The following is a 115,343-nucleotide window of genomic DNA, read 5'->3' as shown; positions in this document are numbered from 1 at the left end:
ACTACTCAGAGGAAAATCGCTATTCAGCATTATGCAAAAATATGTATGATAACTTTAAGCTTAAGGTTGATTTTGATAAAGAAGGAGAAGAACTGAAACATTTTATAAAAAATTTACTATGAGCTGTCAACTTAAAATTTGAATACAATGCGGGGAAAGCAGATGGATTGGATTCAATATGGCCAAATTTCTTTCTGCAGGCGAATTAAAGACAGGATTAGTTCACATTGAACTGATCCTGTCTTTTCCCATTTAAATCAATAAAATGCCATAAACCTCATCTGAAGGTCCTGAAAATTTGCCGTGCCACGGAGGTTATCGTCTAAAATGGGTTTCTCTTCGTGAATATACCGTTGATGGATGGAAGTCAGTCTAATTTTACAAAATCAAGTACAAAGCAATTCTCTTTCTTCCAAATACTGAATAATGGTATCGACCATTGCCGCTAAACTTCGTTTTTCGGTATCCATGATGAGGTCGGGATTTATGGGAGACTCATATGGAGACGTAAGACCCGTAAAGTTGGAAATTTCCCCAGACCTTGCTTTTTTGTATAACCCCTTGGGATCCCTTCGTTCACATTCTTCAATAGAGCATTTCACATAAATTTCAATATACTCGCCTTCCCGAAACATCGAACGGACGCTATCCCGATCCGCCTTGTAAGGAGAAATACAGGCAACCAGAACGAATAGTCCGGCATCGGAGAGCAGCTTGGACACTTCTCCAATTCGCCGGATATTTTCCGTTCGATCTTCCGGGGCGAAGCCAAGATTTTTATTTAATCCCTGCCGAATATTGTCGCCGTCCAATACATAGGATCGAATCCTCTGGGCGTAAAGTTTCCGTTCCACTGCAGTCGCCAGTGTTGATTTTCCCGCTCCTGATAAGCCGGTAAACCATAGGACACAGCTCCTGTGACAATTTAACGCATGACGATCGCTTATATTTAATGATGTTTTATGCCATACCGTATTCGAAGCATCAGGTTGCATCAGAGTACCCCTCCCATTTCATACAAGCAGAATTCCGTAGACTTCCTCTGTAAGCAAAAGACTGCCCTTGCCCAATATTTGTTCCTAACACAATATGAGCGGGAATAAGTTCCGGCTTGGGTTAACGTTAAGGAGGTTCAAACTTTTTTTGACGTTTATGCTTGTTTGGAAGGGAAAATCTGTTAAACGACTCGTTAGTTGCTTTAAATTAGGGTATAATTTACATGTTGTGCAAATCCATCGAAATTTACATGTTTTGCTGAAACCTTTTTGTCGCAATACCGTAAACAATGTTAGTCGATGGATAATGCCTATAGTAATTCAATCGTAGATGCAAGAGATTACCCATGTTGAAAGGGAGGCGCCCGTTGAAATGACGATTTCTCTAGTAAAAGGACAGAAGATCGATTTGACGAAGGGTAACGCCGGGCTCAGCAAAATCGTTGTTGGCCTTGGATGGAATCCGGTTGAGAAGAAGAGCTTCTTCGGCTCCAAGAAAGTGGATATTGACTGTGATGCTTCCGCGCTGCTGCTCGATGAGAACGGAAAGCTGCAAGGTAAGAATCTTGTTTGCTTCCATAACCTGAAGAGCCCTGACGGTTCAGTCGTTCATTCCGGCGACAACCGCACAGGTGAAGGTGATGGCGATGATGAGCAAATTCACGTTGACCTAGGCCGTATTCCTGCGAATATTCACAAAATATTGATGGTTGTTAATATTTACGATTGCGTTAACCGTAAGCAGGATTTCGGAATGATCTCCTCTGCGTATATCCGCGTGCTGAACGATACCAACCAACAGGAATTGATCCGGTTTAACCTGACGGATAACTATGCCGGCAAGACGGCTCTTGTTGTCGGCGAAATTTATCGCCACAGCGGAGAATGGAAGTTTAACGCAATTGGCGAAGGAACAAATGCGCCGCACGTTGATATATTGGCACGCAGTTACCAATAATAAATGACGGTTAAACCAAATAAACTAAAATGAGAAGAGGTCTTCACAATGTCGATAAGCTTATCTAAAGGACAAAAAATTGATCTTACGAAAACAAACCCGGGATTGACGAAGGTAGTAGTTGGACTAGGTTGGGATACGAACAAGTATGATGGGGGCAAAGATTTCGATTTAGACGCTTCTATATTCTGTCTTAATGCAGCAGGCAAAGCAGGTTCGGAGAAGGACTTCATTTTTTACAACAACACCAAGAATGCTAATGGTTCCGTCGTACATACTGGCGACAACTTGACTGGCGAAGGTGACGGAGATGACGAGCAAGTAAAAGTAAACCTTACTGCGGTACCTCCGGAAGTGGAGAAAATCGCATTCTGTATCACGATCCACGAAGCTGCGGAGAGAAGCCAGAACTTCGGCCAAGTGACCAATGCTTTCGTTCGTGTCGTGAATGAAGACTCGGGCGCTGAGATTATCCGTTATGACCTTGGAGAAGATTTCTCCGTTGAAACGGCTGTAGTCGTTGGTGAATTGTATCGTCACGGCGGGGAATGGAAATTCAACGCTGTAGGCAGCGGATATAAAGAAGGCCTTACAGGGTTGGTTAAAGACTATGGTTTGATGTAAATTAATTCCCGTTACTTTAGGGGCCGCTTTTCATTCGGATTGCGGTCCTTTCCAATTAAAGGAGGCAGTTCCCATGGCTGTTAATTTATCTAAAGGCCAAAAAGTCGATTTAACGAAATCCAACCCGGGGCTGGTAAAAGTAAAAGTAGGCTTAGGCTGGGATACGAACAAATACGATGGCGGAAGCTCATTTGACCTCGATGCTACGGCTTTCTGCTTGAATGCTTCGGGTAAGGTTAACTCCGAACGCGATTTTATTTTCTACAACAATCCGAAGAATAGCAACGGATCTATTCAATCTTCCGGCGACAATCAAACCGGCGAAGGCGCAGGAGATGACGAGACGATTGCTATAGATTTAAGTCAGGTTCCCGCAGATACACAGAAAATCGCTTTCTGTATCACTATTCATGATGCCGGGGCCCGGAATCAGAACTTCGGACAGGTCGCTAACGCTTTCGTCCGTATTCTGAAGGATGGCACCAACGAAGAGCTTATTCGTTATGATCTTGGGGAAGACTTCTCAGTGGAAACAGCTGTTGTTGTCGGTGAACTCTACCGCCATAACGGGGAATGGAAATTCAGCGCGGTCGGCAGCGGCTACAGAGATGGATTAAGCGGACTATGCCGTGACTTCGGCGTACAAGTATAGGAGGATCTCAGATGACCATCAGCCTATCTAAGGGTCAAAGAATCGATCTAACTAAAACCAACCCAGGACTTACACATGCCATTATCGGACTCGGATGGGATACCAATAAATATACAGGCGGAGAAGCATTTGATTTAGATGCATCCGCCTTCCTGCTTCGAGAGAATGGAAAAGCAAGCGGAATTGAGGATTTCGTGTTCTACAACAATCTCTCCGTCTATTCCGGAGCCGTTGCCCACAGCGGTGACAACCGCGACGGGCTGGGAGATGGCGACGATGAACGGATTAAGATCGTATTCGCTAAGATTCCAGATTCCATCCATCGTATTGGTATTACCGTAACCATTCATGAAGCGCAGAAGCGCAACCAGAATTTCGGACAGGTTTCCAATGCGTTCGTTCGATTGGTGGACGAGCAAACGGGAAGCGAAATTCTTCGGTACGATTTAGGAGAGGATTTCTCCGTTGAAACAGCTGTTGTCGTTTGCGAGCTCTATCGCCATGGTGCAGATTGGAAGTTCCAAGCGGTTGGCTCCGGCTTTACCGGCGGGTTATCTGCGCTGGCAAACAACTATGGCCTCGATGCCAAGTAATTCCATGTGGAGGGCTTGAAGCCATGTCTCTGTCCATTATAAAAGGTCAAAAAACGGATATAACCAAGAATAACCCTTCACTCAGTCGGATTATCGTAGGAATGGGCTGGAGCTCATCGGCTGGTGTTGATTTGGACTTATCCGCATTCGTTCTTCGGAGCAATGGCAAGGTTGGCACAGATCAGGATTTGATTTATTATTCGAATCCGTCGGGTGCTAATGAAGGTATTAAGATTTTGACAACAGATAAGAAATCCTATGGCAACCAAGCAGACCAAGAGCAAGTCCTTGTTACTCTAAGTAATATTCCTACGGAGGTTGTTCGGGTTCCCATAGCGCTAACGATCTACGAGGGCGATGCTCGCAAGCAGAACTTCTCTCTTGTAAAGGACGCATATATCCGAGTCATGGATGAGGTGTCCGGGAGCGAAATGTTTCGATATGAACTTGGAAATAACTTTCCTGTCGAGACGGCGATTGTCGTAGGGGAATTATATAGATATAACACCGATTGGAAGTTTAACGCCATCGGCTCAGGCTATTCAGGAGGCTTGTCTGCTCTGTGCAATAGCTTCGGGATTGATGTGGACGAGCCCCAGGCGCCATCATCGCCGGCTTCCACAGCAGGACCGGCTATTACTGGACAAGCTCCCCCGAAGCCTCCGATCGCACCGCCAGCTGCGGCTCAAACAGCTCCAGTTACGCCGCCGTCTGCGCCGCCTTCATCGATCCGATTAGACAAAATTGAGCTGCGCAAAAAAGGAGAGGTCATCAACCTCGAGAAAAAAGCGGGTTCTTTGGGGGAAATTCTGGTTAACCTAAACTGGAATCGCAAGAAAACCGGAGGAGGACTCTTCCGGGCCGCTTCGGGAATTGATTTGGACTTGGGCTGTCTATATGAGTTGAAGGACGGCACCAAGGGCGGCGTTCAAGCTTTGGGTAATGCCTTCGGCGATCTCAATCGCCCGCCTTATGTTTCGTTGGACGGTGATGATCGTACCGGCGCGCTGGCTGGAGGCGAGAATCTGCGGATTAATGGCTCAAAGGTGACGGAGATTGAGAGAGTTGTCATCTTTGCTTTTATTTATGAAGGGGCAACAAATTGGACACAAGCGGATGGAATCGTTACGATTAAGCAATCCGGCGGTCCCGATATCGAAGTCCGAATGGACGAGTATAACAACAGCAAGGGATTATGTGCTGTTGCAATGATCAAAAACGTGAACAATCAAACGTTCAGTATCGAGAGATTGGTTCAATTTTTCGATGATCAACAGCAATTGGACAAGGCCTATAATTGGGGTCTTCGTTGGTCCAAAGGCAGGAAGTAAGATTATTTAAGTACACAAGCAAGTGCGAACACAAATTGGCAATAGTCCAGCAGGAGGACGAAGATGATGGAGATTTTTAGTAATTTTATTGAAACTTTCTCGGGTTTTTTCGATTGGGAGCATATTGGACAAGTATTGTCCGAACCTACAACGTGGGGTATCATCGGGACATTAGTTCTGCTTGAAGGCCTGCTGTCAGCGGATAACGCCTTGGTGTTAGCTGTTATGGTCAAGCATCTTCCGAAGGAACAGCAGAAGAAAGCTTTGTTCTACGGCTTGCTAGGTGCCTATGTATTCCGGTTTATCGCAATCGGCATAGGGGTATACTTGGTTCAATTCACATGGCTCAAGATTCTTGGAGCGCTCTACTTGCTCTGGATCGCGCTTAGTAATTTGTACCATTTGGAATTCAAGGCTGTGCGTATTGGCGGCGTTCCTCTTATCCCTTATCCCACTCGCAAGATGGTGGATGAAGAGGGTGAAGTTGTTAACAAGGGTCAAGGCTTCTGGCGTACAGTGCTAGCGGTCGAGTTGATGGATATTGCCTTTAGTATCGATAGCGTACTCGCAGCATTCGGTGTCAGCGAAGAGGTATGGGTATTGTTCCTTGGCGGTATTCTCGGCGTATTGATGATGCGAGGCGTCGCTCAAGTTTTCTTGAGGTTAATTGATAAGTTTCCGGAATTGGAGAGGGCAGCATTCTATCTCATTATCTTGATTTCGGCGAAGATGATGGCAGCAGCGTTCCATTATCATGTGTCTCACGCGGCCTTCTTTGCGTTAATTATTGTCATATTCGGAGTTACATTGTTGTTTGGTTCCTTAAAGAGAAAACGTGAAAAGTTAGCTTCTTAGGATTCAACACTTCATAATCACGGCGATATCCCTCATGCTTAAGTGGGGGATATTTTTTAACAAGTCAGTTTATTTGCTATTACCACTAGGAGATGATGTCAGTGAGATATTTTGACTATCTGACCCCGGAACAGGAAAGTGATATTTTTCATTACCTCCCTGCGGAGTTCAGCAATCGCGATGATAAAGAATTACTGGCGTATGCGATTGGTGCTGCGCTCTATATGCCTGCAATTAGATCAACAATAGCGGAAGACATTGTGAATCAGAAAATCCGCGGGCTCGTTTCTATTGTTATCGACTTAGAGGATGCAGTAGGGGACAACCAAGTTCACTTTGCGGAACAAACCTTGTGCGAAACGATGTACAAGCTTCAAGCTTCTATCGAAAATGGAAGGCTGCATTACAATTCGCTGCCTTTGATTTTCATTCGTGTCCGTTCCGCCGAACAATTCTCCAAGCTGCTTGTCGTGTTATCTGAACAGCTTCCTTTAATTACAGGTTTTGCTTTTCCTAAGTTCACGGCTGCCTCCGGTGAAGCTTACTTCCATATCCTTGATAATTATAATCAAGGGAAGCCGACTAATGCTCCTATTCTATACGGTATGCCAATCTTAGAGACTACTGACGTCATTTACCGCGAAAGCCGACTTTCCGCCCTCATGGACATTCAAGCTTTATTGACTGACTACAAGAAATACGTACTTAACGTGCGTATTGGAGCGACTGACTTTTCTAGTATATTCGGCTTAAGACGGAATCCCGACATGACGATTTATGATATCGGGGTGATTCGGGATTGCGTGACGGACATTATCAATATTTTCGGTAGAGCTGACAATAGCTTTGTGATCTCCGGACCCGTATGGGAGTATTTCAAAAGTGATCGGGTGCTGAAGCCACAGCTAAGGGAAACTCCATTTGAAGAGATGATGGGCCAGGATGGGCTTCGGCTGCGCATGTCCTATATTGATCGATATGTAGACGGCTTGATTCGGGAGGTTGCTTACGACAAGGAGAATGGCATCATTGGCAAGACCATCATTCATCCCACCCACCTTCAGCCAGTGCAATCCTTATATGTTGTCACCCATGAGGAATATATCGATGCGCTAAGCATTATTTCTAACAATCAAGGCGATCATGGTGTTATGAAAAGCCAATACGAGAACAAGATGAACGAGATCAAACCGCATCTAAACTGGTCGAACCGTATTATGAACAGATCAAAGATCTTTGGGGTGTTACATGAAAAGCATAACTTCACCAGCCTTCTCGCAGTCAAGCAACCCGCAGAAGCGTTTGTATAAAATTATTGATAGTTTACAGGTTGAGGTTAGTGTAACTTCAAATCCTTACCGATTAGAGTTAGATCACCTTTTTCAGATGGCCGCTAGAATGAATAAAAAGCGCGGTTTTCTGTTCGTCAGCAAGCTGCTCGGGAAGCATATTCCGGTACAAGCTGCGCTTTCACTCTCATCGGGTGCGGTGCTGGGGTGTTTATACGAGTCGTGGATATTCGATAAACCAACCACCGTTCCTGCAGATGAATTACAGATCGCTATTGCGAATACTGAAAAGGCAAATGCGCTTTATAAGCGTTTGATGGATTCGAAAATCAAAGTGGATGAGCCGACATTGTTTATTGGTTTCGCGGAAACGGCTACTGCCCTTGGTCATAGCATGTTCGATGCATTCGAGGGAAATGTGGCCTACTTGCACACGACCCGGGAGCAAATTGATTATCTAGATTCTCTTATTAACTTCGAGGAAGAGCATTCCCACGCTGTTTCTCATCGCTGCTATGCTGGGAATCCAGGGATTTTCACCAATGCTTCAAGAGTAGTATTGGTTGATGATGAGATCACAACAGGGAATACCTCGCTTAACATAATTAAGGAACTTCATAAGAGATTTGGCCACCGTGATTTTGTGGTGGCTAGTCTGCTGGATTGGCGATCGGCCGCGGATCGCGAACGTTTTGCAGCGCTTGAGTCGGAGCTGGGGATCCGTATCCGATGCCTTTCTCTTCTGGAGGGGACAATTTCAGTTGAGGGAAGTCCGCTTACTGAGAATATGGAGCAGACAGCGCCCATTGTAGAGGGAGAGACGGAGTACCGCAAACATTCAATCTCCCCGTATTTCGAGCATACGGAGTCCGCAACACAAGATGTATCTGGACCGATATCTGAGCATATTGTACCCTATCTTAAGCTTACCGGCCGTTTTGGAATTAACGATGCCCAGAATAAAGCACTTCAGCGGGAAATCGTACAGGCTGCTGAGTATATGACATCCCAAAGAATGGGCAAGAGGACGCTTTGTATGGGAACGGGGGAATTTATGTATATCCCTATGCGTATAGCTAGTCTGATGGGTGATGGAGTTTTCTATCAGTCGACAACGAGAAGTCCCATCTACCCGTCCAATCGCGATGAGTATGCGGTCACCTCCGCTTATCGTTTCGACTCCTCTGAGGATGCGAATGTTGATAATTTTATGTACAACCTCACACCAGGGCAGTACGACGAAATATTTGTTTTCATAGAGCGTGAGCTTGAACCGCAGAAGAGAGAGTCCTTTGAACGCGTTTTGCGTAAAATAGGTATCCCGCTTGTGCATCTCGTTTATTTCAGTGAGTAAATCATCCGGAGGAGAACCCAATGAGCGCCTTGCGATTTGATCATCATATAGCTCCCCCTTCTATAAAGGGCAGCTATAAGCCCGAGGATGTTGTTTTTCTATTAAAGGATATTAGCGCTATTCCATTGGAGCGGGGTACAGAGGACCGGGAGGAAGCGATTCAATCCGGAACCCATTACTCGGAGATGCTGCCGGTAGAATATCGACCTTCAGAAGCCTATATTGATTTATTCCACAAGACCTTGGCCCTTTCAGCCCCCAAAGTTGCGGAAGCGGTGGCAGTCGTCTCTGAACAGATTGTAAGCAAAAGAGGGACATCCCTTGTCCTAGTTTCGTTAGCGAGAGCAGGCACCCCAATCGGTGTACTCATCAAAAGATATATTAAAGCCTATTACCACAGAGACCTGAATCATTACAGCATCTCCATTATTAGAGGCAAAGGAATCGATGAGAACGCCCTTAAATATATTTTAATTAATCACCCGGGAGAAGATGTCCAATTTATCGATGGGTGGACGGGTAAAGGGGCGATACGAAAGGTGCTTATTCAGGCCTGCGAGAAGTTTAATCGTGAATACGGAGTTCGATTGAACGACGACCTCGCTGTATTGGCTGACCCGGGAAGCTGCTCCGCGACTTTCGGTACCCGCGATGATTTTCTTATCCCCAGCGCTTGTCTGAATTCTACGGTCTCGGGATTGATAAGCCGAACTGTGCTGCGTGACGATCTAATCGGCCCTGAAGACTTTCATGGTGCTAAGTATTATGCGGAGTGGGAGAAGGACGATCTATCGAATGTATATGTGGATACGATTGAACAACATTTCGATGCGGCAAGACCGGATGCTTTAATAGCTGCAATACAATTGCTTGAGCAACAGGGAGATCCACTCACGTGGAGAGGCGAACAGGATATCCGGAGAATCCAGCAGGATTACGGGATTTCAGATATTAACCTCATTAAACCTGGCGTTGGGGAGACAACACGAGTGTTGCTGCGGAGAGTCCCGTGGAAAATACTCGTTAACGACATTAACAACCCGAATCTCGTTCCAATTCTTCTACTTGCCAATGAACGTGAAGTACCTATTGAGGTTTATCCGGATATGACCTATTCATGCTGCGGAATCATTAAACCGCTAAGGGAGGAATAAGCTTTGATCTTTGCCTGTGATTTGGATCAGACACTCATCTACTCCCGTAATTCTATGGGGCTCATTGATGCGGATGAACTCGTACCTGTCGAGACTTACAAAGGAGATTATTTGTCGTTCATGACACGAACGGCTTACCATAAGCTTCAACGGATAAGCAAGCAGGTTCATTTTGTGCCTACGACAACTAGAATTTATGAACAGTTTGAGCGTGTTTTCGGATTGAGGGAGGGCATTGAATCGCGTTACGCAATCGTAAGTAACGGAGGAAGAGTGCTCGTTAACGGGCAATCGGATTTGAGTTGGGAAAATCAAGTAAAGCGTATTACCCTTAAAGAGTGCGCTCCTGCCGTTGAAATTAAGGAATTGTTCGATAGAATGGTATCGGGAGACGGTTTGATCATGAAGGAAAGCTACTGTGATGAGTTGTTCTACTCCATAATCATTAACCGTGAATTACTGCCGCAAGGTATGATGACTGAGTTTGAGGTGCTCCTGCAGGGCTTTGGATGGAACTCTTCACTGCAAGGCCGCAAAATTTATCTTGTTCCCAAAACGCTTAGCAAAGGCTTAGCCGTTCAATACGTGAAAGAGCTCTCGAATGAAGGCTGCGTATTTGCTGCTGGTGATAGCTTACTGGATGAGAGTATGCTCGTTATTGCCGAGGAAGCTGTGGCTCCGAAACATGGTGAACTTTATCGGAAATATGGGACACATGATCATATCCGATTTACAGAGCGGTCCGGGATTCGGGCATGCGATGAGATTCTTGATGTGTTGATGAACAGAATGGAGGTCAGAAACGCGCAATGACGAATATTTACTTCAATCGCTGGTTCTCAGTGTCCTACCATTATATGAACATGATTCGTGATAATCCAGATGGAGAGCTTTTCAAGTTTTTCGGTACCCATCCGGACCCGAACCATTTATCCTTGCAGGCTTGTGATTATTCTGAGCAGGAGCCTGTTCTGCATGGAACCGAGTATGTCGATTATGCCGTTGATTTCTGTCGCCGCCATGACATCGATATCTTTATTCCTCGGCTCAAGATGCTCGAGATTGCTAAGGAAATACATCGGTTCGATGCGATCGGTACGAAGGTTATGGTATGCCGCGATATAGAATTGTTGGAAAGCATGCTGGAAAAGGATAAATTCTATGAAACGCTTGAGGATACCGGAGTTGTTGAGATTCCCGATTATCATGTCGTCGAGACGGTTGACCAATTCAAAGCGGCTTATGAAAGTCTTGTTCACAGCGGCCACAAGGTTTGCTTCAAGCCGACCAATTCTGAAGGCGGAATGGGCTTTAGGATTATCGATAACAACATGGATGCATTGGCCAATTTATATGGCTGGGTTAGCTTATCCGTTCCTTACGAGCAAGTGCTAAGCACCTTGTCCACGGTAGAGAAGTTTCCTAAGCTGATGGTTATGGAGCTGCTCGAGGAAGATGAGATAAGTATCGACTGTCTGGCTGATTCGCAGGGAAAGCTTATCGTAGCTGTACCTAGAAGGAAGGCGTCAGGTAGAATTTATCTGCTGGAAGAAAAGCCTGAACTCATGGAGATTGCAGGCAGAGTCGCTGGAAAATGTAGAATTCCCTATGTATTTAACATTCAAGTGAAGTACAACAAAGGCATACCTAAGCTTCTGGAAATTAATCCGAGAATGTCCGGGGGGCTGTTCATCACTTGTCTAAGCGGGGTGAACATGCCTTATCTTGCCGTCCAAACGATTATGGGGAGGACGTTTGAACAACCAACTCCTAAATACGGAATTAAGGCAAGTTACCTTGAGCTTCCAATTCTAATGGACGGATAAGGGTAATAAATGGATAAAAAATTGACGAGAGCAAATGAAAACCATACACTTATATCAACAATGTTAGGGACAGGAGGTAGAGGCAACTTGCTTCGTTCGAAATGGGGGGCAGCCTCCGTAATCATTGGTTATGTCGCTGGTCTTATATCGGTCAGTTTTTTACCTGATGCAGTTGCCTTGGTCTTCCCTATATTAGGGACGATGTTAGGTTCGACAATTCGCCAGGCTGAGCTCAAAGTAGCTCGACTTGCTGCGGAGAGAGATGCGGCACTTGCTCAATCTACAAGCGCACAATCTCAGAGCTTAAGTAACCAAACTACACAAGCTATACAGAATCAAGGTCAGCAGCGGACAGTCAATCAAGCGACTAGCAGCAGCGCTGCATCCAGCTCGAATAAAGCGCCTGACGAACAGACTCCTGATCTAGGTCCGGAATGGATTTCAATTCTAGAATATATCGGAACCATTGAGGATATGGTTCTGCTGGAAGGGGAGAAGAACAATCTTGATAATGAGATTGTTCAACGAACGCTCTCTTTGCTCGTAAGGCTCAATCGTATCATACCGCAGCTAGTCGTGTTTAATAACGGAGATATTAACCACAAAATTCAACGGCTGGTTCTGAAGGATTTAAATGGAGCGATTAATCCATTTATTAACTTAAGCGGAGAAGCGAAACGGCAGAATCGTAGAATCTTGTTGAATAGCTTAAAGGATATAGACAATCAGATTTCCACATATACAAGCTTTATCGAACAGAAAGACCTAATGGAATTGAAAAACAAAGCCGAGCTAATTCACCAACGTTACGGATTAAGAAATTAAATCTATGAGGAGGTACTACAAATGAGTATGCAAGCTATTATGCTCAAGGAAGCGGATACGGTTAAGGTTCAACAGGAAGCGCAATCAACGATCCAACGTATTGCATCAACAGATGCCACGCAATTGGATTCCCTGATGGATGAGATCGGAAGAATGGGTCAGAAGACGATGGAGAAGGCCGGACATAATCTGACCTTGCTAGAGCGCCCGCTGAATGATCTCCTCGGCGGCAAACGATCGGAAATCGCGGGTAACATCATGAAGCTCCGCGGTGAAGTGGACGATCTGAATCGTAGTAAGGACCTGTCTCTTATGCAGAAGATTCTGCGTAAAACTCCGATGAAGAACTACATCATGAAATATCAGTCCGTTAGAACGAATGTACAAGCCATTATCTCCGCTCTGCGTAACGGTAAAGACAATTTGGAAGAAAATATTGTGCATATGCGCAATTTGAAACAAATGTGTTTGCAGGAAATGTACAATGTCCAGCAGCGGATTGAGCTTGGTAATCAACTCAGAGTATTGTTCGAACAAGAAATTGCCAAACCGGAAAATGAGTTGCGTAAAATTCAACTAGAGCGCGGCTTGCGCAAGGTTGTTACCCGGATCCAGGCATTAACTGAGATGATCATGCTTTACCAGCAAGCGATTGCCGGTTCCGATATTATTAATGACAATAATGATAAGCTCATCGATTCGGTTGATGCGACAATCGACAAAACCCAGCATCTAATAACTGTATCAGCGATGATTGCTACCGCGTTAGACGATCAGATGAAGGTCATCGAAGCCGTTAATGCAACCAACGATATGCTCGGCAAGCAGTTCGCGGAGAATGCTCGTCTACTGAATGAGACAACGGAGAAAACCTCCCAAGCGATGACGAAATCCTCTATGTCTATGGAGCAAATCACTCAAGCGATGAACGACCTTACTTCCGCGATCACTCGCTGTGAGGAATCTAACCGCACGATCATTAATTCCGCTACAGAACAAACCGCACGTATGTCGGAAATTAACAAACAGCTCGGTCAACGCCTGGGCTTGCAAGCGGGCTCGAATACAACAACACAGCCCGTCATTCAACAATCGGCGGTTACAAGCTTACTAGATTAATACGATTTGTTTGAATTAATAGCTCCTTCGGGAGCTTTTTTTGTGCGTGCGCTCTTGGGCAATCTAAAATCCCTGATGAATGGATGAGCGAGGGGGATATCGGCATAGGGCACGGGAGGGGGACGTGCTAAGGGATGATTATGTCATATTTCCTTTTAGGGGCGGATAGATTATTAACATGGTTGATATCTGCTCCGATAGAGAGGGTGATCAAGCATGGTATCAAGCTGGATTATTGGGCTCGGAATCCTTGTTCTGATTGTCGTAGCGAGCAATGAAAAGGCACAATCTATCATCGAATTATTACAAGAGTAAAAGAAGAGAAGTAGATATCCAAATGCCTCCTGATTTGATACTATACTTGTATGCGGCATAGAGAATCGGGAGGAGAAGCCAGTTGGATTTTACTTATGAAATCTTAGACCCCGACACAATTAACGTACGCCTGAATTATGGGGGAGAATGGTTCGAGTTTAATCTCTTTTATAAAGAAAACCAATGGATTCTGCATCCGTTTGACGCAACGTTGCTGGGCAACCCGGATATGTGTCGCCTTGTGGTGGCGGATTTATTGGCGAACAAGCCTTTTCAGGTCATGTTGGCCAAAGAGAGAATACTGATCTCGACGCTTAGAACTTCCATTGACGTATCTGGAGCTGGGGAAAGAGGTCGAGGTTCCGACCGCAGATACGATGAGGATATAGAAGCTGATACAGAAGACACCGTGGATCAATGGATTAGAAGCCATACTTTTGAAGAAATTGTAAGTCAGGAATTACAATCCATCGAGCAACGCCTGGAGCTCTATAATACGCTGCTCCAGAAGATGTTCTATGAGGATTTAGGTCCTGGAAACGAAGAGTTCGATAAGGTTCAAGAGATCACCCGCATTTATAAGGATGCCTCGAACAGAATGAAGGGATTAATTGACCCGGACAGCTTTCTGCGGGATCTGAATAAGGACAAGAGGCGTTTTTAACACAATAAGATGAGTATTCAAGAAATCTAATTAGTGGAGGATTATCTATGAAGCATGAGGTTCTATATCAAGGAGCATTTGCTCTATTGAAGATTCATCTAGATGCAGGGGAAAGTGTCAAGGCGGAATCGGGCGCGATGGTTTCTATGTCTCCGAATGTCGATCTTAAAGGCACTACGGATGGCGGGATCATGCGGGGATTGGGAAGAATGCTAAGCGGAGAAACGTTCTTTTTTCAAGAGCTGTCAGCTTCTAAAGGCGGAGGAGAGGTACTGCTGGCACCTGCTTCGCTGGGCGATATTCAGTCTGTGGAGCTGGATGGCTCCTATCGATTATTCGTGCAAAAGGACGGCTTTCTAGCAGGTACCAGTGGAATTCAAGTAAATACGAAAATGCAAAATCTAAGTCGGGGGCTCCTTTCTGGAGAAGGCTTCTTTATTATCGAGATAAGTGGGACAGGCACCGTATTCCTATCCTCTTATGGAGCTATTCATGCCATTAACCTTGAGCCGGGCGAAGAGAGAATTATCGATAATGGACACTTGGTTGCATGGCCGGATTATGTGCATTATTCGATCGAAAAAGCTTCAAAGGGTTGGTTCTCCAGTATAACGAGCGGCGAGGCCTTAGTATGCAGGTTTAGAGGTGAGGGCGTTGTCCTCGTTCAGACGCGTAATCCTGCGAGCTTCGGCAGCTGGATCAAGAAATTTATACCGGGTACACGGTAGACCAACAGTGTTGTTATAAGTCAAGGCAGGTATGGTGAAATTGCCAATGGTGTATTTTCTGCGAATTTTCTGAGAATTTCATGCACATGCGCTCTCCTCTGGTATAATAAGAGGAATTGAAGTTTCAGAAATGAGGCGGAAACCCATGGACATGCAGCATACAGTAAATAGGGGAACGCCAGTTATCTCCTATGAGCAGCTCTTTGAGCACTACAAGGATAAAATTTTTAGCTTCGCTTGGAAAATCCTGCGCAGTAAAATGGATAGCGAGGAAGCCGTTCAAGAAACATTCATTAAGCTTTATATGAACTTTGAGCGTCTAGATCCTGCAGGATCTGTATCCTCATTGATCTTCACAACGACCAAGAATATTTGTATAGATATATTGCGTAAAAGAAATACAAAGCTTACGTTAGCCCATCCCATGATGATGCATGAGGGCTGGGAGAACAAAGCTGCCCAATCGGAGCGGCCGGAGGATATACTCATCCTCAAGGAAACCTCTCAATTATTACAGGATGCGATTGCAAAGCTGCCCAAGGCCTATCGCCTTATGGTCTATCAGCGTTATGTGCTGGATATGTCCATGGAGGAGATCGTTGAGGCCAATCGGGTCAAGATGAATACGGTAAAGTCGCGCTTGAAGAGGGGCAGAGATTTACTCAAGAGGAATATGGAAAAGGTTAAAGAAGCCGAGTAGAACCGGGAAAGTATCCGGTAGCTATCGGCTTTTTTGTTTGAAGATACGAATGAATCGCGGAAAAGGATTGAATTTCTTCTTAAAACAAAAGAATCGGGGTAATTGCGATACCGATAGGAAATGCTCCTGCCGGCAAGGTTGCAATAACGGTATTACTTGCCGTGTTAATCACCGATACTGTAGAACTAATAAAATTTGAAACATAGGCAAACAGTAATTCCTCAATTTGAGTTAACTCACCTTCCATCACGTGTTTATCGATGATTTGTCCATCCGAGCCTTTTTCCAAAATGGTAACGGCGATGTCGTTCGCACCCAGTCCGCTTGTAATGACACGAACGCCGAATACGTCCAGGACTGCAAAGACGTTGTCTACCGTAAAAGAAGAGCCAGGGGTTCCGAATGGATTAAGGGAAACGAGTTCGACCACATAAAGTGTTTCACTCGCAAACCCATCTCCTGTCGGATTGATATGGTAGGCTTCGACACCAGCAATCGCAGGCATACGTCCCGTATTAAAAAGACGGATGGTTAACTGAGTCGTTCGCGGTGCGTCCCTGTTATCAATCGGTCCAGTATCGAAAACAGCCAAAAAAATACCTCCCCTATCAAGTCAATTCACATACCGCAATATATGACTGTAGGGAAGATTCGTACGGGATACTGTCTGAACAGTAGGTACAGTTGCCCTGGCCCCTTTTTCAGTAAGTTGACCAGAAAATGCTTTTGATGCTCTTATGAATTCTAGTTTCGCCCCGGCAAATCCGAAAGTGAACGAAGCCGTTCTTTCCTTCCGGGCAACTGGGACAGGAAGACGCGCAAGTCGGGAAAATCGTCCAGGTTCAAGGAGTAGTAAACCCATTGCCCGCGTTTGTTTTCACGAACTAAGCCCGCGCTTTTCAGCCTGCGGAGATGCTGACTTGCGTTCGGTTGACTCGTACCCAATAATTCAACGATATCGCCGACGCATAGCTCCCGCTCCTGAAGAAGCCCAAGTATGGCCAATCTCGTCCGATCACCGAGCAGCTTAAGTAATTCCGCCATTTCGCCTAGCTTATCGCTCATCATCTCCGCCTCTTATCCTCGATTATTAGCGAATCAGTCAATATATAAATCTCTATATAATTATACAGTTATTTATAACATAAAATGCTAACGGGATAAAGTATACTTGCTCAGGTGGCCTTCAACTTGGTGAAAAATCCGGTGATTGCCATTTCGGCCGCGCCCATCATAGCGGATCGCTCGCCAAGTTCCGCGAATAGAAGCTGAACCTTACGCAGATGAAACCCGAGCGCACGTTGCACGACGGTTTGTCGCAGGATGCCTTCCAGCCACGGCTGCGCTTGGCTCATGCGATTGCCGATGACCACGGCATCCGGGTTAAACACATTGACAATATTGGCGATCCCGATGCCCAAATATTCACCGATGCCCGAGAACAGTGCAAGCACATCTTCCCGCCCAGCGCTAGCGGCGGCTAGCAAGCTTTCTAAGTCATCATATCCAAGTACGGCGGCTTGATCTAGTAGAGCTTGCTCGGAAGCGTACATTTCCCAACAGCCGCGGTTGCCGCAGCTGCAGCTTTTGCCGTGTGCTTCAACCGAAAGATGACCCATCTCCCCGGAAAATCCGGATGCGCCTTTGTAGAGTGCTTTCTGAAGAATTAAACCCGTACCGATCCCGATCCCCACACTAACATAGACTAGATTGTTAATGTTTCGGCCGGCTCCGTATTTTTGCTCGCCGAGCGCTCCCATGTTAGCTTCGTTATCAATGGTAATGGGCAATGAGAACCGCTCCGTTAACAGACGCTGCAGTGGAACGTCCCGCCACTTGAGATTGGGTGCAAACAAGATGGCTCCGTTATCGTCGACAAGACCTGGTACTCCAACTCCAATTCCGATAATTCCGTAAGGGCTGGCAGGAGCTTCGCTCCGAAGTGCTTCTATGCAAACGCAAAGCTGCTCGATGACTGCTTCAGGCTCTGTGCGGTGGAGGGAGGAGGTTCGTTCCGCAACGGTCATTCCGCGCAAGTCGGTTAATACTCCGCGGATATAATTAACGCCTAGGTCAATGCCGATGGCGTAACCAGACGTGGCTATGAACTCAAGCATGACCGGCTTACGACCGCCGCTTGATTCACCCCGACCGATTTCTTTAACAAGAGAATTGTCGATTAAATCCTGAACAAGGCTAGATACGGTAGCTTTGTTCAGACCGGAACGCTCTGATATTTGCGCACGGGATAGTGGAGCGCCGCGCAAAATAAACTCCATAACAATAGCTGTGTTTATTCTTTTAATCAGTGCCTGATCGCCTGTGGGTATAGTCATATGAGCCTAATGACTCCTTATTGTTTAGTTGCATTAATCATACCATAGAAGATTGTTATAAACTTAGTTTAACGGATAGACAAACTAAGTTTAGGCATGATATGCTGGTGGCAGATAAGAAAATAAGACCGCTTACAAGGAGGAAATACTAAATGAACAAATTTACTAATGTTCCAAAGATTCAATACGAAGGACGCTCTTCAAAAAATCCTTTCGCGTTTAAGCATTACAATCCGCAGGAGATTGTGCTCGGGAAATCGATGGAAGAGCATCTCCGGTTCGCAGTTGCCTATTGGCATACCTTTAATGCAAGCGGTGCAGATCCATTCGGCGCTGGCACGGCAGTTCGCAGCTGGGATTCACTGTCCCCGCTCGATAAAGCCAAAGCACGCGTAGAAGCGAACTTTGAGCTGCTTGAGAAGCTTAATGTTCCTTTCTACGCTTTCCATGATGCGGATATCGCACCGGAAGGCGCTACATTAGCCGAGACGAACAAGAATCTTGATGTGATCGTCTCGATGTTGAAGGATTACCAGAAATCAACAGGCAAAAAGCTGCTTTGGAACACGGTTAACCTATTTACTAATCCGCGTTATGTGCACGGTGCAAGCACGACTAACAATGCGGAAGTATTCGCTTATGCGGCTGCAACCTTGAAAAAGGGCTTGGAGGTCGGCAAAGAGCTCGGCGCTGAGAACTATGTATTCTGGGGCGGTCGCGAAGGTTATGAATCCCTGCTGAATACCGATTTGAAGCTAGAGCTCGACAATCTGGCGCGTTTCCTGCACATGGCTGTTGATTACGCGAAGGAAATCGGTTTCGATGCGCAATTCCTTATTGAGCCTAAACCGAAGGAGCCGTCCAAGCATCAATACGATTTCGATGCGGCTACTGCGATCGCTTTCCTGCAGAGCTATGACTTGAAGAATTACTTCAAGCTCAACATCGAAGCCAACCATGCAACACTTGCAGGGCATACGTTTGAGCATGAGCTTCGCACGGCACGCATTAACGGAATGCTCGGCTCCATTGATGCGAACCAAGGCGATTTGCTGCTGGGCTGGGATACGGATGAATTCCCTACAGACCTCGTTTCGACAACGCTGGCGATGTTCGAGATTCTTAATAATGAAGGCGGCATTGGCCGCGGCGGCGTGAACTTCGATGCGAAGGTTCGCCGTTCCTCCTTCGAGGACGAGGATTTGTTCTTCGCCCATATTGCGGGCATGGACACATATGCTCGCGGTTTAAAAGCAGCAGCCAAGCTAATCGAAGATCGTGTGCTTGATAATATTGTTGATAACCGTTACCGGAGCTTCAAGGAAGGTATCGGCGCAGAGATTGTATCTGGCAAAGCGACATTGAAAAGCTTGGAGGCTTATGTTCTTCAAGCGAAGCCGATCCGTAACGAGTCCGCCCGTCTGGAGCAAATTAAAGCGACTTTGAATGATGTGATCTTCGGCGTATGAAATATGTAATCGGTGTAGATTTGGGTACGAGTGCGGTCAAGACGCTGCTCATAGGACAAGATGGGAGCATTAAAGCTGAAGCTACTCGCGAATATCCGTTGTATCATGACAAATCCGGCTGGAGTGAGCAGGAGCCTGAGGATTGGGTGAAGGGCGCAATGAGCGCACTTCAAGAGCTGGCAGCTCAATCGGGAGTCAGCCCACGGGATATTGAAGGCATGAGCTTCTCCGGGCAGATGCACGGGCTTGTCCTCTTAGATGCTCACAATAAGCCTATTCGCAGAGCGATTTTATGGAATGATACGCGTACAACGGGGCAGTGCCGAGAAATTGAACGAACGTTAGGGGATAAGCTGCTAACAGATACTAGAAACCCAGCACTCGAGGGCTTCACATTACCTAAGATACTCTGGGTAAAGCAGAACGAGCCCGATTTGTTCGCGCGTGCAGATAAGTTCCTGCTCCCTAAAGATTATTTGAGACTGCGACTGACAGGTCAGATTCATATGGATCTATCCGATGCTGCAGGAACGCTGATGCTTGATGTGGCCAACAAATGCTGGAGTGAAGAGGTTCTATATGCATTCGGAATCTCGCCTGCCTTCTGTCCTCCGCTAGTCGAGGCCAGCGCATATGTTGGAGATGTATCGCCGGAAGCGGCTCAAGAGGCAGGACTAAGTGAGGCAACCAAGGTTTTCGCCGGAGGAGCAGACAATGCTTGCGGAGCAATTGGAGCTGGGATTCTATCAACAGGTCTTACCTTGTGCAGCATTGGAACCTCAGGCGTTGTCTTAACCTATGAAGCGGACGCTTCCGCTGATTACGAAGGTAAGGTGCACTTCTTCAACCACGGGAAGGAGAATGCATTCTACGCAATGGGAGTAACTTTGGCCGCCGGTTATTCGCTAAGCTGGTTCCGTAATACATTCGCTAAAGGAGAATCCTTTAATGCTTTATTAGAAGGTGTTAGCGATATCTCCCCAGGCGCTGATGGGTTGCTGTTTACTCCCTACCTGGTAGGAGAACGGACCCCTCACGCGGACGCTAAAATTCGCGGCAGCTTCATCGGAATGGATGGAAGCCACACGCGGGCACATTTCGCTCGGGCCGTCATGGAGGGCATCACCTTCTCATTGAATGAGTCCATCGACATGTTCCGCGCAGCCGGTAAAGCAATCGATACAATCGTGTCTATCGGCGGCGGTGCGAAGAATCCGCTTTGGCTGCAAATGCAAGCTGATATATTCCGTGCGAATGTTGTTGCACTTGAGAACGAGCAGGGACCCGGCCTTGGAGCGGCTATGCTGGCTGCTTACGGCAGCGGGTGGTTCCCAAGCTTGGATGCTTGTGCGGAGACTTTCGTGAAGCATGCAGAAGTGTACACTCCGAATGAGGATGCCAGCGAACGATATGAGAAGCTTTTCCGCATTTATCAGCAGGTTTATTCTCGGACGAAGGAGATTAACCATTCTCTGGACGCTTTTCGAAATTAATATTCTCATACAAATCCGGGAAGCCTATGCGGGAAGTTTGTATCTCACTTTGCGAACGGAGAGGATTATAAGATGATTCGTACCGCCCTAATGTTCCAGTTCCCTGACGATGCACAAGCTCGGATTGCTGGAGAGACGCTGGGTGAATTGGGATATGAGCCGCAGCTTCATGAGGGAGGGCGTCTTCACATTCACGTGGAAGATGAAGATTTGACCTCTGCACTAGAGATCGTTCAGTGTTATTCCGGTCAGTTGATGGAGCACGCACCCGCAGAGGCCGTACTTGTAACGGATTATGCTTACGCTATGGATAGCATCCAGATACCAGCGCATACGGTGAATGAGGATTGGGAGGATCAATATCGGGGATCTGCCACATCAGACTTCGATCCTGAGCCGCCTTTCGCAACCGACGATGGCTCTTACGATCATTTTGAAGCTACATAGTATCACTTGTCAGAGAGGCTGCTCCCTAGCGTTCATTTAGGGGCAGCCTGTTACTGCATTGCCGCATTCAAACCTGCCGTATAACCCGTAGAGAATGCGGCGGTGATGTTATAACCCCCCGTATAGCCATGGATATCCAGGATTTCTCCACAGAAGTACAACCCCTCCATGAGTTTGGACTGCATGGTTTTCGGATCAATCTCCTTTAAGTTAATGCCTCCTCCCGTTACGAAGGCATCCTCAATAGATAATGTTCCGTACACTCTAATCGGAAAATGTTTAATTATTTGGGCCAGCGGCAGCCAATCCTGCTTGCGGATATGGTCATAAGTGAGCTGCTCGGACAGCCCTGTTTGCTTTAGAAGAAGGGGGATCATTCTTTCGGGTAAGATAACCTTTAGAATGTTTTTGATCGCTTTTTTGGGCTCGGCTTCAGTGAGCTTTATTGTCTTGTGGTAAACTTCATCGAGGCTATTCTCAGGCATTAAATCGATGGCGACCTCAATATTGCCTACAGCAAATTTCTTCAAAGCTTTTACAACAAATTGACTGCAGCGTAATGCGATCGGACCGGAGATGCCAAAGTGAGTAAATAACATATCTCCCTGGTGCTCGATTATCTTCTTGCCCTTAGGATTCCATACGGAAAGCGCTACATTTCGAAGTGAAAGCCCTTGAAGCTCTTTCGTTTGAATAAAAGGTTCATTGGACGTCAAAGGAACCTCCGTCGGGAAAAGCTCCGTGATGGAGTGTCCAGCCTCTTCTGCCCACGGATAGCCATCTCCGGTCGAGCCTGTCTGAGGCACGGATTTCCCGCCGGAGGCAACGATAACGGCTTTACATTTCAATCGCTCACCGGATTTTAGACGTACCCCGGCAACTTTATTCTGATCATATATAATTTTATCGACAGGTGATTTCAGCTTAATCTCGACCCCTTGTTTAAGCACCTGATTCACAAGTGTATCCACAACGGTTTTAGCTTTGTCCGTAACGGGAAACATCCTTCCATTATCTTCCTCTTTGAGACGGATGCCCAGATTCTCGAAGAAAATCACAATATCTTTATTGCTAAAGTTGGAGAAGGAGCTGTGAAGAAAACGGCCATTCCCTGGAATGTGCTTAATAAGCTCGTCGATTTCCTTATTATTTGTTACATTGCATCTGCCGCCGCCGGATATTCCCAGCTTACGCCCGAGCTTCTCTCCTTTGTCCAGCAGAAGAACGCGCGCTCCATGCTTGCTTGCTGCAATACTGGCCATTAACCCGGCAGAGCCTCCGCCTATTACGATTACATCGTATCCCATATCATAAACTCCTGATTATCGTTTTCTTATGAGTTTAACATTCACATGTGTATTATTGTAACCTAAGTTGAGATGTGTTTTAATTTAGATGATTAAATAATTGGGAAATAGTGTGTAATGCTGACTGTTGTGCGGGGAGTGTAGTAAGTATGTGGAAAGATACGTTGCTGCAAGTTCTTATCGCGTTCCTGCCAGTGTTTATGTTCATGGTGTGGTACTCAAGGTTTGAACGAGGTCGCCACTCGCACATCTTCCTTTGTATCGTCTGCGGTTTATCCATGATCCTTAGTATACAATTTTCGACGATTACCGAGCGGGGGATATTCTTAGATTTCGGCCATATTCCCATTATCATCGGTTCTCTTTACGGTGGGATTCCGGCTGCATCGATTCTTTTAGTTCTATACGGATCATTAAAAATCGTCCAAATATCACATCAATGGGAATATATGTTATTTACATTGTATTTATTTGTTTTTGTCCCTCTATTATTTTCGCGAATTTCGGTTTTTGGGCAAAGCGTCAGATTAGGAGCTAAACTCAAAATCGTAGCTGTACTTTGTTCCGTATTAACCGCATTTCTAGTTTTTACGAACTTGATATATTCATTTGAGATGTCCTTTGCAGAGTTTCTTCGCGATACATTATGTCTTCTCATTGATGGTGCCCTATTCCTCATCGTAACCCTTTTATCCGTTCATTTAATAGAAATGGCCTACGAGAGAATCGAACTGCAGTATCAGCTTCGAGATGTTTCTAAGAAATACCGTCACGAAATGCGAAGACTACAGCAATTTATCGATAATACCCCGTTGATGGTCATATTCAGCGACAATAAAGGCCGTATTACCCATATTAATGAAATGGCGCTAAAGTTCCTGCAGCCCCTTGGCCGCCAGAATGTATTAAATATGGATTTCTCATTGCTCATGCAGAAGATGGATTTGCAGTTCGAGACCAATCCCATACAGCGAGTCATTCAAGGAGAAGAGAGACTGACAGAGATACTGAAGATACATGGCCGAACCTACTATACAATTATTTGCCCCATCAAAGATATCTCTGCTGAGGTTACGGAAGGAGTATTATTCATCGGTCATGACATCTCAGAGCTTCAAAGCTTGAAAGACGAAGTCGGTAAGATGGAACGACTCAGTCTCGTTGGACAAATGGCCGCAAGCATTACTCATGAAATAAGAAATCCTATGGCTGTCATTCGTGGCTTCGTGCAGCTGCTTAACGAACGGAGCCCCCAAGACCAGCAGTCCTACTTCCGAATCGTGCTGGACGAATTAGATCGTACTAATGCAATTATTAACGATTTTCTATCGTTGGCACAAAATCGAATCGTTCCCAAAGAGCCTAGTGATCTTCATGAGATTATCAATAAATTAATACCTTTAATGTGGGCGGATGCGAACATGAGAGGGCAAAGCATTGATTTAAGGCTGTGCAATCATATGGATTTATTGGAAATGAACAGAAAAGAAATTAAGCAGCTTATACTTAATCTGGCTCGAAACGGAATGGAAGCAATGAATGACAAGGGCGTTCTTCGCATTGAGACCATTAATTTCGAGGATACCGTGCAGCTTCGGGTAATTGATAACGGTATCGGGATCCCCCAAGATAAGCTAGTGAATTTATTCGAGCCTTTCTACACGACCAAGATGAATGGTACGGGGCTCGGCTTGCCTTTGTGTCTTAGTATCGTAGAGAGACATAACGGGAAAATTCAAGTGGAATCCACTGTAGGGACCGGAACAACGTTTATTGTCTCTTTCTGTAAGCCGGGTCGTAATTGTTGGTAGGCATAAGAACCTTTGATTAGGTTAAACTACCGAAGATTCAACCAGATAAGGAGGCTGCTTCCATGCCAAGCCTGCAAGGACCGTCGAAATCCGGACGGAAAGACCAAGGTCGAACCAAGAAAGATCGATCACCGTTAACCCCGGGATTTGATAAAAAACTGGACGGCCCTAACCGTCCGTCTACTTGAATTACAGCCATGCGGTGCATATGTTATGTATGAGCAGCTGAATAAGCCTTATGCAAGCATGATGCCTGCTTCGGGGCATGACGATTCGGAGTTAGATCCTTTCGAAATTGATTTTCGATCGGAATTCCGCGACAACCGGGGTCCGCGGGAGCCGTTCGTTAATGCCCATGGGGTCATTATCGGCGATCACGATTACGTCTCAGAAAATTCGCCATTGGAAAAGTGGAGTAAAGATACGGATCCGTCCATCATGGCGGGGGAGCAATGGGTTCATCCGTACAAGGATATCGGATTTCGAACACCTGAAAATCGGGATCTGTTTGAACGCGGAATTGCGCCGACATCGGCTCTATTTATGCACCCCACTCATGCGGTATCCGCTTCGGATGAACCGGGCGAAGATCAATATTTCCCAGTACCGGAAGTGCTGGACGAACCTTAGGGCCTGGGCGATGGGGCCGGTTGCGCTGCGATTTATGCAGTTAATACCGGTTGTAATCGCTCGGGTACTATTTATATTCTACTGGCAGATGAATGACTTGCTTTGACGGAGCTTATTGCGGAGCGTTATAATGGAGTAATAGCGGAATAATCAACCGCCAATTTCTAGATCCGGAAAGCGAGGGCCTCCCTATGTCGATGTCTTTCGAAAGATATATGACGGATATGGTTCAACCGATGCGTGATGACTTGACTCGGTTGGGCATTCAAGAATTAAGAACACCTGAAGATGTAGAAGCAAAGCTGCCAACAGCATCAGGTACTGCATTAGTCGTAATTAATTCCGTATGCGGCTGTGCAGCCGGTCAATGTCGTCCAGGTGTCGCAGAAGCGTTGCATCATGATGTATTGCCGGATCACACGTTTACAGTGTTCGCCGGACAGGACAAGGAAGCAACAGCTAAGGCGCGTGAATATTTCTTGCCTTATCCGCCCTCTTCACCATCTATCGCTTTAATGAAAGATGGAGAGCTTGTCCACTTTATTGAGAGACATCAAATCGAGAACCGCAGTGCAGGCGATATCGCCGCTGATCTGACGGATGCATTTGATCGTTTTTGCCGTTAAATTCAAATCATCCCGGAAGCTTTCGCCTTTCTGGCGGGGCCAACGGGATATTTTTGTTGAGCATAAATTAGGACAGTCGATTGATTAGGAGGGATATGCAAATGGCTTTACAAAAAGAAATCATTGCAAAGCTAGGAGTAGCACCGACGATTAACGTGGATCAGGAGATTGAACGTAGAGTTAATTTTATGAAAGAATATGTTAAACAAGCAGGTGCTACCGGCCTCTTAATTGCGATTAGCGGCGGTGTGGACAGTGCAGTAGCCGTAGGACTGTGCAAGCGTGCGACGGACGAGCTAACTCAAGAAACGGGCAAAGATTACATGACGCTGGGCGTATTCCAGCCCTATGGCGAGCAGGAGGATATTCATCATAGCTATGCAGTGGCTGAAGCATTCCAGCTTAAGCATAAGGTAGAGACGAATATTGCCGAAGCCGTTGACGAGATTGCGCTAGAGACAGAGTACGCTTTCAAAGCAATAGACATTAATCGTCATATTAGCCGCGGGGGTAAAGGAAACGTTAAAGCTCGCACTCGTATGGTTGTCCAATATGCATTGGCGTTTGATCTTAATTTGCTTGTAGTGGGTACTGATCATGCTTCCGAAGCTTTAACGGGGTTTTTCACCAAATGGGGTGACGGCGCTGTGGATATTACTCCGCTGAGCAGCCTGAACAAACGTCAAATTCGGCAGCTTGCGAAACATTTGGGAGTTCCTGCTGAAATTGTAGATAAGGCTCCGACAGCTGGATTGTGGCAAGGGCAAACCGATGAGAGCGAGCTCGGAGTAACTTATGATGACAATAGTGACTACCTTGAAGGTAAAGAAATCGATCCCAAAGCCAAGGAATTACTAGAAAAGTATTATCTGCGTACAGAGCATAAACGACTTCCCATCCCTGGAATTTAACGGAGCAGAATGATTGTTGGAATTGGATTAGATGTCGTCGAGCTGGAGCGGATGGCTAAGTTGCTCGCGGGACCGGGCAAGGATAAATTCGCCTCCAGGGTGCTAACAAAGCAAGAATACATAGGCTGGATGAGCTTGCAGCCGCGCCGGGCATTAGAGTATATAAGCGGCCGGTTCGCGGCCAAAGAAGCCGTTGTGAAGGCGCTGGGCTGCGGGATAGGCGCTATCGTGGGGTTTAAGGACATTGAAGTGCTGCCAGATGAGCGGGGGAAACCCATTTGTACTTTATCGATTGCTTCGCTCAATAGGCTGGGTTGGGAAGGTCAAATCATCAAGCTTCATCTTGCTATCACACATGAACGCTCTCTAGCAGCCGCAACTGCTTTGATTGAGAAATAAGCATGGAAAAAGATCGTGGGGCGTAGTGATGACAACGAATTATTTAACCATCATGATGAAGCATTTCGAGCACATGAACATTGATGTCGCGGCTGCCGCAGAAACTGTGCTCAACACGTCCACCGTCAAGGAGCGTGGGGAAGTATATGACTGTAATCGTTTCCTGTTCATTAAGGATGGTACAGGAATATTGTACATGCAAGACAAAGAGATTCCTTTGGTGAAGGGAATGCTCTGTGTTCTATTGTCTGGAGTGTCTCATCGAATTGCTGTGGAACAGGATGAGGAAATAACGTTGTTATGGTGCCATTTCCGCAGCAGCTACGAGGATCGTGACTTATATAAGACGCTTAAGATGCCCTCAAATATTCTCCTGGTAGACGAGCAAGGGACAGTAGCTCTTTTCGAACGTTTATTTGAGCAGTTAGCACAGGACAATCTAACCTCTAGACTTCGTATTAAAGCAACGATGCTTGAGTTAATTAGCAATTATCTAGACAGTTTGCCTACCGGTGCCCAAGAGGGGGCTCCAACAGAAGATCTGCAGAAAATCGATATGGTATTGCATTATATCGATGAACATCTAGCTGATAATATAACGGTCGAAAACCTGGCGAAGCAAGTTTATTTGCATCCTAATTATTTTATAGTGTTTTTTAAAGGAATTCTGGGGTATTCACCGATTCAATATGTAAATCAACGCCGAATGGAAACCGCTAAGGGTTTGCTGTTAAAGCCGGAATGCAATATATCAACGGTAGCAAGCAGAGTGGGAATGCAGATCTATTATTTCTCTCGAATGTTCAAAGCGCACACGGGCTTGACGCCCAGCCGCTATCGCAAACAGGCGACAACCTTCGCTTCAGCCAGCCAGACATCCGGAGGAGAGGGCAAAAAGAATTGAATCAGATTGAGAACAAGCTTTACTTTAGCACGGAATTGCTGAGGTGGTATCAGAAAGAGCGGCGGGATTTGCCTTGGAGAAGAAGCAGGGATCCCTATCACATCTGGGTATCCGAGATTATGCTGCAGCAGACTCGGGTGGATACAGTAATTCCGTATTTCAATCGCTTTGTTGACCGATTTCCTACCTTAGAGCACCTAGCTATAGCGCCGGAGGAAGAAGTACTCAAGCATTGGGAGGGCTTAGGCTATTATTCCAGGGCGCGTAATCTGCAATCTGCTGTGCGGGAAGTCGTTGAACAATATGGTGGACAAGTTCCTAACCAGAAGAAAAAAGTATCGAGTCTAAAAGGGATCGGGCCTTACACCGCAGGGGCTATTCTGAGCATCGCGTATAATCAGCCGGAGCCGGCTGTCGATGGGAATGTCATGCGTGTTCTCTCACGTTATTTCTGCTTGGAGGATGATATTGCTCGTCCTTCCACTCGAGCGGGGATGGAGATACTCGCTCAAGGCCTTATCCCCGAAGGTGAGGCTGCTGATTTCAATCAAGCTTTAATGGAGCTTGGTGCGATGGTCTGCACGCCCAAATCCCCCTCTTGCCCTAGCTGCCCCGTTATGAAGCTGTGCTTGGGACGAATAGAGGGGCGAGAGAAAGAGCTCCCAGTGAAAACCAAAGCCAAACCGCCCAAGCTAGTATTGCGGGTGGCCGCGCTGGTTGAGGGAACAGGTGTGAATGCGGGAAAAGTGCTTGTCAGACAACGGCCTGAAACGGGATTATTAGCGCGTATGTGGGAGCTCCCTCATGTTGAGGTCCAAGACAAGGCTTCTTGGGAGTTAACGTCATCTGGGGGTAAATCGATAGAGAGCGCATTGGCTGAAGAGGGAATACGGATTCATGCAAATGAGCATATCGGAGATGCCCAGCATGTCTTTACGCATTTAGTGTGGAACATTAAGGTGCTTGCTGCAGTCGCCGAGGGTGAGGGATACGTGGAGGAGCGAACCTCGTATAAGTGGGTCGGACCTGTTGAATTCGAAAACTATGTTTGGCCCAATGTTTTTCGCAAATTGCTAACAGAGTATTTTGTCCGTGAAATGATTTAATGTGAACAATAGCCATGACAGTCCGATTCTATACGGACAAGGTCGTGGTTTTTTTGTTGTCTGGAGTCATTTTTAGCACATAGTTTCCTAACAATCTCCCCCTATTCAAGGCAGCAGTTAGGGAAAATCATAACTTGCAAATATCAATCAAGCACAAGTTTTAACACTTAAGGCTTAATCTTAGGATATGGAATTGCTTAGGTGAGGAGATTGAATATGAAATTAGTTCAGTTCTACAGGGAGCTTTTCCTTGAGGCCGTACAAGAGTTTGAACCAGTATGGAAGGAAGAGGAAAATATATTGTTCGGCTATCGCTGGCATAAAAACACTTATCCATTATTGGAGCAATTTCAGATAAAGGAGGCTGAACCTGATCATCCTGTGCTGATGTACTCATTAGTGCTGCCGGAATCCTATCTTCAGACCACAATTTATGAGGAAGTTAGACAGTATTCCTCGCCTTTTGATGTATCTATCATGATTATGAACCGGAGGCTTTGGCTTAATGCCGCCATCCAGACAAATAAACTTCAAAGCTCCGTTATGGGTTTCATGAATCATGCTAGAAGTGAGCTGACGAATATTCTAGAATGCACAATAAAGTTCAGTATACACGGTAAATTCGTTATGCATAAAAAGTAAAAAAACCGCTATTTCCCAAAAAGGAAAAGCGGTTTTCTTCTCGTAAAAGTGATTATTTAGCAGCTGCGTAACGTGCGCCTACTGCGTTCCAGTCAACGACGTTCCAGAAAGCAGCAATATAATCAGGACGTTTGTTCTGATATTTCAAGTAGTAAGCATGCTCCCATACATCTAGACCGAGTAGTGGTATGTCGCCTTCCATAATCGGGCTGTCTTGGTTTGGCAGGCTGTATACTTTCAGCTTACCGGCTTTGTCTGCCGCAAGCCAAGCCCAACCGGAACCGAAACGAGTTGCACCAGCGGCAGCGAACGTTTCTTTGAATTTATCGAATCCGCCAAGCTCGCTCTCAATAGCGGCTGCAAGGGCGCCTGTTGGCTGACCGCCAGCATTAGGGCTGATCGTTTGCCAGAACAGGGAGTGGTTCGCATGGCCGCCGCCGTTGTTGCGGACAGCAGTACGAATGCTTTCTGGAACGCTAGCGAGGTCAGCGATCAAATCTTCAATGCTCTTGCTTGCAAGCTCGGGAGCAGACTCCAGTGCTTTGTTCAAGTTAGTTACATAAGCGTTGTGATGACGACCGTGATGGATTTCCATCGTTGCAGTATCGATGTTTGGCTCTAATGCGTCGTGCGCGTAGGGAAGTGCGGGCAATTCATGTGCCATGGGAAATTACCTCCTAGTAATGGGTTATTGTATTTATGTAGCTTTTTTGCTCACGGTTATTATTATCCTCTATTTGCTAAAGTAAATCAACATGGATGTATGAAAAGTCATAAGTCGTGAATTTTGGTCGAAAATCGGGATTTTGATTTGTTTTATGGCATTAATCCACAGCAAGCTTCCTCATTAAAGCGTTTACATCTCTTTATCTATCATTATTGTGAAAATAATTTATGTTTTTTTTATAAAAAAGCTAGAATTTTCGCCAAATTGTCGTAGAATTAAGAGAGTGTTAACTGGATGTAAAACTTTTTACCCGGGGGAATTGTACAGCATGAAGATTCGTTCTTTCCAATTGTCAGACTACAGGTACGTTGCTGAGCTTCTGAAGGAAGTATTGTCGGAAGAATGCTGTGAAGAGACAATGGGTGCGTTTGCCCGTCAATTGTCTTGGGACAGTGAGTTAGTGCTTGTCGCGGAATCGGCAGGTAACATCACTGGAGTTTTGATTGGCACGATCGATCAACAAAAGGGTTACGTATATCGTATTGCGGTCCAGGAGGAATTTAGACGTCAGGGTGTAGGACGAGCTCTCGTCACATCGATGAAGAACCGTTTCCGTCACCGGAAAGTACTTAAGGTTCTTATTGCGGGGGACAAGCATAACGAATTATTAAGACCGTTCTACGAATCACTTGGATGCCAGCCAGTCGACTTTGTTCGGCCATCGCAGCCGCTCTCGATTGTTGCAGGCTAATTCGATAGCAGCCGGTTTATTGGAAGCATATCTCTAGCGCCATTGCTTTTGGCGAGGAGATATGCTTTTCTTATAATAACGCGGTGTCGTAAATACGTTTGCCATGTACATCTTGAACAGCAGCGGGGGGCGTGGCCACCATAAGCAAAACACGTTTTGTATATAAGAAATTGACGATAAAGAGCTTCAAGCATGATGGTTCCCTGCATCGTGTATGGCTGGAGAACTGGGAGGTTCCGAATGAGCGGCTTCACCCGCACCATAGTGCTCAATCGGTATGGGTTCTTCTTAATGATCATACAACGATTATAGAAGCAGACGGTAAACAATGGATTAGCCGAGTGCCTGCCGTTTCTTTTTTCATGCCTAAACTATGGTTTAATGTAGTTGCTCTCATTGAAGACAAGGGTATCCGTTATTATTGTAATTTGGCATCGCCTCCTTATCGTTATGGAGACGTATTAACTTATATTGATTACGATTTAGACGTTGTTGTTCTGCCGGATGGCTCGGTCCACGAGCTGGACCGGGATGAGTACCATCGCCACAAGTCGGAGTATCGCTACAGCGAAATGGTTGAAGCCGAGGTTGAGACAGGGCTGCGGATGCTCCAGAACACGATTGCTTGCAGAGGTTTTCCGTTCGGCAGTGCAGAGGTCTATAACTATTATGAGCAGTGGAAACAACAGATGAACGTTGAAGGAGAGAGACAATAGCGATGAGAGATCAAGCGGAGCCTGTAGCTTCCGGTGGCAGGAAGCGTTCGGTGCAAAGAGCTGGTTTGAGTGGATGGCGCAAGGAACTGTGGGATTGGTCTAAAGCGCTTATAGTTGCTTTCATCATCGTGCTGCTTCTGAGAGCTTTTGTCTTTCAGCTTTCCACAGTCAAAAGCTTTTCAATGGAGCCAACCCTTCATGAGAACGAATGGTTGTTCATCAATAAAATTATCTTGGATATTGGCACGCTGGATCGTGGGGATGTTGTCATCCTTAAGGACCCACGCGAGGGTCCAGATCGCAAAGAGTTTCTTGTTAAGAGAATTATTGGCCTGCCTGGTGATACACTGGAGATACGGAGCGGGCAGCTGTATATTAATGGAGAATTGAAGGTCGAGCCCTATACGGATGCGAAAATAGAAGACGGGGACTATGGTCCGTTAAAGGTTGACACCGGACATTATTTCGTTATGGGAGATAATCGACGCTTGGACGCAAGTACGGATAGCCGCAGCTTTAAGCAGGTGCCCGAGGACATGATTAAAGGGCGAGCGGATCTCATCATCTGGCCGATCAGCCGTTGGGCTAAGCTGTGATGAAAAAAGAAGCTGCTTTCTGGCTCAGCTTCAAGGAGGAGATGCTCGCAGCAGCATCGGGTCTAGGCATTGATAAGCTGGGGGTAACGTCGGCAGAGCCTTTTCTTGAGCTGAAGGAGAGGCTTGTTCGTCATCGTGAAGCCGGGTTTGAGTCGGGATTTGAAGAGCCGGATCTGGAGCTGAGAACGAAGCCTGCCTTGCTGATGCCGGAGGTAAGGTCTATCCTCTCGATTGCTGTCGCTTATCCTTCGAAGTTGAAGGGTGCTCCTGTCTCAGAGCCAGGTAAACGGAGAGGGATTCTGTCTCGCTCTGCATGGGGGGAGGACTATCACCAAGCCCTTAGAAGGCGAATGGAAAAGCTGACGGAATGGATTCTGCTTAGAGTGCCTGATGCGAAGGTACTATCGATGGTCGACACGGGAGCGCTCTCGGATCGAGCAGTTGCAGAGCGTGCAGGAATCGGCTGGAGCGGGAAGAACTGTTCGATCCTGACGCCTGAGTGGGGCTCTTGGATTTATTTGGGAGAGATGATAACGAACTTGCCGATACAGCCGGACAAGCCTTTGATGGATAGCTGTGGAGATTGCACGATATGCATTGATGCATGTCCGACGGGGGCGTTGGTAGGTCCAGGACAACTGAATGCGCAGAAGTGTATATCGTTTGTCACTCAAACCAAAGGGCTAGTGGAAGACGAGATGATGGTGAAAATCGGTAATCGCCTATACGGCTGCGATACCTGCCAAATCGTCTGCCCGATCAATCGGAAAATCGATTCTCGACATCATGTTGAGCTTCTTCCTGATCCGGAAGTCGCAAAGCCATTGCTTCGGCCATTGTTGTTCATGGGAAATCGGGAGTTTCGCGAGAAATTCGGAGAAGGGTCTGCCGCGTGGAGAGGTCGAAAGCCGATTCAACGCAACGCTCTCATCGCACTAGGCAACTTCCGAGATAAGGAGTCCGTTCCAGACGTTGCAAAGGTTATGCGCGAGGATTCACGTCCTGTTCTGCGAGCTACGGCGGCTTGGGCACTCGGGAGAATTGGTTCCTCTGAAGCCATTGAAGCTTTGCGGACGGCATTAAGCTCCGAGAGCGATACAGACGTAACAAGAGCAATAGAAAGGGCTTTAACCAACCCTTAGGAGAATTCGGGGTATTTCCGGGGAAATACGACAGCAATTAACGAGCGGCGTGCTCTTAGAGCGACGCCGCTTTTTTTGGTGTAAACATTCTGCCTTTTCCATGAGGGATGCACATGGGCGATCCATACAGCGGATCACACATGATATTGCATTCCAACTGAAATACAGCTTTGATCAAGGCTGCATCAATAATCTCATCCGGCTTGCCTTCTGCGTAAACAGATCCATCACGGATCGCAACAATGTGATCGGCATAACGACAAGCAAGATTAATGTCGTGAAGGACCATGACAATTGTACGTTTCTCGCGGATATTGAGCTCATACAATAAATCTAGAACCTCGATCTGATGGGCCATATCAAGATAGGTCGTGGGTTCGTCCAATAGAATAATACCTGTATGCTGTGCAAGCGTCATGGCAATCCATGCCCGTTGCCGCTGGCCACCGGAGAGTGAATCGACGGGGCGTTCGGCATATTCAGTCATGCCTGTCGCCTGCAACGCGGATTTCACGCTCAGCTCATCCTCTTGAGACCATTGCTGAAGCCAGCTTTGGTAAGGATAACGCCCTTGCTTAACAAGCTGGAGCACGGTCAGGCCTTCGGGTGCAGTCGGACCTTGAGGCAATATAGCGAGCTTCTTTGCAACCTCCTTAGTGGAGAGCTTGGCAATATCCTCGCCTCCTAGCTCAACGAAACCGCCCTGCGGCTTCAACAAGCGAGCCATGGAACGCAGCAATGTTGACTTCCCGCAGCCGTTGCTGCCGATCAGAACGGTTGTTTTACCGATGGGCACCGATAAATTCAATTTTTCAAAAATAAACTGATCGCCATAAGTTAACGATAAACCCTTTGCTTCTAATCCTACCATTTTGAATGCAACCCTTCCCTTAGGTATTTCTTTGACGATATAGCAAAAACAAGAAGAATGGTGCGCCTATGGCAGCCGTAAACACACCGGCTGCTATGTCTTGGGGATAATGGATGGTACGGGCTACAATATCCGCTATGAGCAAGATAAGTGCTCCAAGCAGAGCGCTTACGGGCAGAAGGCTCCCAAAGGCAGGTCCAACGAGTTTGCGGGCAATATGAGGCGCCATCAGCCCGATGAAGGCAATTGCCCCGCCGATAGCTACCGCAGCACCTGCGAGAGCTACGCTTAGCATCAGTAGTATTAGCCGCTGGCGCTGAACATTCGCCCCGGCGCTGCTAGCAACCTCATCGCCAAGCCCTTGAACATTCACATGCCTTGCTTGCAGCCAGGTGAGCGGCAGAAGAATGGCGACCCATGGCAGCAGCGTTAACACATCCTTTTCCCATGAAGAGCCATAAATGCTGCCGGTCATGAATGTGACAGACTTGGAGGCAAGCATAAACGGGCTGGAAATGATGAGCATATACGAGATGGATTTGAAGGCAGCCGACAACCCGGTTCCTATAAGCACAAGTCGAATGGGAGAGATGCCATTTCGCCAAGCTAACAAATAAAGTAATCCAGTAACGACAAAAGCACTGGAGATCGCTGCAATAGGCATCCATCGAATCGACAAAGTATCAGCAAATAGATACAAAAACAATACTGCTCCCAAAGTGGCCCCATCCGTAATACCCGTGACATCCGGAGAAGCGAGAGGATTACGGACAAGCCCTTGAAGAATGGCTCCCGCTACGGCAAGGGAGGCACCCACAAGAATAGCGATCACGATTCGCGGCAGCCGAAGCTTCATAACGATCACTTCCTGCATGGCATCGCCTTGACCAAAGATAGATCGGAGGACGTTCCAAGGGGAAATCCATAGACTGCCGATTCCTGTACTTAATATCATCACAACTCCGCTTAGAAGAGCCAGAATTAAAGTCACGCGGACCGCCCGTTGGTCGATAAGAAAGGAGAGCTTAGGTTGTTTCGTTCGCCAGGAAGTATACTTGCTCATCCGATATGCCTCCCTTTCCGGGCAATATAGACAAAGAACGGTACTCCTAGGATCGCTGTAGTTACACCGACTGGAATCTCAATAGGCATAGCAATGTAACGCGAGCCTAAATCGGCCGTTACTAACAATAAACCGCCAATGACCGCGCTGTAAGGAATGATAAAGCGATAGTCAGTTCCGACAATATATCGAACAATGTGCGGCACGATGATCCCTACGAATGCGATTGGGCCGGCAACGGCGACACTGGACCCTGCAAGGAGGATAATCGCGAGAGAAGCGAGACCTTTAATTCGTACCGTCGATTGCCCGAGGCTCTTAGCTACGTCATCTCCCATGGATAATACATTCATATCCCGAGATAACAGCAGCGCGATGATCAAACCTGCCGTCATATAAGGAAGAACATTAAAAAGCATATCCGTTTCTCGTCCAGCAACCGAACCAACCATCCATACAAGCACTTGGTCGAACATTTTGCCGTCAGAGAGCATAAAGCCTTGAGTGAGCGAAAAGAAAAAGGACGCAATCGTTGCGCCGGCCAGCGTAATTTTTACCGGTGTCATTCCATCTTTGCCCAAGCTGCCCAGTACAAATACAATGGTTCCGCTGAAGGCTGCACCTATAAGAGCCGTCCAGGTAAGCGACTGTAAACCGCTGATTCCGAGTAAGCCGGAAGCTAATACAACAAAGAAGGCAGCACCGGAATTAATGCCGAATGTACTTGGCGAGGCGATCGGATTACGTGTGATGACCTGCATGAGAACGCCGGCAACAGCAAGGCTTGCTCCCACGGCTGCAGCGATTAAAGCTCGGGGTACGCGGGTTGTGCGTATAATTAACTGGTCTTGAGATGCAGTGTAATGAGTAAAAGATTCCAAGACCTTGGCGAGAGGGATATCAGTTATGCCAAATGAGATACTGCATATGATAGAAACCGCCAGAAGTAACAGAAAAAGAGCTAAACCGGATATTCTCATGATTGCCTGCTTTCTATAAGATGAAAAGAGGGTTCTGAAGTGATAAGCCTCCATTGTGAATTTTAGAGGAAGGATTTTGAGATGTCAATGAATATGAGAATCATTCTCAAAAAAATATTGACAAAACCTCTCTCTATCTTTTATAGTCTATAACTGTCACTGATAATTATTATCAATAGCAAAAATATTCAGCACTTCAGGAGGAGACAAAAACATTGAAAACAAACAAAAGAAAACATACCGCATGGTGGGGGAGCGTCGCGCTTATTATGGCGGTGCTTGTTACTGGGTGCGGAAACAATACGGATAATGGAAACAAGAGCAACGCACCTGCAGCATCCGCTAGCGAGCCGGCTGCATCCAGCAGCGCTTCCGTTTCAACAGAGCGGGTCATCAAACACGCATTAGGTGAAACCCCTATTAACGGAACGCCTGAGCGGGTAGTCGTATTGACCAATGAAGGTACGGAAGCTTTAATAGCGCTTGGCGTGAAGCCGGTGGGTGCGGTAAAGTCTTGGTCGGGAGATCCGTGGTACGAGCACATTAAAGATAAGATGGATGGCGTAACGGTAGTGGGTGACGAAAGTCAGCCGAACCTGGAGTTGATCGCCGGGCTGCAGCCCGACTTGATCATCGGCAACAAATTGCGTCATGAGAAAATCTACGAGCAACTGAAGGCGATCGCTCCAACGATCGAATCCGAGACTTTGCGCGGATCCTGGAAAAACAATTTCCAGCTTTATGCTGAAACGCTTGGCAAAGCAGACGATGGTGATAAGCTTATCGCGGAGTTCGACACGCGGATCGAGGATTTTAAGGTAAAAGCGGGCGACAAGCTGAAAGAAACGGTATCGGTTGTTCGTTTCATGGCAGGCAAGACACGCGTATATCATACGGATACTTTCTCGGGTATTATTTTCGACCAGATTGGAATCACCCGTAATCCGATGACCTTAAACTCCAAGGTCACGTTTGCAGATGAGATTACCAAAGAGCGTCTCCCGGAAACCGAGGCCGACCGCCTGTTCTACTTCACCTATGAGACCGGTGATAGCAAAGCAACGGATACCGAAAAGGAATGGACAAACGATCCGCTATGGCAAAGTTTAAATGCCGTTAAGAACGGCAAAGTATACAGAGTTGACGATGCAGTATGGAATACTGCCGGCGGAATCCTGGCAGCTAATGTTATGCTTGACCAATTATCTGCCATCTACGAAATAAAATAAGCGGCAGGATTGCTCCTTCGACTCCTCGATATTGAGAGTCGAAGGAGTTTTTTTGCTTATAACTCCAATTATTCGTAAACTTCTGTACCTTTATTGCCGAAAGATAAATTAGACATCTATGAAAAAACGCAGCGTAAAGGCAGGAGAGATCAAGAATGAAATTAGTTGATATTGAGACTGTTGAAACCGGACAAATACTAGGTAAAACCATATTCTCCTCGAACGGTACGGTGCTGCTCTCCAGAGGGGTGCAATTGACCGTATTTATGATAAGCACTTTGAAGCGGATCGGGGTCACAACCGTCTATATCGATGATCCGTTATATCGCGATATCACTGTGGATGAATTGCTGTCGGAGGAAACGAAGCGGGCTGTCATTCATCAGATGTCGGAGACCTTCGAGGCGCTGCGCTCGGGTAAACCCTTTAGTTCGAAAGCAATAAGCCAAACCGTGGATGGCATGCTTGACGAGATTTTGCAAAACCAAAATATTCTCATTCAACTATCGGATATCCGCTCGGCCGATAACGCCATGTTCATACATGCCATGAATGTTTGCATGATATCGTCAATGCTAGGTCTTAACATGGGTTTGAACATGATTCAACTGAAGGAATTAGCGGTGGGAGCTTTGTTGCATGATATTGGGAAGCTTAACGCCCCGGAGATACAGGAAGGACGCATGCACCATGCATGGAGAGGCTTCGACTTACTGAAAAATAAGCGGGAATATAGTCTGCTCGTCTGTCACGTTGCCTTCCAGCATCATGAAGCCATAGATGGATCCGGGCTGCCTCGCGGACTTGTTGGTGAAGACATCCATATCTACGCTAAGATTACCGCTGTTGCGAATATGTATGACAATCTTCTTTACAATTCAAAGGAAAATAAACCGTTGTTGCCGCATGAAGCAAGTGAACGACTAAATTCATTTTCCGGGACTTTACTCGATCATACTGTGCTTGTCCAATTCATGAGAATCGTGTCCATCTATCCGAATGGCATATCTGTAAAGCTCTCCAATCGCCAAACCGGCGTTGTTGTGGGACAGCATCGCGGCTTACCGGGAAGACCTATTGTGCGTATTATCGATAAAGAGGGTGACGAGACTGTCGGCTTCAAAGAAATCGATCTGGCTCAGCATCCAACGGTATTCATTGAGGCTGTACTGAATTAACATATTAAGGAACTACTTTTGGTTTGCGCCTTATCGTTCGACCATGCTATCATAGTACGAACACCCTGCTCTGACGGAAAGTGGCGTTAGCAGGGTTTTATTATGAAATTTCGGAGGCGTTCGAAGATGTGGACCTATTTAATTCCAATACTGGCGCTAGTCGTCGGTTTAGTCGTTGGCTTCATCGTTGGAGTCTATTACTTGCGTAACCAAATGACGAAAATGCAGAACAATCCAGAGATGCTGCAGAAGATGGCCAAGCAGATGGGCTATAACATGAATAGCCAGCAGCTGCAGAAAGCGCAGCAAATGATGAAAAATCAAAATGCTGGCGGAAATCCTAAAGCTCCGGGTGTGAAGCAGGACAATAGAAATAATCCTAAGTTCCGTAGATAATAGGGGGAATTCCTATGGCGGGAGCCAAAGATTACGTAAATATGCAAGTGGATCGAAACCGCGAGCAAGTCGAATTTCATATTCGTGAAATTTTAAAGCTGATTGGCGAGGATGTAGAGCGTGAGGGTTTGCTGGAGACTCCCGCCCGCGTTGCGCGTATGTATGAAGAGATTTTTGCCGGATACTCGGTAGACCCGAGAGACGTAATTGGCGTTACGTTCGACGAGCGGCATGAGGAGCTTGTCATCGTGAAGGATATTGTCTACTATAGTCAATGTGAGCACCATATGGCACCTTTCTTTGGAAAAGCGCATATCGGATATATCCCAAGCGGTAAAATTGCTGGTTTAAGCAAGCTAGCTCGCCTTGTCGAGGCGGTATCCCGCCGTCTTCAAGTACAAGAGCGAATCACTAGTCAAATTGCGGATATCTTGGACGAGGTGCTTGTTCCGCACGGCGTAATGGTCGTTGTAGAAGGAGAGCATCTTTGCATGTGCGCACGCGGGGTGAAGAAGCCCGGCAGCATGACGGTAACATCTGCTGTCAGAGGACAATTCCGACAAAACCCAGCGCTCCGTACAGAGTTTCTAGAACTTCTTAAGAGGTAGCAAGAAATATTATAATACCGGGCAACCTATCCTATAGTGGAGGGTTGCTTTTTTTGTGGTGCTGTCGAAGCCGCTCCATCTTCATTCCTTTTTGTCGATATCCCCCTTGCTCAGGAGGCTACAGGTCACAAGTCTTTTTGTCGATATCCCTTTCGCTCAGGGGCAGATTGAAGGTGGGAGGTGGTGTCCTGAGTGGAGGGGATATCGACAAAAGAGGGGTAGAGGAGACAGGGTTTTTGTTCGAGTAACAAATAAGAGGAGAAACTAGACTATATCGCTCATCACATTTTGGTGGGGAAATAGACTATGATAACGTTATAAGATCGAAATCATGTTCTATCGGGAGGATTATTGTGAAATGGGAGCTCAAAAAATAATTCGTATCGGATTGATCGGTGCAGGCAATATCGGAAATGTTCATCTGCAAGAGTTCGGCAAGCTGAAGGAGCTATGTGAATTTGTAGCTGTAACCGACTCTTATTTGCCGCTGGCTGAGCAAAGAGCCAAGCAATTCGGAATTCCAGTTGTCTCGGCAACACCTGAGGAATTGATTCGACGTGAGGATGTTGATGCTGTAATCGTAGCAGTGCCGAATCAAGCTCACGCATCATTAACCATTTTAGCTTTAGAGCATGGCAAACACGTACTGGTTGAGAAACCAATGGGCTTGGACTCAGCAGCAGCGAAGGAGATCGTGAGAGCTCAGAAGCGTACCGGCAAAACCGTAATGGTCGCACATCAAATGCGCTGGGAACCTCTTACGCTTCAAGTAAAGGATCAGATCGACCGCGGAGAGCTAGGTAAGATCTATACGGCCAAAACCGGTTGGTATCGCCGCAAAGGGATCCCAGGCTGGGGTACATGGTTCACGCAGCATGAGCAATCCGGCGGCGGGCCGCTGATCGATATCGGCGTTCATATGCTGGATATGGCCTTTTTCCTTATGGGTGAGCCAAAGCCAGTATCCGTCTATGGTTCCACATATGCCGAGTTCGGTCCTCGTAAAAAAGGAATCGGCAGCTGGGGCAAACCGGATTGGAACGGAACTTATAATGTTGAAGATCTGGCTACGGCTATCATCAAGATGGAAGATGGCACATCACTAACGCTTGAAGTAAGCTGGGCAGTACATATGGATACGGACAGTTCTCCGTTCCTGCACATTATGGGGTCTGACGGCGGTGCTGTACTTCGCGGTAATCAGGGCAAATTTCTCACCGAGCGATTCGATCAAACCGTTGATGTGCCGCTAATAGCTCCAGAGGAGGATGAAGGCGCACGCGTACGCTTAAGCAAGCATTTCCTTGAATGCGTCCGTGAAGGCAAGACGCCGTGGACATCGGCTGAAACCGGTTTGCGGAGCAACCTCATCATAGATGCTATCTATGAATCCTCCCGAAATGGCGGAGAAGTAAAGCTCGATTGGAGCCTGTAAGAATTGCAAGCTAATAATAAAAAACATAGAGAAACCTCCGCTATAAGCGGGGGTTTATTTGTTTTATTTTCGACATCTTCCGAGGGTGAGGCTCTCAAAAAGGGGACTATGGGTTGTGGACGGTCAACTGGATTCCTTGTTAAAATCAATTCGATACGTAATGTATCTGATAAGGGGTGAAGGGATGAAGGCTGTTCCAGGCTTGATTTTTTCGATTGCTTTGATTTTTGCTTCACCAACTGCCTTGTCTGCAGAAACGTTGATTGAAATGGGTAGGCTTGGGGCTGCAGTTGCTTTTGTAGACTCGGGTACGGTGTGTGGTTATCAGGATACTAAAGGAACCGCCATACAAGTAAGTTCGATTAAGATCGAGCACAATCAGGCGGTTCATCTGAGGTTTAACAGTGATCTTCAAACGAACTACACACCAGATCAATGGATTGCGTTGAAAGCATCAATTGCGGTTTCTATTGATGGCGGCAAAACATTTAAACCGCTTAAGGCTTCAGATCAGCTTCAGTTAACATTAAAAGATCCAAGTAATTATTGGAACCTCCGCACTCTCTCGATCAAATTCGCCGATAAGTTTCCTAAGTCAGGTATTATCGTTAAGGTTACGGCTAAGGATACCTTACAAGACGTGGATGGGAATTCATTGGCAGAGGATTATTTAACTCCGTTATTGTTTAGGGGGATGTCCTTAAAGCTTCAAAGCGAAGAGTATATAACTGCGGGAGATCCTATTCAATTTGTTGCCGATCAAGAAGGTACCGTGCTCCTCACGCAATATTTACCGGCGGATGGGACGCTTGAGGAATATAAAGAAAAGAGTATTAGAATTGTAGAAGTAGACAAAAGCAGATCAGGTCAGTTGCTGACTATCGAAACCAGCGAAATCCTCCCGGGTAACTACCGATTAATAGCATGGGAGGGTGAAGATATACCTATAGGCATTTCTGTATCCCCCCATATCCGCGAAGATCAAGTAACTTTCGAGAACTATGAATCCGGGAATGATAAAATCACGATTACCGGCCTTCATGCTGGAGATAAGATCCATATCTATGACGATGTTTATAAGCCAAGCCAAGGCTGGATAGAGGAGCTGTATACAATTGTAGTACCAGTAGATCAAACCTCGGTAATCGTACAGCAGTTCGAGCTCGATACTACTGGGCAATTGGTATTTTTGCTTGAGCGGGAAGGTTTGCTTGTTAGTCTGCCTTCTATTCTCACTCATAAAGACATATTAATAGGGGACCCACGCTAGGGTGCGCGCTTTGGCGTACCGATCGGCGACATATGGCCAGTTAACAACATTCCACCAATCCTTAATATAATCTGCTCTATTGTCCTGGTGCTTCAAATAATAAGCATGCTCCCATACGTCGAGCGGCAGCAGGGGAATAACATCCCATTGCGATAGATTCTGATGCTTCTCCGCAGTCAAGAGCTCCAATCTATGGCTGCGAGGGCTCCATACTAGGATTGCCCAGCCGCCGCCTTCGACCTTGTTGGCGGCTTCAGTGAACTGCTTCTTGAAGGCATCATAGCTCCCGAAGCTGTGGTTGATTGCCTCGAGAAGCTCCCCTTGAGGCTTGCCGCCGCCCTTCGGCGACATGACATCCCAGAATAGGGTATGCAGGTAATGACCCGCCCCATGAAAGGCCAGCTCCCGCTCCCAATGCTTCACTAGGTCGAAATCTCCGGTCTTTCGGGCGTCCTCCAGCTTCTTCTCGGCTTTGTTCAAACCGTCAACGTAGCTTTGATGGTGTTTGTCATGATGGATACGCATTGTTTTCTCGTCGATGTACGGCTCCAGTGCTTTGTAGGAATAGGGAAGAGGAGGAAGCTTATGACCGCCGATCGGCACCGGATTTCCTAGCGCAGGCATGCTCGCCGTTTGAATACCACCCAGGGGATTCGACCATGTTTCTCCGGGCCGAATGGAATATTCCTGCTGTAGGAACTGCCCATCTTGATGGGGTCGTAATGATTCATCTGCGGGCTCAGGTCCCCCATAGCCTTCCGGGCTGTCATCCTTTCTGCCGTGAGACTGCATCATCCAACCGAGTTCACCGCTGCGTTCCAGCTCTTCGATAACCTCGACGAAATACTCCGATTCCCGCCTGATATGGGCTAGAACCGTCGGAGCAAGAGGCATAGCCCGAACAGCGGCGCTTTGCTCTTGCACAAGCTGCAGATGCCGGATAAATTCTCGCGATTGGCGGAGCGAATCATTTACAAGCCTCGGGAGGAGCTCCGCCCATTTTGGAGGCAGAGGGTAGCCAGGATTGGACAGCGCTGCTCGCAATGCGGCTTGCGCAAGCTCTAGTGTTTTGGCAAAGACATTTTCCCAATCCTGCAACAATCGAACATATGGCGCTTCTAGCCCTGGAATAAGCGCTCTTATGACTTCCGTATGCTCCATCTCCTGTGTTTTCCAAAACACGATTTCCTCCAAAAGCCTTAGCGGCATCATATTACCGTAAACTGAAAGCATTAAAATAACCCTCCTCTATGCTAGGCGAACACTTCGTATCCAGCCTATGCAAGCGGAGGGTTGTATTATGATAGCATCTAAAGCTGGGCCAACTGGACCGCTTGGGTTTGGGTTACGCGATCTAGGAACTTAGTGGTGCGCTCTACATACTCTTCTGGATGGGTACGGAAGATCATTTCATGAATGGCATCAGGTACAACCCATAAATCCGATAATTCGTTCTTTTGTGCTTTGGCAACATTCTCCGAGAGGTAGGCTGGAGCTTTGTCATCGGCAGTTCCGTGAATAAGAAGAATTGGGAAATCAAAAGCCGTTTCTTGAATTTGCGTGGATGGAATAAGCTCCAGCCTAGTACCGCTCATGAACGGGAAGAAAAAACGAATGAGAGAGACGGACGGGTATTTCGGAATGTTGATTTGGTTGCGGATATTATGGTACAGCGTATTGTCGTCGGGGATAAAGATACTGTCAAGAATCATCGCATCAATGGGCTCCGAGTGCAAAGCTGCCTGCAGGGCAGTTCCTGCGCCCATGGAGAATCCCCAGACTACAAGCTCATCGCTGCCTTGCCGACGGGCGAACTGAATCGCTCCAAGGAGCTGCTGAGATTCGATTCGGCCGCCTGTGGCCGGTATGGAGTGGTTCTTGCTGGCAAAGCCATAATCAAACATAAGAACGTTATAGCTCATTCCATGCAGCAAGTCGGCCAGATCATACATCGGAACCCATGATTCTTCCCGATTTGCACCGTATCCGTGGCTTAAGACAATTGTCTTCCGACTGTCGGTGGAGGGAATCCACCAGCCTTCTAGCCATGTTTTGTTATCCGCACTTGCAAATGTTACTTCTGAATAGGCAAGGTTCTTGGCAAGCATGGGATTGGAAGCAAGCGGGGCGACGGCAGGATGAGTGAGTACCCATGCGACATAGGCATGAAAGACTAGGAAGATTACGACAATTAGACATGCGATACCGAGCATCAGGTGAATTGCCAGTCGACCAAGTCGGCTAGACGTGCGATGCGAAGGAGATTCGACAGGGACTGGAAAAGCTCCGGAGGAGCCAAGGGGAAAGGGCGTCGACAACGTTGTCATAGGGGATCGCCTCGCTTTATGTAAACGCTCATGGAAGACTAGTAATCTTATCGTAGAGCGCAAGACCTATATCGTCAATTAGCTAGAGCGACTTGTAAGACCTTCGTAATCTAATTGTAATAAAGCGCTTTCAAATTTTGCGAAGAACATACTTTGCGTTATACTAGGTGTAACAGGGTTTCATACAGTGAAACGTCAATCACAAGGAGGCAAAGGAAATGGAAGAGGAGAAAAAAACGGTTCGTGCAGTAGAGCGGGCACTGGATGTCCTCTTATGTTTCTCCTCGGGGCATGAATGGGGATTGACGGAAATTGCAGGCCGGGTAGGTCTGCACAAGAGCACCGTTCATCGTTTATTAGCGACCTTGGAGGATCGGGGTTTCGTCACTCGGGATGCGGCGACGGAGAAATATCGGCTGGGACTAAGCGTCATTGAACTATCTGCTAACCTATCGAGATCCGATGATCCTTCCGTAGTCCTATTGCCCGAGATGGAGCGTCTTCGTGATCAATTAAGCGAAACAGTTAGCCTATATGTAAGGGATCGCATAGAGCGGGTGAGAATTCAAGCCGTTCAAAGCACGCAAGCCATTCGCAGGGTGGCAACTGTTGGTGCGCGACTTCCCCTGTCTGTCGGCGCGTCAAGCAAGGTTCTCCTCGCTTTTGGCGAAGCAGGGGTCCGAGACACCGTAATGGCAGACCCGGCTTGGCCTGCGCTCCTTGATCGCGGGGTATTCGGCGATCAGCTCGATGATATATTAGCCGCAGGTTACGCAACGAGCTTCGAGGAGCGCGAACCGGGAGCGGCTGCTGTCTCGGCACCAATCTTTAATCGATCGGGTAAGCTTGTCGCCGCTTTGTCGGTATCCGGTCCGTCGAATCGACTGACTCCGGATCGCATGCATGAATATGCTCCTACAATCATTGAAGCTGCGCATAGAATGGGAACGATACTGGGATAGAGGAGGAACAAAGATGTCCGAACGAACCCCTCTCAGGCTGTCGGGAACGTTTCTTCAACCCTTTCTCGGAGCCGGCTGGACGGAAGAGCAATGGGACGCCGAATATTCGTGGATGAAGGAAGCGGGAATGTTTCAAATGATTTTGCAGTGGTCGGCTGACAGCCAGCGCCATACTGCGGCATATCCGACTTCGTTGGCCGCTTTTCGGCAGGACACACGGAACGATGTCGTCGACTGCGTTTTGAGAAAAGGAATGCAGTATGGATTCCAGACGTATATCGGACTCCATTTGAACCACGACTGGTTCAGCAAATATACGAGTGATCAGGTATGGTTAGATCAGGAAGCGGACATTGCCTGCGCCCTTGTCGATGATCTATGGAGCCGATATGGGAAATATAAATCATTCACCGGCTGGTACTTAAGCTTTGAGCCGGATAACGTCAACCTGCCGGCGGTGAAGGACTGGGATCGCAGCATCGCGTTTTACCGTAAGGTGGGCGGAAGGATCCGGGCTTTAACCCCGGAAAAACCCATAATGGTGGCTCCCTTCTTCGTTGAAGGCCATGGGCAAACGCCGGAAGAGTGGGGAAGGATGTGGCAATACATCCTGCAAAACAGCCCGATCGACATTTTTAATTTGCAGGACGGGGTCGGCGCGGCGCACGCGCTGCCCGAACATTTGCCGGCCTGGTTTTCCGCAACGAGAGATGCGATCGAACGGGTCGGCAGACCCGTCGCTTTCTGGAGCGATACGGAAACATTCCGCACTTTAAGCGGCAAGTTTGTGCCGGTGGAATATCCGTACATCCATCAATGCATGGAATTGGTAGAGCCGTATGTTAGCAATTTTACGAGCTTCAGTTTCAACCATTATATGAGTCCGCAGCAGGTTGATCCGAAATACTACCGGCTTTACCGGAATTTTGTAGATTTGAATAAATAGCGAGAGGGAACCGCCCGCATAAACTTAGCTTATGTCTCTTTCTTAGGCTCTAGCTTCTTCAGAAATTCAAGTGCTTCGCTAAGGGTGGATACTCGAATAAGCTTCGGTGACAAATCCAACTTTTTTACCGTTTCCTCTGCTAGCTTCCAGTTGGGTGCGCCGGATTTCTCATCATAGGGAACGAGAAAGTAATCCGCCTTCTCCCTATCGGCCGCCATGAGCTTATACTGGATTCCGCCAATTTGACCGACTGTTCCATCCGCGGCAATGGTTCCCGTGCCTGCAATCCGATAACCTCTTGTCAAGTCTTCTCCTGTTAGCTGCGCTATGATCTCGAGAGTCATCATTAAGCCCGCAGAAGGACCTCCCGTATCGTCGAAGTCGAATTTAACGGGATCGGGCGGCGTTACTTCGAGCACCGTATCATTCTGAAAGCCGATTCCTGTTCGATCGGAGGATGGCATGGTAATCAGCGGGACTGTTGCTTCGAAGGTTTTGTCTCCCCGTGTGCCAGATACCTTCACTGTTTCTCCGGCTTTTTTACCGGAAATATACGCGGAAAGAACTTGTACGGTATTGGCTTCCTTGCCATCGACGTGGGTGATAATGTCGCCTTCTTGCAGACCGTTCTCGCGAGCTTTTGATTCCGGCAGCAGGCGGACAATGATGACCCCTTGTTGAGAGACATCAATTTCCTTGTTCATTACGTTATAGGCTGCCAGCAGTGCATTGTCTTCCGAGCTATCGCGCATCCAGGCGAGCAGATTTCGATAAGCGGCAAGATTGGTAGCTCCACCCGTTGCTGTTTCCTCAGTTTGAATATCCATTCGCGGGTTTATCCAGGCGTATAGAATTGAAAATACGTTTGGGCGCGAATAGGAGGAAACCGTCGTAAATAATAATGCGCCTTTCTCATCGAGCTTATGTCCCGTTTCCACGCGGGGATGAACAGGCTCGGCTGACCCTGGGCCATAGAGCACGTAAGGCCATGATTTGAAATTGGCGAATAAGAAAAGAAGTATAAAAATTCCGACCAGGAGGGCCGTCCGATAGCGACGGATCCAAGGCTTTCGTGTTGTAGCTATAACGGGCTCGCCTCCATTTCCAACATGCAATAGGTTTTAAAGTATAGTGGAACTATTATAACTTAAGAAGGCGTCCGGAAACAAAACGTCTCCAGCACTCTCCTGAGCTCTAACAGAAAACCCTTCATCCGCAAAGAATGAAGGGTTTTTGCTGTATTGATTTTAATTAATTGCTTGCGATCATCTGGCGAAGTACCGTCTGCAGAATACCGCTGTTGCGGTAGTAGTCTACATCTACCATCGAATCGAGACGAGCGATTGCATGGAACTCGAAGGAGGTTCCGTCTTCACGCTTAACAGTGACTGTAACCGTCTGTCCAGGTGTTACATCATTGGACATTCCGCTGATCTCGAACGTCTCGCGGCCTGTGATACCCAGCGTTTTCCAGCCTTGGCCTGTTGGGAATTGCAATGGAAGCACGCCCATACCGACAAGGTTGGAGCGGTGAATCCGCTCGAAGCTTTCCGCAATAACGGCTTTGACGCCAAGCAGGAAAGTACCCTTAGCTGCCCAGTCGCGTGAGCTTCCGGTACCGTATTCTTTACCGGCAACAACGATCAGGTTAGTGCGGTTTTTCTGATATTTCATTGACGCATCATAGATGGACATGACTTCCTCAGTTGGCAAGTAGGTAGTTACGCCGCCCTCTGTACCCGGTGCCACTTGGTTCCGAATGCGGATGTTAGCGAAAGTCCCTCTCATCATGACCTCGTGATGTCCCCGACGGGAGCCATAGGAGTTGAAATCTTCTTTTCTTACGCCGTGCTCAAGCAAGTATTGGCCGCCTGGGCTGTCGGCTTTAATGTTACCGGCAGGAGAGATGTGATCCGTCGTAACAGAATCGCCCAATAAAGCGAGGACACGGGCATTTTTGACATCGGTAATATCGCCTGCTTCAGGAGCAAGGTCTGTAAAGAATGGCGGATTTGCGATGTAGGTGGATTTAGGATCCCACTCATAGATCTCGCCTTCCGGCACTTGAATTTTGTTCCATTGCTCGTTCTGGGTAAATACGTTCTCGTATTTAGCGCGGAACATGTCAGGAGAAAGGGAAGTAGCAATCGCCGCTTGAATTTCTTCTGTCGTAGGCCAGATATCCTTCAGGTAAACAGGCTGATTAATGCTGTCAAATCCAATTGGATCGTTAGCAAGATCGATATTAACGGTACCCGCTAACGCATAAGCGACGACAAGCGGCGGCGATGCCAGGTAATTCGCTTTAACCTGTGCATGAACGCGGCCCTCGAAGTTCCGGTTACCGGAGAGAACGGCTGCAACAGCCAGATCGTTATCCGCGATTGCAAGACTCACTTCATCCGGAAGAGGACCGGAGTTGCCGATACAGGTTGCACAGCCGTAACCCGCAACGTAGAAGCCAAGCTTCTCGAGGTAAGGAAGCAGTCCGGCTTTTGTTAAATAATCTGTAACAACTAGGGAACCCGGAGTTAAAGAACTCTTAACATAAGCAGGTTTAACAAGTCCTCTTTCAACGGCTTTCTTAGCGACCAAACCAGCGCCTAGCATTACACTTGGGTTGGAAGTGTTCGTGCAGCTCGTAATTGCCGCAATGACAACTGCGCCAGTTCCGAAACGGCTGCTTGCGCCATTTGGATGTTTAACATCTACCGTCTGCTCAATCTTAGCGTCGGAAAGGCCAAAACCGCCTTTGTCGATCGGTGTGCGGATGATGTCATTGAAGGATTGCTTCATGGCAGTCAATTCCACACGGTCTTGCGGACGCTTAGGACCAGCTAAGCTTGGTACTATTGTAGATAAGTCCAATTCCATGACTTCTGTAAAGACCGGATCCGGCGTTTCATCCGTACGGAACATGTCTTGAGCTTTATAGTAGGCTTCTACGAGATCGATTTGGCTGTCTTCACGGCCAGTTAGTCTCAAGTAGTTCAATGTCTCGCTATCAACAGGGAAAAATCCGATGGTTGCGCCGTATTCTGGTGCCATGTTAGCGACAGTAGCACGGTCGGCCAGACTCATGCTGGAAAGACCAGGTCCGTAGAATTCAACGAATTTGCCGACAACGCCTTTTTTACGAAGAATCTCCGTAACCGTGAGGGCAAGGTCGGTTGCTGTTGCGCCTTCGGATAGCTTGCCTGTCAGCTTAAAGCCGACTACCTCTGGCATAACGAAGTAAAGCGGCTGACCGAGCATACCTGCTTCAGCTTCAATACCGCCAACGCCCCAGCCCACGATACCTAAACCGTTGATCATCGTCGTATGGGAATCGGTACCGACTAGGGAATCCGGATAAACCTCGGTAACGCCGTCTTTTGTTTTCGTAGCCGCAACTGATGCCAGATACTCGAGGTTTACTTGGTGAACGATACCAGTTGCCGGAGGAACGGCACGGAAATTATCGAATGCCGTCTGAGCCCAGCGCAGGAAGCGATAACGCTCTTCATTACGCTCGAATTCAACATCCATGTTATATTGCAATGCATCCGGTGTACCGAACGCATCAACCATAACAGAGTGGTCGATTACTAGGTCAACGGGTACGAGCGGGTTAATGCGCTTTGGATCGCCGCCTGATTGTTTCACGGTTTCGCGCATCGCTGCCAAGTCGACGACTACGGGAACACCTGTGAAATCCTGCAATACGATACGTGCGGGGATAAAAGGAATTTCTTTGTCTTCGCGACCTTCTGTCCACTTAGCAAGCTGTTTCACATGCTCTTCAGTAATGCCGCGTCCGTCAAATTGGCGAATAGCAGCTTCGAGAAGGACTTTGATGGAGAAGGGAAGTTTGGATACCGGACCTAAGCCTTGCTCTTCTAATGCCTGCAGACGATAGTATCGGTACGACTGACCGGAAGACTGAAGGTCTGCCTGTACCTGATAAGGATAATTTGACAAGTGATTGGCCTCCTTGATTAATGTATTTCATGAAGCGATAGTATCGTTAGTTTCACTCAGTGAAACACGATTTCAAAAATAGCTCTATGCTCTAAGTATACCCTGTTGCGGCTGCTCCGTAAAGACGTTATTCCTTTAGAATGCCGCATTCACCTGTGTTTTCATCCATGTTGAGGAGGAGCGGCAAGGTATGGAAAGAAGTCTTCAGGCATAGGATTAAAGAACGTAATCTGCGTCTTGGGAGAAGACGATCGACTTGGGGGGATGCTCCGTGCGAAGCGTGGAGACGGATTGGAAGCAAGCCCTATTCGGATATGTAAGTACAATTAATGAAGCTGCATTACATGCGGATGCTCTTAAGCTTCGTGATATCCCGCATAAGGAGCATCGTGAACGGATGGCCAAACGTCTTCAATGCTCTGCCCAGAGGGAGACGAAATGGGCGATTCGACCCATCCGCAGTGAGATGCGTGCTCGGATTGAGAGATATAATGTCATTCGAGGCGAGGTCATTGCAGATGTTTCCATCCATTTGGTGCGCTCTATGGAGCAATGTAATCAGCCATGGATAGAAGAAAGGGTAGAGCGAGAGAAAATCCGCCTCGGGCGCGTTGGGAAAAGCTGGCGTATTATGGATGTAAAGCCGCTGGCCATTGAGCAACAGCGTGAGGCTTTGCCCTTGCGCGAGCATGTGCAAGATGAATGGAATGGAGAGCGCAAACAAGCGCTGCCTTCCATTCCTTATATGAATCCTCTAGCGATATATGGATTCAAATCAAAGGTATATGCAGGCTCAACATCATTAGATAATGAATATGGTTATGGCGCTGGGAGGGGGGTTCCCTATCGGAGGGAAGCAGCTGTCGCTTATGCGGAGAGATGGTGGAACGAACCGAACCCGGCGTATGAGAATTTTGAAGTAAACTGTACGAATTATGTCTCCCAATGTCTCTTTGCAGGTGGAGCACCGATGAACTATACTGGGAGAAGAGAATCGGGCTGGTGGTACAAAGGATATTCGAACAGCCAGGAAATGTGGAGTTTTAGCTGGGCAGTCGCTAACAGCTTGCAGCAATTATTGAGCAGGCAGCGAGCTTTTGGGTTGCGCGCGGAGCCGGTATCCATGCCGGAATCGCTTCAGCTCGGAGATGTCATCTGCTATGATTGGGACGGCAGCGGACGAGTCGGACATAATGCGATCGTCACTGCCTTTACACCGGAGGGCATGCCGCTTGTTAACGCGAATACGGTAAGCAGCCGTCATCGGTACTGGGATTACAAGGATTCCTATGCGTTAACCGACCAAACCCGGTACTATTTCTACCACATTACCGATGATTTCTGAACAAAACGAGCGACCCTGCAGGATTCTTATAGAGTTTTTTTTATGAGCGGGAATCTCGAACAAGCCGGAGGTACGTTATGGGGAATAAAATACGCGTTGGACTCGTGTATGGCGGTCGTTCGGGCGAGCATGAAGTGTCGCTGCAAACCGCGCTAGCTGTGTTAAAGGCTTTTGATTACGATCGATATGAACTCATTCCTTTCTATATTACTCCCAAGGGCCAATGGAGATCCGGTCCCTTATTGAGTGCACCGCCATCGGCTGTCGCCGAGCTGCAATTCTCGCCTTCCGCGGGAGGCGCTCGGGGGGAAGAGGCTTTCTCTGCAGATAAGACATACATTGCGGCAGCGGCTTTCGCTTCTAAGGAAGGAAGTTCCGAGTTGGAAGGGATTTCGACCACTGACAACGCGCTTCTGCCTGTCCTGCAAGGGATGTCGGAGCGTATTCTGGGCGAGGGTTCAGCGCCTGATGACGGTAAGACAATCGATGTAATGTTCCCTTTGCTGCATGGTACTTTTGGAGAAGACGGGACGATTCAAGGTTTGTTCGAAATGGCGGGTCTTCCTTATGTTGGAGCGGGTGTACTCGCCTCCTCCGTCGGAATGGACAAAGTAGCGATGAAGACGATGTTCGCGCATGCTGGGTTACCACAGGTGGGTTATCGTCATTTTATTCGTTATCAATGGAAGCAAAACCGTGAAAAGTGCTTAGGAAGCGTAGAAGAGCTTGGTTATCCCTGCTTCGTAAAGCCAGCTAATTTAGGCTCAAGCGTAGGCGTATCGAAAGCGCGTAACCGTGAGGAGTTAGTATCTGCGGTAGACGAGGCGCTGAGGTATGACCGCAAGGTTATTGTCGAGGAATTCGTAGATGCGCGTGAAATCGAGGTCAGCGTATTAGGCAACGACGAGCCTCGGGCTTCGGTACCGGGTGAGATTTGCAGCTCGAACGAGTTCTATGATTACAAGGCGAAGTATATCGACGGTAAATCGGTCATGGTCATCCCTGCGGAAGTCTCTCCTGAGGTTGCTGATGCGGTACGTAAGATGGCTGTTCAGGCTTTCCAATCCATAGATGGGTCCGGGTTATGCCGCGCGGACTTCTTCCTTCGTCGCAGCGACGGGGCGCTTTTTATTAATGAGGTGAACACGCTGCCGGGCTTTACCCCTTACAGCATGTATCCACTCATGTGGAAGGAATCCGGCGTCCCATACCGCGAGCTGTTAGACACGCTGATTCAGCTTGCTATCGACCGACATGCAGAGCGGCAATCGCTGGAGTATGGCGGGGAGTAGTTAAAATAATCGAGGAGGAATACATATGGGCTTTCAAACGGAGTTTAATTCCGTCTGCAAATTCAAATCGGAGCAGGAGCTCTACGAGCTTCTCGAATACGGCCGGGGAAAAATGGTAAAAAAAGACTTTCGTGTATTTCCGACCGGCCAGAAAGTCATCGCTTATACGCCTGACAATCAGGCTGTCGCTATCGTCCGGATACTCGTATCCATTGCGGAAATAAACTTTCAAGGGGAAGAAATTACCCAGGTGGAAATGGAGCTCATTCGGCGTTTGACGGAAGAGGAAGCCAGAATCCAAACCGCGCTCGCACATGAAATGTTCTTCGGAGAGCAATCCTAGTACCCGTGAAGTTGTAATTGCGGGAGGGTACATATAGCATGCTTGTAAGATTCGGATATGTCGCCATGTCGGTTCAACTCGAGAATGCCTCACCTTCACGGACAATGACGATGACTACCTTCTCCAAGCTAGCCAATCGAGAGGCAGGATTACGCCGTTTAGAGCGCATAGCGGAAGAGAATTTACAGAATACCCTGCGACTGCTGAAGCACAACCGATACATGGACGTGCAGGTCTACCGCATGACCTCAAAGCTAATCCCGCTTGCTACGCATGAGGATTTAAGTGACTGGGACCCATACCCCGCTTTGGCGAACGCTCTCGCCGAGGTCGGGGCTTTTGTACGTGAGCATGGAATGAGGGTTTCTTTTCACCCGGATCATTTCACGGTGCTGAGTACACCTCGAGAGGAAGTCTTCCGAAAATCGGTAAAGGATTTAGACCATCACGTACGATTGTTTGAGGCTATGAGCTTAGACGAGCGGGCTACCTGCAATATTCATGTGGGTGGAAGCTATGGCGATAAGGAAGCGGCGGGAAGCAGATTTGTCCGGCAATTTCGGATGCTGGAGCCTCGTATCGCGCTGAGAATGACATTGGAAAATGACGATAAAACCTTTACGGCAGCAGAGACGCTAGCCATTAGTGAGGAAGTGGGAGTGCCTATGGTTCTCGACATTCATCATCATGCGGTGAATCCCGGAAATGAGAGAGCGGAGGAATTATGGCCTAGGATACTGAAGACGTGGGACAGCTCGGCGTGGAATGTGAAACAAGCAAATCTAGAGAGAAACGCACATGAAACGGAATGGCTGCCTCCTAAGCTGCATGTTTCTAGCCCGAAGAGCTTAACAGATCCACGGAGCCATGCCGATCACATCGATATTATACCTCTAATGAACTTCCTTCGAGATATCGCTGGCTCCACCCCTGCAATAGATGTGATGATTGAAGCCAAACGCAAGGACGAAGCTTTACTTCAGCTGATGGATGATTTTCGAGCAATGGAAGCAGAGGGAGAACCGGTGAGGATTATTGACGGGGGGAGTTTGGAGATTCTCGGATGAATGCGATACCCGAAGGGCAGGAGGTTTCCTGTCTATTCGTTTCATTCCTTGATCTAGCTGTTGCAATCCCGCTAGAAATACGGTACTTTGAACAAAGAAACGTTGCCGCGCCAGCTTTCCGGGCCGGAGCATTCTCAATTGCGACGAGGAGGATTTCCAAGAAATGAATGGACTATTACGAGGAAAGAACATCGTAGTCATGGGTGTTGCCAATGAGCGCAGCATCGCCTGGGCTATTGCGCAATCACTCGCTTCCCAAGGAGCGCGACTGGTATTTACATACGAGAATGAACGTGTAGAAGAACGGGTCCGCAAGCTTGCGGATACGATCGAAGGATCTCTTACTCTGCAATGTAACGTTTCATCTGATGAGGATATCGATGCACTGGCATCGCGGCTTAAGAATGAAGTCGGCGTCTTACACGGTCTTGCTCATTGCATCGCTTTCGCCAAGGCGGAAGAGCTTGACGGCATGTATGTCGATACATCCCGTGCCGGCTTCGCGCTTGCTCATGATGTCAGTGTGTACTCCTTGACTGCGGTTGCGCAAAGACTTCACCCGTTAATGACCGAAGGCGGAAGCATCGTCACACTTACTTATCTTGGATCGCAACGAGCACTTCGCAATTATAACGTAATGGGCGTTGCTAAAGCGGCTTTGGAAGCATCTGTTCGTTATTTGGCTAACGACCTGGGGCCTCAGGATATTCGCGTTAACGCCATATCTGCTGGCCCCGTCCGTACACTCGCTGCCAAAGGAATTGCAGGCTTCAATTCGATCCTGAAGGAAGTAGAAGAGAAGGCTCCCCTTCGCCGCACAACAGAAACCTCCGACGTCGGCAACGCAGCATTGTTCCTAATCAGTCCATGGGCTCGCGGAATTACAGGCGAAGTTATCTATGTGGACAATGGTTATAATATTGTTGGGATATAATAAAGATTGATTATAAATCCTTTCGTCCATGAACTGTGACCCGTAAGATGGATACTTTGAAAAAAGTGATCTCTTGCGGGTCATTTGTGTTTAAATCAAGCTATTAAAGCGAGACTCATAGGGTAGTAATCGGAATTTTTGTATTATTAAAAAATGAAGTGTAAGATAGATTATGCATATAAGCTGGCGTTAATTTACTGCATTGGGAGAATTTTATTTTTTTTCATATACTCTGAGTACAATAGTCGTAACCACAACACTACTTTTTCGTATATGCTAAGAGAAGAACAATCGATTACGCCTGTAAACGATTTCAAAGATTAGAGGGATGGATAATGAGCGATAATCAACCGGAAAATATTATCGGTGGCAAGAGCTTTACTGCAGTCGCAGTTAATTGTGCGTCAAAAGCAGGAGAATGGATTAAAAGTAAAATGGGCAGCTTTACCCAATTGGATACGAAATACTCCATGCATGACCTCGTCACAGAAGTGGATAAAGGTTCGGAGCGGATGATCCGTAATTTGATCGGTACCCATTTCCCGCATCATTCTTTTCTAGGCGAGGAAGGGGTAGAACCGGGACCGGAAGCGTCAGCTAAAGCCCTTATGGATATGAGTGATTCAGAATACTTGTGGATTGTAGATCCAATCGACGGGACAACCAATTATGTGCACGGGTTTCCTTTCTTCTCGGTTTCCATTGCGCTCGCCTATCGCGGTCAAGTTATTGTCGGCGTTGTTTACGATCCGTCGAGAGATGAAATGTTTGTAGCAGAACGCGGTAAGGGCGCTTACGTTCGCGGACGCAAAATACAAGTGTCGGAAGAAAACACGTTAAGCCAAAGCTTAATCGCGACAGGCTTTCCTGCGGATCATCATATAGCGCTGCCGGCAAATATGAAAGGGATTCAAGCGTTGGCGCCTAAGGTTCGAAACCTGAGAATAGCCGGATCCGCAGCCCTTCATCTCGCATATGTGGCAGCGGGCCGATTGAGCGGCTTCTGGGAATATAACCTGAGCTCATGGGATATTGCCGCAGGATCATTGCTCGTCGAAGAGGCAGGCGGCCGGTTGTCAGATTTGAACGGTGAAACCTATCATATTGGGATACGGAACGTCTCAGCTAGCAACGGGCTCATTCATGAAGAGCTTCTGGAAGAGCTTGAACTGGCGAAAGCCTCTCAATAATAATGGATACATGAGAATATGAGCTTTCGACCATCCTACTTTAAGAGGGGGCGAAGGAAATGGATAAGGAACCACCGTTTAATGAAGCAGAGGAACTGCTTGCCCGGAAATTAACCGAAGAAGAGCCGCAGAGCCCGAATGCGGAGAAGGAAGCGGTAAAACGATTATCTCCCCGCTGGGAGATAAGGATTCAGACGAACCGTGATCCTATCGCGGAGGAAACTAAAGCTTATCGAGAGATTGCCCGCGAGGTGGATAACAGATACGATAAGTAACCGGAAAGCTGACATCATATAAATAAAGACAAAGGGCAGTCTCGATTGAGGGGCTGCACCCTTTGTCTTTGTTTATTTTACGGGTCATTCCGTTGACGAAAGTATTTAGTACTGCTATTATTAATCGTAATAATTACTATTATACTAAACGAATCGAATAATCTTAAGGAGCGAATAAAATGATTGATGGTAACCTGCCTGTAACTGTTTTAAGCGGATATTTAGGCGCGGGAAAAACAACGATTCTTAATCATGTCCTGAACAATCGACAAGGGCTTCGTGTAGCGGTGATTGTTAATGATCTGGGCGAAGTGAATATTGACGCCGATCTTGTTAAAAACGGCGGGGGATTATCTCGTACGGAAGAATCGCTCGTTGAAATGTCCAATGGATGTATCTGCTGCACTTTAAGAGAAGATTTACTGCGTGAAGTGGAAAGGCTGGCTAAGGAGAATAGGTTCGATTACATTCTAATTGAATCGACTGGTGTTGGTGAACCTGTACCTGTTGCACAGACCTTCACATACATTGACGAAGAGCACAACATTGATTTGACGCAATTTTGCCAGTTGGACACAATGGTGACGGTAGTAGATGCTTATCGATTCTGGAGTGATTTCTCCTCCGGTGATTCGCTATTGGTTCGTAAGCAGGCTGTTGGTGATCATGACACTCGGGAGGTCGTCGACCTGCTGATAGATCAGATCGAATTCTGCGACGTGTTGATCCTGAACAAGTGTGACCGGGTGGGAGAGAAGCAGCTAGATGATCTGGAGTCGGTGCTTCGAAGCCTTCAGCCTCGCGCTAAAATCATTCGTTCAGAGTTTGGGCAAGTTGATCCCTCAAGCATTCTGAATACCGGGTTGTTCGATTTCGAGGAAGCGAGCCAATCGGCAGGCTGGATGCAAGAGATGGCGAAGGAGCACCATGCTCCGGAAACGGAAGAGTACGGCATCTCATCATTTGTTTACGAGCGAATCCGTCCATTCCATCCAGAGCGGCTGATGAATTGGATGAGCGAATGGCCGGCTGAGGTTATACGAGCTAAAGGGATGGTATGGCTGGCCACCCGTAATGATACCGCGCAGAACTTCAGCCAGGCAGGTCCATCGATTCAATTCGGACCCGCAGGTAATTGGGTTGCGTCATTGCCTGAACAGGAAAGAGAAGAAGTTCTGCGGGAGGATCAGTCTATTGCAGCGTATTGGGATTCAGCTTATGGAGATCGGATCAACAAGATTGTCTTTATCGGATTATCGATGAATCGCCAGGAGCTATCGGAAGAACTGGATGAGTGTTTGCTGACGGATAAGGAAATGGATATGAATTGGAACACGTTTAAGGATGAGTTTCCCAATCAATCGAATGTACAGTTAGAAGATACTTTGCTGTTAGGTTAAGGCTGAGCGCAATCCCAACTTATTTTACTTGTTCTTTGACATTTCCCGGAAAGCAGCTTCCGCAGCAGTCAGGGTCTCATCGACATCAGCATCCGTGTGTGCGGTTGTCAGGAACCAGGCTTCATATTTCGAAGGAGCAACATATACGCCCTTGTCTAACATTAGCCGGAAAAAACGGGCAAACTGTTCGCCGTCCGCAGCCTGTGCATCCTCGTAATTCGTAACCGGATGACCACAGAAGTGGGTGGAGAAGGCTCCAACAATCCGGTTAATTGTGAGGGGGACGTTATAACGATCCGCTGAGCTTTGCAAGCCATTGGCGAGCTTCATTGCTAATTGTTCCATCCGCTCGTAGACACCTGGATCACGAAGGACCTCTAGGCAAGCTATACCAGCCAATATGGAAGCGGGATTACCTGCCATCGTGCCTGCTTGGTAAGCCGGACCGAGAGGGGCGACCATTTCCATCAAGTCGGCTCGCCCACCGTAGGCACCGATGGGCATTCCTCCGCCGATAATTTTGCCTAGAGCCGTCAGATCGGGTCGAATGGCATCCTGATCAGGGAAAGCCGAGAAAGTTTGTGCAGATCCATAATGAAAGCGGAATGCGCTAATCACCTCATCATAAATGACGAGAGCACCTGCTTCTCGGGTTAGGGTACACAATCCTTCCAGAAACCCGGGTTTAGGCATGACCATGCCGAAGTTGCCAACGATCGGTTCTACCATAACGGCTGCGATATCATCACCCCAACGCTCCAGTGCGAGCTTCAAACCCTCCAGCTCGTTGAAGGGAACCGTGATAACCTCGCTTGCAATACTAACTGGAATGCCCGCGCTATCAGGGATACCGAGTGTTGAGGGTCCTGAGCCTGCAGCGACCAGCACCAAATCCGAGTGACCGTGGTAGCAGCCTGCGAACTTAATGATCTTATTACGACCTGTGAAAGCCCGTGCTACCCGAATCGTCGTCATGACCGCCTCCGTACCGGAATTAACGAAACGCACCTTATCCATGGATGGAATGGCTTTTTTTAATTCCGCAGCAAGTAAAATTTCATGCTCCGTAGGCGTACCGTAGAGCGTTCCATTCCGAGCAGCCCGAATAATGGCTTCTGTTACGTGCGGATGCGCATGCCCGGTTATGATCGGACCGAAAGCCGCCAGATAGTCAATATAACGGTTTTCGTCGACATCGTAGAAATAAGCGCCTTGTCCTCTAAGCATGAATACGGGAGCACCGCCGCCAACGGCCTTAAAGGAGCGGGAGGGGCTGTTCACCCCGCCCACGATATGCTGCTTAGCTTCTTCGTATAATTGTGCCGAACGTGTTCTCTCCATGTGGCAATACCCTCCGACGGTGTCCATTCATTTTTCTGTCCAAACCTCGCTATTTCTCGCTAGCCGCCCCTCACGGAGAAGGCTCAGGTGTAGTCAAGCTGCTGTCCTCGCTCAATTTTTCCTGAATATAATCCTTGAGAGCATCCAGACTTCGGATACCCAGTACGGAGGATCCATCTACCTTCTCATCCGTAACCAATTCCATTGGCGGAATTTGTGCAGAACCTGCCTGATGAGATCTGTATGCAAGAGTTGCCAGCTTCCTCATATCTCCGACAGACATATTCGATTCCATGTAGGGGGTAACCTCCCCTAGGATTTCCGGCAGCCTGATGAGATTCCAGCCCGACTTAAGCTTTGCCGCTATCGCTTTAAGAAAGTCGCGTTGACGTTCTGTTCGGGTGAAGTCGGATAGTTTGTCGTGGCGAAAACGTACGTACTGCAGGGCTTTATCCCCGTCCAAATGCTGCTGTCCTTTTTTTAAATCGATGTCGTACATATGATCGTCCGCCGAGTCCGACCAGCGCATATCCTTTTCGACAAAGTAGTCGATTCCGCCTACTGCATCTACCAATTTGATAAAGCCTTGGAAATCAACATATACATAATACTGAATTTCCAAGCCTGTCAGGTTGCCAATTGTTTTCATAGCCAGCTCAGGCCCGCCCAGAGAAAGGGCGGTATTGATACGATTGCTTTTGTATCCAGGGATATCTACGTGAGTGTCGCGCAGAACGGAGAACAGGTGTATCGTTTTGGTGATAGGATCAAAAGAGACGACAATCATGGAATCTGACCGTGCAACCTCGTCTGTTACTAACCCTCGCTCATCACCGCCCATGAGAAGAATGTTTACGCGTTCGGAGCCTTCCCATTCGGGCGGCTCATCCCCTTTGTTTTTGTCGAACTGGCCGAACCGGGACTCTTCCTTTGTTTTCTGAATATTGTCGAGCTGGTTATATGTCCCGTATACTTTCCAGCCTACGAAGCATAGAAAAATGAACGATAAAACAAGAACGGCTAAAAGCACTGCCTTCCACTTCTTGTGCATAAGTATAGATCCTTTCGGGTGCGTTATATGTACGGCATGACTCTTTGTATCTGGAACTATTTTACGGCGCGAGTTAGTTGAGTTAAGATTACTATTATAAAAGTATAAAGTTTATGTAACCGAATAAGCAAATATAGTTGAAAATTGTATCAAAGATCGAAGATCGAGATGCATCACGGGAGGGTACTATGTTAGCAATTGACGTACAACAGCTGCGCAAGCAGTTCAAAGTGCAGAAAAACCGCGAAGGCCTCAAGGGAGCGCTCCAGGATTTGTTCAAGCGAGAGCATACCGAGGTGACCGCTGTTAATGATATTAGCTTTCAAATTCCGCAAGGGGAAATCTGCGGCTATATTGGAGAGAACGGCGCAGGCAAATCGACAACGATCAAGATGCTTACCGGCATCCTTGTTCCAACCTCGGGTAAGCTAGTCGTTAACGGATACATTCCCTACAAAGAACGCGAGAAATTCGTGCAGGGGATCGGCGTTGTCTTCGGGCAACGCAGTCAGCTGTGGTGGGATATCGGAGTGATCGAGTCCTTCCAGCTGCTTCGCAAAGTATACCGGGTGAGCGAGGTTGACTTCCGCCGGAGGCTTGACGAGCTGGTGGAGACGCTGCAGCTTCAAGAGCTGCTCAACCGGCCGGTTCGCAAGCTCAGCCTTGGCCAACGGATGCGTTGCGAGCTCGTGGCGGCGTTATTGCACAATCCATCGATCCTTTTTCTGGACGAGCCGACAATTGGTCTGGATATCGTTGTGAAGATGGAGATCCGCGAGTTTCTCAAGCGGTTGAATAGGGAGCAAGGTACGACGATACTGCTTACAACTCATGATCTTCAAGATATCGAAGCGCTTTGCTCACGCGTCATTATGCTGGATGATGGCAGAATTATTTATGATGGCGGGCTGGAGGAGCTTAAATCGCGCTGGGGCAAGGGTCGTCAGGTACAGTTCCAATTCAACGATCCCGTCGCTGTCGCATCGCTGACTGGTTTAACAAATGGACTCGATGTTCGCTGGATGCAGGAAAACGAAGTGACCGCTAAGGTGTGGATTCCCCGCGAGATGAATGTATCCGAAGTGCTCTCGCGAGTGGTCGGCGTAATGGAGATTAGCGATATTAAGATATTCGAGACGAACACGGACGAGATCGTGCGCGAGATCTATCAATCCGGAAGCGCGGATGCGCCTAAGGATTTATCTGCATTAACGGAAGCGGGTCTTGAGAAGAAGGAGCCGATTGAAGCAGGGGCAGGTAAGTCATGACGAGTGCTTACTTGGATTTTATCCGTATCCGGTTTCTAATGATGCTCGCTTATCGGGTGAATTATTACAGCGGTATTATTATATATGCAATTAATATAGGTGCGTATTATTTTCTGTGGAAAGCGATTTATGGAGAGGCAGAGACCCTGCAAGGCTTTACCGTTATTCAGATATCTACCTATGTGGCTGTGTCATGGATGGCTAGAGCGTTCTATTACAACAACTTAGATCGCGAGATCGCAAGTGAAATCATAGACGGAAGCGTCGCAATCCAGATTATCAGGCCCTATTCCTACATTCTCGTGAAAATGATGCAGGGCTTCGGAGAAGGGCTGTTCCGCCTCTTGCTGTTCATGGTTCCGGGTATGATCATTGTTTCTTTCATATTCCCGATTACGCTGCCAACGGATCCTACCCAGTGGATTGTCTTCTTCATCATGATCTGGTTCAGCTTTCTGATTAATTCACAGATCAACATTCTGACGGGTTTGTGTGCATTTTTCATTGAGAACAACCAAGGGCTCATGTCGATGAAAAGAGTAACCGTTGATCTGTTATCAGGTGTTGTTGTGCCTATGGCCTTCTTCCCGGGCTGGGCGATTTCAGTCATGAACTGGCTTCCGTTCCAAGCGATCACGTATTTGCCGGGTTCCGTATTCACGGGACGGATCCAGGGTGATGCGGTGTGGAATGCTCTTGGGATTCAAGTGTTATGGACACTCGTTTTAATTGTGCCGATTATGCTTGTGTGGCGTGCGGCGCGACGTCGGTTGTTCGTGCAGGGGGGTTAAAAAAATGAAGCGGTTATCGTTCATGTTGGGCTTGTATCGTGATTATTTTGTGAATTATATGAAAATAAAATTGACCTACCGTGCGGATTTCTGGATTGAAGTGCTTTCCGATTTGATGTTTAACGGCTTGAATTTGGTATTTATATTTATCGTGTTTCAACATACGCCTACATTAGGCAGCTGGAGCGAACCGGAGGTCGTATTCGTCTATGGATACTTTATGATCGCTTCGGGATTGTTCACGACTTTTTTCAACGTATGGAACTTCAGCGAGCGTTATATTGTCAAAGGAGAGATGGACCGCATTCTAACGCGTCCTGCCCATTCTCTTACCCAAGTTATGCTCGAGAATATGGACCCTCCCGCGATGTTCGGCGCCCTCGTCGGACTTGTCATCATGATTACCTCGTGGACGACGCTCGGCTTACCGTTTCACTGGTATGATCCCTTCGTGCTGATTATTATGGTGCTCGGCTCATGCGCCATCTATATGGGAATCTATACAGCCCTTTCGGCAATTTCGTTCTATTCGGATGCGCCGACGGGCATAGGTCCGCTCATTTATAACATTCAGAACTATGGAAGATACCCCGTCGAGATTTACAATAAAACGATTCGTTTCCTGCTCACGTGGGTGCTGCCGTTCGCCTTCGTCGGGGTGTATCCGGCTTCCTTCTTCTTGGGGCGAGTAGACGAATGGTGGCTGGCATGGTTGACTCCGGTTGTCGGCGTCATCGTGCTCTCGCTCGGTCTCTGGTTCTGGAACTACGGCGTCCGCCGTTACCGCGGTGCCGGGAGCTAGAAGTGTGTTGGGTAACCCTACAACACCTCCGCGGCTGTACTTTTAGCTGAAGTGTCTAGGTTGTTAGAACTGAAGTGTCTAGGGTACGCGTAGTTGAGTGACTAGTTTGTTAAGAGCTGAATTGTCTAGGTTGCGCGTAGTTGAATAACTAGTTTGTTAAGAGCTGAAGTGTCTAGGTTGCGCGTAGTTGAGTAACTGTAGGGTTGGACGTTGAATCGTCTCGAAGTAGGGTATCCTATGCCCACTCAGCTGCCCACTCCGATCAATAACGGCAAAAGTTGCCGCTATTGACTGGTGCGAGCCCAAAGATTTTCTAATAGCGGCACGAATTGCCGTTATTCATAAGCAATCAGAATAATCTAGGGTGATTCTTGAGGAATAGCGGAAATTTCTGCCGTTATGGGGTTACAGCTACTCCTGTTATCGCAGGATAGCGGCAATTCTTGCCGCTATCCGAGATATAGAGTTCTACCACGAATTGTGACACGGAAGCTTCTAGCTCGCTCGTGGCCGCCGACGATTTCTAATAGTCCGGCATTAACAAGCTCGTGAAGCAGATCGCGGGTGTGGCGATTACTAATTCCCAACTGTATACAAACTTCACCCGGAGTGAAGGGGCGCTGAAGCCGGATGGCTAGGCGCATGATTTCGCGGTGCTTTAAGCTCAAGCTTGGCTCGTCCGTTTTACCGGCGCCATAAAGCTTACCCATCACTTGGAGGACGAGCTGCTGGCATTGGCGGGGGCGCTCCTTAATGAGGTCCAGTGGAAAGCGATATACATGCCAACTCTGAAACACTAACTGGTTCTGCCGGTCGCGCTCGTAATTAAAGCCGCGTCTGTCCATCATTTTGGCATGTGTACTGAAATCGTCAACCTCCCAGTCAATCCAGTGAGGTTCCCTTACATAAGCATGATCTAGAAAGTAAGAGCCCTCGCGGTAGTTAGTAACTTCGTATTCAGCGTGCAGAAAGTCCAAGCTGCCGATAGCGGGCCACCAAATGTCTTCCACAAACAGCTTTTCAGCGTGCCCATGGCCTTCGTTTAATCTTCGGAGCGCCTCACCTGAACGAGATTTCCGTTGTGCAGACATCCATTGCTGATACTGAACTTCAAACAAACCGTCATTCTTGCCGCCAACCCTGCCATTGATCATCTTAATCCCCCATCCCCATCGATGTGAAGGCAATAAAAAACCGCGACTTCCCCCAGAAAAGGGAAAACGCGGTGTGCTTCACTCGTATAATCGTAATAACTTACCTTTAAGATAAGGGAAATGAAATAATTTGTCACGTCCAGGTTTACAATTATCTGTATGCTTCATCAAGAAGGAGTTTTCTGCATGCCCAAAAAACGAGCTGAAATTAAACTTGGTAAACCCGCGCCGGATTTCGAGCTCCCCGCAACCAACGGAGGAACGGTAACGCTTAAGCAATACAGAGGTCGCAAGGTTGTCATCTATTTCTACCCGAAGGATTTAACTCCCGCATGCACCCAGCAATCGTGTGATTTTCGCGACGCAGCAACAGAATTCGAGGACTCTAACGCTGTAATTCTAGGCATAAGTACGAATGACCTTAAAACTCACTATAGGTTCATAGAGAAGCATGAACTCCCTTTTACCCTGTTGGCAGATCCTGAGCACCAAGTGTGCGAATTATTCGGCGTATGGCAGGAGAAAAAGCTGTATGGCAGAACTTACATGGGTATTGTTCGATCTACCTTCCTAATCGATGAGTCCGGCCTGCTCGTTCAAGAGTGGCGCAACATCAAGGTTAAAGGACATGTAGAAGCTGTAAAACAAGCGTTGCAAGCAACTTAACCCTTAAAATCCTCTTGCCTTGACGCTGTCGAAGACTCAAAGCTATAATAGCTTCAATTGATTCCCGCGGAACGGATCGTACCGTCAGCAATGGAGACTTAAGTTTTGCGCTGTTTATTATTACGCGAAATTGAGAACGCCTGCCATACGAAGGTGATTCTCCTTTTACGCTCAGGAGGCTCGGCTTACTCAGTGAATAACCAACATGAAATGATCGTTGTGCTGGACTTCGGCGGCCAGTACAACCAATTGATCGCACGCCGGATTCGCGATCTGGGTGTATACAGTGAACTGCTTCCCTACAACACAACGGCGGACAAGCTCAGAGAATTAGCTCCCAAAGGCATTGTTTTCTCCGGCGGACCCGCAAGCGTTTATGCAGAAGGTGCGCCAACGATTGACCCGGATATCTATTCCTTAGGCGTACCTATTCTAGGTATCTGTTACGGTATGCAATTAATGACTCATATGCAGGGCGGGAAAGTAGAGCCTGCGCACAAGCGCGAATACGGCAAATCGGATGTTGATTTTATCGCTGGCTCCCATCTGGTAAGTGGTCTAGAAGCTCGCCAAACAGTCTGGATGAGCCATGGAGACCATGTAACGGAGCTTCCATCCGGTTTCATCATAGATGCAAGCACGGAGCATGCCCCTGTTGCCGCAATGAGCGATGCCGCGCGGAAGCTGTATGCGGTTCAATTCCATCCTGAAGTGCGTCACTCCGTATACGGGAACGAAATGATCCGCAACTTCCTCTACGGGGTGTGCGAATGCAAGGGCGATTGGAGCATGACCTCCTTCATCGAAGATACGGTCCGTGATATCCGCAATGAGGTCGGCGACAAGAAAGTGTTATGCGCACTTTCCGGAGGTGTTGACTCCTCCGTTGTTGCAGCGCTGCTTCATCGTGCGATTGGAGATCAGTTAACGTGCATGTTCATCGATCACGGCTTGCTCCGCAAGGATGAAGGGGAGAGCGTCATGGAAACCTTCGTCGGCAAATTCGATATGAACGTGGTCAAAATCGATGCTAGAGAGCGGTTCATGGGCAAATTGCGCGGCGTGGAAGATCCTGAGCAGAAACGCAAGAATATCGGCGTTGAGTTCATCCGGGTGTTCGAGGAGGAATCTGCGAAATTCGACGATTTTACCTTCTTGGCCCAAGGGACGCTCTATACGGATATCGTTGAGAGCGGTACAGCCACGGCACAAACGATTAAATCCCATCACAATGTCGGCGGCTTGCCGAAGGATATGAAATTTAAGCTTATCGAGCCTCTAAAGGCGTTATTCAAAGATGAAGTGCGCAAAGTCGGCGAGGAGTGCGGTCTGCCTGAAGCAATCGTCTGGCGTCAACCTTTCCCGGGTCCAGGGCTTGCGATCCGCGTGCTTGGCGAAGTGACGGAAGAGAAGCTTACAATCGTCCGTGAATCCGATGCGATTCTGCGTGAAGAAATCGCAAAAGCAGGTCTTGATCGTGAAATCTGGCAATACTTCACGGCGCTTCCGAACATGAAGAGCGTTGGCGTAATGGGTGATGGACGTACCTATTCCTATACCGTAGGTCTAAGAGCGGTAACCTCGATCGATGGAATGACGGCGGATTGGGCACGGATACCTTACGACGTATTAGAGAAAATCTCCAATCGGATCGTTAATGAAGTGCACAATGTCAATCGGATCGTTTATGATATTACTTCTAAACCTCCGGCTACGATCGAGTGGGAGTAACCGCAAAATATTAAATCGACGAAATTCGACAAAATAACAAAGAATGCCTCGACCTTCTCGGGTCGAGGCATTTTTCTGCCAATCATCGTCTAATTATCGGATAATTCCGAACGTTCTGACCCTTAAACCGCTTGCAATATTCGTAAATAACCGTTGACAGTAAAGGTCTTACGACCTAGAATGAGATTTGACAAAACAACTGAATAATTCTTTTCGTATAATCCCGGGAATAGGCCCGGGAGTCTCTACGAGGTCACCGCAAATGATCTGTCTACGGGAAGTGGAAATGCATGCTGAGGAGATACGCGCGTTCTCCGAAAGTATGAATTTTCCCGGTTGTGCGGAACCTAGAGGAGTCTTCTTCTGGGTTTTTTGTATGTTTATCTTAGTTTTCCACATTCACTCAAATTTGAAGGGAGAGTTTACTGAAACTATGGAACGTTTCTTTAAGCTGAAAGAATTGGGAACGAACGTACGCACAGAGATCATGGCAGGCTTGACAACGTTTATGACGATGGCGTACATACTGGCTGTAAACCCAGGCATTCTGGGCAGCGCGGGTTTGGATCCTTACGGTGTATTCCTAGCAACTGCGCTTGCTGCCGGTATTTTCACAATCGCAATGGGTTTATTCGTTAACTTCCCTGTTGCAGTCGCGCCAGGTATGGGCCTTAACGCTTTCTTCGCAACGACGGTTATCGCTTCAAAAGCAACCGATAATCCGATTTCGCCTTCAATGGCTCTCGCTGCGGTATTTATCTCAGGAATTATTTTTCTCATTCTTACCATTACGCAAATTCGTCAAATGCTTATCGTTGCTATTCCGGATGGACTTAAGCATGCGATAACGGTCGGTATTGGATTGTTCATCACCATTATCGGACTGAAAAACAGCGGTTTGCTGACGGTTGCGCTCGATGCGCAAGTGACCGAAGTAGCCAAAGGCCAATTTACCGACCTGCTTGGCTTTGAAACTGTTTTCCATATGGGTAACCTAGAAAATCCGAGTGTCTACATGACAATCGCTGGACTTGCGATCATCTCCGTTCTGATGGTACTGAAGGTTCGCGGTGCTATCCTTTACGGAATCCTACTGGTAACGCTGCTCGGATTGCTTCCGGGAATCGATCTCGTGAACCTTGATTCACTTAGAAATCAAGAGTGGGTTCCGCAATTCGATCAATTGAATTTCTGGGATTTCGATTTCGCTGATCTTCTGACAACGGGACTCTTAGTCGCTATTGCAACATTTACATTCGTAGAATTATTCGATACGTTCGGTACATTAGTTGGAACGGCTAATCGTGCTGGATTTTTCAAAGACAAAGAAAAAGGCAAGAAGCTTGTGGGTAAAGCGATGTTCGTTGATGCTGTAGCGGTAAGCGGCGGCGCAATGCTCGGTACGAGTACGGTAACCGCTTATGTCGAGAGCTCCGCTGGTATTGCGGAAGGCGGCCGCAGCGGCTTGACTGCCGTATCGACGGGGGTATTTTTCCTCCTCGCCTTGTTCCTGGCTCCTGTCGCGTTACTCGTGCCTGCAGCTGCGACAAGCGCAGCGCTTATTATCGTCGGCGTGCTTATGCTTCAATCCGTTAAGGAAATTGATTTCTCCGATTACGTCATCGGTATTCCTGCTTTCTTGACCATTACTCTTATGCCTTTCACTTACAACATCGCAAACGGTATCTCCTTCGGTATCGTATCTTACGTTCTGCTCGCGTTCGTTGTGAACTTAGCTGGCGACAAGAAGCATCGAATTCACTGGCTCATGTGGGTGCTGTTCTTCGTCGTAATCGCTCGTTACGCTTTCGTTGGCTCGCAAGGCTGACTCTAATCCCGATTCTAAGGAAACCTTCTTAAGGTTCACAGAATAAATCAACCCCGTCTCATTTCCGGTCTTACGGAGGTGGGGCGGGGTTTTAATTTGTTTTTGCAAGCGAATATGTCTGATTGTTTCGAATTATTGTCTAAAGACGAACATTGTTATTTCGAGGGGTAAAAAGTGTTCGCTTTTGTTTGACAACCCCCCCTAGCTGGGGTAAAATTAAAAGCGTCAAATGAGCTTATTTCTTGTCGAATAATGATAAGAAATAATGCGCGTATAAGTCGGGAATCGGCCCGAACGTCTCTACCCGGAAACCCTAATTTCCGGACTACGCAGCAATTCGCAGACGACACTTAAATAGAAGCGCGGACCATCTTAGGTTCGGGCTTTCTCTTGTCGCCGTCGGTCGAAACCTATCCGTAGAAGAGAACTTAAGGGTCGAGTTGGGAATACTGTCAGTATTCTTATCGGTCTTTTTTATTTTTACTGAGGCAATAAAGAGTGCATTTAGGGATTAGGGAAGGGTGGAACCATGTCTTCACTTGTCGGCGTTATTATGGGAAGCACTTCGGATTGGGAAACGATGAAAAAAACGTGCGAGGTGCTCGATGAGCTAAACGTGCCGTATGAGAAGAAAGTCGTCTCCGCGCATCGGACGCCGGATTTGATGTTTGAGTACGCACAGACCGCCGTTTCTCGCGGCTTGAAGGTAATCATAGCAGGCGCAGGAGGTGCCGCCCATCTTCCGGGAATGGTCGCAGCCAAAACCGTATTGCCCGTTATTGGAGTGCCCGTTCAATCTAAGGCTCTAAACGGGCTTGATTCATTGCTTTCAATCGTGCAGATGCCGGGCGGAATTCCCGTTGCTACAGTCGCCATCGGCGCTGCGGGCGCTACGAATGCAGGACTGTTAGCCGCGCAAATCATAGGCGCATTCGATCCTACGGTGCAAGCGCGTGTAGAAGCCCGTCGTGAACGGATTACACGAGAAGTTCTGGATAACGGAGAGCTGCCATGAGCGGTGAGAATAAATTAATCCCGCCGGGATCGACAATCGGGGTGCTTGGCGGCGGGCAGCTAGGCCGGATGTTAGCGCATGCGGGCAATCGCCTAGGGTATCGCTTCGTGACGCTTGATCCGACGCCAGACTCTCCATGCGGACAGACGGCATCTCAAATCGTCGCTAATTACGATGATAAAGAAGCGGCTAGGGAGCTGGCCGAACGTTCGGATGTCATTACGTACGAATTCGAGAATGTTGATGCAGGCGTTGCGGCCATGCTAGAGTCGGAGTCTTATGTTCCGCAGGGCAGCGCGCTGCTTTATACAACGCAGCATCGTCTCCGGGAGAAAAAGGCCGTGGAAGCGGCGGGAGTTAAAGTTGCACCGTATGCGGAAATTGTAAGTTTAGAGAGTCTGCGTGCTTCAGCGACCAATCTTGGCTTACCGGCTGTGCTAAAAACCGCAACGGGTGGCTATGATGGTAAGGGTCAATGGGTGCTTCGGACAGAGCGGGAGCTGGAAGCGGCATGGACCGAAGCAAGCCAGACCGGTACGGAGCTTGTTCTCGAGAAGTTTATTGCTTTCGACAAGGAAATATCCGTCATTGCCGCACGAAGCCCATCGGGCGAAGTAAGAACTTTTGCTCCAGCTGAAAATATTCACGTTAATAATATTTTGCACTTATCTATCGTTCCCGCTCGCATAGCTGAATCGGTTCGGGGTGAGGCTGTGAAGCTGGCTGTATCTATTGCCGAGACGCTTGGAGTGGTAGGCTTGATTGCGGTTGAGCTGTTTGTTACGCCTGACGGTGATTTGTACGTTAACGAGCTAGCGCCTAGACCTCATAATTCGGGACATTACACGATGGAGGCTAGTAAGACGTCGCAGTTCGAGCAGCATATTCGGGCGGTCTGCGATCTGCCTCTCGGCGATCCGGCGCTTCTGACGCCTGTCGTTATGGTGAATGTGCTTGGTGAACACATGCAGCCGGTGCTGGAGTGGATGGCGCGGAAGGATACCGCAGCGGAGAGGTTAGGTGTTGAACCTAAGGTTCACCTCTATGGTAAGGCCGAAGCTAAGCATAAACGTAAAATGGGTCATATCAACGTTCTTGCCCCAAGCGTGGAAGCGGCGCTTAAATGGGTGGACGAAACGAATATTTGGAGGGTTTAACTTACTATGTTAGAGCGCTATAGCCGCCCCGAGATGAGGGCGATCTGGACGGAAGAAAATAAATTCAAGGCTTGGCTGGAGGTGGAATTGTGCGCTTGCGAGGCTTGGGCAGAGCTTGGGCACATTCCGCATGAGGATACAGTAGAGCTGCGGAAGAATGCTAAGTTCGACATTGACCGGATTAATGAGATCGAGCTGGAAACGCGCCATGATGTAATTGCCTTCACTCGCGCTGTATCCGAGAGCTTGGGAGCAGAACGTAAATGGGTACACTATGGCCTGACATCAACGGATGTCGTTGATACTGCGATGGGATACCTGCTTCTGCAGGCAAATGAAATTCTGAAGAAGGATATTGAGAAATTCATTGCGATCCTGCGTGATCAAGCGATTAAGTATAAAGATACTCCGATGATGGGTCGTACGCATGGCGTACATGCGGAGCCGACAACGTTCGGTCTGAAGCTAGCCTTATGGCATGAAGAGATGAAGCGTAATCTGGAGCGTTTCTTGCGGGCGGCGGACGGCGTTCAATTCGGGAAAATGTCCGGAGCCGTCGGCACGTATGCGAACATTGATCCGGCCGTAGAACAATTCGTATGCCGCAAGCTAGGCATTACGGCTGCACCAATCTCGACACAAACGCTGCAACGTGATCGTCATGCGGAATATATGGCAACGCTGGCGTTGATCGCTTCCTCTATCGATAAGTTTGCTACGGAAATCCGCGGCTTACAGAAGAGCGAATTCCGCGAAGTGGAAGAGCCGTTCGGCAAGGGACAGAAGGGCTCGTCGGCGATGCCGCATAAGCGGAATCCTATCGGCTGCGAGAATATGAGCGGCCTTTCCCGCGTTATTCGCGGACATATGCTTACCGCGTATGAGAATGTACCTTTATGGCACGAACGCGACATCTCGCATTCCTCTGCCGAAAGAATTATTTTGCCGGATGCGACTATGCTCCTTAACTATATGCTCAACCGCTTTGGTAACATTGTGAAAGACCTCACGGTGTTCCCGGAGAACATGAAACGCAACATGTCCCGTACTTATAATGTGCCTTTCTCCGGCCGCGTAATGACGAAGCTGATCGACAAGGGCTTCAGCCGTGAGCAAGCTTACGATACAGTTCAACCGCGTGCGATGCAAGCTTGGGAGGAGCAGCGCGACTTCCGTGATATCGTTCAGACGACGCCGGACTTCACTAACGTTCTGTCTGCCGAGGAAATCGCCGATTGCTTCGATCCGACATGGCATCTGAAGCATGTGGGTACTATTTTTGATCGATTGGGCTTGAAATAACTTGATAACATGTAATTACCAAGCATAACAAGGAGGCAATATGACCATCGAAGCTTTATCTACGGCCGAAGGGCTCGTTAAAGCCCCTCTTATTCACAAGGGAAAGGTCAGAGAGCTTTATGACCTGGGTGAGCATCTTCTGATTGTGGTTACGGATCGGATATCGGCTTTCGACTATGTCCTGGATCCTCCGGTGCCGGGTAAAGGCAGCGTGCTTAACGGCTTAAGCTCATATTGGTTCGAGCAAACTGCGGCAATCCAGCCTAATCATGTCATTCATACCGAAGTGGAGCGTTTAGGGGATTTGGTGTCGGATCCGGACAAGCTGGCTGGCCGCATTATGGTTAGTCGCAAAGCGAAGCGGATCGACATTGAATGCGTCGTGCGCGGGTACATTACCGGCGGCGGTTGGAGACAATATCAGGGGAATGGACAAGTTAACGGCATTACGCTTCCAGAGGGTTTGCGCAAGAACTCCATGCTTGAGCAACCGATCTTCACCCCTGCGGGAAAAAATGACGTCGGTCACGACGAGGATATTCCCTTCGAGGAGATGGCCGCGAGAGTGGGACTTGCGCTGGCAGAGGAGTTGCGTGATCGCAGCTTAAAGCTTTATGAGTTCGGACGCGATTATTGTGCGAAGCGGGATATCATCCTTGCGGATTGCAAATTCGAATTCGGCGTAATCGATGGTGAAATCATTCTTATTGATGAATTATTCACACCTGATTCCTCTCGCTTCTGGGCGAAGGAGAACTACAAGTTGGATGTAGAAATCGATAGTATGGACAAAGAACCGGTTCGTGCGTATTTGGCAGGCTCGGATTGGGATAAGAACAGTCCGCCGCCGTCGTTGCCGCAAGAAGTCGTAGCAGCCACCACTTCGAGATATGAAGAAATTTACCGGCGTTTAACTAACTAGCAGCAATACCACCCTATACCCCCATATCAGGAGGAACTCTCATGAAAGCAAAGATCTACGTGACGATTAAGCAGAACGTGCTCGACCCGCAAGGAAACGCGGTGCAAGGCGCCCTTCATGCGCTTGGCTTCGATGAGGTCAGCAAGGTGAGAATCGGCAAGTATTTAGAGGTTAATCTGGATACGGATGACCGCGCGCAAGCGGAAGAAAAGCTCAAAGTCATGTGTGAGAAACTGCTGGCGAATACGGTTGTAGAAGACTATCGTTTCGAATTGGAGGGCTGAGGCGCTCATGAATTTTGCGGTTATCGTATTTCCGGGGTCCAACTGCGATATCGACTGCTTCAAAGCGGTAGAAGATACGATAGGACAGCCCGTTGACTATGTATTCCACACAGCCACTGATTTATCCAAGTATGATGCGATTTTAATCCCAGGCGGTTTTTCCTATGGAGACTACTTGCGGTGCGGCGCGATCGCCCAGTTCGCACCTGTCATGGCCGAAGTGCGCAAAGCCGCCGAAGCAGGCAAGTTCGTGCTCGGAATCTGTAACGGGTTTCAAATCCTTACGGAAGCTAATCTCCTGCCAGGCGCACTTATCCGCAATAACTCGCTGAAGTTCCGTTGCCATCCGGCAGACTTAATTGTGGAGAATAATTCGACAGCTTTCACAAATGCTTATTCACAAGGTGACATTATCGATATCCCCATCGCTCATGGCGAAGGCAGCTACTTTGTTGATGATGAGACTCTGGCAAGCTTGAGAGCGAACAATCAGATCGTGTTCCGATACTCCGTAGACAATCCGAATGGATCCGTTGATAACATTGCAGGTATTTGCAATGAAGCCGGTAACGTCGTCGGAATGATGCCGCATCCGGAGCGTGCCGTAGCAGAGCTACTCGGTTCAACCGATGGCGTGCGCATGTTCACATCAGTACTTAATGCTTGGAGGGAACGTAATGGCGCAGCAAGTGTCCGCTAAAGAACCTACTGTAGAGCAAATTGCCGAGCAGAAAATATATAAGCAATTCGGTGTTTCCGATAAGGAATATGATCTGATTTGCAGCTTCATGGGACGTCAGCCGAACTACACCGAAATCGGCGTGTTCAGCGTTATGTGGTCCGAGCATTGTGCATATAAGAACTCCAAACCGCTGCTGAAGCGTTTCCCCGTTACAGGACCTCGCGTTCTGATGGGACCGGGCGAAGGCGCGGGAATCGTCGATATCGGCGACAACCAAGCGGTTGTTTTCAAGATCGAATCTCATAATCATCCGTCTGCGATTGAGCCTTACCAGGGCGCTGCAACGGGTGTGGGCGGAATTATCCGCGATATTTTCTCCATGGGGGCTCGTCCGGTAGCATTGCTAAACTCATTACGGTTCGGACGTCTAGAGAATGAGCGCGTACGTTATTTGTTCGAGCATGTCGTCGGCGGAATCGCTGGCTACGGCAACTGTATCGGGATTCCGACGGTTGCGGGGGAAGTCATGTTCGACGAAGCATATGAAGGCAATCCGCTAGTCAACGCGATGTGCGTTGGTTTGATCGATCATGACAAGATCCAGCGCGGCGTTGCTAAGGGAATCGGCAATCCAGTGTTCTACGTTGGTCCGGCAACCGGCCGGGACGGGATCCATGGCGCGACGTTTGCGTCCGAGGATTTAACGGCGGAATCCGAAGCGAAGCGTTCGGCTGTTCAAGTCGGCGATCCGTTCATGGAGAAGCTCGTTATGGAAGCAACATTAGAATTGATCGATTCCGGCATCGTGCTTGGCATTCAGGATATGGGCGCGGCAGGTCTTACTTGCTCTAGTGCAGAGATGGCGAGTAAAGCCGGCAACGGCATGGAGCTGTATCTGGATAAGGTTCCGCAGCGCGAAGACGGAATGACGGCATACGAGATGATGCTTTCGGAGTCGCAGGAGCGGATGCTGTTCGTCTGCGAGCCGCAGCATGAGGCGCAAGCTCAAGAGATTTTCGAGCGTTGGGGACTGCACTGCGCAAAGGTTGGTAAAGTATCAGACGACGGCAGACTGAAGCTCTTCCATCAAGGAGAACTGGTCGCGGACATGCCAGTGCATGCGCTTGTCGACGATTGCCCGATCTATAACAAGCCGTCCCAAGTTCCTGAATATTATGTGAAAAATGGTTCCATCGATACGAACGGCTACGAGCAAGTGGTTGACCTGAACGGTGCGCTCAAAAAAGTACTTTCTTCTCCGTCGCTTGCGAGCAAAGAGTGGGTTTACAGCCAGTACGACTATATGGTTCGCACGGAGACAGCCGTTCGTCCGGGCTCGGATGCGGCAGTCGTGACGATTCGCGGCACACGCAAAGGTCTTGCAATGACAACGGACTGCAACGGCCGTTATGTGTATTTGGATCCAGAAGTCGGCGGCAAGATTGCAGTCGCCGAAGCGGGTCGCAACATTGTATGCTCCGGTGCGGAGCCGCTTGCGATTACGGACAACCTGAACTTCGGTAGTCCCGAGAAACCGGAAGTGTTCTGGCAAATGGAGAAGTCGGTAGATGGTATGGCAGAAGCTTGCCGCGTGTTCGAGACGCCGGTTATCGGCGGTAACGTATCGCTTTATAACGAGAATACGAAGGGTGCGATCTACCCGACGCCAGTCGTAGGAATGGTTGGCCTAGTGCATGATATTGATCACATCACAACACAAGAGTTCAAAGCTGAAGGCGATGTTATCTTCTTGCTCGGCGAGACGAAAGCGGAAATTGGCGGCAGCGAATTCCAATATGCGGTTCATGGAGTGACAGAAGGTCGTCCTCCTGAGCTGGACTTGGAGACAGAACGTAAGCTTCACGTTGCAGTACTCGGCGTGATTCAGCAAGGACTCGTCGCTTCCGCGCATGACTTGTCCGAGGGCGGTCTGGCTGCTGCTTTGGCCGAAGCATGCTTCGGTCGCGGTCTAGGCGCGAACGTGACGTTCGAAACGACGCTTCGTCCGGATTTGGCGCTGTTCAGCGAATCGCAATCGCGGATTCTTCTGTCGGCTAAGCCGGAAGCAGCTGGTCAGCTGGCCTCGGCACTTACAGCTGAAGGTATTATCGTTCAGCGTTTAGGAACAGTTACAGGCGATCGCCTTAAGATATCGGTTGGCGGAACCACAGCTATCGACGCATCAGTTGCAGAGCTGCGCGAGGAATGGAAGGATGCCATTCCTAGCCAGATGAACGGTAACTCCAAATGACATCAAGCGTTTCGAACGGAGGGACAGCAGTGACACAGCTCTGGACCGGCGACTATTACAACGAGGGCGCCTCTGGTAAGGACTCTATATTCGACAAGCTGAAAGAGGAATGCGGAGTATTCGGGGTGTTCGGTCATCCCGATGCCGCCAATCTATCCTATTATGGCTTACATGCCCTGCAGCATCGCGGCGAAGAAAGCTGCGGAATTTGCACCTCTGACGAGGGAACCTTCCATTATCATCGCGGTATGGGACTTGTTAAAGAGGTGTTCGACCGTGACCGCCTTGAGACTTTAACGGGTAATCAAGCGATTGGACATGTTCGCTATTCCACTGCTGGAGCAAGCCGTTTAGCTAACGCGCAGCCGCTTGTTTTCAAATACCGCGGCGGGGATTTGGCTGTATGTACGAACGGAAATCTGGTGAATGAGCCGGGGATCCGCAAGGAGCTGGAGGATGCGGGCTCGATTTTTCAAACCACGAGCGATACTGAGGTTATCGCGCATTTAATTGCGCGTTCTCCGAAGGATCTAGTCGAAGCGGTTAAAGATGCTTTTGCGCGTTTGATCGGCGGATTCGCGTTTCTTATACAGACCAAAGGCCGTTTAATCGCCGCGTGTGATAAGCATGGGCTTCGTCCTCTTGTCATGGGGCGCTTAGGGGATTCTTATATTTTCGCCTCTGAATCCTGTGCCTTGGAGACTATCGGGGCTGTATACGAACGTGATGTTCAGCCTGGAGAATTGCTGGTGCTGGATGAGAACGGCTTGCGTGAAGATCGCTTTGCTCTTATGGAAAGACGTGCGGTTTGCGCGATGGAGTACATTTATTTCGCAAGACCCGATAGTGATATTTATGGTGTGAACCTGCACTCCTCCCGCAAGCGGATGGGGCAGCAGCTGGCTCAGGAAGCCTTCGTCGATGCAGACATCGTAACCGGTGTTCCCGATTCGAGTATCTCGGCGGCGATCGGCTATGCGGAACAGACAGGAATCCCTTACGAGCTTGGATTGATCAAAAACAAATACACTGGACGCACCTTCATTCAGCCTTCTCAAGAGCTGCGTGAAAAAGGCGTAAAAATGAAGCTTTCTGCGGTTCGCAAAGTGGTAGCGGGTAAACGGGTGGTTATGATTGACGATTCGATTGTTCGGGGAACAACTTCCCTGCGTATCGTCAACATGCTGCGCGAAGCAGGCGCCCTCGAGGTGCATGTGCGCATAACCTCGCCGCCTTTCATGAACCCTTGTTATTATGGCATCGATACACCTAATCCTGCGGATTTGATTGCATCCAGCAAAACGGTGGAGGAGATTCGCCAGGCGATTAACGCGGATTCGCTGTATTTCCTTAGCGAGCATGGCTTAATCGACTCTGTAGGCGGCCACGACGATGAATTTAACCGCGGCCTCTGTCTAGCTTGCTTCAACAAAGACTACCCCACACCCGTCGAATTCGAAGACGCGAAGACGACATCCTGCGGCTGCGATTAATTGAGGGCTGAATTAGCTGAAAGAGCTCAACTAGCTGAATTAGCTGAAAGAGCTCAATTAGCTGAAAGAGCTCAACTAGCTGAAAGAACTCAACTAGCTGAAAGAGCTCAACTGGCAGAAAGAGCTCAACTGGCTGAAAGAACTCAACTAGCTGAAAGAGCTCAACTGGCAGAAAGAGCTCAACTGGCTGATTGTCTTGATTCCTCAACTAACCTTGCTATGCGTCTGATGCAAACTGTAAAAACTACAGGTAATAGAGCAATAATGCTTAGCTTCGATTAATTTACCTGCAAAAACTACATGTGTTTTGGTGTTTTGAGCCGCTTCGAGCGGATTTGGATCAAAATTCATGTACGAAATGCAGGTTGATCTAAAATAGGTACGATTTTAATGAAAATACCTGTAGTAAATGCAGGTATCTGCTCATTATCTAAAAAAACGTGTTCGCCTGAGTGGCGGAGGGACAACCATCGGCTGGAAAGTTTACGTCCCGTCTTTGTATTCGTGAGATTACCATGTAATCTAATCAGATCCCACGAATACAACAACGGGTGGAAGCCGATGGTTCGTCACGTAGCTGCGAATATGGCGGACAAAACCTGGGAGTGAAATCAGTGTCCGAAGCGTACAAAGAAGCCGGAGTCGACATCGCGGCAGGTAATGAAGCGGTCGAACGGATGAAGAAACACGTGAAGAAGACATTTCGTCCGGAAGTACTGACTGGGCTCGGCGGATTCGGCGGGTTATTCAGTCTGAATAAGGATAAGTATGAGGAGCCGGTTCTCGTGAGCGGCACCGATGGAGTCGGTACGAAGCTGAAGCTGGCGTTCGCGATGGACAAGCACGATACAATCGGCATCGACGCAGTAGCCATGTGTGTCAACGATGTTATCGTTACTGGCGCGGAGCCTCTCTTTTTCCTTGACTATCTGGCATGCGACAAAATCATTCCCGAGAAAATCGAAGCGATCGTCAAAGGTATTGCCGACGGCTGCCAGCAAGCGGGGTGTGCGCTAATCGGCGGCGAAACGGCGGAGATGCCTGGCATGTACCACGATGGCGAGTATGATATCGCTGGATTTACTGTTGGTATCGTGGATCGCAAGAAAGCGATTGACGGCTCCACGATTCAAGCTGGAGATGCGGTAATCGGGTTAGCTTCAAGCGGAATTCATTCCAATGGCTTCTCGCTCGTTCGCAAGCTTCTGCTCGAGAAGAAGGGTTACTCATTAACAGACAAACCTTCGGAGCTGGAAGGAAAAACATTGGGCGACGTTCTTATCGAACCTACCCGAATTTACGTCAAGCAAATCCTCAAGCTGCTCGATAGCGTAAAGATCAAAGGAATGGCGCATATTACGGGCGGCGGCTTCATCGAGAACATCCCGCGTGTACTGCCAGAAGGCGTAAATGTAGATATTAATCGGGGCTCATGGCCCGTTCTTCCGATTTTCGGATTAATGCAGCAAGCTGGCGACATTACCGATCGGGATATGTACACGACCTTTAATATGGGCGTCGGCATGGTGCTGGTTGTTGCTGCGGAGCAAGCAGAGCAAGCATTAGAGCTTGCTAAAGAGCAAGGCGAGCAAGCATTCCGCATCGGAACCGTTACAGCGGGCAACAAGATCGTTACCTTCGAAGGTGTGGAGCTGCCATGATCGGAAGCAATGAAGGAGGCCAAGCTCTGGCAAAACCTTCGTCTCCCCTTAAGATCGCTGTATTCGCTTCGGGTAACGGGAGTAACTTCCAAGCTCTAGCCGAAGCTGTTAAGGCGGGTAAGATTCATGCTTCCCTCGAGCTGGTCGTGTGCGATAAGCCATCGGCGTACGTGCTTGAGCGCGCGCGCAGCTTTGAAGTCGAAACCTATGCTTTTTCACCCAAGCAGTATGCTTCCAGAGAAGCTTACGAAGAAGAAATCGTAGCTAAGCTTCAAGCCAAAGGCATTGATCTAGTTGTAATGGCTGGTTACATGCGCTTGGTGACTCATGTGCTCGTAGAGCCGTATTATGGTCGAATGATCAATGTTCACCCGGCACTGCTCCCGGCTTTTCCTGGAATGAATGGAGCTCTGCAAGCGTTGGAGTATGGGGCGAAAATAGCCGGTGCAACCGTTCACTTCGTGGATGGGGGTACGGATACAGGGCCGATTATTGCTCAGCAGGCTGTAGCTATTCAGGAAGACGATACATTGGAGACGCTGAGCAGTCGGATTCAGCAAGTGGAATACGAGCTTCTTCCCAAGGTAGTCGGCTGGATGGCCGAAGGACGCATAACGCTGAACGGTCGTAAGGTGACGATTACGCAATAGGTTCACAAACGCGGACACTCTAATAAGTAGACAATCGAACGGAGGATTATTAGTGGCTATCAGAAGAGCTTTAGTTAGCGTTTCGGATAAAACAGGAATCGTGGATTTCTGCCGAGAGCTGGCACAGCAGGGCGTTCAAATCATTTCGACAGGCGGAACGAAGACGTTACTCGAGAAGGAGCAGGTGCCGGTAATCGGTATTTCTGAGGTGACGGGTTTTCCGGAAATTATGGATGGCCGCGTTAAGACCTTGCACCCTGCCGTACATAGCGGTTTACTGGCGGTACGCGATAACGCCGAGCACACTAAGCAAATGGAAGAGCTGGGACTTGACTACATCGATCTTGTGGTGGTTAACCTATATCCCTTCAAAGAAACCATTGCGAAGCCGGACGTATCCTATGAAGATGCCATCGAGAACATCGACATCGGCGGTCCTACCATGCTGCGTTCCGCTGCCAAAAATCATGCCTTCGTGACCGTTGTCGTTGACGCTGGCGACTACTCTAACGTATTGGAGGAAGTGCGTGCCGGCGGCGATACAACGATTGAAACCCGTAAACGTCTCGCAGCCAAAGTATTCCGGCATACCTCGGCTTACGATGCGCTGATTTCCGATTACTTCGCCAAGCAGCTGGATAATCCGCTTCCTGAGAGCCTTACGGTTACCTACGAGAAGGTGCAGGAGCTTCGTTATGGGGAGAATCCTCACCAGAAGGCTGCTTTCTATCGCAAGCCGCTATCCTCTTCGGGCAATATTACCTCTGCTGAGCAGCTGCACGGCAAGGAGCTTTCCTACAACAACATTAATGATGCGAACGCTGCACTCGCCATTGTGAAGGAGTTCGATGAACCCGCAGTCGTTGCAGTTAAGCATATGAACCCTTGCGGAGTAGGTATTGGCAGCAATATCGATGAGGCATATGTGAAAGCTTATGAATCGGACCCAACCTCGATATTTGGCGGGATCATTGCAGCTAACCGTCCGATCGGAGCAGAAACGGCTGTACGCCTGAATGATCTCTTCCTGGAAATTGTTATTGCACCGGAGTTTACGCCGGAGGCATTGGAAATTCTTCAGCGTAAAAAGAACATTCGTCTTATGCGCCTAGGCAATCTTCCTTCGGCTGCGGAACGTCGTTCCGAATGGTTGATTACGAGCGTTGAGGGCGGGATGCTCGTGCAAGAAAGCGATGTTCACAGTTTAACGGATGCGGACATTAAAGTGGCAACAAATCGTGCTCCAACTGATGAAGAGATGAAGCAGCTGCTGTTCAGCTGGAAAGTCGTCAAACACGTCAAATCGAATGCGATTCTGCTCGCAAGCGACAACATGACAGTTGGCGTAGGCGCTGGTCAGATGAACCGTGTAGGTGCGGCGCGTATTGCGATTGAGCAGGCAGGAGACAAAGCACGCGGTGCGGTGCTTGCCTCCGATGCTTTCTTCCCGATGGGAGATACGGTCGAGCTGGCAGCTCAAGCTGGAATTACGGCAATCATTCAGCCAGGCGGATCGATTAAGGACGAGGAATCCATCGCTGCGGCTAACAAATACAATATCGCCATGTTATTTACGGGCGTTCGTCATTTCAAGCATTAGTATCTGATTAACAGGGCGTTCCTTCACGGATCGCCTTTTCTATCGAAGGAGGAAGTCTACGTGAATATTCTAGTCGTTGGACGCGGAGGGCGCGAGCACGCTATTATCTGGTCGCTTAAGCGTAACAAGAAGATTAAGAAGATTTATTGCGCGCCGGGCAACGCCGGAACCGCAACGCTTGCGGATAACATAGATATTGGGGAATTAGAGTTCCCGCGTCTTGTGAAATTCGCTCAGGAGAATGCCATCGACCTCGTTGTTGTAGGTCCTGATGATCCGCTTGCCGCAGGTATTGTGGATGAATTCGAGGCCGCAGCGATACCTGTCTATGGACCGCGTAAGAACGCAGCCGAGATCGAAGGCAGCAAAATCTTCATGAAGGATTTGTTGCGCAAATACAATATCCCGACCGCTAAGTACGAGACATTCACCGATTACAATGCAGCGAATGCATACCTCAAGCAGCAGCCTCTGCCAATCGTTATTAAAGCGGACGGGCTGGCTGCGGGCAAAGGCGTAGCCGTCTGCTTCACTCGTGAGGAAGCAGACAAAGCGCTGCAGGAAACGATGGTAGACAAATCGTTCGGCGCAGCAGGCGACAAGGTGGTCATCGAGGAGTTTCTGGAAGGACAGGAGATGTCCATCCTGGCATTCGTTGATGGGGAAACCGTTCGTCCGATGTCTCCCGCGCAAGATCATAAGCCGGTATTCGATGGGGATAAAGGACCGAATACGGGAGGGATGGGGACCTATTCTCCGCTTCCTCACATCCCGCAAGCGATTATCGATGAATCGATCGAGAATATCATTAAACCGACTGCGCGCGCGATGGTGTCTGAGGGTCGTCCCTTCCGAGGTGTTCTGTTCGCAGGTTTGATGATCACTAAGGATGGTCCGAAGACGATTGAATTCAACGCTCGCTTCGGAGATCCGGAAACACAAGTGGTGCTGCCTCGCTTACAGAGCGATTTACTTGAAATTTTCCAAGCGACCATCAATGGCAGCCTGGATAAGATCGATATTTCCTGGAGTAACGAAGCAGCGGTTTGTGTCGTGCTTGCTTCGGAAGGTTATCCCTCAACGTATCCGAAAGGACTGCCGATTTCCGGTCTGGACCAGATTAGCGACGAAGACGCTTTGGTGTTCCATGCGGGGACAGCTATCCAGGATGGACAGATTGTCACGAATGGCGGTCGTGTATTAGGAATTGTGGGTCGCGGCCCAGGCATTGCTGAAGCTCGCGCAAATGCTTATGAAACAGCGAATCGCATCTCATACCAAGGGAAGCAGAATCGTACGGATATTGCTGCCAAAGCGCTTCTATAGAAACCAATTCTAGATCTCATTGGTCATAAACCGCCGAGAGTCCCTCTAAACCAAGGGAGCCCGGCGGTTTATTCTTTGTAGAACAGCGATTTGTAATGAGCGGCAATGTACCAAATCGCATAGGCAGTAACGGCGATTAATAACGAGGTTAAGACGTGCTCCGAAACCCATTTAACGAAGCCTTCCATTTTGGACACCTCCTGTCTAACAACTAATGCGAGATCCGTAAGTTTAATCTCCCCTATTCCTGCTATTTTTGTACAAAAATCTTCACTTACAGAAATTGATTAATAATCAATGCGATGGCCTTATTCAAATCAAGTGGATGACGAACGATAATGCTGCCCCAGAGTATAGCGCCTAAAGTCGTCACTCCAATAAAGAAAGCCGTCTCTTTCCTGCTGAATTTCTTGTCTTTCAACACAATCAAACCTCCGCTCAGAAACAGTATGTACAAGATCACCAGACCGATCATGCCGCCGGTTCTCCATGATAGAGTTGCTTCTTTCGCTGCTGCTTCAGCCAGGTGCCCGCAATGAGAACAACGGGAATAACAATGGCATACAGCGTGTAGTAGATAAATAAATACTTATCAACCCACTCGACATTCTCAATGATGTTTACGAAAAGGAGCGAATAAGCGGAAATGACCCATATTAGCGGATAGGCGACAACGGCTCGGTTTTTCAATTCGAACAGTTGGCATATGGCCAGTACGGCGCAATAAAACAACATACTTAATTTAAGAAATACGATGAAAAGTACATTGACAGAAATGATCGCTTCCAAATGCTCCACAAATCCAGTAAATTGCATTTCACGAAAAATAATGTATAACGGGTATATAAGATGCGAACTGCGATTCACGCCCAGAATGCCAATGGTAAAAAACACACTAATGGCAAGGGCGATCCCCGTTGTGATGATTCCTAAAATAAATGCAGTCCCTAATCTGCGTTGAACAAAAGGAAACAGCATCATGAAAGATACCGTCTCCATATAGGGAAACGCGAGAGTATAATTCGTATTTGCGATTGTCGTCCATAACTGGAAGTGATAAGGAATGTCGAAATTTCTCCAATCCCACTCGGTGAGCATGACCGTCATGGGAATCCAATAAGCTACAAAAATATACGGTGTCAAAAGCTCGCTAGCCATAGCGATCGATTCGATCCCTTTCACCACGGCATAGGCGCACACGAGTAACACCATGATATTGAAGATAGAGAGGGGTGTGCGGGGCATCAGATTAATATGCATAAAATCGCTCACGTTACGCGTCACCCAAGATGCGATTTGGATGAAATAGAGGATGTAGAGAATAGCGACTAATCCCCCGGCCCATTTCCCCAGCACGAGTACCGCAATCTGTACGAGACTCTGTCCTGGATAATGCTTGGACAAATACAGCCAGAATGCCGCCAGTATCGAGCCGTACAAGAATGCCCAAACCATAACGAGCCAGCTGTATTGCTTCGCATCCGCTATTAGTTTCCCAGGCAGCAAAATAAACGTAGTCCCGACGGTAAAGATAAAGGTTAAAGTAAACATCTGCCAACCGCTTAACTTGGCATTTTCCATTTGAATTCTCCTTATTTTCTAATTGTAAGGCGTACTTGTGTTCCCGGTTGTTGTCACCTTAGAGCTCACTTGAAAAGCGATTTTGACTTGACGCCACGAATCAATATTTGGGCGTTCATCCTGAATGCCTAACAAATCCCAATCTTTCTTCAAGCCCAACTGAATCAAGGACTCTGCCCTTTGCGTTACCCTTCGATTGAATGCCTTCTCCACTTCATGAAGATTATGCACGGTCGTTCTGCTCTTCTGTTGATTGTTTGTAATACGCAGATTCGCATAAATCTTCAGAGTAAGACGGGATGCAGACCGATCCCATTCCCGCTTGACTCGAAGATTGTGGGCTGTAACATCGACATAGGATCCGTTAACCTTCATGGTTTCCGTAAAAGCGTTTATCTTATTATTTAAGATGGCATTAACCTGTTTCATTTTCATTGCGATGCGCCCTGCCATACGACCATGGATAAACACGGCCCCATCCGTAAAACTCAAGCCGTTTTCTATTGCATTAATCTCCTCCACTTCATTAGTATTGGAAGCGGGCTGCTGCCCGTTATAGTGCACAATGGGAATGACGGTCGGTTGATGAAGCGGAAGTCCCTTAATTAGATCTTTAAGCCGAATAGGAGCAATTTGTGTCTGTGCACTGCGTACATGCAGGTCCAGCAAAGAGCGAACAAACCGGCCTGGCGATCTTTCCAGAGGCGTAAAAGTGTGCATCACCGTAGAAATCGGAGAATCGGAAACCAGAAACAACAAATTCGTCCGCCGCTCAGGATTCAGCTCCAGAAAATTAATCAGATCCAGTACTCCATCCCTAGCATACCGCTCCGAAATAATGTAGCACTGCATATGAGCGGTAAAAAGCAACCTCGGCATCGCCGTGCTTGTCCTCGCGGTGAATCGACCAAAGCTATATTCCTTGAAGTGAAACGTGTAAACCGATGCTTGCGAACCGCCGCCTTGCCTATTTGAAATACCTGTAGGATTAACCACCTGATAATAGCCGGTATACGTTCCGGTATCGGGATCCTTGTCGGTTCCGACAACGTTAACGATCGCCAATTGATTGATTTCCTTCAAGTCCCAGCACCCGGTACACAGCAGGAGCAATATGAAAACAATAGAACACTTCTTCAATTTGTTTCACCTTCTCCCTCTCTTGGCATGGGATTCGCGCGGCAACCGTTTCATCATATTTCGGGGGACTCGAACCAAGGAGTCCTTCCAGTCGGCTAGAACAACAGGTGCAAAAGGAGTTAAATATTTAACGCCAAAAGAGCGTATGGACACTAGATGTACCAATAGAAAAAACACACCGCACATTAAACCAAACAAACCCATTAACCCGCTCAGGAGCATAAAAGAAAACTGAATGATTCTTTGGGCAATTCCGAAACTATAGTTGGGGGAGACGAAGTTAGAAATGGCTGTGAGGGACACAACAATAACCATCGCCGCCGAAACGAGCCCGGCTTCGACCGCTGCCTGACCTAATACAAGCGCGCCTACGATAGATATCGATTGACCTGCAATTCGCGGCATGCGAAGCCCTGCTTCACGCAAGATCTCGAAGGTTACCGTCATGATGAACGCTTCAATAAACGCAGGGAACGGCACTTCTTCACGTTGTGCGGCCAGGCTGATTAAGAGGTTTGTAGGAAGTAATTCCTGGTGATAGCTTACCACCGCAATATAAAGAGATGGTGTGAATATGGATAACAGAAAGGCGAACATGCGCAGCCAACGCGATAGTGTGGCAATATCTGCTCGCTGGTAATAATCTTCCGGAGATGCAAACAGTTGAAAAAAAGTAATAGGCCCGACAAGGGCCATCGGGGTGCCATCCGTCATAACCGCGACTTGTCCCTCGAGCAATTTGGCGACAATTGAATCCGGACGTTCCGTACTTATTAATTGTGGGAATGGCGAGAGGGATGTATCTTGAATCCACTCTTCAATATAAGCGCTCTCCAGAATGCTATCGGTTTGGATGGATAGAAGACGACGGCGGAATTCATCGACAACTTGCCCTGAAGCAACATTGTTGAGATAAGTCAGGTACACTTTAGTCCTTGTTTCTGATCCGATAACCATCTGTTCAAAAACCAAATGTTCGTTTTTTAATCGTTTCCGGATCAGAGCGACATTCACAGCAGCATCCTCAACGAACCCATCTCTAGGACCCCGAATGGAAGCCTCGGTTTCAGGTTCTGCTATGCTTCGGTATTGCCCTCTGGAAACATCATAACTAAGATAAATATCTCCTGAGGCAGGAATGATAAGACAATGGCCTTCAAGAAGTTTGTCAATACCTTCTGCGGGTCCAGATAACTCCTTCTGTTGCGCAATAGGGATTATTTGTTTTAACCAATCGATTGGATCATTTATGGGTGCATCCGGCAACTGATTGCCTTCGACAATGGGCCTTAATAACATTTCTTCCACCTGATGAATGGTTGCGATCGATGCAAGATAGATGCAATAAACATCCAATTCCGTATTTAGTTCTAGCTGCTGACAGACGAAATCAGGCGATTTTCCCAAACGTTCCGTGATTTGTTCGACAATGAGTTTCCCTGTGTCTATCCGTAACATGGAAATCCTCCTTATAAGTTCGATTTATTGTTTTCCAATGTAAGGGAAAGTATTCTTTTGGAATTTTATCAGTCAACGCTGGAATGGCTTGGAAGCATGAGAAGAGGCAGCGGGATTGGCAAGCATTGGAACATCTGAGTACATGTCAGTTTGCGACCGCCGGGGCATTCGTCTCTGGCGGTTTTTCCAAAATGCGCTACATCCAAGCAACACCTGCTCATTGTTGCAAAATGCGACTATAACGAGCTATATCCAAGCAGCACCTGCTCATTGTTGCAAAATGCGACTATAACGAGCTATATCCAAGCAGCACCTGCTCATTGTCGCAAAATGCGACTATAACGAGCTTATATCCAAGCAGCACCTGCTCATTGTCGCAAAATGCGACTATAACGAGCTTATATCCAAGCAGCACCTGCTCATTGTCGTAAAATGCGACAATAACGAGTCACATCCTCATAACGGTAAGCCGTTTTTTTGTGTATATCGTGTTGAACTCTTTTTTATAAGTGAAGGGTTATGGTTTAATAGAAGGGTACCTATTAGCGAGGGGAGAATGAGCATGACGCAATCGAATCAAGGACAAGCGACTTCCTTTGGGAAGACTTTCCGAATAGCGCAGCAGCTGACGCTGGCAGCTGTACTGGCGGGTTTGACTGCGTGTGGTGAGTCTGAGCCCGTATTGCAACCAACGGAGACTAGTACGTCAACTGCTATTGCTTCTGAGTCTCCTGCTGAAACAGTGATCCCGACGCCAAGCGCTGCTTTTCTTGCGCCGTTAACGGGACTGCCGGCTGACAAAGAAATCACGAGCAGACCTTTCTACGTCATGATCAATAACTTAGCGCCTGCTCGTCCGCAATCAGGCTTAACCCAAGCCGATACGGTATGGGAGCTGCTAGCGGAAGGCGGAATTACTCGGCTGGTGGCCATTTTTCAAAGCAAGGAATTTACGGATCCTATTGGACCCATTAGAAGCATTCGGCCTTATTTCATCCAACTCGGAGAGTTCTATGGCGGCGTAGGTGTACATGCGGGTGCAAGCAACGACGCGCTGGCGATTCTTCAGCGGCAGAAGAAACAAACTCTTGATGAAATCAATAACGCAGGTGCTTATTTCTACCGAGATAAAGCTCGCAAGGCGCCGCATAACGTATATTCAACGTTAGAGAAGCTGCGGGTTGGCACGGAGAAACGAAAGTATACTTCCACAGCTGCCATACCGATCTTAAGCTTCGATAAAGCTCCGGCGGAATTAGCGAACGCGGCAGAAGCGACGCAACTCGAAATCAAATTTGCGTTGCAGAGCTATAAAGTGTCATATTCATACGATAGCGATAAAGCTGTATATTCCCGATTCATCAACGGTCAACCTCACATTGACAAGAATAATAATGAGCAGCTAATGGCAACGAATCTCGTCGTATTGTCTGCTAAGCATGTAACCTATGATGATGTCGGCAGGCTGGAAGTCGATTTAACCAGCGGCGGCGAAGCATTGTTATTCCAGAACGGCAAAGCTATTTCCTGCAAATGGGAGCGCAAGGAAGGCGACGTGATCCGCATAACGAAAGGCGGCCAAGAATTGCCCTTCTTACCGGGAGTTACTTACTACCATGTCGTGCCGAATTCGATGGCGCTAGATAAGCATGTTATTTTTCATTAATAGTTTGGATAAACAATAATCAACAAGGGTGCGGAGGGAAAACAAAATAGACGGATGTTGCCGCGCTAATTTATCAAAAATGAGTTATGATACTTTTTTATGTATACTTAAGTGAATTCGAACGTAATGGAAGGAAATTTATGGCCACGATAAATGATGTAGCGGAGCGGGCGGGAGTGTCCGTCACAACAGTGTCCCGGGTATTAAACAATAGGGGATATATCAGCGAGAAAACGAGACAAAAAGTATACCGGACAATGGAAGAGCTGAACTATCAGCCTAATGAAATTGCTCGCTCTTTGTTGCGCAAGCAATCCAACATAATCGGTCTTATCATCCCAAGCCTCTCGCATCCTTTCTTCGCGGAGTTTGCCAATTCCGTGGAGTTTCATGCTTATCAAAGCGGGTACAAGCTGCTGCTATGCAACTCGCAACTGGAGCAAGCCAAGGAACGGGATTATATTGAAATGATGAAACGCAATCGAGTGGACGGCATCATTATGGGCAGCCATACGCTGGAAGTGGAAGAATACCGAAACCTGAACTATCCAATTGTGACGTTGGACCGGCAGATCGACGACATTCCTTTTGTCGCATCGGACAATGAACGCGGCGGCGAGCTGGCTGCCCAGCTCCTGATCGACAAGGGCTGCCGTAAAATCGCGCATATATGCGGCAACCTGCAGTTAAACATGCTTGCTAATCGACGAACAACTGCATTCGAGCGGATCGTACGCAAAAACGGGATCGAATTCATGACCATCCAAACGGATATGAATGTTTTCGATCAGGAGGAATATGAGCGGATTATTACCACGTTGCTGACAGAGCATTCAGATATTGACGGAGTGTTCGCCACCAGTGACATCATCGCCGCTTTCGTCGTCAAATGGTGCCGAAAACTAGGGAAAGAGGTGCCGGGTCAAATCCGGGTCGTCGGTTATGATGATGTGAACGCAGCTTCCTGGGTCAGTCCGAGCATTACGACCATTAAACAGCCGATTCGCGATATGGGCCGTCTGGCCGTGGAGTTGATAAGCAAACAGATGAACGGAGAACCCATTGGGAAAGTACACCTATTACCGGTTGAGTTGGTGGAACGAGAGACAACGTAACGAGTTTAATCAGGAACCCCGTAACGATTCGTGGGGTTCTTTCTTTAACATATAAGAAAGTATAAAAGGATAGCGAAGCCGTTTTTGCTTGATGCACAAAAAACTCAAAAATTTTATGTCAAACGATTGACATGTCAAACGTTTGACATGTATACTTAAGAAGTACTTATGAAAGCGATTACTTAAATTTTTCATTGGGGGATTGACAGAATGAAAAGTAAATTAGCTTTGCTTAGTTTTATGCTGATGTTTGTTTTCGTTGTAACCGCTTGCAGCGGTGGTAAAAACAACAGTTCGCCGTCGGAATCGCCATCCGCTTCCAAACCAGCAGAGAGCGCAGCGTCTGAAACACCGACGTCATCGTCATCGACTCCGCCGGAATTGAAAGAAGCGAAAATCACGTTCCTGAATACGAAGGGCGAGATCCAGACGCAGCTTGAAGAAGCCGTTAAAGTGTTTAACCAAGATTATCCTGCTATCACGGTCGAAATTCTGGCGGTACCTGCAGGCAGTTCGCCGTTCGAAAGAGCTTCGCAGCTTTATGCAGCGGGCAATCCGGCAACGATCCTGATGCTCGATCCCTCTGACGTCTCGAAATTCAAAGACCGTATCCTTGATCTGTCCGGAGAAAAATGGGTGCCGGATGCCATCGAGAACAGCTTGACCAAAGAGGACGGCAAGGTTCTGGACTTCCCGTTCGCGGTAGAGGGTTTCGCATACATCTACAACAAGAAGGTTCTGGATGCAGCGGTAAGCGGCAGCTTCGATCCTGCGACAATCAAGACGAGATCGGATCTGAAAAACCTGTTCGCACAGATCGAAGCCAGCGGCAAGAAAGCGATCCACGTTTCTCCAATGGACTGGTCGCTCGCTGCTCACTTCCTGAACTTCATGTATGCGGATCAATCGAAAGATTATGCCCAAGTGGAGAAATTCATCACCGATCTGAAAGCAGGCAATGCGAATCTAGCAGGCAATACAGTGTTCAACGGACTGATCGACACGTTCGATCTGATGAAAGAACACAACAATGCCAAGGATAAACCGCTGACTCCGGTATATGAGACCGGACCGGAAGCGCTGGCTAAAGGCGAAGTGGGACTTTGGTTCATGGGCAACTGGGCTTGGCCGAACATCAAAGGCTTCGATGCGTCCGGAGAGTACGGCTTCCTGCCGGTACCGATCAGCGACAACGCGGACGACTATGGAAATACGCAAATCGCAACGGCGGTCACCAAGCGCCTTGTCCTGGACAAGGAGAATGCGACGACGGATCAACAAGCGGCAGCCAAGAAGTTCTTGGAGTGGCTCGTTTATGAGCAGAACGGCCAAGATTTCCTGGTCAACAAAGCGAATATCATTCCTGCCTTCAACAGCATTACGCTTGAGCCGCAAGATCCGCTGGCCAAATCGATTAAGAGCTACATGGCCAAAGGCGCGATGGTAGTGGGCATGACGACACTGCCGGCAGATCACTGGAGCAAAGTGGGCGCTTCGATGCAGAAATATCTTGCCGGCGCATCAGATCGCACAGCACTTGCCAAGGCTATTGAAGCTTATTGGAAATCGGCAAAATAAGCATTAACGCGGAGCCATATTGGGGGCAGTGCGGATAGGCACAACAGTGCTTGATCCGTCGCTGCTCTCCTTGCATTGAAAAGGAGGGATTTATTCATGATAGCGGAAAAGGGAAAATTAGACAGGCTGCAATCCCGCTTACTGTTTACCGGCCCGACCCTGTTTGCCTTTATAACCGTCGTAGTCGCCCCTTTTTTGTATGGCATTTATTTGACCTTTACGAATTGGGACGGCATTGCGACTACCTATGATTACGTTAAATTTGATAACTATTTGACCGTGTGGAGGGACACCGAATTTTGGACGTCGTTCGTCATGACGCTTAAATATGTATTGCTTTCGGTTGTTTTGATTAACGCCGTCGCTTTTTTCCTGGCCTATGCGCTGACCAAGCGCAATCGAAGCAATCTGTTCCGCACCGGCTTCTTTCTCCCGAACTTAGTAGGCGGCATCATTCTCGGCTTGATTTGGAATTTCGTGTTCAGCCACGTGCTCGTGAATGTGGGTACCAAACTGGGCATTCCGTTTCTGGAAGGATCATGGATAGTGGAACCCCAACAGGCATTATGGGCGCTCATTCTGGTGACGGTCTGGCAGTACGCCGGATATATGATGGTGATCTATATTGCGGGTCTGATGAACGTGCCGAAGGATATATTGGAAGCCGCTTCAATCGACGGAGCTACGGGATGGAGAAGGCTGCAGTCGATTGTGCTGCCCTTGATGATTCCATCATTCAGCGTCTGTATCTTTTTGTCACTGCAACGTGCTTTTTTGGTTTACGATCTCAATGTTTCCCTGACAAATGGGGGACCTTACGGCAGCACCCAGCTTGTTTCCTTGTTCATCTATGAAAAAGCCTTTTTATCCAGGGAATACGGCGTTGGACAGGCGGAAGCGTTCGTCTTGTTCCTTATGGTTGCCGTTATTACGCTGCTTCAGGTTTATTTCAGCAAGAAGATGGAGGTGGAAGCCTAATGGGACGATCCAAGCTAACGCTCCAATGGCTCAGTACACTGTTGCTGTCCATCGTTGCGCTGTTGTTTATAGCGCCGTTCGCCATGATTCTGCTGAATTCGTTCAAAGAAAACAAAGAAATTACTTCCGCGCCATTCGGTCTGCCCTCGGCATGGGAGTGGACGAATTATCAGACTGCGTTCACGAAGATGAATTATCTCCACGCGTTTATGAATACTTTCATTATTACCGTAGGCAGTGTGGTGTTAATTGCCGTGTTCGCAGCGATGACCGCACACTATTTTGTCCGGAATAACAGCCGCTTCAATCAATACATCTTCTTTATTATGGTTGCTTCGATGATCATTCCGTTTCAAGCGATTATGATTCCGCTTATTAAAATCTACGGCGGCATGCTCGGCATGCTGAACAGCAAAGGAGCCTTGATCTACCTGTATCTTGGATTCGGCAGTTCTCTCGCGGTGTTTATTTATCACGGATTCGTGAAAAGCATTCCCGCCGAACTTGAGGAAGCGGCGTTGATCGACGGCTGCAATAGGAGGCAGACCTTCTTCAAGATCGTTCTTCCCGTTCTGATCCCCACAACAGTGACGATTGCGATCTTGAACGTGTTATGGATATGGAACGATTTTCTGTTGCCGTCTCTGGTGCTGATCGAGGCTGTTCAAAGAACGCTGCCTCTGTCTACATTTTATTTCCATGGGACCTACACAGCAGACTATGGTCCGCTTATGGCCTCCTTGCTTCTGACGATATTCCCGGTTATCATCGTCTATTTATTTGCTCAAAAGTATATTATCCAAGGAGTTATGCAAGGTTCGATCAAATGATGGGCAAGGTGGACATGATGGGGTACACATTAACGAAAGCTAACCAATTTATCCAAGAGAAAAAGCATCTTCTTCAGACGGAGTATCGACTGAATTACCATCTGATGAGCGAATACGGCTGGATGAACGATCCGAACGGATTTTGTTTCTTTAAAGGAGAATATCATCTTTTTTATCAGCATCATCCTTTCACCCCATTCTGGGAGGATATTCATTGGGGCCATGCCAAAAGCACCGACCTGGTTCATTGGACGGTTCTGCCGATAGCTTTGGCTCCTTCGGAAGAATATGACCGGGACGGTTGTTTTTCAGGGAGTGCAATCGAGAAAGACGGAATGCTGTATCTGATTTATACGGGAAACCAATGGACAGGCAGCAACCGGGATACAGATTTGGTGCAGGCTCAATGTTTGGCTGTCAGTACGGATGGCATCCGCTTTGACAAATGGCCAGGAAACCCGATCATTTGCGAGGCTCCAGAGGGGGATATTCATCCGCATCATTTCCGCGATCCGAAAGTTTGGCAGCGCGGTGACCAGTACTACTGCGTTCTCGGATCCCGGACCCAGGAGCACGTGGGCCAAATTCTTCTATACAAGTCGGCCGACTTAATGAACTGGGAATTTATCGGCATCCCTGCTCAGGGAGATGCTGCAGGCAATAGCGGATACATGTGGGAATGTCCGGATCTTTTCCAACTAGGTGGATCTGATGTGCTAGTGATGTCGCCTCAGGGAATAAAACCGGAAGCGGAAAAATTTCACAATCTTCATCAAGCCGGCTATATGCTCGGCAAGCTCGACTATCATACTGGCAAATTCGAACATGGGCCTTTGGAAATGCTTGATTACGGGTTTGATTTTTATGCACCTCAGACGATGGAGGATGGCCAAGGCAGGCGTATCATGATCGCTTGGATGGCGATGTGGGAAAGCGAGATGCCTGAGCAAGCCCATGGGTGGGCTGGGGCTATGACTATACCGCGGCAGTTGTCTTTGGAACAGGGACATATTCGCTGCAGGCCGATTCCGGAGCTTACGAAACTTCGCGGCGGCTTAACGGCATATGAAGATATAGTAGTGACGGACGAGCTTACGCTGGAGGGAATAACCGGCGATTGCTGCGAAATGGAACTTATATTGGATGCGTCCGAGGCAACTAGCGCGGGGATTAAATTGAGGGTTAGTGAAGGAAAGAACGAGCAGACAGTCATAACTTTTAGTCCACAGGATAAAACCGTAACGCTCGACCGGAACCGATCGGGAAGAGGGCCGGGCGGCGTTCGAAAAGCGCCTGTTCAGTCGGATAACGGCAGATTGCAGCTCCGCATATTCGTAGATCGTTCTTCTATTGAAGTGTTCTTACAAGACGGAGAGAAAGTAATGACTGCGAGAATCTATCCGGGTGAAAAATCGACGGGGATTACGCTTTTTGCCGTAGGAGTCATGAAGGTTATCCGTCTTCACAAATGGGATTTACACAAAAGTGTCGAAGAAGTGTAAGAAGTCGCAATTTTTGAATGAATTTGGGACTTTGCTTCTTTCGACAATCGGACCGGCCGAGCTTCAATGGCCGGTCCATTCTTATTTTCGACAGGATAGTAATAGGTCTAATGGGTCAAACTTTAAAAAAGTGTCACATGTAAAGTTAGCAACCTATACCAAGCTCGTCCACGCTGTGCTAAAATAAGAAAGTTATCTAGATGTTAACGCAATGTTAACGCAGTGTAAAGTCGAATTGGGTCGAATCAGCTACATACAAGGGAAAGAAGGGTTATCCGTGTTCCGCAAAAAAGACATTTTTTTTAAGACGCTGGAAGAAATGGCTGACATCATCTATGAAACGGTTGATCGTTTTGCTAACGCTGTTAATGGCGATTTGCCTGACGTGTCGGCATTCGCTAAGGAAATGAAGGAGTACGAGCACAAGGGCGACAGATGCACGCATATTATTCTAACCGAGCTTAACAAAACGTTCATTACGCCTATTGAACGAGAAGATATTATGGAACTCATCAAGAAACTCGACGATGTGCTTGATGGGATCGAAGCTTGCGCGTCGCGGTTCGAAATGTACCAAATTTCAAAATCCGATCCGTTTATTCGTAAATTCGGAACTTGCTTGCGCCGGAGCGCCCATGAAATCAAAACCGCTATTTTCTTACTGACACAGAAGAAACTGCTTGCCATTCAACCGCACTGCGTGACAATCAATGAGCTTGAGAATGAAGGCGACGAATTGATGCGTCAAGGGATTAAGCACTTATTCCAGAACATTAAAGATCCGATTGAGCTCATTAAACATAAAGAGATTTATGAACGCTTGGAACAAACGACCGACTCATGCGAGGATGTCGCCAATACGCTGCAATCTATAATAATGCGCAATTCTTAATAGCGCAGGCGGGGACGGAACAGAATAGAATGGATTACACAATGTGGTTAGTCATCATTATAGTTGCGCTAGCGCTGGGATTTGATTTCATCAACGGATTTCACGATACGGCCAATGCTATCGCGACATCTGTTTCTACGCGCGCGCTGACACCTCGTCGGGCAATCATTCTTGCTTCGGTGATGAATCTGGTCGGAGCTTTGATGTTTACCGGTGTCGCGAAGACGATCGGCGGCAAGATAACGGATCCCTTTAAGCTGGAGAATGGTTTGACGGTTGTTATTGCCACACTAGTTGCGGCGATTATCTGGAACCTGATTACTTGGTGGTTCGGAATTCCCTCTTCCTCTTCGCATGCGATTATCGGAGCATTGGCTGGAGCAGCTATTGCTGCGGAAGGGTTGGATGGTATCAACTATGCCGGCTTCGCTTCCATTATAAAAGGACTTATCTTATCACCCATTATCGCCTTTGCGTTAGGCTTTTGTATCATGTTCGTGCTCAAGCACGTGTTCGCAAACTCCAGTCCGCATCAAGTCAACAAGATGTTCCGTTCCGGACAGGTGTTGACGGCAGCCTTTCAAGCGTTCACTCATGGAACGAATGATGCGCAGAAGGCGATGGGGATTATTACATTGGCTCTTGTGACGGGAGGATTACAGACAGAGATGGAAGTTCCATTGTGGGTTAAAATATCTGCAGCAATCGCAATGGCACTGGGCACCTCGGTCGGCGGCTGGAAAATAATAAAAACAATGGGTACGAAAATTTTCAAAATCGAACCAATCAACGGCTTTTCCGCAGATTTGGGCTCGGCATCAGTCATCTTGGGAGCAACACTGACGGGTTTTCCAGTGAGCACGACTCATGCGATCACTTCTTCCATCCTCGGAGTCGGATCCGCCAAGAAGTTTTCTAGCGTGAAGTGGAGCATGGCGGGACGAATTATCATGACTTGGATCATTACTATTCCGGCTGTTGGGGTACTGGCAATGCTCACCTATTACATCCTAAGTTTGTTCCTTCACTAAATCGGGTACATTGTTTATGAAAAATGGGTTGGGGACACCCAGTCCTGAACGTTCGGGATTGCTACAATAGAGTAACGGATGTTGCCATCTCTTCTTAGTCTGGAGGACACCCATGCTTGCATATACGGAACAGGCGAAATCGAGTGTCGACTTATTGAAGGAATTCCTATCCCTCAACGACAGATACTACGGGAAAAAGCTTTTTTTCTCAGGGGTCGGCACTCGCGATGTCTATAATATCTCCGCGCCCTTCATGGATAATGGAGAGCCGGTTATCGCCGGACGTGTGGAGGACCGCGACAAGGAATCCTCCGTGGTGATGTTCTTCGTCCAGCGAAAGGGAGAGTGGGTGCCTCGCAATGGGGCTCCCGTATTCGCTTTGCAGGATCCGTTCTTTACCTTTATCCGTGGTGAGCTTATATTCGGCGGCGTTGAGGTTTACTTCGACAGTGATGATCCACACTATGTTACCTCTTGGCGAACGGTATTTTACCGAGGTCATTCCATCAACGACCTGGAAGCCTTCGCTAAAGGACCTTTAACAATGAAGGATATCCGATTAGTCGAGCTTAAGAGCGGCCGAATCGGAGTATTCACCCGTCCGATGATGGTTGATGGCGCCCGTGCTCTGATTGGCTATGCGGAAATCGGAACGCTGGAGGAATTGACAGAGCAGGTTATCTCCGGCGCTAGGCTGCTCCTTCATCAGTTTCTTCCCGAGGAATGGGGGGGAGCGAATGAAGCTCACCTCTTGTCGAGCGGTATGATCGGCGTTCTAGGACATGTAGCTCGTATGGAAGATAACAATATACGGCATTATTATCCTATGACGTTTGCTTATGATCCCGCACATCATCGTTATACTCCCATTAAGATTATTGCTGCACGAAACATGTTCCCTGATGGACCGGCGAAACGCCCCGATCTGGAGGATGTGCTCTTCAGCGGAGGAATCGTTCGGAACAAGAATGGAACCGCTTCATTGTATACGGGTGTCAGCGATGCGGAGGCGCATCTTATCGACATCCCGGATCCTTTCTTGGAATACGAGAAATAAGGAAAAGAACCTCCAGCGCCACTTCAACAGTGGTTTTGGAGGTTTTTTGCGACCTGAGGTTAATCAGGCTCAGCGATGTTTAACAGGTCGCCGTGTACGAGATTTACTAGCTTGAGGCCGTGTTGTGGGACGTCTGCGTTTGGTTACCCTTTTGTTGGTATTCGCTGTGGCCAATGTACTTCCCTTATTGCCCATAAATAATTTGATCAGCGGGGCAACCTGCTGTATGGTGGACATAAATTTCTGGAACTTGCCCACTGTAGACAAGACCCCTTCGATGCCGCCCATCCGATCGATAATGGCTTTCACGTCGTTAAGGTTAGAGATGTTAAAGGGAAGGCTGCTCTTGGTGACCGTTGAAACTTGAGCGGGGAGTACGGTCGGTTGGATGACCTCGGGAGGACCGGCAGCGAACGAGTCTCCAATGCCAGGGAACGTATTCTGTTCAAAGCCGGAATTCCAGCCGTGCAGGGAGGGCGATTGCGGTTCGTTCATACAGTCACACCCTTTTTTGTATAAGTTATGATAGGCAAGTGCTTCGGGTATGGACGGATGCCCGTGTTTTGCAATATTTTAGCCCTGCAATGCGTGAATACGGTGACGCTTGAAGTATTTGCAGGATGGCAGTACAATTAGGAAAGTGACGGATACCTTAAGTGCCATTGATTGGCACCGGCGGTAAGGAAAGGACGCGAACTCATGCAACTTAAAAAGCTAAATGATAAAACGATAGACCAATTGTTCGAAGCCATCCTTACTCTGAAGAGTGTAGAGGAATGTTATGTGTTCTTCGATGACTTATGCACGGTTAACGAAATTCAATCCTTGTCGCAGCGGCTTGAAGTCGCCAGGATGTTAGGCAAAGGATATACCTATAACAAGATTGAAACGGAGACAGGCGCAAGCACGGCAACTATTTCCCGAGTGAAACGTTGTTTGAATTATGGGAATGACGGCTATAAAATGTCGTTAGAGCGCTTGGGTCGTTTTGGCGATGGTGACGAATCGGGCAGTAATTAAGTAAGATTGCGTTAGGGTTGGGGTGCTCCCATATAGATCATCAGGACACAATTCCTGATGGTCTTTTTTACTATATAGAAAGGAGTTGCCCGGTTTAGAAGAGGTGGGTTATGCTAATTACAACAATCTAGGCACTCACAGGGGGAATTATAGTGCGCTATTGGCAATCGGTGAGATTTAAGATTGTTACTGGGTTTCTGTTTATTATCATCCCTATGGTTGCTTTTATAATATATAACAATTTATATGCTATGAACGTGGTACGGGATCAGGTTTCCTCCAATTATAACAAGCTGCTCTCGGTGAATGTTCGGGAGAACGATAAGATTTTGCAGGAATTTATGTATTACTTGCTTAGATTAAAAGAAAGTGATCCGGATATTGCGCTGATCAAGAATATGCCATTGGGCGATGATGAAATCACCTTCGCCAAGATTCGACTGCAAAAACAGTTCATAGGGAATTCTGAAGGTATTCATTATAACATCGATTCCTTGTTCATCTACCCGCGTAAGGAAAACGATATTTTTCTAACCACTCAATATAGCGGTGACTCAGCGAAGAAGAAGAACGCGTTGCTTCAATGGACCAGGGGGCATTTGGATGACGCCTCAACGGGCTTCTATCCCCATTGGGATACGATCAGAATTGATGATACAAACTATTTATTGAAGTTTATTGATATGGGTTCTGATGTTTACGCAGGTGTGCTTGTACGTTCACAGAGTCTGATGAGAGGGTTGGAAAGCTTCGATGTTGGCCCTGAGGGAGCTGCTTTTCTCATCAATAATAATGGAGAGATGATTACGAACAACAGCTTTGCACCAATGAAGGATAAGCATTTCCGGGAAGGTGTCGTCGCGAAGAGTGATTCCTATGGGATTATTAAGAGCGGAGGAAAGGCTTATCTTGTCCTGTCTAAGCCATCTGCGAATGCGGATGTGAACTATGTCATCGTTACGACAGAGTCTTATATTCTACAGGACCTGCCATTCTTCCAGAAGATGCTCTACGGTTGGATCCCGCTGTTAGTTGCTCTAGTTTTAACCTTATATTTAATCTTCTTGCAAAGAGTTATGTTTAGACCGCTTGTCGATTTAATCCGAGGGATGCGCAAGTTAGGGCAGGGACGCTTCGATGTCAGGCTGCCAACCGATCAGAGCAGTGAATTCGCCTTTATGTCCGGCACCTTCAACCAAATGGCAGAGCAGATAGAGCTGCTGAAGATTGACGTCTATGAAGAGCAGCTTAGGGTGCAGCGCGCGGAATACAAGCACCTTCAGATACAGATCAATCCCCATTTCTATATGAACTGCTTAAACATTATTTATAATCTCGCAGCGCTTAAGGACTTCAAATCCGTTCAGAAGCTATCTCTGCATCTTGCTGATTACTTTCGGTTTCTTATGCAGAGCCATCGATCCGTAGTCAGGTTAGAGGATGAGATTGGTCATATCGGGCATTATTTGGAAATTCAAAAGCTTAGGTATGTCACGAAGCTGGATTATGAGATTAACATTCAGCCTGAGCATTTATCATGTGAGCTGTCGCCGCTTATGATCCAGCCATTTGTCGAGAACTCGGTGATTCATGGGTACAATCGCAGGGTTCAAGATGGCTCAGTATTCCGAATCCACATCCGTTCAGAGGCAGATCCAGATCTACCGGAGCGTTATATACGGATCATTATTGAAGATAATGGCTCTGGTTATCCGCCTGATATGCTGAGAGAATTGCAAAGCAATGCTTATCTGTCCGGAACAGGTGAGCAGCATCTCGGTATCTGGAATATTCTTAGGAGATTTAAGATGCTGTACGGCGATGATGGCGGGATTACTTTCCGTAACGGTTCTCAGAACGGGGCAATCGTAGAAATACAGCTCCCATTGGTCCGTTCCCATGTCATAGATGCCGGGAAGGACGATAAGAATACGAACGGGATAACTGAGGGGGGATACGCGTGCTGACAATGCTAGTCGTTGACGATGAGATATACGCCTTAAAGGGTATTACCCAAGGGATCGACTGGAGCGACCTTCCGATTACGACAATTCTGGAGGCTGAGAATGTAGAACAAGCTGTAAACCTGCTTAAAGAACAGAGGGTTGATCTCGTTATTTCGGATATCGAAATGCCTGGTGCAAACGGAATAGAGCTCCTGCGCCAAATCCGCGAGCTGACCCCGTCGACGTTAACTATTTTTCTAACCGGACACGCTCGCTTTGAATACGCCCAAGAGGCACTGCAATATGGCTGCTTCGATTATGTGCTCAAGCCCGTAGATCATGACATTCTCAAAGGAATTGTTAAACGCGCCATCGAAGAAATCGAGCGGCTCCAAGCTCAGCAGGAATTCGAAGGTACACTGGAAATATACCGTCGTCAATGGACGAATCAGCTCCCGATTCTCGTAGAGAGATTCTGGCAGGAGATCCTGAGCGGGAAGGTATCGGCCTCCGCAGATCGATTGAACCGGGAATTCGAGCTGTATGATATTCCGCTGAGGGCGGATGATCAGGTGCTTCCGATCCTGCTGAGTATCGAGCAATGGGAAGTCGAATTGGATGCCCGCGATGAGAGCATCATGGAATATGCCGTTCGCAAGGCAGCTTCAGAAATCATTCTTGGCGAAAGTTCAGGCATTGTTCTGAAGGATCGCAATGAGCTTAATCTAGTCATGCTTTATGGCGGCCTGTCCAATCGGGAGCAACTCAAAGCTCGCTGCATTGAGTATGTGAAGGCGTGCAATGATTATTTCCACTGTCGTGTATCCTGTTACATGGGAGTATCAATCCGGGTCGGCGAGGTGCAGACCTCGCTTGAAAGGCTGTCGCAGTTAGAGCGGGCTAATGTATCAGAGCCGCAATCGGTATTAGACAGCATACTGGCGGAAGAAACCGGCGCTTACGCCAATAGCTCGGCTGCGGTAATGGGTTCGAATTTGCCTTCGTTCACGGATTGGGCCAACCTGCTGGATCGCGGGAATATAGATGAACTGACGGCAAGCATCGAGAAAGCGTTGCGAAGCTTTCAGGAGGAATCCGCCAGCAGGGAGACGTTGGAGCTTTTCTATTTCGGTTTTGTTCATCTTTTATTTCAAGCGGCAAACCGCAAAGGGATATCTATCTACGATACGGTAACTGTCCACGAAATCAATGAAGGTCAAGCTGTCCGTACTCCGGTACTTATGCAGGCATGGGCAACAAAGCTGCTGGTTAAGGCCGGTCAAGCATTCGTAGATCGTCAGCGAGATGCATCCGCCATCATCTCCAGAATCCAATCGTTTATCCATGATAACCTGGATAAGGAAATGAACAGAGACGACATCGCTCGCTCCGTCTTCCGAAACCCTGCTTACTTGTCTCGCTTGTTCCGTAAGGAGACAGGACTTTCGCTCACGGACTATATCGTACAGGTGAAGATTGAGAAAGCGAAGAAACTGCTCAAGGAAACCAACGATAAGATCAGCACAATCGCGGAGGATCTCGGCTATATGCACTTCTCTTATTTCGCCAAATTATTCAAGAAGACAGCGGGTTTAACTCCGCAGGAATACCGGAAACAGCATCAGACCTTGCCGTAAGCCGACCGAACCCGTACTCACGAGAGGAAGGGGCTTTCTCAAAAGTGATTAACTTTTGAGCAGCCCCTTCCTCTTTTAAAGTCACCAAAGTGCTATATGGGTCACCTCAGTAGATAGATGAGAGGTGTCGTCCCCTGTACAATAAAATTATAAACAGCAGACAAGAGACAAAGGATAGTGATGAGGGATGGAACAAATCGTGCAGCCTGTCGTGCCCGGTTCGAAGACGAGCAAGGTTAAGACGCTAAATCAGAGCTATTGGAAGCGATACGGCGTTTTCTACTTGATGATGGCGCCTGCGCTAATCGTGTTATTAGTAAATAACTACATTCCAATGTTTGGCGCGCTGATCGCCTTTAAGTCAATCTCTTACGAATCAAGAAGCTTCATTGAGAATTTCATAAATGGCAAGTGGGTCGGCTGGGACAACTTCAAATATCTGTTCAGTACGAGCGATGCATGGAGAATTACCCGGAACACCGTCATTTATAATTCCATTTTTATAGTTCTGAATTTGATTGTCGGCGTAGGCTTCGCTCTCATGTTCAATATGATGCGTAATCGGTTCGCAGCGAAGATCCATCAGACATTGATGTTCCTGCCCTTCTTCCTATCCTGGGTTATCATCAGCTATCTGGTATACGCTTTCCTTAACCCGGAGCTTGGGATTATGAATAATTACATTATGCCTTTGTTCGGTGTATCGGAAGTCGAATGGTATTCCGACTCGAAATGGTGGCCGTACATCATCCCAATTCTTAACACTTGGAAGGGTATTGGATACTTTGCGGTGATCTACTTAGCTGCAATCATCGGTATCGACAAGGAGTATTACGAAGCAGCCTCACTAGAAGGCGCATCTAAGGCTAGACAGGTTTGGAGTATTACAATCCCTCTTATTCGCCCAGTAATCATTGTCCTTACGATGCTTCAGATTGGTCGAATATTCAATGCAGATTTCGGCTTGTTCTTCCAAGCAACCCGTAATGCAGGAGCGCTTTACGACACTACATTAGTTATAGATACCTATGTATATCAAGGGTTTCTGGTAACAGGCGATATTGGTCTTTCATCAGCGGCAGGGTTCTATCAAGCAGTTGTCGGCTTCGTGCTTGTACTCGGCTCTAACCTGATCGTACGTAGAATCAGTAAAGAGGATGCTATTTTCTAGTGCAGCAATCGCCCGACATCTGAAGGAGGAATTATTCCCAATGGCTACAGCCGCAACAAAGAAAAAAAGCTATGACATACACCAAATTTCACGAACGTCCAACGCGTTCATCAATATTTTCTTCTGGTTTTACTCAGCTTTGTGCGTCATTCCTCTTCTGCTTATTGTCGGAGTATCGTTATCCGATGAAAGACAGGTACTCATCAACGGCTACAAGTTCTGGCCAGAGAAGTTTAGTCTTGAAGCCTATAAGTTCTTGCTGGAGGATTGGCAGCCCGTCGTACAGTCTTATGGAGTATCGCTATTCGTTACAGTCTTCGGAACGATCGTCGCGGTCGTCATGATGGCGTTATATGCCTATCCCATTTCTCGACGGGACTTTAAGCATCGCAACTTATTTGCCTTCATTATGTTTTTCACCATATTGTTCAGCGGCGGGCTAGTACCTTTCTATCTGATGTATGCCCAAGTCCTTGACATGAAGAACACACTTCTCGTTCTTATGGCTCCATTTTTCGTGCAGGGGTTCTATGTTCTTATCTTGCGAACCTTCTTCATGAATTCCATCCCCGTCGAGCTGCTGGAGTCGGCCAAGATTGATGGAGCTGGGGAGCTTAGAATATTTTTCAAAATCGTGCTTCCGCTTTCCTTGCCCGTGTTAGCTTCCGTAGGCTTATTGGTTACATTAGGATATTGGAATGACTGGTTCCTTAGTCTCTTGTTCATTACGGACAACGAAACGATAAGTATTCAGTTCCGAATGTATGAAGCTTTGCTGGACATTCAATATTTAAGCTCGAATTCACAGGCTTACTCCGCTATTCTTCAAGCGAACCCAAGCTTCCAAATGCCTAGTGAGACCGTTCGTATGGCAATGGCGATTGTTGGAGTAGGACCTATTATTTTCGCTTATCCATTCTTCCAACGTTATTTCATTCAAGGCTTGACTGTAGGCGCTGTTAAGGGCTGATCAGGATTCAGAGGGCATACGCTCTCGTCATAAAATTAGCATATACCGGTTGCCGGCCCGGTTGAGCATATATTTTCCACTAAGAAAAGGGAGGCAATACCACATGTATAGAAAGAGCAAGCTAGGCAAATCTTATTTGGCACTATTAGCAGTCATCCTGACTCTCACCGTTGTATTAGCAGGCTGCGGAGGAAATAAGGAGAACAACGCATCTCCATCCGTCGCTCCATCGGAATCCCAAGCAGCAACTGAATCCGCATCACCATCGGAAGGCGCTGCAGCTGATCTTCCAGAAGTCACATTAAGCATCACGTTCCCAGGCACTTCCCCGAAGGACGAAGTGAAAGTAGAAGAAGCGCTTAACGCTTACCTGAAAGACAAAATCAACGCTAAAATTGATCTTAACATGATTGATTGGGGTCAATGGGACAACAAAATCAACTTAGCAATCGCTGGTCGTGAGCCAATGGATATCCTCTTCACGGCTGCTTGGAACGGCCACTCTAATAACGTAGCGAAAAAAGCATTCCTGGCTGTTAACGATCCTAACGGAACTTATGGCAATCTTCTTGAGAAATACGGTCAAGGCATTCTAGAAACTTTGCCGCCTGCTTACCTTGCCGGTGCTAAGATCAGCGGTCTGAACTATGCGGTTCCAACAAGCAAAGAGCTAGCAGAGCAAGGCGGCGTTATCTACCGTAAGGATATTGCTGAAGAGCTTGGTTTGACCGCTCAATTGGACGCTGTAAAAACAATCGCAGATCTTGAGCCAATTCTGGCTGAAGTAAAAGCGAAGAAACCTGAGATGACGCCTCTTTACCTGAAAGATGGCGAGAACTTCAACTCTCACTATTTCGCGAAATATGATCACCTTGGCGATGGTAACATTGAAGGTGCTATCCTGAAGACTGCTGCTGACACAACAGTTAAAGCTCGTTATGACTTCCCGGTATATAAAGAAACATTGAACATCACCCGTGATTTCTTCAAGAAAGGCTACATTAATAGAGATGCGGCTACAGCTCAGATTACTCCGCAAGATGCACTGAAAGCAGGCAACGTGTTCATGGGCGTATTCTCCCTGAAACCAGGTAAAGACGCTGAAGTTGAACTTACTGCGAACCTGCAAGGCAAGCTGAAGCAAATTTATATGACGGATAAAACAGTTTCTACTGGTGAGACTGCTGGTTCCATGCTTGGGATTACAACAACCTCTGCTAACCCAGAGCGCGCTATGATGCTGATCAACCTGTTGCATACGGACAAAGAGCTGAACAACCTGCTCAACTTCGGTATCGAAGGCGATCACTATACTCGTAACGGCGATATTATTTCCGGAACAGCGAACACGCCTAGCTATGCAATTGGTTCTTCCTGGATGTTCGGCAACCAATTCCTGAACTATATCTGGGATTCGGAAGCTGCAGACAAATGGGCCCAGTTCAAAGCCTTCAACGAAGGTGCAACTAACTCCCCGGCACTAGGCTTCACGTTTAATGCTGAACCGATCAAATCGCAAGCTTCGGTTACGATCAACATTCGTAAAGAGTTTGATCCAGGCTTAGATACAGGTGCCGTTGATCCTGCGAAAGCCGACGATTATATTAAAAAGCTTAAAGCGAATGGTCTTGATGCCATTATCGCTGAGAAACAGAAACAATTAGATGAATTCTTGGCTTCGAAGTAATCTAGAAATTAACAAGACTCGAAACCGTCAGGCGCTTGCTTCATTGCGCTTGACGGTTTTTCCATGTGATCTAATCGTACGGGCTTCGTCGTTGACATTGGCTTAACGTTTCGCTAGCATGGATGAGGAAGGTGGGACAGCTGGATAAGTTAGGGGAGGAAGCTCTTTCATGAAACCAGGCTTGCTGGTTATCAGCCACGGATCACGGGAAGCAGGCTGGGTCGCTTTGGTAGATGAGTCGATAGAGGCTGCCCGTGCGCATTTGGGAAGCCAACTGCTTATCGAAGCGGCATTTCTTGAGCTTGTGGAAGGGCGATTGATTCAGGATGGCATAGATCGATTAGAAGCAGCGGGAGTTACGCATCTGTTTGCATTGCCGCTGTTCGTATCGTCTGGCAGTACCCATGTAGACGAGATCGGTTGGGCGCTCGGTGCTTATCCAAAGTCAAGAACAGAGACGGAATTGGAGCCTATCCGAATTTCGGCTGCTCTAACATATGGCAAACCGATGGATGACGATCAAGAGATCGTTGACGTGATTCTGGATCGCATGAAGAAGCTGTCTATTCACCCTGCTAAGGAAAGCATTCTGCTCATTGGACACGGAAGCAAGGAAGAGGGTTTTCAAGAAGCTTGGGAGCAAGGGTTCGATTCCATTGGAGAGCAATTACTGAGGCTGGGCGGCTATAATGCATATTCCTCAGCGTTGTTGCAGCTAGAAGAGGTCCCGGAGCGATGGGAAAGCTTAATGAGCGGACATCCCATGAACGAGATTATTGTTGTACCGTTATTCTTAAGCGAAGGTTATTTCACTAAACAAATTATTCCGCGCAAGCTCGAGGGATTGCGGTGTCGATACAACGGATGTACGCTTATGCCTCATCCGAAGATTGCGGATTGGATAGTTAGAAAAACGTTGGAATGGCTAAAAGATTTGGGTATTCATTGAAAGATCAAGAAGAGGGGATTCGGTTGGATATTATTCGAGCAAGGTTGATTTATAATCCGACTTCCGGTCGAGAGGAAGTTAAACGAAAGCTTGCTGCGATCTTACAAAGGTTGGAGCGAGGCGGAATAGAGACTTCTTGTCATGCGACTGAAGATAAGGGGGATGCGATCAAGGCCGCATCTGATGCTGTGGAGCGCGGTTTCGATATGATTATCTCAGCTGGCGGCGATGGTACCCTTAACGAAGTGGTGAACGGAATTTCAGCTCATCAAAAACGCCCGTCTCTGGGGATTTTGCCGCTGGGTACGACGAATGACTTCGCTCGTGCACACGGTATCCCGCGTCGCTGGGAGGATGCTTGTGATCTGATCGTTGGCCGTTACACGACTCCTGTAGATGTGGGACAAGCTAATGACAGATATTTCATTAATATATCCGGCGGCGGCTCATTGACGGAATTAACTTATGAAGTGCCCAGCAAGCTGAAGACAATGGTCGGTCAGCTTGCTTATTATATGAAGGGCTTGGAGAAGATCACGCGTCTTCATCCAACCCGTATGCGAATATCGGCAGAGGGTGTCGGTGAATTCGATGAGGAGTTTATGTTGTTCCTGATTGCCAATAGTAATTCCGTTGGCGGCTTCGATCGTTTGGCTCCTAATGCCAGTACGAGTGATGGTCTGTTCGACGTGCTCGCACTTCGTAAATGCAACTTGGCTGAGTTCATCCGCATTGCTACCTTGGTTATGCGTGGAGAGCCCGTACTGAACGATCCCCATTTCATCCATTTCCAGAGCAATCGAATCGTCGTGGAAGCGGATGGTCGGGTACAGTTGAACGTGGATGGCGAGTTTGGCGGTACTCTTCCGTGCACATTTAACTTATTACACTCGCACTTAGATGTTATTGTTGATGCGAATGGTGAAAGCTCCTATCGGAAAAATGGCCCGGGAAGGGCATTGCAGCTATGAGCGGACGGAATAGCAAGGGTAGCAGGGGTGGCAGGGATAGTAGAGGTAAGGGGAGTTCCTCAAAGGCAATTTCCGGTGTTCCTGTAGTGACAGGTCAACGTTTCGTCTGTGAGATTATCGGACTGACGCATGAAGGAGAAGGGGTAGGCCGGGTCGAGGGCTACACCCTTTTTGTTCATGGCGGGCTGCCAGGGGAAAAGGTGCAAGCGGAAGTGGTTAGTATCGGGAAGTCATTCGGGCGTGCTCGGATGACGGAGCTGCTGGCGGGAAGCGCTGCAAGGCAGAGTGCTCCGTGCCCGATCTACGATCTATGCGGAGGCTGTCAGCTGCAGCACTTGGACTATGCGGAGCAGCTTCGCTGGAAGCGTCAGCATGTGGTGGACAATCTTATGCGGATTGGGAAGCTGTCTGTTGCGGGCGAAGCAGGGTTGAAGAATACAGAGCGGGCGGGGAATAGTGGGAACGCTGGTTCACCTGTCATCGTACATCCTACTCTTGGCATGTCTGATCCTTGGCGTTACCGGAACAAAGCTCAAGTTCCCATTGGTGTTGCCGAAGGCGGGCTGATCGGCGGCTTCTATGAGCAAGGCAGCAACGACATCGTAGAGATGGATGCTTGTCTCATTCAGCAGGAAGAGAATGAAGAAACGGTACGTGCTGTGAAGGACGCAGCGAGATTGCTGGATATATCCGCATATAACCGAGCGACTGGTCGCGGGCTGCTTCGCCATGTCGTTGTTCGTCATGCGCAGGCGACCGGACAGCGTATGGTTGTTCTTGTGACAAACGGGATCGATATCCCCCACGCTCAGGAGCTAGTGTCACTCATCCGTAAGAGGGTACCTGGTGTGGTTAGTATATGCCAAAGCATTAATACTGCTCAATCGCCGGTAGTGTTTGGTGACGAAACAAGAGTGCTGTGGGGCGAGGAAGTTATCTATGACGAGATCGCGGGTATCCAGTTCGCGATTTCTCCTAGGTCGTTCTTCCAGGTGAATCCAGAGCAGACGGAGCGACTATACCGTTCGGCGGTGGAGTATGCAGGTTTGACGGGGGAAGAGACCGTTGTTGATGCCTATTGCGGTATCGGTACAATCTCATTGTTCCTGGCACAGTATGCACAGAAAGTGTACGGTGTGGAGATTGTTCCTGAAGCGATCGAGGATGCTCGTCGCAACGCGCTGTTGAATGGCGTAACGAACGTGGAATTCGCCGTCGGCGCTGCAGAAGTGGTCATGCCGCGCTGGCAGAAAGAGGGGATTACGCCTGACGTCATTGTCGTCGATCCCCCTCGCAAAGGCTGCGATGGTGCGCTTATCGCTACGATGCTGGAGCTTCGTCCGGCGAGAATCGTCTATGTATCGTGTAACCCCTCGACGCTGGCAAGGGATCTAAGGCTGCTCGAGGATGGAGGCTATCGAACGGTTGAGGTTCAGCCGGTGGACATGTTCCCGCATACGGGGCATGTGGAGTGCGTGGTAGGAATACAACGAATCGATACGTAGAAATCCTTTGTTTTCAACACTTTGCGCGATTTATGACTTTTACGAAGGACGGCAGTGACTTCAAAAATAAGGTAATTAAGGACAAAATCGAGGTTTCCGTCGTTTTGGACTTGGATTTGGACGTCGTATGCGTAGATATGTTGAATTCATCAGGTTAAGTTCATTAAAGTGGTCGACCCAAGATGTCATTGGGTTACTTATTGAGAGCCACTTGTTAAAAAACTAACCATGTTGTTAATGGTATATTCAGTTGGGGATTAAGCTAACCAGCTTTAGCCCATTATTGAACATTTGTATTCCTTTTTAATAGGCAACCGCATAGGATAAAAGGTAAATAATGAATCATGAGAAGAGAGGAATGAATATGCACCTTAATACATGCTCTCACAATCCATGGCATAATCCTTTGCATAACAAGTGGAATAACAATTATTGGGGCTATAATTGGAACCCACAATATTACAACTGGCACAATAGCAACCGTTATCCTTTATACGGAAACTCTAAATTAATGGATTATGGATCACAACCTTTTGTAGTGAATATTGACCAAGCTGCTAAACAAAACAATACTTACCGCACCGCTTTATGGACAGGGAAACACTTTCAAGTGACTCTGATGAGCATTAATGTTGGAGATGACATTGGTTTAGAAGTCCATCCGACTACTGATCAATTCATACGTATTGAAGAAGGTCAGGGACTTGTTCAAATGGGTGATAGCAAAGATAAATTAGATTTTCAGGAAATGGCCTATGATGACTATGCCATCATGATACCGGCTGGAAAATGGCACAATTTAACCAATACAGGAAATACACCACTTAAAATTTACGTAATCTATGCGCCGCCTGAGCATCCATATGGTACAGTTCATGAGACGAAAGCAATTGCCATGTCTACTAAAGAAAACCAACATTACTAATGAATCGGGTGAAAAATCTCATTCGACTAACACTGTGGCTCTAACTAAATTAACCGAATGACTCCGCATTACCGAAACCGAACACTAAAGCTAGCTACCTATAATATATGAATTTGAATATTCAAGAGGACGCCTTTTCATCGGCGTTCTCTTTTTATATAGATACTATTTAAAAAGCCGGTTGCCCTGAAAAATTCAGCGCAACCGGCTTTTTGCGTGAAAGGAGAAGTGTCGGATGTCCAAGGTGATCGCCCTCGCCAATCAGAAAGGCGGCGTGGGAAAAACCACTACGGCGGTCAATCTGGGAATCGGTTTGGCTGCCGATGGGAAAAAGGTCTTGCTGGTCGATGCGGACGCACAAGGCAACCTGACGGATTCGTTAGGGTTCCACGAACCGGATAGTCTGTCGGTATCCTTAGCCACGTTGCTGGTGAAAACGATGCAGGAAGAACCTTGCGAGGCGCGAGAAGGTATTTTGCATCACCACGAAGGCGTTGACCTGATGCCGGGTAACATCGAACTGTCCGCTGTCGAGGTATCGCTTGTCAACACGATGAGCAGAGAAACAATTTTGCGTTCTTACATCGATTCAGTTAAAGCCGACTACGATTACGTACTGATCGATTGCATGCCGAGTTTAGGCATGTTAACTATCAATGCGTTGGCGGCTGCGGACAGCGTTATTATCCCCGTACAGGCGCATTATTTGCCGGCCAAGGGAATGACTCAACTTTTGCAGACGATCGCCCGAGTACGAAGGCAGATCAATCCAAAGTTGGTTTTGGACGGTGTACTGCTCACGATGGTAGACAGCCGGACGAAATTTGCCAAAGACATTTCGTTCATTCTTCGGCGCGACTATGGCGATAAGCTGCGCGTGTTCAACACTGAAATTCCGCTATCCATACGCGCGGCGGAAACGAGCGCCAAAGGAAAAAGCATTTATGATCATGACCCGGATGGGAAAGCTGCGGAGGCTTATGCCGCCTTTACGAAGGAGGTGCAAGGCATTGGCATCGAAAGACGACATGCGCGCCAGCATCAAGCTGACCACAGTCGCTGATTTATTCTCCACCGAGGAGAGCCGCGCTGACGAGCAGCGGGAAAAGGTGATGGACATACCTTTGTCGGAAATCAGCGATTTTCCCGGCCATCCGTTCAAGGTGAGGGCGGATGAAGCGATGCTGGAAATGACGGACAGCGTAAAGCAATACGGTGTACTTGTTCCCGGCTTGGTACGTCCTAAAACGGACGGCGGCTATGAAATGGTAGCCGGGCATCGGCGAAAAAAAGCGAGCGAACTGGCGGGCAAGGAAACGATTCCTTGTATCGTCCGCGAACTGGATGACGATCAGGCAACCATCATTATGGTGGACAGCAATTTGCAACGGGAGAATATTTCGCCAAGCGAGAAAGCATTTGCCTATAAGATGAAACTTGAGGCGATGAAAAGACAGGCGGGCAGACCAAGCAAAGATAATGTGTCCCAAGTTGGGACACAAAAGCGCTCCGATCAATTGTTAGCAGATCAGACAGGCGAAAGTCGTAATCAAATCCAGCGTTATATCCGCCTTACCGAACTGACGTCCTCCATTCTCGAAATGGTGGACGATAAACAAATCGCCTTCAATCCGGCGGTAGAACTTTCTTACTTGGCCGAAGAAGAACAGAAAGCCCTGTACGAAACGATGCAATCTGAGGACTGTACCCCCTCTTTGGCGCAGGCGCAGCGCATGAAAAAGCTTAGCCAGGACGGACGGCTTAACGTGGATGTGATCTTCTCGATTCTCACGGAGGAAAAGCCGAACCAGAAAGAAAAGATCGCGATTCAGCGTGAGCGAATCGACCGCTTTTTTCCGAGGGAGTTTACCGAGAAGCAAAAGGAAGACCTTATCGTTCAACTGTTGGAAAGCTGGTATAAAAAGCGACAGCGGGAGCACGAACGTTAATTTGTAGCCGAATCGTCCCATCCTGTTCGCTAGCACTCTCCCCTATGAAGGAGAGCTTTTTTATGCCGATTTTTGGGAAGGAGATCGCGATGTATTTTACAAAAGGGAGGCGTCGTCAATATGAGCGCCTGATGCAAGAAAAGCCGGGCTTCGACCACAGCGGACTTTTGGAGGATGAAAACAAGGAGCCGCGCAAGCGGGAAAAAGAGTCTCGAGAAGATGGTCAATCAAAACGAAGCCGGAGAACGAAAGATAAGCTCGCAAATACCAAAGTAAAGGGGACTGACAATGGAAGAGATGAAGCGAATGGTGGACAACTATGAAGTCTATCAGGCCATCTCCATCGGCAAGGTGGAAGTGTTGCTTGGCATAGACGAAACCAATGCCGAAAGCCCCTACATGGTTTGTTACTGCACCCGAAACAATTCTTTGGGCGTCGAGCAATTTTATTCGACTACGGTCGGCACGGATTATCTTGAGGCCATGGATGATTTTATTTCCCGAGTACAATGGGAACTGGAGGATCTCAAAGAAGAACGGGCAAGTGCTATGATGCCTCTATCTCCCCTCACCCAAGCACAATGTCAGCTGATTCAAGAGGATATGCGCATTGATAACCAGGTCGTCGTCATCCGACCGGAGCGGTTGCGTCCCGAATATCGCACAGCTGTTAACCAGCTTGTGTTGGCAAAGAGCGGTTTTGGCACCTCTGCCTTCTCCCGGGGTCGAGCGGTATTCACGTTGAATCTGTATACCGGAGAGGAGGCTCGCTGGAATCGGGAGGATTTTATGGGCCTGATGAAACCGGAGGGCGCAAGAAAAGCTGGGCCAGGTTCAGGTTGAAGCCCAGCAAAAGCCGAAGAGCCGTGACGAGGCCCGGTAAGACAATCGATACCATTTCAATCTGAAGGTGAAAGGAGACGTGAGCGATGTCGTGGACCTATCGTAACCGCAAGATACTGATTATCGCTGCAATCGCCATAAGCGTTTGTTTACTTGTGGCCGCTGCATTTTTTTCTCTCGTCAAGCAATCGGAGCAGGAGCAGAAACAGCAGCAAATGAAGGAACAGTATGAAAGGCAAATCGAGGAACTGAAAACGATGGGGGAACAATCGCGCCGAAGCGTTTGGACCGTGGCGCGAACCATTCCGGCCGGCGGAACCGTGAAGGCGGATGACCTCAAGCCCGTCCCTATGCCCGAGAGTCTGGTACCGACGGAGATGATTACCGATCAGACTGCGGCCATCGGCAAAAGCGCCAAGATCGAATTGCAGCCAGGTACGCCGCTGATGCCGTCCATGCTGTACGAGAGCGCGCCGATCCCAAAGGATTTGCGGGTGCAGGAGTTTCATGTCATTCAGCTTCCCACCAATTTGCAAAAGGGACAGTTTATTGACGTGCGAATCAATTTCCCGACCGGCGAGGATTTTGTCCTGCTGGCGAAAAAGAAAGCGAGGGACCTCTCTGGCACGGTCATCTGGCTGGAAATGAATGAGCGGGATATATTGCAGATTTCGAGCGCGATTATCGACGCCTACTTGCAAGGCGCGCGGCTGTATGCTCTCCCCTATATCGAGCCGGGCTTGCAAGAAGCAGCGGTGGTCAATTATCCCGCCAACCCGAAGGTGCTCGACTTGATGGCGCATGATCCGAACCTGCTCGAAAAAGCAACAACCAAGCTTGCCCGCCAGCTTCGCCTGACACTCGACGATAATCTCAAGGCGATGAGTGAGTCGGACAAACTGCGCGTAACCAGCGGAAGCGTAACGGTTCAGCAGCAACTGCAAAACGAACGGATTGTCAC

General features: G+C 47.9%; 115 protein-coding genes and 2 riboswitches (1 of these 117 running past the window's edge). Of the genes, 93 read left to right on the top strand and 22 right to left on the bottom strand.

Annotated elements, in window-relative coordinates:
• Positions 1 to 122, top strand: the 3' portion of a protein-coding gene (locus ACESLK_RS00575; protein WP_372660585.1) for a hypothetical protein. It extends 910 nt beyond the left edge of the window; the window shows 122 of its 1,032 coding nt (coding positions 911-1,032); its start codon lies off the left edge, out of view; the stop codon is at positions 120 to 122.
• A gap of 264 nt (positions 123 to 386) precedes the next feature.
• Here the strand turns inward: ACESLK_RS00575 and cysC are convergent, their stop codons facing one another.
• The gene (gene cysC, locus ACESLK_RS00570; RefSeq protein ID WP_372660582.1) at positions 387 to 995 is read right to left on the bottom strand and encodes an adenylyl-sulfate kinase; all 609 of its coding nucleotides are present in this window, start codon (positions 993 to 995) and stop codon (positions 387 to 389) included.
• Between the two features lie 373 nt (positions 996 to 1,368).
• Between cysC and ACESLK_RS00565 the strand changes: the two genes are divergently transcribed.
• The 16 genes from ACESLK_RS00565 to ACESLK_RS00490 all read left to right on the top strand — a co-directional run bounded on the left by ACESLK_RS00565 (position 1,369) and on the right by ACESLK_RS00490 (position 15,982).
• Positions 1,369 to 1,953, top strand: coding sequence for a TerD family protein (locus ACESLK_RS00565; protein WP_372660579.1), 585 nt, complete (start codon positions 1,369 to 1,371; stop codon positions 1,951 to 1,953).
• A gap of 48 nt (positions 1,954 to 2,001) precedes the next feature.
• Entirely contained in the window at positions 2,002 to 2,577 is a 576-nt protein-coding gene (locus ACESLK_RS00560; RefSeq protein ID WP_372660576.1) for a TerD family protein, read from the top strand.
• Positions 2,578 to 2,650: 73 nt separating this feature from the next.
• On the top strand, positions 2,651 to 3,229 hold the full coding sequence (locus tag ACESLK_RS00555) for a TerD family protein (protein ID WP_372660573.1): 579 nt from the start codon (positions 2,651 to 2,653) through the stop codon (positions 3,227 to 3,229).
• Between the two features lie 11 nt (positions 3,230 to 3,240).
• The gene (locus tag ACESLK_RS00550; RefSeq protein WP_372660570.1) at positions 3,241 to 3,822 is read left to right on the top strand and encodes a TerD family protein; all 582 of its coding nucleotides are present in this window, start codon (positions 3,241 to 3,243) and stop codon (positions 3,820 to 3,822) included.
• A 23-nt stretch (positions 3,823 to 3,845) separates the two neighbouring features.
• Complete coding sequence (locus tag ACESLK_RS00545; protein ID WP_372660567.1) at positions 3,846 to 5,153, top strand: TerD family protein; 1,308 nt, start codon at positions 3,846 to 3,848, stop codon at positions 5,151 to 5,153.
• Positions 5,154 to 5,219: 66 nt separating this feature from the next.
• Positions 5,220 to 6,008 carry a TerC family protein gene (locus tag ACESLK_RS00540; RefSeq protein ID WP_372661372.1) on the top strand — a complete coding sequence of 263 codons (789 nt, stop codon included), beginning with the start codon at positions 5,220 to 5,222 and terminating at the stop codon, positions 6,006 to 6,008.
• Between the two features lie 101 nt (positions 6,009 to 6,109).
• The gene (locus tag ACESLK_RS00535; RefSeq protein WP_372660563.1) at positions 6,110 to 7,318 is read left to right on the top strand and encodes an HpcH/HpaI aldolase/citrate lyase family protein; all 1,209 of its coding nucleotides are present in this window, start codon (positions 6,110 to 6,112) and stop codon (positions 7,316 to 7,318) included.
• Positions 7,257 to 8,651 carry a phosphoribosyltransferase family protein gene (locus ACESLK_RS00530; protein WP_372660560.1) on the top strand — a complete coding sequence of 465 codons (1,395 nt, stop codon included), beginning with the start codon at positions 7,257 to 7,259 and terminating at the stop codon, positions 8,649 to 8,651. The genes ACESLK_RS00535 and ACESLK_RS00530 overlap by 62 nt, the downstream gene beginning before the upstream one ends.
• 20 nt (positions 8,652 to 8,671) lie before the next feature.
• Positions 8,672 to 9,805 (top strand): cysteine protease StiP family protein, encoded by a 1,134-nt coding sequence (locus tag ACESLK_RS00525; RefSeq protein WP_372660557.1) that lies wholly within the window; start codon positions 8,672 to 8,674, stop codon positions 9,803 to 9,805.
• 3 nt (positions 9,806 to 9,808) lie between these two features.
• Positions 9,809 to 10,618: a hydrolase gene (locus tag ACESLK_RS00520; protein ID WP_372660554.1), complete on the top strand. Its 810-nt coding sequence runs from the start codon at positions 9,809 to 9,811 to the stop codon at positions 10,616 to 10,618.
• Positions 10,615 to 11,631, top strand: coding sequence for an ATP-grasp domain-containing protein (locus ACESLK_RS00515; RefSeq protein WP_372660551.1), 1,017 nt, complete (start codon positions 10,615 to 10,617; stop codon positions 11,629 to 11,631). The genes ACESLK_RS00520 and ACESLK_RS00515 overlap by 4 nt, the downstream gene beginning before the upstream one ends.
• A gap of 87 nt (positions 11,632 to 11,718) precedes the next feature.
• Positions 11,719 to 12,456 carry a hypothetical protein gene (locus tag ACESLK_RS00510; RefSeq protein WP_372660548.1) on the top strand — a complete coding sequence of 246 codons (738 nt, stop codon included), beginning with the start codon at positions 11,719 to 11,721 and terminating at the stop codon, positions 12,454 to 12,456.
• A gap of 21 nt (positions 12,457 to 12,477) precedes the next feature.
• Complete coding sequence (locus tag ACESLK_RS00505) at positions 12,478 to 13,575, top strand: toxic anion resistance protein (protein WP_372660545.1); 1,098 nt, start codon at positions 12,478 to 12,480, stop codon at positions 13,573 to 13,575.
• Positions 13,576 to 13,972: 397 nt separating this feature from the next.
• Entirely contained in the window at positions 13,973 to 14,554 is a 582-nt protein-coding gene (locus ACESLK_RS00500; RefSeq protein ID WP_372660542.1) for a hypothetical protein, read from the top strand.
• Between the two features lie 47 nt (positions 14,555 to 14,601).
• Positions 14,602 to 15,282 carry a TIGR00266 family protein gene (locus tag ACESLK_RS00495; protein WP_372660539.1) on the top strand — a complete coding sequence of 227 codons (681 nt, stop codon included), beginning with the start codon at positions 14,602 to 14,604 and terminating at the stop codon, positions 15,280 to 15,282.
• Positions 15,283 to 15,427: 145 nt separating this feature from the next.
• On the top strand, positions 15,428 to 15,982 hold the full coding sequence (locus tag ACESLK_RS00490) for an RNA polymerase sigma factor (protein WP_372660536.1): 555 nt from the start codon (positions 15,428 to 15,430) through the stop codon (positions 15,980 to 15,982).
• Positions 15,983 to 16,061: 79 nt separating this feature from the next.
• Here the strand turns inward: ACESLK_RS00490 and ACESLK_RS00485 are convergent, their stop codons facing one another.
• The 3 genes from ACESLK_RS00485 to ACESLK_RS00475 all read right to left on the bottom strand — a co-directional run bounded on the left by ACESLK_RS00485 (position 16,062) and on the right by ACESLK_RS00475 (position 18,318).
• Positions 16,062 to 16,574: a hypothetical protein gene (locus tag ACESLK_RS00485; RefSeq protein WP_372660533.1), complete on the bottom strand. Its 513-nt coding sequence runs from the start codon at positions 16,572 to 16,574 to the stop codon at positions 16,062 to 16,064.
• Between the two features lie 152 nt (positions 16,575 to 16,726).
• Positions 16,727 to 17,047: an ArsR/SmtB family transcription factor gene (locus ACESLK_RS00480; RefSeq protein ID WP_372660530.1), complete on the bottom strand. Its 321-nt coding sequence runs from the start codon at positions 17,045 to 17,047 to the stop codon at positions 16,727 to 16,729.
• Between the two features lie 110 nt (positions 17,048 to 17,157).
• On the bottom strand, positions 17,158 to 18,318 hold the full coding sequence (locus ACESLK_RS00475) for an ROK family protein (RefSeq protein WP_372660527.1): 1,161 nt from the start codon (positions 18,316 to 18,318) through the stop codon (positions 17,158 to 17,160).
• Between the two features lie 152 nt (positions 18,319 to 18,470).
• Here ACESLK_RS00475 and xylA point away from each other — a divergent pair, with 152 nt between their 5' ends.
• The 3 genes from xylA (at position 18,471) to ACESLK_RS00460 (ending at position 21,727) form a co-directional block, all read left to right on the top strand.
• Positions 18,471 to 19,787 carry a xylose isomerase gene (xylA, locus tag ACESLK_RS00470; RefSeq protein ID WP_372660523.1) on the top strand — a complete coding sequence of 439 codons (1,317 nt, stop codon included), beginning with the start codon at positions 18,471 to 18,473 and terminating at the stop codon, positions 19,785 to 19,787.
• A complete protein-coding gene (gene xylB / locus ACESLK_RS00465; RefSeq protein ID WP_372660520.1) occupies positions 19,784 to 21,280 on the top strand; it encodes a xylulokinase in 1,497 nt (498 codons plus the stop codon). Before xylA ends, xylB begins: the two co-directional genes overlap by 4 nt.
• 72 nt (positions 21,281 to 21,352) lie before the next feature.
• Entirely contained in the window at positions 21,353 to 21,727 is a 375-nt protein-coding gene (locus tag ACESLK_RS00460; RefSeq protein ID WP_372660518.1) for a hypothetical protein, read from the top strand.
• 50 nt (positions 21,728 to 21,777) lie between these two features.
• On the opposite strand, the gene ACESLK_RS00455 is transcribed toward ACESLK_RS00460, so the two are convergent.
• Positions 21,778 to 23,034, bottom strand: coding sequence for a BaiN/RdsA family NAD(P)/FAD-dependent oxidoreductase (locus tag ACESLK_RS00455; RefSeq protein ID WP_372660515.1), 1,257 nt, complete (start codon positions 23,032 to 23,034; stop codon positions 21,778 to 21,780).
• 149 nt (positions 23,035 to 23,183) lie between these two features.
• On the opposite strand from ACESLK_RS00455, the gene ACESLK_RS00450 reads away from it, so the two are divergent.
• From ACESLK_RS00450 to ACESLK_RS00410, 9 genes are all read left to right on the top strand, one after another.
• The gene (locus tag ACESLK_RS00450) at positions 23,184 to 24,845 is read left to right on the top strand and encodes an ATP-binding protein (RefSeq protein WP_372660512.1); all 1,662 of its coding nucleotides are present in this window, start codon (positions 23,184 to 23,186) and stop codon (positions 24,843 to 24,845) included.
• A 62-nt stretch (positions 24,846 to 24,907) separates the two neighbouring features.
• Complete coding sequence (locus ACESLK_RS00445) at positions 24,908 to 25,033, top strand: spore protein (RefSeq protein ID WP_372660509.1); 126 nt, start codon at positions 24,908 to 24,910, stop codon at positions 25,031 to 25,033.
• 25 nt (positions 25,034 to 25,058) lie between these two features.
• Positions 25,059 to 25,475 carry a DUF3905 domain-containing protein gene (locus ACESLK_RS00440; protein ID WP_372660506.1) on the top strand — a complete coding sequence of 139 codons (417 nt, stop codon included), beginning with the start codon at positions 25,059 to 25,061 and terminating at the stop codon, positions 25,473 to 25,475.
• Positions 25,476 to 25,666: 191 nt separating this feature from the next.
• Positions 25,667 to 26,101: a BrxA/BrxB family bacilliredoxin gene (locus ACESLK_RS00435; protein ID WP_372660503.1), complete on the top strand. Its 435-nt coding sequence runs from the start codon at positions 25,667 to 25,669 to the stop codon at positions 26,099 to 26,101.
• A gap of 101 nt (positions 26,102 to 26,202) precedes the next feature.
• On the top strand, positions 26,203 to 27,012 hold the full coding sequence (gene nadE / locus ACESLK_RS00430) for an ammonia-dependent NAD(+) synthetase (RefSeq protein ID WP_372660500.1): 810 nt from the start codon (positions 26,203 to 26,205) through the stop codon (positions 27,010 to 27,012).
• Positions 27,013 to 27,021: 9 nt separating this feature from the next.
• Entirely contained in the window at positions 27,022 to 27,411 is a 390-nt protein-coding gene (gene acpS, locus ACESLK_RS00425; protein WP_372660497.1) for a holo-ACP synthase, read from the top strand.
• A gap of 28 nt (positions 27,412 to 27,439) precedes the next feature.
• The gene (locus tag ACESLK_RS00420; protein ID WP_372660494.1) at positions 27,440 to 28,315 is read left to right on the top strand and encodes an AraC family transcriptional regulator; all 876 of its coding nucleotides are present in this window, start codon (positions 27,440 to 27,442) and stop codon (positions 28,313 to 28,315) included.
• Positions 28,312 to 29,421 carry an A/G-specific adenine glycosylase gene (gene mutY / locus ACESLK_RS00415; RefSeq protein WP_372660491.1) on the top strand — a complete coding sequence of 370 codons (1,110 nt, stop codon included), beginning with the start codon at positions 28,312 to 28,314 and terminating at the stop codon, positions 29,419 to 29,421. Before ACESLK_RS00420 ends, mutY begins: the two co-directional genes overlap by 4 nt.
• Positions 29,422 to 29,637: 216 nt before the next feature.
• Positions 29,638 to 30,063 carry a hypothetical protein gene (locus ACESLK_RS00410; RefSeq protein ID WP_372660488.1) on the top strand — a complete coding sequence of 142 codons (426 nt, stop codon included), beginning with the start codon at positions 29,638 to 29,640 and terminating at the stop codon, positions 30,061 to 30,063.
• Positions 30,064 to 30,115: 52 nt separating this feature from the next.
• Here ACESLK_RS00410 and ACESLK_RS00405 read toward each other — a convergent pair whose 3' ends face one another.
• Positions 30,116 to 30,727, bottom strand: coding sequence for a superoxide dismutase (locus tag ACESLK_RS00405; protein ID WP_372660485.1), 612 nt, complete (start codon positions 30,725 to 30,727; stop codon positions 30,116 to 30,118).
• A 331-nt stretch (positions 30,728 to 31,058) separates the two neighbouring features.
• Between ACESLK_RS00405 and ACESLK_RS00400 the strand changes: the two genes are divergently transcribed.
• The 4 genes from ACESLK_RS00400 to queG all read left to right on the top strand — a co-directional run bounded on the left by ACESLK_RS00400 (position 31,059) and on the right by queG (position 33,935).
• Entirely contained in the window at positions 31,059 to 31,481 is a 423-nt protein-coding gene (locus ACESLK_RS00400; protein ID WP_372660483.1) for a GNAT family N-acetyltransferase, read from the top strand.
• A 131-nt stretch (positions 31,482 to 31,612) separates the two neighbouring features.
• Entirely contained in the window at positions 31,613 to 32,197 is a 585-nt protein-coding gene (locus tag ACESLK_RS00395) for a DUF402 domain-containing protein (RefSeq protein WP_372660480.1), read from the top strand.
• A gap of 2 nt (positions 32,198 to 32,199) precedes the next feature.
• Complete coding sequence (gene lepB / locus ACESLK_RS00390) at positions 32,200 to 32,793, top strand: signal peptidase I (protein WP_372660477.1); 594 nt, start codon at positions 32,200 to 32,202, stop codon at positions 32,791 to 32,793.
• On the top strand, positions 32,793 to 33,935 hold the full coding sequence (gene queG, locus ACESLK_RS00385; RefSeq protein ID WP_372661368.1) for a tRNA epoxyqueuosine(34) reductase QueG: 1,143 nt from the start codon (positions 32,793 to 32,795) through the stop codon (positions 33,933 to 33,935). The genes lepB and queG overlap by 1 nt, the downstream gene beginning before the upstream one ends.
• 55 nt (positions 33,936 to 33,990) lie before the next feature.
• On the opposite strand, the gene ACESLK_RS00380 is transcribed toward queG, so the two are convergent.
• The 3 genes from ACESLK_RS00380 to ACESLK_RS00370 are packed head-to-tail and all read right to left on the bottom strand — an operon-like array spanning position 33,991 to position 36,849.
• The gene (locus tag ACESLK_RS00380) at positions 33,991 to 34,806 is read right to left on the bottom strand and encodes an ABC transporter ATP-binding protein (RefSeq protein ID WP_372660474.1); all 816 of its coding nucleotides are present in this window, start codon (positions 34,804 to 34,806) and stop codon (positions 33,991 to 33,993) included.
• Positions 34,807 to 34,825: 19 nt separating this feature from the next.
• The gene (locus tag ACESLK_RS00375) at positions 34,826 to 35,869 is read right to left on the bottom strand and encodes a FecCD family ABC transporter permease (protein WP_372660471.1); all 1,044 of its coding nucleotides are present in this window, start codon (positions 35,867 to 35,869) and stop codon (positions 34,826 to 34,828) included.
• On the bottom strand, positions 35,866 to 36,849 hold the full coding sequence (locus ACESLK_RS00370; RefSeq protein ID WP_372660468.1) for a FecCD family ABC transporter permease: 984 nt from the start codon (positions 36,847 to 36,849) through the stop codon (positions 35,866 to 35,868). Before ACESLK_RS00370 ends, ACESLK_RS00375 begins: the two co-directional genes overlap by 4 nt.
• A gap of 269 nt (positions 36,850 to 37,118) precedes the next feature.
• On the opposite strand from ACESLK_RS00370, the gene ACESLK_RS00365 reads away from it, so the two are divergent.
• The 6 genes from ACESLK_RS00365 (at position 37,119) to ACESLK_RS00340 (ending at position 42,965) form a co-directional block, all read left to right on the top strand.
• Entirely contained in the window at positions 37,119 to 38,078 is a 960-nt protein-coding gene (locus ACESLK_RS00365; protein WP_372661365.1) for an ABC transporter substrate-binding protein, read from the top strand.
• 155 nt (positions 38,079 to 38,233) lie between these two features.
• Positions 38,234 to 39,256 carry an HD-GYP domain-containing protein gene (locus tag ACESLK_RS00360; RefSeq protein ID WP_372660465.1) on the top strand — a complete coding sequence of 341 codons (1,023 nt, stop codon included), beginning with the start codon at positions 38,234 to 38,236 and terminating at the stop codon, positions 39,254 to 39,256.
• A gap of 126 nt (positions 39,257 to 39,382) precedes the next feature.
• Positions 39,383 to 39,652 (top strand): YneF family protein, encoded by a 270-nt coding sequence (locus ACESLK_RS00355; protein ID WP_372660462.1) that lies wholly within the window; start codon positions 39,383 to 39,385, stop codon positions 39,650 to 39,652.
• A 14-nt stretch (positions 39,653 to 39,666) separates the two neighbouring features.
• On the top strand, positions 39,667 to 40,260 hold the full coding sequence (gene folE, locus ACESLK_RS00350) for a GTP cyclohydrolase I FolE (protein WP_372660459.1): 594 nt from the start codon (positions 39,667 to 39,669) through the stop codon (positions 40,258 to 40,260).
• 358 nt (positions 40,261 to 40,618) lie between these two features.
• A complete protein-coding gene (locus tag ACESLK_RS00345; protein ID WP_372660456.1) occupies positions 40,619 to 41,695 on the top strand; it encodes a Gfo/Idh/MocA family protein in 1,077 nt (358 codons plus the stop codon).
• A 184-nt stretch (positions 41,696 to 41,879) separates the two neighbouring features.
• Positions 41,880 to 42,965, top strand: a complete 1,086-nt coding sequence (locus ACESLK_RS00340; protein ID WP_372660453.1) for a hypothetical protein — start codon at positions 41,880 to 41,882, stop codon at positions 42,963 to 42,965.
• On the opposite strand, the gene ACESLK_RS00335 is transcribed toward ACESLK_RS00340, so the two are convergent.
• Positions 42,945 to 44,198 carry a Fe-Mn family superoxide dismutase gene (locus tag ACESLK_RS00335; RefSeq protein WP_372660450.1) on the bottom strand — a complete coding sequence of 418 codons (1,254 nt, stop codon included), beginning with the start codon at positions 44,196 to 44,198 and terminating at the stop codon, positions 42,945 to 42,947. The two genes, ACESLK_RS00340 and ACESLK_RS00335, sit on opposite strands and share 21 nt — an antisense overlap.
• A 77-nt stretch (positions 44,199 to 44,275) precedes the next feature.
• Positions 44,276 to 45,292 (bottom strand): alpha/beta hydrolase, encoded by a 1,017-nt coding sequence (locus tag ACESLK_RS00330; RefSeq protein WP_372660447.1) that lies wholly within the window; start codon positions 45,290 to 45,292, stop codon positions 44,276 to 44,278.
• 218 nt (positions 45,293 to 45,510) lie between these two features.
• Here ACESLK_RS00330 and ACESLK_RS00325 point away from each other — a divergent pair, with 218 nt between their 5' ends.
• Positions 45,511 to 46,254 (top strand): IclR family transcriptional regulator, encoded by a 744-nt coding sequence (locus tag ACESLK_RS00325; RefSeq protein ID WP_372660444.1) that lies wholly within the window; start codon positions 45,511 to 45,513, stop codon positions 46,252 to 46,254.
• Positions 46,255 to 46,267: 13 nt separating this feature from the next.
• On the top strand, positions 46,268 to 47,200 hold the full coding sequence (locus tag ACESLK_RS00320; RefSeq protein WP_372660441.1) for a DUF4434 domain-containing protein: 933 nt from the start codon (positions 46,268 to 46,270) through the stop codon (positions 47,198 to 47,200).
• A gap of 29 nt (positions 47,201 to 47,229) precedes the next feature.
• Here ACESLK_RS00320 and ACESLK_RS00315 read toward each other — a convergent pair whose 3' ends face one another.
• Both ACESLK_RS00315 and acnA read right to left on the bottom strand, forming a co-directional pair.
• On the bottom strand, positions 47,230 to 48,315 hold the full coding sequence (locus ACESLK_RS00315) for a YlbL family protein (protein WP_372660438.1): 1,086 nt from the start codon (positions 48,313 to 48,315) through the stop codon (positions 47,230 to 47,232).
• Between the two features lie 136 nt (positions 48,316 to 48,451).
• Positions 48,452 to 51,160 carry an aconitate hydratase AcnA gene (gene acnA / locus ACESLK_RS00310; RefSeq protein WP_372660435.1) on the bottom strand — a complete coding sequence of 903 codons (2,709 nt, stop codon included), beginning with the start codon at positions 51,158 to 51,160 and terminating at the stop codon, positions 48,452 to 48,454.
• Positions 51,161 to 51,431: 271 nt separating this feature from the next.
• On the opposite strand from acnA, the gene ACESLK_RS00305 reads away from it, so the two are divergent.
• The 8 genes from ACESLK_RS00305 (at position 51,432) to ACESLK_RS00270 (ending at position 59,006) form a co-directional block, all read left to right on the top strand.
• Complete coding sequence (locus ACESLK_RS00305; RefSeq protein WP_372660432.1) at positions 51,432 to 52,505, top strand: amidase domain-containing protein; 1,074 nt, start codon at positions 51,432 to 51,434, stop codon at positions 52,503 to 52,505.
• A gap of 77 nt (positions 52,506 to 52,582) precedes the next feature.
• The gene (locus ACESLK_RS00300) at positions 52,583 to 53,797 is read left to right on the top strand and encodes a D-alanine--D-alanine ligase family protein (RefSeq protein ID WP_372660429.1); all 1,215 of its coding nucleotides are present in this window, start codon (positions 52,583 to 52,585) and stop codon (positions 53,795 to 53,797) included.
• A 25-nt stretch (positions 53,798 to 53,822) separates the two neighbouring features.
• Entirely contained in the window at positions 53,823 to 54,140 is a 318-nt protein-coding gene (locus tag ACESLK_RS00295) for a hypothetical protein (protein ID WP_372660425.1), read from the top strand.
• 38 nt (positions 54,141 to 54,178) lie between these two features.
• Positions 54,179 to 55,207: a UV DNA damage repair endonuclease UvsE gene (uvsE, locus tag ACESLK_RS00290; protein WP_372660423.1), complete on the top strand. Its 1,029-nt coding sequence runs from the start codon at positions 54,179 to 54,181 to the stop codon at positions 55,205 to 55,207.
• A 163-nt stretch (positions 55,208 to 55,370) separates the two neighbouring features.
• On the top strand, positions 55,371 to 56,141 hold the full coding sequence (gene fabI / locus ACESLK_RS00285) for an enoyl-ACP reductase FabI (RefSeq protein WP_372660421.1): 771 nt from the start codon (positions 55,371 to 55,373) through the stop codon (positions 56,139 to 56,141).
• Between the two features lie 335 nt (positions 56,142 to 56,476).
• On the top strand, positions 56,477 to 57,331 hold the full coding sequence (locus tag ACESLK_RS00280) for an inositol monophosphatase family protein (protein WP_372660419.1): 855 nt from the start codon (positions 56,477 to 56,479) through the stop codon (positions 57,329 to 57,331).
• Between the two features lie 59 nt (positions 57,332 to 57,390).
• A complete protein-coding gene (locus ACESLK_RS00275; RefSeq protein ID WP_372660416.1) occupies positions 57,391 to 57,606 on the top strand; it encodes a hypothetical protein in 216 nt (71 codons plus the stop codon).
• Between the two features lie 179 nt (positions 57,607 to 57,785).
• Positions 57,786 to 59,006 carry a GTP-binding protein gene (locus tag ACESLK_RS00270; RefSeq protein WP_372660414.1) on the top strand — a complete coding sequence of 407 codons (1,221 nt, stop codon included), beginning with the start codon at positions 57,786 to 57,788 and terminating at the stop codon, positions 59,004 to 59,006.
• Between the two features lie 24 nt (positions 59,007 to 59,030).
• Here ACESLK_RS00270 and ACESLK_RS00265 read toward each other — a convergent pair whose 3' ends face one another.
• Both ACESLK_RS00265 and ACESLK_RS00260 read right to left on the bottom strand, forming a co-directional pair.
• Positions 59,031 to 60,347, bottom strand: a complete 1,317-nt coding sequence (locus ACESLK_RS00265) for a glutamate-1-semialdehyde 2,1-aminomutase (RefSeq protein ID WP_372660411.1) — start codon at positions 60,345 to 60,347, stop codon at positions 59,031 to 59,033.
• A 70-nt stretch (positions 60,348 to 60,417) separates the two neighbouring features.
• Complete coding sequence (locus tag ACESLK_RS00260; protein WP_372660408.1) at positions 60,418 to 61,398, bottom strand: LCP family protein; 981 nt, start codon at positions 61,396 to 61,398, stop codon at positions 60,418 to 60,420.
• A 188-nt stretch (positions 61,399 to 61,586) separates the two neighbouring features.
• Here ACESLK_RS00260 and ACESLK_RS00255 point away from each other — a divergent pair, with 188 nt between their 5' ends.
• Genes ACESLK_RS00255 through ACESLK_RS00245 form a run of 3 tightly spaced genes read left to right on the top strand, consistent with a single transcriptional unit; the run spans position 61,587 to position 64,259 of the window.
• Positions 61,587 to 62,666: an ABC transporter ATP-binding protein gene (locus tag ACESLK_RS00255; protein ID WP_372660405.1), complete on the top strand. Its 1,080-nt coding sequence runs from the start codon at positions 61,587 to 61,589 to the stop codon at positions 62,664 to 62,666.
• Positions 62,663 to 63,457, top strand: coding sequence for an ABC transporter permease (locus ACESLK_RS00250; RefSeq protein ID WP_372660401.1), 795 nt, complete (start codon positions 62,663 to 62,665; stop codon positions 63,455 to 63,457). Before ACESLK_RS00255 ends, ACESLK_RS00250 begins: the two co-directional genes overlap by 4 nt.
• Positions 63,458 to 63,461: 4 nt before the next feature.
• On the top strand, positions 63,462 to 64,259 hold the full coding sequence (locus ACESLK_RS00245) for an ABC transporter permease (RefSeq protein ID WP_372660398.1): 798 nt from the start codon (positions 63,462 to 63,464) through the stop codon (positions 64,257 to 64,259).
• Positions 64,260 to 64,708: 449 nt separating this feature from the next.
• Here the strand turns inward: ACESLK_RS00245 and ACESLK_RS00240 are convergent, their stop codons facing one another.
• On the bottom strand, positions 64,709 to 65,413 hold the full coding sequence (locus tag ACESLK_RS00240; RefSeq protein WP_372660395.1) for a DNA-binding response regulator: 705 nt from the start codon (positions 65,411 to 65,413) through the stop codon (positions 64,709 to 64,711).
• Between the two features lie 186 nt (positions 65,414 to 65,599).
• On the opposite strand from ACESLK_RS00240, the gene bcp reads away from it, so the two are divergent.
• From bcp to purD, 16 genes are all read left to right on the top strand, one after another.
• The gene (gene bcp, locus ACESLK_RS00235; RefSeq protein WP_372660392.1) at positions 65,600 to 66,079 is read left to right on the top strand and encodes a thioredoxin-dependent thiol peroxidase; all 480 of its coding nucleotides are present in this window, start codon (positions 65,600 to 65,602) and stop codon (positions 66,077 to 66,079) included.
• A gap of 210 nt (positions 66,080 to 66,289) precedes the next feature.
• Entirely contained in the window at positions 66,290 to 67,810 is a 1,521-nt protein-coding gene (gene guaA, locus ACESLK_RS00230; protein ID WP_372661362.1) for a glutamine-hydrolyzing GMP synthase, read from the top strand.
• A 193-nt stretch (positions 67,811 to 68,003) separates the two neighbouring features.
• Positions 68,004 to 68,104: riboswitch (purine riboswitch) on the top strand.
• 139 nt (positions 68,105 to 68,243) lie between these two features.
• Positions 68,244 to 69,638, top strand: coding sequence for an NCS2 family permease (locus ACESLK_RS00225; RefSeq protein WP_372660389.1), 1,395 nt, complete (start codon positions 68,244 to 68,246; stop codon positions 69,636 to 69,638).
• 249 nt (positions 69,639 to 69,887) lie between these two features.
• Positions 69,888 to 69,987, top strand: a riboswitch (purine riboswitch).
• 180 nt (positions 69,988 to 70,167) lie between these two features.
• On the top strand, positions 70,168 to 70,653 hold the full coding sequence (purE, locus tag ACESLK_RS00220) for a 5-(carboxyamino)imidazole ribonucleotide mutase (protein ID WP_372660386.1): 486 nt from the start codon (positions 70,168 to 70,170) through the stop codon (positions 70,651 to 70,653).
• A complete protein-coding gene (purK, locus tag ACESLK_RS00215) occupies positions 70,650 to 71,810 on the top strand; it encodes a 5-(carboxyamino)imidazole ribonucleotide synthase (protein ID WP_372660384.1) in 1,161 nt (386 codons plus the stop codon). The genes purE and purK overlap by 4 nt, the downstream gene beginning before the upstream one ends.
• Before the next feature lie 6 nt (positions 71,811 to 71,816).
• Entirely contained in the window at positions 71,817 to 73,112 is a 1,296-nt protein-coding gene (gene purB / locus ACESLK_RS00210; RefSeq protein WP_372660381.1) for an adenylosuccinate lyase, read from the top strand.
• A 40-nt stretch (positions 73,113 to 73,152) separates the two neighbouring features.
• Positions 73,153 to 74,034, top strand: coding sequence for a phosphoribosylaminoimidazolesuccinocarboxamide synthase (locus ACESLK_RS00205; RefSeq protein WP_372660378.1), 882 nt, complete (start codon positions 73,153 to 73,155; stop codon positions 74,032 to 74,034).
• Positions 74,035 to 74,075: 41 nt separating this feature from the next.
• Positions 74,076 to 74,318 carry a phosphoribosylformylglycinamidine synthase subunit PurS gene (gene purS, locus ACESLK_RS00200; RefSeq protein WP_372660375.1) on the top strand — a complete coding sequence of 81 codons (243 nt, stop codon included), beginning with the start codon at positions 74,076 to 74,078 and terminating at the stop codon, positions 74,316 to 74,318.
• A 7-nt stretch (positions 74,319 to 74,325) separates the two neighbouring features.
• Positions 74,326 to 75,018 (top strand): phosphoribosylformylglycinamidine synthase subunit PurQ, encoded by a 693-nt coding sequence (purQ, locus tag ACESLK_RS00195; RefSeq protein ID WP_372660372.1) that lies wholly within the window; start codon positions 74,326 to 74,328, stop codon positions 75,016 to 75,018.
• The gene (purL, locus tag ACESLK_RS00190) at positions 74,996 to 77,251 is read left to right on the top strand and encodes a phosphoribosylformylglycinamidine synthase subunit PurL (protein WP_372660368.1); all 2,256 of its coding nucleotides are present in this window, start codon (positions 74,996 to 74,998) and stop codon (positions 77,249 to 77,251) included. Before purQ ends, purL begins: the two co-directional genes overlap by 23 nt.
• Positions 77,248 to 78,744 carry an amidophosphoribosyltransferase gene (purF, locus tag ACESLK_RS00185; RefSeq protein ID WP_372660366.1) on the top strand — a complete coding sequence of 499 codons (1,497 nt, stop codon included), beginning with the start codon at positions 77,248 to 77,250 and terminating at the stop codon, positions 78,742 to 78,744. The genes purL and purF overlap by 4 nt, the downstream gene beginning before the upstream one ends.
• Positions 78,745 to 79,026 carry a hypothetical protein gene (locus tag ACESLK_RS00180; RefSeq protein ID WP_372660363.1) on the top strand — a complete coding sequence of 94 codons (282 nt, stop codon included), beginning with the start codon at positions 78,745 to 78,747 and terminating at the stop codon, positions 79,024 to 79,026.
• Positions 79,027 to 79,358: 332 nt separating this feature from the next.
• Complete coding sequence (gene purM, locus ACESLK_RS00175) at positions 79,359 to 80,405, top strand: phosphoribosylformylglycinamidine cyclo-ligase (protein ID WP_372660360.1); 1,047 nt, start codon at positions 79,359 to 79,361, stop codon at positions 80,403 to 80,405.
• Positions 80,402 to 81,055: a phosphoribosylglycinamide formyltransferase gene (purN, locus tag ACESLK_RS00170; protein WP_372660357.1), complete on the top strand. Its 654-nt coding sequence runs from the start codon at positions 80,402 to 80,404 to the stop codon at positions 81,053 to 81,055. The genes purM and purN overlap by 4 nt, the downstream gene beginning before the upstream one ends.
• 52 nt (positions 81,056 to 81,107) lie before the next feature.
• Entirely contained in the window at positions 81,108 to 82,655 is a 1,548-nt protein-coding gene (purH, locus tag ACESLK_RS00165) for a bifunctional phosphoribosylaminoimidazolecarboxamide formyltransferase/IMP cyclohydrolase (RefSeq protein WP_372660354.1), read from the top strand.
• A gap of 60 nt (positions 82,656 to 82,715) precedes the next feature.
• The gene (purD, locus tag ACESLK_RS00160; RefSeq protein ID WP_372660351.1) at positions 82,716 to 83,981 is read left to right on the top strand and encodes a phosphoribosylamine--glycine ligase; all 1,266 of its coding nucleotides are present in this window, start codon (positions 82,716 to 82,718) and stop codon (positions 83,979 to 83,981) included.
• Positions 83,982 to 84,255: 274 nt separating this feature from the next.
• On the opposite strand, the gene ACESLK_RS00155 is transcribed toward purD, so the two are convergent.
• The 5 genes from ACESLK_RS00155 to ACESLK_RS00135 form a co-directional block, all read right to left on the bottom strand.
• On the bottom strand, positions 84,256 to 84,456 hold the full coding sequence (locus ACESLK_RS00155) for a hypothetical protein (RefSeq protein WP_372660348.1): 201 nt from the start codon (positions 84,454 to 84,456) through the stop codon (positions 84,256 to 84,258).
• Entirely contained in the window at positions 84,453 to 85,562 is a 1,110-nt protein-coding gene (locus ACESLK_RS00150) for a GerAB/ArcD/ProY family transporter (RefSeq protein ID WP_372660346.1), read from the bottom strand. The genes ACESLK_RS00155 and ACESLK_RS00150 overlap by 4 nt, the downstream gene beginning before the upstream one ends.
• A gap of 18 nt (positions 85,563 to 85,580) precedes the next feature.
• Positions 85,581 to 86,702 carry a Ger(x)C family spore germination protein gene (locus ACESLK_RS00145; protein ID WP_372660343.1) on the bottom strand — a complete coding sequence of 374 codons (1,122 nt, stop codon included), beginning with the start codon at positions 86,700 to 86,702 and terminating at the stop codon, positions 85,581 to 85,583.
• A 6-nt stretch (positions 86,703 to 86,708) separates the two neighbouring features.
• Complete coding sequence (locus ACESLK_RS00140) at positions 86,709 to 88,160, bottom strand: spore germination protein (RefSeq protein WP_372660340.1); 1,452 nt, start codon at positions 88,158 to 88,160, stop codon at positions 86,709 to 86,711.
• A 286-nt stretch (positions 88,161 to 88,446) separates the two neighbouring features.
• A complete protein-coding gene (locus tag ACESLK_RS00135; protein ID WP_372660337.1) occupies positions 88,447 to 88,575 on the bottom strand; it encodes a hypothetical protein in 129 nt (42 codons plus the stop codon).
• 147 nt (positions 88,576 to 88,722) lie between these two features.
• On the opposite strand from ACESLK_RS00135, the gene ACESLK_RS00130 reads away from it, so the two are divergent.
• The 9 genes from ACESLK_RS00130 (at position 88,723) to ACESLK_RS00090 (ending at position 98,809) form a co-directional block, all read left to right on the top strand.
• Positions 88,723 to 89,826 carry a DUF3048 domain-containing protein gene (locus ACESLK_RS00130; RefSeq protein ID WP_372660334.1) on the top strand — a complete coding sequence of 368 codons (1,104 nt, stop codon included), beginning with the start codon at positions 88,723 to 88,725 and terminating at the stop codon, positions 89,824 to 89,826.
• A 140-nt stretch (positions 89,827 to 89,966) separates the two neighbouring features.
• Positions 89,967 to 90,941 carry a LacI family DNA-binding transcriptional regulator gene (locus ACESLK_RS00125; protein ID WP_372660332.1) on the top strand — a complete coding sequence of 325 codons (975 nt, stop codon included), beginning with the start codon at positions 89,967 to 89,969 and terminating at the stop codon, positions 90,939 to 90,941.
• Positions 90,942 to 91,151: 210 nt separating this feature from the next.
• Entirely contained in the window at positions 91,152 to 92,519 is a 1,368-nt protein-coding gene (locus ACESLK_RS00120; RefSeq protein ID WP_372660329.1) for an ABC transporter substrate-binding protein, read from the top strand.
• Positions 92,520 to 92,615: 96 nt separating this feature from the next.
• Positions 92,616 to 93,497 carry a carbohydrate ABC transporter permease gene (locus ACESLK_RS00115; RefSeq protein WP_372660326.1) on the top strand — a complete coding sequence of 294 codons (882 nt, stop codon included), beginning with the start codon at positions 92,616 to 92,618 and terminating at the stop codon, positions 93,495 to 93,497.
• Entirely contained in the window at positions 93,497 to 94,327 is an 831-nt protein-coding gene (locus tag ACESLK_RS00110) for a carbohydrate ABC transporter permease (protein WP_372660323.1), read from the top strand. Before ACESLK_RS00115 ends, ACESLK_RS00110 begins: the two co-directional genes overlap by 1 nt.
• A complete protein-coding gene (locus tag ACESLK_RS00105; RefSeq protein WP_372660320.1) occupies positions 94,324 to 95,829 on the top strand; it encodes a glycoside hydrolase family 32 protein in 1,506 nt (501 codons plus the stop codon). Before ACESLK_RS00110 ends, ACESLK_RS00105 begins: the two co-directional genes overlap by 4 nt.
• Positions 95,830 to 96,106: 277 nt before the next feature.
• On the top strand, positions 96,107 to 96,721 hold the full coding sequence (locus ACESLK_RS00100; RefSeq protein ID WP_372661359.1) for a DUF47 domain-containing protein: 615 nt from the start codon (positions 96,107 to 96,109) through the stop codon (positions 96,719 to 96,721).
• A 29-nt stretch (positions 96,722 to 96,750) separates the two neighbouring features.
• Complete coding sequence (locus tag ACESLK_RS00095) at positions 96,751 to 97,752, top strand: inorganic phosphate transporter (protein WP_372660317.1); 1,002 nt, start codon at positions 96,751 to 96,753, stop codon at positions 97,750 to 97,752.
• Between the two features lie 112 nt (positions 97,753 to 97,864).
• Positions 97,865 to 98,809, top strand: coding sequence for a DUF1861 family protein (locus ACESLK_RS00090; protein ID WP_372660313.1), 945 nt, complete (start codon positions 97,865 to 97,867; stop codon positions 98,807 to 98,809).
• 69 nt (positions 98,810 to 98,878) lie between these two features.
• Here ACESLK_RS00090 and ACESLK_RS00085 read toward each other — a convergent pair whose 3' ends face one another.
• Positions 98,879 to 99,304, bottom strand: a complete 426-nt coding sequence (locus tag ACESLK_RS00085) for a hypothetical protein (protein ID WP_372660310.1) — start codon at positions 99,302 to 99,304, stop codon at positions 98,879 to 98,881.
• Between the two features lie 204 nt (positions 99,305 to 99,508).
• Here ACESLK_RS00085 and ACESLK_RS00080 point away from each other — a divergent pair, with 204 nt between their 5' ends.
• From ACESLK_RS00080 to ACESLK_RS00005, 16 genes are all read left to right on the top strand, one after another.
• Positions 99,509 to 99,829 (top strand): YerC/YecD family TrpR-related protein, encoded by a 321-nt coding sequence (locus ACESLK_RS00080; RefSeq protein WP_372660307.1) that lies wholly within the window; start codon positions 99,509 to 99,511, stop codon positions 99,827 to 99,829.
• 152 nt (positions 99,830 to 99,981) lie between these two features.
• Entirely contained in the window at positions 99,982 to 101,796 is a 1,815-nt protein-coding gene (locus tag ACESLK_RS00075; RefSeq protein ID WP_372660303.1) for a sensor histidine kinase, read from the top strand.
• A gap of 2 nt (positions 101,797 to 101,798) precedes the next feature.
• On the top strand, positions 101,799 to 103,412 hold the full coding sequence (locus tag ACESLK_RS00070; protein ID WP_372661356.1) for a response regulator: 1,614 nt from the start codon (positions 101,799 to 101,801) through the stop codon (positions 103,410 to 103,412).
• Positions 103,413 to 103,599: 187 nt separating this feature from the next.
• Positions 103,600 to 104,583, top strand: a complete 984-nt coding sequence (locus tag ACESLK_RS00065; protein WP_372660300.1) for an ABC transporter permease — start codon at positions 103,600 to 103,602, stop codon at positions 104,581 to 104,583.
• A gap of 40 nt (positions 104,584 to 104,623) precedes the next feature.
• Entirely contained in the window at positions 104,624 to 105,553 is a 930-nt protein-coding gene (locus ACESLK_RS00060) for a carbohydrate ABC transporter permease (RefSeq protein WP_372660297.1), read from the top strand.
• 103 nt (positions 105,554 to 105,656) lie between these two features.
• Positions 105,657 to 107,240, top strand: coding sequence for an ABC transporter substrate-binding protein (locus ACESLK_RS00055; RefSeq protein ID WP_372660294.1), 1,584 nt, complete (start codon positions 105,657 to 105,659; stop codon positions 107,238 to 107,240).
• 169 nt (positions 107,241 to 107,409) lie between these two features.
• The gene (locus ACESLK_RS00050) at positions 107,410 to 108,189 is read left to right on the top strand and encodes a sirohydrochlorin chelatase (RefSeq protein WP_372660291.1); all 780 of its coding nucleotides are present in this window, start codon (positions 107,410 to 107,412) and stop codon (positions 108,187 to 108,189) included.
• Complete coding sequence (locus ACESLK_RS00045; RefSeq protein ID WP_372660287.1) at positions 108,162 to 109,160, top strand: diacylglycerol kinase; 999 nt, start codon at positions 108,162 to 108,164, stop codon at positions 109,158 to 109,160. The genes ACESLK_RS00050 and ACESLK_RS00045 overlap by 28 nt, the downstream gene beginning before the upstream one ends.
• Positions 109,157 to 110,665 (top strand): 23S rRNA (uracil(1939)-C(5))-methyltransferase RlmD, encoded by a 1,509-nt coding sequence (gene rlmD, locus ACESLK_RS00040; RefSeq protein ID WP_372660284.1) that lies wholly within the window; start codon positions 109,157 to 109,159, stop codon positions 110,663 to 110,665. The genes ACESLK_RS00045 and rlmD overlap by 4 nt, the downstream gene beginning before the upstream one ends.
• A 32-nt stretch (positions 110,666 to 110,697) precedes the next feature.
• Entirely contained in the window at positions 110,698 to 110,823 is a 126-nt protein-coding gene (locus tag ACESLK_RS00035) for a hypothetical protein (protein ID WP_372660281.1), read from the top strand.
• A gap of 206 nt (positions 110,824 to 111,029) precedes the next feature.
• Positions 111,030 to 111,590, top strand: coding sequence for a cupin domain-containing protein (locus ACESLK_RS00030; protein WP_029198517.1), 561 nt, complete (start codon positions 111,030 to 111,032; stop codon positions 111,588 to 111,590).
• Between the two features lie 235 nt (positions 111,591 to 111,825).
• Complete coding sequence (locus ACESLK_RS00025; RefSeq protein WP_029198516.1) at positions 111,826 to 112,653, top strand: ParA family protein; 828 nt, start codon at positions 111,826 to 111,828, stop codon at positions 112,651 to 112,653.
• Positions 112,601 to 113,539, top strand: a complete 939-nt coding sequence (locus ACESLK_RS00020) for a ParB/RepB/Spo0J family partition protein (protein ID WP_483862612.1) — start codon at positions 112,601 to 112,603, stop codon at positions 113,537 to 113,539. The genes ACESLK_RS00025 and ACESLK_RS00020 overlap by 53 nt, the downstream gene beginning before the upstream one ends.
• 44 nt (positions 113,540 to 113,583) lie before the next feature.
• The gene (locus ACESLK_RS00015; protein ID WP_372660278.1) at positions 113,584 to 113,862 is read left to right on the top strand and encodes a hypothetical protein; all 279 of its coding nucleotides are present in this window, start codon (positions 113,584 to 113,586) and stop codon (positions 113,860 to 113,862) included.
• Positions 113,828 to 114,382 (top strand): hypothetical protein, encoded by a 555-nt coding sequence (locus ACESLK_RS00010; RefSeq protein WP_372660275.1) that lies wholly within the window; start codon positions 113,828 to 113,830, stop codon positions 114,380 to 114,382. Before ACESLK_RS00015 ends, ACESLK_RS00010 begins: the two co-directional genes overlap by 35 nt.
• 86 nt (positions 114,383 to 114,468) lie before the next feature.
• Positions 114,469 to 115,343, top strand: an 875-nt coding sequence (locus ACESLK_RS00005) for an SAF domain-containing protein (RefSeq protein ID WP_372660272.1), incomplete at its 3' end; no start/stop codon positions are given.

Origin of the sequence: Cohnella sp. (assembly GCF_041640265.1) — a bacterium.
Lineage (GTDB): Bacteria > Bacillota > Bacilli > Paenibacillales > Paenibacillaceae > Cohnella.
The sequence above is the reverse complement of the archived record's forward strand: the minus strand, read 5'-3'. Positions and strand labels throughout refer to the sequence as shown.

What these genes read in the sequence shown, in the direction of transcription:
- ACESLK_RS00295 (WP_372660425.1), top strand. Translation starts at nt 53,823, where the DNA reads ATGGGCTTTCAAACGGAGTTTAATTCCGTCTGCAAATTCAAATCGGAG.
- bcp (WP_372660392.1), top strand. Translation starts at nt 65,600, where the DNA reads ATGCCCAAAAAACGAGCTGAAATTAAACTTGGTAAACCCGCGCCGGAT.
- ACESLK_RS00540 (WP_372661372.1), top strand. Translation starts at nt 5,220, where the DNA reads ATGGAGATTTTTAGTAATTTTATTGAAACTTTCTCGGGTTTTTTCGAT.
- ACESLK_RS00330 (WP_372660447.1), bottom strand. Translation starts at nt 45,292, where the DNA reads ATGACAACGTTGTCGACGCCCTTTCCCCTTGGCTCCTCCGGAGCTTTT.
- purE (WP_372660386.1), top strand. Translation starts at nt 70,168, where the DNA reads ATGTCTTCACTTGTCGGCGTTATTATGGGAAGCACTTCGGATTGGGAA.
- ACESLK_RS00320 (WP_372660441.1), top strand. Translation starts at nt 46,268, where the DNA reads ATGTCCGAACGAACCCCTCTCAGGCTGTCGGGAACGTTTCTTCAACCC.
- ACESLK_RS00255 (WP_372660405.1), top strand. Translation starts at nt 61,587, where the DNA reads ATGTTAGCAATTGACGTACAACAGCTGCGCAAGCAGTTCAAAGTGCAG.
- purK (WP_372660384.1), top strand. Translation starts at nt 70,650, where the DNA reads ATGAGCGGTGAGAATAAATTAATCCCGCCGGGATCGACAATCGGGGTG.
- ACESLK_RS00335 (WP_372660450.1), bottom strand. Translation starts at nt 44,198, where the DNA reads ATGCTTTCAGTTTACGGTAATATGATGCCGCTAAGGCTTTTGGAGGAA.
- ACESLK_RS00340 (WP_372660453.1), top strand. Translation starts at nt 41,880, where the DNA reads ATGAAGGCTGTTCCAGGCTTGATTTTTTCGATTGCTTTGATTTTTGCT.
- ACESLK_RS00080 (WP_372660307.1), top strand. Translation starts at nt 99,509, where the DNA reads ATGCAACTTAAAAAGCTAAATGATAAAACGATAGACCAATTGTTCGAA.
- queG (WP_372661368.1), top strand. Translation starts at nt 32,793, where the DNA reads ATGAAAAAAGAAGCTGCTTTCTGGCTCAGCTTCAAGGAGGAGATGCTC.
- ACESLK_RS00050 (WP_372660291.1), top strand. Translation starts at nt 107,410, where the DNA reads ATGAAACCAGGCTTGCTGGTTATCAGCCACGGATCACGGGAAGCAGGC.
- ACESLK_RS00275 (WP_372660416.1), top strand. Translation starts at nt 57,391, where the DNA reads ATGGATAAGGAACCACCGTTTAATGAAGCAGAGGAACTGCTTGCCCGG.
- acpS (WP_372660497.1), top strand. Translation starts at nt 27,022, where the DNA reads ATGATTGTTGGAATTGGATTAGATGTCGTCGAGCTGGAGCGGATGGCT.
- ACESLK_RS00300 (WP_372660429.1), top strand. Translation starts at nt 52,583, where the DNA reads ATGGGGAATAAAATACGCGTTGGACTCGTGTATGGCGGTCGTTCGGGC.
- ACESLK_RS00045 (WP_372660287.1), top strand. Translation starts at nt 108,162, where the DNA reads ATGGCTAAAAGATTTGGGTATTCATTGAAAGATCAAGAAGAGGGGATT.
- ACESLK_RS00435 (WP_372660503.1), top strand. Translation starts at nt 25,667, where the DNA reads ATGTCGATGTCTTTCGAAAGATATATGACGGATATGGTTCAACCGATG.
- folE (WP_372660459.1), top strand. Translation starts at nt 39,667, where the DNA reads ATGGCGGGAGCCAAAGATTACGTAAATATGCAAGTGGATCGAAACCGC.
- ACESLK_RS00420 (WP_372660494.1), top strand. Translation starts at nt 27,440, where the DNA reads ATGACAACGAATTATTTAACCATCATGATGAAGCATTTCGAGCACATG.
- purN (WP_372660357.1), top strand. Translation starts at nt 80,402, where the DNA reads ATGATCGGAAGCAATGAAGGAGGCCAAGCTCTGGCAAAACCTTCGTCT.
- ACESLK_RS00490 (WP_372660536.1), top strand. Translation starts at nt 15,428, where the DNA reads ATGGACATGCAGCATACAGTAAATAGGGGAACGCCAGTTATCTCCTAT.
- ACESLK_RS00400 (WP_372660483.1), top strand. Translation starts at nt 31,059, where the DNA reads ATGAAGATTCGTTCTTTCCAATTGTCAGACTACAGGTACGTTGCTGAG.
- ACESLK_RS00105 (WP_372660320.1), top strand. Translation starts at nt 94,324, where the DNA reads ATGATGGGCAAGGTGGACATGATGGGGTACACATTAACGAAAGCTAAC.
- ACESLK_RS00480 (WP_372660530.1), bottom strand. Translation starts at nt 17,047, where the DNA reads ATGAGCGATAAGCTAGGCGAAATGGCGGAATTACTTAAGCTGCTCGGT.
- ACESLK_RS00130 (WP_372660334.1), top strand. Translation starts at nt 88,723, where the DNA reads ATGACGCAATCGAATCAAGGACAAGCGACTTCCTTTGGGAAGACTTTC.
- ACESLK_RS00375 (WP_372660471.1), bottom strand. Translation starts at nt 35,869, where the DNA reads ATGAGCAAGTATACTTCCTGGCGAACGAAACAACCTAAGCTCTCCTTT.
- ACESLK_RS00270 (WP_372660414.1), top strand. Translation starts at nt 57,786, where the DNA reads ATGATTGATGGTAACCTGCCTGTAACTGTTTTAAGCGGATATTTAGGC.
- ACESLK_RS00110 (WP_372660323.1), top strand. Translation starts at nt 93,497, where the DNA reads ATGGGACGATCCAAGCTAACGCTCCAATGGCTCAGTACACTGTTGCTG.
- ACESLK_RS00015 (WP_372660278.1), top strand. Translation starts at nt 113,584, where the DNA reads ATGAAGGAGAGCTTTTTTATGCCGATTTTTGGGAAGGAGATCGCGATG.
- ACESLK_RS00555 (WP_372660573.1), top strand. Translation starts at nt 2,651, where the DNA reads ATGGCTGTTAATTTATCTAAAGGCCAAAAAGTCGATTTAACGAAATCC.
- ACESLK_RS00240 (WP_372660395.1), bottom strand. Translation starts at nt 65,413, where the DNA reads ATGATCAATGGCAGGGTTGGCGGCAAGAATGACGGTTTGTTTGAAGTT.
- ACESLK_RS00560 (WP_372660576.1), top strand. Translation starts at nt 2,002, where the DNA reads ATGTCGATAAGCTTATCTAAAGGACAAAAAATTGATCTTACGAAAACA.
- ACESLK_RS00090 (WP_372660313.1), top strand. Translation starts at nt 97,865, where the DNA reads ATGCTTGCATATACGGAACAGGCGAAATCGAGTGTCGACTTATTGAAG.
- ACESLK_RS00115 (WP_372660326.1), top strand. Translation starts at nt 92,616, where the DNA reads ATGATAGCGGAAAAGGGAAAATTAGACAGGCTGCAATCCCGCTTACTG.
- ACESLK_RS00205 (WP_372660378.1), top strand. Translation starts at nt 73,153, where the DNA reads ATGACCATCGAAGCTTTATCTACGGCCGAAGGGCTCGTTAAAGCCCCT.
- ACESLK_RS00460 (WP_372660518.1), top strand. Translation starts at nt 21,353, where the DNA reads ATGATTCGTACCGCCCTAATGTTCCAGTTCCCTGACGATGCACAAGCT.
- ACESLK_RS00085 (WP_372660310.1), bottom strand. Translation starts at nt 99,304, where the DNA reads ATGAACGAACCGCAATCGCCCTCCCTGCACGGCTGGAATTCCGGCTTT.
- ACESLK_RS00055 (WP_372660294.1), top strand. Translation starts at nt 105,657, where the DNA reads ATGTATAGAAAGAGCAAGCTAGGCAAATCTTATTTGGCACTATTAGCA.
- ACESLK_RS00260 (WP_372660408.1), bottom strand. Translation starts at nt 61,398, where the DNA reads ATGCACAAGAAGTGGAAGGCAGTGCTTTTAGCCGTTCTTGTTTTATCG.
- ACESLK_RS00515 (WP_372660551.1), top strand. Translation starts at nt 10,615, where the DNA reads ATGACGAATATTTACTTCAATCGCTGGTTCTCAGTGTCCTACCATTAT.
- ACESLK_RS00365 (WP_372661365.1), top strand. Translation starts at nt 37,119, where the DNA reads ATGGCGGTGCTTGTTACTGGGTGCGGAAACAATACGGATAATGGAAAC.
- purF (WP_372660366.1), top strand. Translation starts at nt 77,248, where the DNA reads ATGACATCAAGCGTTTCGAACGGAGGGACAGCAGTGACACAGCTCTGG.
- ACESLK_RS00245 (WP_372660398.1), top strand. Translation starts at nt 63,462, where the DNA reads ATGAAGCGGTTATCGTTCATGTTGGGCTTGTATCGTGATTATTTTGTG.
- ACESLK_RS00065 (WP_372660300.1), top strand. Translation starts at nt 103,600, where the DNA reads ATGGAACAAATCGTGCAGCCTGTCGTGCCCGGTTCGAAGACGAGCAAG.
- ACESLK_RS00325 (WP_372660444.1), top strand. Translation starts at nt 45,511, where the DNA reads ATGGAAGAGGAGAAAAAAACGGTTCGTGCAGTAGAGCGGGCACTGGAT.
- ACESLK_RS00445 (WP_372660509.1), top strand. Translation starts at nt 24,908, where the DNA reads ATGCCAAGCCTGCAAGGACCGTCGAAATCCGGACGGAAAGACCAAGGT.
- ACESLK_RS00250 (WP_372660401.1), top strand. Translation starts at nt 62,663, where the DNA reads ATGACGAGTGCTTACTTGGATTTTATCCGTATCCGGTTTCTAATGATG.
- ACESLK_RS00070 (WP_372661356.1), top strand. Translation starts at nt 101,799, where the DNA reads ATGCTAGTCGTTGACGATGAGATATACGCCTTAAAGGGTATTACCCAA.
- ACESLK_RS00455 (WP_372660515.1), bottom strand. Translation starts at nt 23,034, where the DNA reads ATGGGATACGATGTAATCGTAATAGGCGGAGGCTCTGCCGGGTTAATG.
- ACESLK_RS00280 (WP_372660419.1), top strand. Translation starts at nt 56,477, where the DNA reads ATGAGCGATAATCAACCGGAAAATATTATCGGTGGCAAGAGCTTTACT.
- ACESLK_RS00370 (WP_372660468.1), bottom strand. Translation starts at nt 36,849, where the DNA reads ATGAGAATATCCGGTTTAGCTCTTTTTCTGTTACTTCTGGCGGTTTCT.
- ACESLK_RS00410 (WP_372660488.1), top strand. Translation starts at nt 29,638, where the DNA reads ATGAAATTAGTTCAGTTCTACAGGGAGCTTTTCCTTGAGGCCGTACAA.
- ACESLK_RS00095 (WP_372660317.1), top strand. Translation starts at nt 96,751, where the DNA reads ATGGATTACACAATGTGGTTAGTCATCATTATAGTTGCGCTAGCGCTG.
- purB (WP_372660381.1), top strand. Translation starts at nt 71,817, where the DNA reads ATGTTAGAGCGCTATAGCCGCCCCGAGATGAGGGCGATCTGGACGGAA.
- ACESLK_RS00450 (WP_372660512.1), top strand. Translation starts at nt 23,184, where the DNA reads ATGTGGAAAGATACGTTGCTGCAAGTTCTTATCGCGTTCCTGCCAGTG.
- ACESLK_RS00225 (WP_372660389.1), top strand. Translation starts at nt 68,244, where the DNA reads ATGGAACGTTTCTTTAAGCTGAAAGAATTGGGAACGAACGTACGCACA.
- ACESLK_RS00025 (WP_029198516.1), top strand. Translation starts at nt 111,826, where the DNA reads ATGTCCAAGGTGATCGCCCTCGCCAATCAGAAAGGCGGCGTGGGAAAA.
- ACESLK_RS00565 (WP_372660579.1), top strand. Translation starts at nt 1,369, where the DNA reads ATGACGATTTCTCTAGTAAAAGGACAGAAGATCGATTTGACGAAGGGT.
- uvsE (WP_372660423.1), top strand. Translation starts at nt 54,179, where the DNA reads ATGCTTGTAAGATTCGGATATGTCGCCATGTCGGTTCAACTCGAGAAT.
- ACESLK_RS00475 (WP_372660527.1), bottom strand. Translation starts at nt 18,318, where the DNA reads ATGACTATACCCACAGGCGATCAGGCACTGATTAAAAGAATAAACACA.
- ACESLK_RS00060 (WP_372660297.1), top strand. Translation starts at nt 104,624, where the DNA reads ATGGCTACAGCCGCAACAAAGAAAAAAAGCTATGACATACACCAAATT.
- ACESLK_RS00010 (WP_372660275.1), top strand. Translation starts at nt 113,828, where the DNA reads ATGGAAGAGATGAAGCGAATGGTGGACAACTATGAAGTCTATCAGGCC.
- ACESLK_RS00150 (WP_372660346.1), bottom strand. Translation starts at nt 85,562, where the DNA reads ATGGAAAATGCCAAGTTAAGCGGTTGGCAGATGTTTACTTTAACCTTT.
- cysC (WP_372660582.1), bottom strand. Translation starts at nt 995, where the DNA reads ATGCAACCTGATGCTTCGAATACGGTATGGCATAAAACATCATTAAAT.
- purL (WP_372660368.1), top strand. Translation starts at nt 74,996, where the DNA reads ATGGCGCAGCAAGTGTCCGCTAAAGAACCTACTGTAGAGCAAATTGCC.
- guaA (WP_372661362.1), top strand. Translation starts at nt 66,290, where the DNA reads ATGATCGTTGTGCTGGACTTCGGCGGCCAGTACAACCAATTGATCGCA.
- ACESLK_RS00380 (WP_372660474.1), bottom strand. Translation starts at nt 34,806, where the DNA reads ATGGTAGGATTAGAAGCAAAGGGTTTATCGTTAACTTATGGCGATCAG.
- ACESLK_RS00360 (WP_372660465.1), top strand. Translation starts at nt 38,234, where the DNA reads ATGAAATTAGTTGATATTGAGACTGTTGAAACCGGACAAATACTAGGT.
- ACESLK_RS00550 (WP_372660570.1), top strand. Translation starts at nt 3,241, where the DNA reads ATGACCATCAGCCTATCTAAGGGTCAAAGAATCGATCTAACTAAAACC.
- ACESLK_RS00440 (WP_372660506.1), top strand. Translation starts at nt 25,059, where the DNA reads ATGTATGAGCAGCTGAATAAGCCTTATGCAAGCATGATGCCTGCTTCG.
- ACESLK_RS00530 (WP_372660560.1), top strand. Translation starts at nt 7,257, where the DNA reads ATGAAAAGCATAACTTCACCAGCCTTCTCGCAGTCAAGCAACCCGCAG.
- ACESLK_RS00035 (WP_372660281.1), top strand. Translation starts at nt 110,698, where the DNA reads ATGACTTTTACGAAGGACGGCAGTGACTTCAAAAATAAGGTAATTAAG.
- ACESLK_RS00155 (WP_372660348.1), bottom strand. Translation starts at nt 84,456, where the DNA reads ATGATCGGTCTGGTGATCTTGTACATACTGTTTCTGAGCGGAGGTTTG.
- ACESLK_RS00505 (WP_372660545.1), top strand. Translation starts at nt 12,478, where the DNA reads ATGAGTATGCAAGCTATTATGCTCAAGGAAGCGGATACGGTTAAGGTT.
- purS (WP_372660375.1), top strand. Translation starts at nt 74,076, where the DNA reads ATGAAAGCAAAGATCTACGTGACGATTAAGCAGAACGTGCTCGACCCG.
- xylA (WP_372660523.1), top strand. Translation starts at nt 18,471, where the DNA reads ATGAACAAATTTACTAATGTTCCAAAGATTCAATACGAAGGACGCTCT.
- ACESLK_RS00355 (WP_372660462.1), top strand. Translation starts at nt 39,383, where the DNA reads ATGTGGACCTATTTAATTCCAATACTGGCGCTAGTCGTCGGTTTAGTC.
- ACESLK_RS00405 (WP_372660485.1), bottom strand. Translation starts at nt 30,727, where the DNA reads ATGGCACATGAATTGCCCGCACTTCCCTACGCGCACGACGCATTAGAG.
- ACESLK_RS00265 (WP_372660411.1), bottom strand. Translation starts at nt 60,347, where the DNA reads ATGGAGAGAACACGTTCGGCACAATTATACGAAGAAGCTAAGCAGCAT.
- fabI (WP_372660421.1), top strand. Translation starts at nt 55,371, where the DNA reads ATGAATGGACTATTACGAGGAAAGAACATCGTAGTCATGGGTGTTGCC.
- ACESLK_RS00125 (WP_372660332.1), top strand. Translation starts at nt 89,967, where the DNA reads ATGGCCACGATAAATGATGTAGCGGAGCGGGCGGGAGTGTCCGTCACA.
- purQ (WP_372660372.1), top strand. Translation starts at nt 74,326, where the DNA reads ATGAATTTTGCGGTTATCGTATTTCCGGGGTCCAACTGCGATATCGAC.
- rlmD (WP_372660284.1), top strand. Translation starts at nt 109,157, where the DNA reads ATGAGCGGACGGAATAGCAAGGGTAGCAGGGGTGGCAGGGATAGTAGA.
- lepB (WP_372660477.1), top strand. Translation starts at nt 32,200, where the DNA reads ATGAGAGATCAAGCGGAGCCTGTAGCTTCCGGTGGCAGGAAGCGTTCG.
- xylB (WP_372660520.1), top strand. Translation starts at nt 19,784, where the DNA reads ATGAAATATGTAATCGGTGTAGATTTGGGTACGAGTGCGGTCAAGACG.
- ACESLK_RS00120 (WP_372660329.1), top strand. Translation starts at nt 91,152, where the DNA reads ATGAAAAGTAAATTAGCTTTGCTTAGTTTTATGCTGATGTTTGTTTTC.
- ACESLK_RS00525 (WP_372660557.1), top strand. Translation starts at nt 8,672, where the DNA reads ATGAGCGCCTTGCGATTTGATCATCATATAGCTCCCCCTTCTATAAAG.
- ACESLK_RS00345 (WP_372660456.1), top strand. Translation starts at nt 40,619, where the DNA reads ATGGGAGCTCAAAAAATAATTCGTATCGGATTGATCGGTGCAGGCAAT.
- ACESLK_RS00545 (WP_372660567.1), top strand. Translation starts at nt 3,846, where the DNA reads ATGTCTCTGTCCATTATAAAAGGTCAAAAAACGGATATAACCAAGAAT.
- ACESLK_RS00140 (WP_372660340.1), bottom strand. Translation starts at nt 88,160, where the DNA reads ATGTTACGGATAGACACAGGGAAACTCATTGTCGAACAAATCACGGAA.
- ACESLK_RS00495 (WP_372660539.1), top strand. Translation starts at nt 14,602, where the DNA reads ATGAAGCATGAGGTTCTATATCAAGGAGCATTTGCTCTATTGAAGATT.
- nadE (WP_372660500.1), top strand. Translation starts at nt 26,203, where the DNA reads ATGGCTTTACAAAAAGAAATCATTGCAAAGCTAGGAGTAGCACCGACG.
- ACESLK_RS00030 (WP_029198517.1), top strand. Translation starts at nt 111,030, where the DNA reads ATGCACCTTAATACATGCTCTCACAATCCATGGCATAATCCTTTGCAT.